The following is a 104,990-nucleotide window of genomic DNA, read 5'->3' on the forward strand; positions in this document are numbered from 1 at the left end:
TCCGCAGTAGCTCAGTGGTAGAGCTATCGGCTGTTAACCGATCGGTCGTAGGTTCGAGTCCTACCTGCGGAGCCATTCTTTTATGGAGAGCTGTCCGAGTGGCCGAAGGAGCACGATTGGAAATCGTGTAGGCGGGTAACCCTGTCTCAAGGGTTCAAATCCCTTGCTCTCCGCCATAAAAATACAATCTGTTTTTATCTGGCCCCTTGGTCAAGTGGTTAAGACACCTCCCTTTCACGGAGGTAACACGGGTTCGAATCCCGTAGGGGTCACCAACGTATTTTCGGAGGATTAGCTCAGCTGGGAGAGCATCTGCCTTACAAGCAGAGGGTCGGCGGTTCGATCCCGTCATCCTCCACCATGATTTTTTAAAGTTAGTAAAAATAATCTTCAATTTTTATTGTCGCGGGGTGGAGCAGTCCGGTAGCTCGTCGGGCTCATAACCCGAAGGTCGCAGGTTCAAATCCTGTCCCCGCAATTGGTCTGGTAGTTCAGTTGGTTAGAATGCCTGCCTGTCACGCAGGAGGTCGCGGGTTCGAGTCCCGTCCAGACCGCCATTTCTTTTTGAAATAGGCTTTATAGTGTGGCTCAGTAGCTCAGTCGGTAGAGCAAAGGACTGAAAATCCTTGTGTCGGCGGTTCGATTCCGTCCTGAGCCACCATTTTTATTCTATTGATTATATGCTTGCCGGTTTAGCTCAATTGGTAGAGCAACTGACTTGTAATCAGTAGGTTGGGGGTTCAAGTCCTCTAGCCGGCACCATTTGGTTTTTAACATCATAATATGTGGAGGGGTAGCGAAGTGGCTAAACGCGGCGGACTGTAAATCCGCTCCCTCCGGGTTCGGCGGTTCGAATCCGTCCCCCTCCACCAAAGTTTTTTTTACAGCAAAATAACCAATGTTTTTTCACTTTAGTGAAAATAACTATCTTTTGTAGGGGTATAGTTTAAAGGTAGAACGAAGGTCTCCAAAACCTTTGGTGTGGGTTCAATTCCTACTACCCCTGCCAATTAATTTTATTATGGCGATTGTGGCGAAGTGGTTAACGCACCTGATTGTGGTTCAGGCATTCGTGGGTTCGATTCCCATCAGTCGCCCCATAAGACCATTTTGTAAGATAATAAAATTTTATCATTGGGCTATAGCCAAGCGGTAAGGCATCGCACTTTGACTGCGACATGCGTTGGTTCAAATCCAGCTAGCCCAGCCAATTTGCGGAAGTAGTTCAGTGGTAGAACACCACCTTGCCAAGGTGGGGGTCGCGGGTTCGAATCCCGTCTTCCGCTCCAACATATGGCGGCATAGCCAAGTGGTAAGGCAGAGGTCTGCAAAACCTTTACCACCGGTTCGAATCCGGTTGCCGCCTTCAAGTGTTTTATTTACTTTTTATAGCGTGTTTCAATGCGCCGGGGTGGCGGAACTGGCAGACGCACAGGACTTAAAATCCTGCGGTAGGTGACTACCGTACCGGTTCGATTCCGGTCCTCGGCATTACCTTTACAAAATTTTATTATGCCGGTGTGGCGGAATTGGCAGACGCGCACGACTCAAAATCGTGTTCCGCAAGGAGTGTCGGTTCGACCCCGACCACCGGTATCTAAAAAAACCCACAAATGTTGTAATATCAACATTTGTGGGTTTTTTTGTCGTTTAGAAAATAAAAGATTACCTTGGCGGTCATACATAAAGGATGATAGCTCGAGAATAGCTAAAAGAAGGAGGAGTGGTCCTCATAAAGGGTCCTTTGCTTAAATCCACTACATAGGAGCCAAAAGATTCCCGTTGAACCCAAAAACTCATGTTAAAGGGAATCATAGGAGCCAAAAGATTCCCGTTGAACCCAAAAACTCATGTTAAAGGGAATCATAGGAGCTAAAAGATTCCCGTTGACCCAAAAAATTATGATAAAGGGAATCATAGGAGCTAAAAGATTCCCGTTGACCCAAAAAATTATGATAAAGGGAATCAGACGATCCATCTGATCCCGTTGAGCCTAGTGACCTATTTGTAAATTAGCTCATTTCAGGATATTTGACAATTTGGAAATCTCTTACATAAAATTAACACTAGCTTAATAGTAGAATTATATAATTATCACTGGCAAGAGTTTGCTAGAATATTTAATTAAAAGGAATACATATAAAAAGGAGGAAAATATGAATAGAAGACATAAGAAGAGATTAAGTATGGTCACGGTGCCTGCTTTACTTATCAGTTTATTTTCACCAGTAGCTAATACTACTGCAAAGGCTGAAACTAGCGTAGCTACTGATTTGATAATCTCAGAATATATCGAGGGGTCAAGTTTTAATAAAGCAATTGAGCTATACAATGGAACAGGCGCAGAGATTAATCTAAGTGGATATACACTTGAACACTATAATAATAGTGGAAGTGCTATAACAGGAACAACTACTACGGATAAGGTTTTACTATTAGACGGTAAGCTCGCTGCTGGCGATACATACGTGATATCTCGTTCAGATGCTGATCCTGCTATTGCTGCGGTAACTGATAAAATCGATGATAGCAAACAAATAATTAATTTTAATGGTAACGATCAAATCGTACTTAAGAAAAATGGAAGTGTTATTGATTCAATTGGACAGGTTGGATCAGTGGAAATTTCCCTTGCAGATGTATCCTTAGTTAGAAATAGTGATGTCTTAAAAGGCGATACAATTATTAATGATCCTTTTGATAATACAAAGGAATGGACTAATTTAGGGAAAGATACGTTTTCGAATCTAGGGGAGCATACCTTAGGTGGTTCGTCTGAAGAGGAACCAACCGAACCTGAAGCACCACTAGAAGCTATTACAGTGGCAGAAGCTCGTGAAGCTGGAGCAGGTCAAACAGTAACCATTGAAGGCATTGCTACAACAAAGAATGGACTTTGGGGTTATGATACCTTCTATATGCAAGATGAAACAGCAGGTATGCTCATCTACAGCAGCCCGAAGGATGTTCAACCTGGGGATAAAGTAAAAATTACTGGAAAGTTATTAACCTATAAGAACGAATTAGAGCTTCAACCGACTAACATGGAAATTATATCTTCTGGTAACAATTTTCCAGAAGCTCAAGTTATAGCACCAACAGCTAACGAAGATACTCAAGGTGAATTAGTAAAATTGGAGAATATTACAATTACAGCTCTAGAAAGTGATAGCTATGGAACAGCTATTTTCCAAGCAAAGACGGAAACAGGCGATCAGGTACGCGTGATTCATGATAATCGTACAGGTTCTGATTATTATGAACTGATTAAACACTATAAAGAAGGCGACAAAGTTCATTTAAAAGGAATTGGATCGATTGATAATGATGGATATCATGTAAAAACCTTTGGTCTTGAAAGCTATGATTTAGTAAACAAACCAGCAGTTTATGTAGAACAAGCGGAAGGAACAGTACCAGCAGGAACAAAGATTGAACTGAAATCTGGTATTGAAGGTCCTGAGATATATTACACAATTGATGGTTCAGTGCCAACAATCGAAAGTACTAAATATGTTGAACCCATTGCATTAAATACTGGAGACACAACCATTAAAGCCATTGCAGTAACTGGAGATAATGTGAGCGAAGTATTTAGCTTCACTTATACTATTTTAAATACAGTAGGCGTAAAAATTCGTGATATTCAAGGAAAAGGACATGTTTCAAAATATAACGGATCGTCAGTTACGGGTATCACGGGTGTTGTAACGCATGTTATTAGCGGGTCAACATTTATCATTCAAGATGATAATGCAGACGATGACAAAGCGACATCAGAAGCAATTCAAGTATACAAATCATCTCATGGTATGCTTGTTGGCGATAAAGTAACCGTTGACGGAATTGTAGAAGAATATGGCGGCGGTGCTAACCTATCTAAAACTGAAATTAACGTAAGTGCTTTAACAAAAACAGGAACAGCTGAGTTACCAACACCACTAGTAGTTGGTAAAGACATCATGCCTCCAAATAAAATCATTGATAATGATGAAATGAAATCATTTGATCCTAACGAAGATGGAATTGATTTCTGGGAATCCGTAGAATTTATGCGCGTTTCATTCCCAAATGCGAAGGTAGTGGGTCCACCATATTCTGGCGATGTTCCGATTGTAGTAGAAAGCACAACCAATAATATATTTAATGTTAACGGCGGCCTTAATATCGCAGCTGATGATTATAACCCTGAAAAAGTCTTCTTAGATAATGTTGGTAATAGTAAATACTTATCAGGTGATCAATTTAAGGGTGATGTTGTTGGTGTCATTTCTTATTCAAGTTCTGGATTCCAACTTTTAACAGACAAGGAGACATTACCTGAAGTAACAAGAGCAAACATACAACCAGAAGTAACGAATATTGCTCCAGCTGAAGACAAATTAACTGTAGCAACTTACAATATGGAAAACTTCTCAAATAACAAATCAAACACACCAGATGAAAAAGTAGTTAAAATAGCGAAAACATTTGTAAATAATATGAAAACACCAGACATTATTACATTGGTAGAAGTGCAAGATAATGACGGTGAAACTGATTCTGGAAATGCAGATGCAACCGAAAGCTACGAACGGCTAATAGCAGCAATCAAAGCAGAAAATGGACCTGCATACGAATGGACAGATGTTACACCTGTAAACAATGATAACGGTGGTGCACCTGGAGGTAATATCCGTGTTGGGTACCTATATAACCCTGACCGGGTTACATTCGTTGAAGGAACAAAAGGTACAGACACACAAGCAAATGCTTGGAGTGAAACAGGTAATTTAACGCTTAACCCGGGTGTAATTGAACCTTCTAAATTCCCTGATACACGTAAGCCAATCGCTGCAGAATTGAGTTCCAAGGTGAACGAGTAGTTGTCATTGGTACTCATTTGAATTCTAAAGGTGGAGATCAATCCTTATGGGGAACTAACCAGCCTCCTAAATTAAATTCAGAGGCAGAACGCCTTGGTTTAGCACAAACAATTAATGATTTCATTGATGAAGGACTTGAAAAAAACCCCAACTTAAATATTGTTGTTGCAGGAGATATGAACGATTTCGAATTTACTCCAGTTCTTGAAACACTTAAAGGTGATAACTTAACAAATATGGTTGATCAAGTACCTGCAGAAGATCGTTTCTCTTACTTCTTCCAAGGAAACAATCAAACGTTAGACCATATTTTAGTTTCAAACAACTTATTAAATGCTACAACAGCTGACATGATTCACATCAATGCGAACTTTACTGAACAAGCATCAGACCACGATCCAGTTTTAGTTCAAATTGATTTAGCTAATGCAGCTAAAAAATATGCATTAAGCATAATGCATACAAATGATACCCATGCAGCTTTAGACAAAATGCCTAAAACTGTAACAGCAGTAAAAGAAGTCAGAGCAGAAAAACCAGATGCATTGCTTTTAAATGCAGGGGATGTTTTCACCGGAACCTTGTATTTCAATGAATTCCAAGGACAAGCGGACTTGGCTCTAATGAATCTTATGGGCTATGATGCTATGACATTCGGTAACCATGAGTTTGATTTAGGTTCATCGGCTGAAGGACATCAAGGCTTAGTTGATTTTATTAAGGAAGCGAAATTCCCATTTGTAAGTGCAAATGTCGCTTTCGCTCAAGATAATAAATTTGGAGGAATTTTCAATGATTCCTTAACAGCTGAAGCAGTGAATGGTCAAATTTATAATGGTATTATCAAAGAAGTAAATGGTGAAAAAGTGGGTATCTTTGGTTTAACTACTGCAGAGACTAAAGATCTTTCCAGCCCTGGAGCTATAACTTTTGAAGATTATAAAGCAGAAGCAGAAAAAGCAGTTCAATCGTTGGAAGCACAAGGTGTCAATAAAATTATTGCCTTAACTCATATTGGGTATGACGATAATGCGGCCATTGATAATGACTTAGTTTTAGCAGAAGAAGTTGAAGGTATTGACGTAATTGTTGGTGGACATAGTCATACAGAATTGGCTGAACCAGTAGTTGTTGCAAAAGACGCAACACCAACTGTAATTGTTCAAACTGGTAATGCAAACAGCAAACTAGGTATGCTTGATGTTGAATTTGATGGAAATGGTATTGTAGTTGGACAAGCTGGGGAATTAATCGCAATTGGCGCACAAGCTGATGATCCAGAAGCAGCAGCATTGTTAGCACCATACAAAACGAAAGTAGATAGTGTAGCGAAAGAAGAAATCGGTGTAACAACAACAGTAGAATTGGAAAACCCACGTACAAATGGTGATAATACAGCACCAAGTGTACGTAAAAACGAAACCATTCTTGGCAACCTTATTACGGATGGAATGCTTTCAAAAGCAAAAGAATTCACAGGTAAAAATGTGATTATGGCATTGCAAAATGGCGGTGGAATTCGTGCAGCAATTAATGAAGGACCTATTACAGTGGGTGAAGTAATCACTGTTCTTCCATTCGCTAATACATTAGCAACAATGGATGTAAGTGGTGCAGAATTAAAAGCAGCATTTGAAATCAGTTTCAGTAAATATCCTGGAGAAAATGGCGGATTTTTACATGTGGCTGGTGGTAAAGTAGAATTTGATTCTACTAGACCAGTAGGGGAACGCGTTGTATCTGTATCGTATTTAGATGATAATGGTGATTATGTAGATGTTCAAGATGACACAATGTACACTGTGGCAACTAACGCCTTTACAGCTAAAGGTGGAGACGGCTATAACGTATTCGCTACAGCTTACGAAGAAGGACGAGTTACGGACTTAGGTCTTTCGGATTGGGAAAACTTCCGTGATCAGTTAGCAGGCAATGGCAGTGAAGGAATCCCAACTGAAGTTGAAGGCAGAATCGTTGATGTAGCAGGTCAATTTAACTTAACTGTTATGCATACGAATGATACCCATGCTGCCTTAGACAACATGCCGAAGACAGTAACTGCTGTAAAAGAAGTTAGAGCAGTAAACCCTGAAGCACTACTTCTTCATGCTGGGGATGCATTCACTGGAACCTTGTATTTCAATGAATTCCAAGGTGAAGCTGACAAGGCCATGATGAATTTAATGGGCTTTGATGCGATGACCTTTGGTAACCATGAATTTGATTTAGGTTCTTCAGAAGAAGGACATCAAGCATTGGTTGATTTTATTAAGGAAGCTAACTTCCCATTTGTAAGTGCAAACGTTGATTTCTCAAAGGATGCAAAATTCGATGGAATATTCAATAATTCCATCGCAGCTGAAATTCAAAATGGTCAAATATACAATGGAATCATTAAAGAAGTAAACGGAGAGAAAGTGGGTATCTTCGGCTTAACAACTGAGGAAACAGCTGATATATCCAGCCCAGGGTCCATTGCATTCGAAAACTATCTTGCAGAAGCAGAAAAAGCAGTACAAGCTTTTGAAGCACAAGGCGTTAACAATATTATTGCATTAACTCACATTGGTTATGACGATAATGCAGCTGTTGATAACGACTTAATCCTTGCTGAAAAAGTAGAAGGCATTGACATTATTGTTGGTGGACACAGCCATACAACATTGTCTGATCCTGTTGTAGTGGCAAAAGATACAACACCTACTGTAATTGTTCAAACTGGTAATGCCAACAGCAACCTAGGTATGCTAGATGTAACGTTCGATGAAAATGGTGTTGTAATTGACCAGAATGGCAGCTTAGTTGCAATCAACGATCAAGAAGCTGATCCACAAGCAGCAGAAGTATTGGCACCATACAAAGCACAAGTTGATGCCGTAGCTCAAGAAGAAATTGGTGTATCAACTCCAATTGAATTAGAAAATCCACGTACAAATGGAGATAATACAAAACCGAGTGTACGTAAAAACGAAACCATTCTTGGCAACCTTATTACCGATGGTATGCTTATTAAAGCAAAAGAATTCACAGGTAAAAATGTGATTATGGCATTGCAAAACGGTGGCGGAATCCGAGCGGCCATTAATGCTGGTCCGATCACAGTTGGTGAAGTAATCACTGTATTACCATTTGGTAACACATTAGCAACCATGGATATTACTGGTGCTGAGTTAAAAGAAGCATTTGAAATTAGTTTCAGTAAATACCCAGGAGAAAATGGCGGTTTCTTACATGTGGCCGGTGGTAAAGTGGAATTTGATTCTACGAAACCAGCAGGGGAACGTGTAGTATCTGTTAAATATTTAAATCAAAATGGTAATTATGTAGAAATTCAAGACGAAGAAACTTACACAGTTGCCACTAATGCTTTCACAGCTAAAGGCGGAGATGGTTATGATGTCTTTGCGAAAGTATATGAAGAAGGACGAGTAACAGACTTAGGTCTTTCAGATTGGGAAAACTTCAGGGATCATCTAGTAAGCTTAGAAACTATTTCTACAAAAGTTGAAGGGCGGATTGTAGACGTAAGTGATGAACAAGGTAATAAACCGGGAGAAAATCCAGGCAATAAACCAGGCGAAAACCCAGGTAACAAACCAAGCGAAAATCCAAGTAAATCAAATGAGGTTAAACCGCCAGTAGTTAAAGAAGCTAACAAGTATACAATTAGTGATGAGGCTCTAAAAAATCTTGAAGAAAAAGCAATCGTTGTTATTGAAGTTGATAATAAAATTAATGCAACTGTAACACTGACGAAAGAACAGATTCAAGCTTTAAAAGATGCTAGTGCAGTAATTCAGGTTAGCAATGGAAATGTAGATGTACAAATTCCTGCTTCAATCCTGCCGTTAGCAGAAAACCTAAATATTAAAGTGAAGAAAATGGCAGCAAATGGTTCACTAGCTGTTTATGACTTTACCATTGAAGCAGATGGCAAATTGTATCATGAGTTCAGAGAAAAAGTTAAACTTACATTCAAAGTTGATCCAAAACAAATTGTGAATCCTAAGAATGTAAAAGTTTATTATTGGAATGTAGAGGAAGGAAAGTGGGAACTAATCGGGGGAGAATACAAAAATGGTGAAATCTCAGCTTATACCGATCATTTCAGTACGTATGGTGTATTCGAAGGCGAACCAGAATCTAATAAGATTCCTGCTCAAGCTGATCATGAACTTCCGAATACAGCAACAAACAACTTTAACATTTTACTAGCAGGATTATTATTAGTTCTATCTGGCGGCGTTTTATACTACGTTAAAAGAAGAAATGCTATTTCAAATTAATAGGTAATAATCAAAAGAAACAATGAGATATTATGGAAATCAACATTCAATTATTCGTTTTTTATAAGTAATTGAAAAAAAGTAGGCGTGCTAATTTATTGCACGCCTTTTTCTTCGTTATTTGATTATTCCTTAATCGTAATTTTTCGATTTTTAAATGACCCCGAATGTTCAAGTTTGATATGCACTTCAAATGACTTAATACTATCTTCATGGAGCAGGGAATCCTGATCATTTTGCTTTTTCCAATCGGAATGATATTTTCTGTAAAGCTGGTGCTCCAAGTTAAAGAAATCGATTTCATGTTTTAACCCTAATTGATATAAATGCCGCATCTCCGATATGATTCCCTTTTTTACAAACTCCTCCATGGCATCCACATTAATTGTGTTGTTCCTCATGCGATTACTCACAATCCCATTCGCAAGGTAGAGGATTGTAAAGCGAAAGTTTCCATTTTGCTTTACGGGCTGGATTTTGACCATTTGGTCTTCAAGCACCGTAATAAATTCAGGGTTTTCTATATTTGGTAATAGGATGGATGCGCGGACGTTTTTGGGCGTCAGCCAACGCATCCCTTTCAAGTCATCAAACGGAAAATAACCTTTATACTTGCCGCTATGTAGAAAAAAACCTCCATCGATGGCTAGTTTCGCCTCAGACTTTTTATTCTTCTTCCACTGGGTGTCATTAACCGTAAGCTAAGGTATATAAGTGGTCCGACCAGGGTCAAAAAACTCGCGTGCAAATTGATTTAACTTTACGGGCTTGAGGGTTGAGCTTTGCTCATATGAACTTTCAGGACTATGCAGTATGGTGTCCAATGAGCTTTGATTAAAAAATCCAGTAGTTGAAAGAATGTCGACCTTGGGAGCCTTGGTCCCAAAAATCCATGGAGTTGGCCGGAATTCATAATAACGAGTCAACCCATCAAAAACACTGCCAAGTCCCTTATTTAGTACATTCTCGCTCAAAACAATTGCCGTCACATTTGCCCACAGCATCCGTTCTTGAGCAGTACGATGTTTCGCTTCATGCTACTTTCTCCGCTTCTGAATAAATGAAATTCCAAATTTCTTTCGGTCAAATGGGTTCACTAACAAAGCCGATAAATATTCTTTGAATGTTAACGAAGCAATAGGTTCGAGATAAGCGATTTTAAATGATTCCAAAATAGAAAGATAAATTAGAATGCTAAAGAATCCAATCGTAAGCCCGTACACTCCTAAAAAAATGGATAGTATTAAAGTATAAAAACGAAGGATACTTACGGTTCCAACCAATGATTGGTTCACTAGCGTATAGCTTGCCACCGCTGTTAAGGCAATAATAACAATCATCGTTGGGGAAGCGAGCCCAGCTCGAATAGCTGCATCGCCAATGATAATACCTCCGACAATGGACACCGTTTGTCCAAGAAAGGTTGGCATTCGGATTCCAGCTTCTCTTAATAATTCAAACAACGCAAGGATAAAAATCGCTTCAAGTCCGGTTGGTAACGGCAATCCTTCTCGTGAAACAACAACAGTGGCCAATAGGGCAAACGGCAGTTGGTCAATATTGACAGAAGCAAGTGAAACCCAAAATCCCGGTAGAAAAATAGCCACCCCTAGGCTGATAATTCGTATAAACCGTCCAAACTGAACAAAATAGTAAGGGAAATGAACATCCTCAGGCGATTTAATCAACTCAAAAAGATTAGTGGGTCCAATTAATACAGATGGCGAACCATTTACAATTAAAATAAATCTTCCCCGCAACATGCTTTCGATGACAAAATCTGGGCGTGTGACATAATCGAATAATGGAAACAACGAAAATGAGCGGTCGGATAGCCATTGCTCTAATTGGCCACTGCTCACAACACTTTCGCCATTAAAATCTGTAAGGCGCTTTCTAATTTCCTGAATCATGTTTTGATTGGTTCTATCATTTAGATAAAGCATTGGAACCTCTGTTTTACTCAGGGAACCTAAGGTGAAGGATTCGCAATAAAGCTGTTCCGCTTTCATTCGTTTGCGAATTAAAGCGATGTTTACATTCATCTCCTCGGTAAAACTATCCTTCGGTCCTTTAATCGTAACCTCGGTATTCGATTCTTGAAGACTTCGTTGAGGCACCTTGCTAATATCGAACACATGAAAAAATGGCGTTCCCTCCTGAAACACAATCAGCGAACCTGAAAACAAAAGACTCACTATTTCATCCATTTTTTGGATATATTGGACTGGCGGGAGCATGTCGGAATGACTTCGTGGTTCTTCGTTACTGATGCTAAGGAGAATCCGGTTAAAATACTCATTTAATTGTGTTGAATCTAGCATCCCTTTGCAATAAAAGGCTTGTAGCATCTCACCTATTTCAGTTGGAATGAATTTTACATCGGCATAAGGAAGAAAAAAAGTTTTTACCTCATCGCATTTCAACGTTCCTTTTGCTAAAGTATGATTTATTTGTTCCGTGTTCATATGCGCTGGATTCCTTTCTTCATTGGCAAGTGGCCAATGATCAATAATTCCAACGAAATTATTACTGCACTTATTAAAGCAGCTGGATAAAAGTATTTTCCGATGATGGTTTGCACCCATATATCACTTAACGGAATTATCGTCATTAATCCTAAAAGAAGTGTAGAAACGGCAAACACCTTTTTGTTAGAAGCGGGTGAAAAGCCTTTAACCATATCTGCAAGTAGGAAGAGGCATAAAGAAACCCGGATTAGTTCGCCACTTAGAAATTGAAATACTGCTAAAAAGTCCACATGGGATATATATTCTCCCAAGGTAATCAGTCGCCATTGTTCAAAAGCTGGGAATCGCATATCAGAGGCAACAGCTGGTCCAAATGAAGACAAGGAACCCATGGTTGGCCCAAGAATTAAACCGACTAAAATGGTGATGAGAATAATAAGGTTCAATAAGGTAAACGATTTTTTTAAATGTTGCTGAAGAAGTAAAAGCACAAGCAAATCCGAGCTCCCCCCAAGAATAATGATGGTTCCTTTTACAACGGGGTGATAGCCATCAGAAAGAATAGGGAAAAGATAGGAATAATCTTTATCACTTATGGTAAACCAAGCAACAAATATCCCAAGCAGCCAAACAATTGGCAATAATACAGCTGATACATAGACAATCGATTTTAAGCCATTATAGGCCGCCCAAGAACTAATCAGCAAAAATGGCAGCATTACAACGAAGGATGATGTTCGCGGCAGGAAATATATATTAATGGATTGAATTAAATCATAAAAAGAAATCGCACTAATCGCGAAAACATACGCCGCAAGGATGCTGATGAAAACGGTGGAAATCACACCTCCTGCACGTCCTTTTATCCACTCATATAGACTTAGGCGCTGTTGATTTTTTTTCATAATCAAGTAAAGGATAAGTCCCCAAAATAGTAATAAAACATAAGAAACCAATACGCATATCCATGCATCCCGTTTTCCTGTTGTTAGTAAATGAGGCATGATGAGCACATGATTGGAAATTCCAATAAAAAGGATCAGAACAAAAAATAGTTGAGTCCGAGAAAAATGCATATAAACACCCCAAAAATTCCACTGTTGTTAGGTTTTGTTAGTCCTTCCAAATTATGCATAACAAATTAAAGTTCATTGGGAGCGTTTCTCTATGATTAAAGTGTTTTTATAACAATAGTTTGGCAGAAATTGCCCTAAATAACTAGTTGACGGATTTCGACAAAATGCTGTAGTATATTAATATAATTTAATAAGACCTCACTTTTTTTCAGTGAGGTAGAGGCGCGATATTTAACAGTCTTTAGTGGAGCTTGAGAAGCCGTGATGCTAAGGAGAAGGAAATGTCGCCGAAGTTTGTAATATTCTCAATATTACATGCTGGGTCTGTAGTTAAGAACTGCAGGACTGTCTCAATAAACTTTCCGGTTTATTGAGTTGTGCTATCTCATTTGGGATAAAAGAGTGGACTTAAGGGAACTATGCATATTGCGGCCTGAGTTTATCTCAGGCCGTTTTTTGTTTATAGTAAACTATTAAAAAACAGGGGGAGAGCAACATGAGAAATAAGTTATCATTATTTATGGTTTTATTGGTTTCGGCTATGGTTCTATTAGCAGGATGTGGGACAAGCAAGGGTTCTGATTCTGGAGCATCAGAGGATAATACGTTTACGGTCGGCCTTGAAGCGGGATATGCGCCATTTAACTGGACTCAAAACGATGATTCCAATGGTGGAGTTAAAATAGACGGCTCTGCAGAATATGCAGGTGGGTATGATGTGGAAATCGCAAAAAAAGTGGCTGAAGGTTTAGGGAAAGAATTAGTTATTGTCAAAACAGAGTGGGATGGCCTTGTACCAGCTTTACAATCAGGTAAAATTGATGCAATTATCGCTGGTATGTCACCAACAGCAGAACGTAAAGAAACAATCGACTTTTCAGATAACTACTATACATCCAATTTAGTGATGGTTGTAAAAAAGGGCAGCAAGTATGAAGGTGCTACTTCTATCCAAGACTTCAAAGGGGCAAAAGTTACAGCTCAATTAAATACCTTCCACTATTCAGTGATCGATCAAATTGAAGGTGTAGACAAGAAAACAGCAATGGACAACTTCCCAGCTATGAGAGTAGCCCTTGAATCAGGAATGATTGATGGATACGTTTCTGAGCGTCCAGAAGGAGTTAGTGCCTCAGCTGCAAATGAAAACTATGTAATGGTTGAATTTGAAGAAGGATTTAAAACATCAGCAGATGATACAGCAATCGCAGTCGGACTTGAAAAGGGCAGCGACTTAACAGATAAAATCAATGAAATTTTAGCTGGTATCTCAGAGGAAGACCGTACCAGTATTATGGATAATGCTATTAAGAATCAACCAGCAGCAAATTAATCATGAGAAACCGGCTGTATTGAATCATACAGTCGGTTTTATACAGTAAAGGAGGATAAAAGATGAGTTTTGAGTGGGTCATTAAAATAATTGCAGAAAACTGGCCTATGTTCCTTCGTGGCGCTGGTTTAACACTATTGATCTCTCTTATAGGGACAATTATTGGGGCAATTATTGGATTAGCGGCAGGGGTAATCCGAACCATCCCAATGCCTGAACGTGGGGCAAAGAAAGCTTTGTTAAATGTAATTAACGCAATTCTATCAATCTATATTGAATTCTTCCGTGGAACACCGATGATTGTACAAGCGATGGTTATTTATTATGGTTCTGCGTTAGCATTTGGTATCGATATGAATGTTTTTGTTGCAGCGATTATTGTTGTATCAATTAATACGGGAGCCTATATGGCTGAAATTGTACGTGGTGGGATTGTTTCGGTCGATAAAGGACAGTTCGAAGCAGCTCATGCTATCGGAATGACTCATTTCCAAACGATGTGGAATGTAGTATTGCCACAGGTTGTTCGAAATATTCTACCGGCAACAGGGAATCAATTTGTTATTAATATTAAAGATACGTCCGTGCTGAATGTTATATCCGTTACAGAATTATATTTTGTTACAAAATCGATTTCGGGTAATAACTTTAGATATTTCGAATCATTTTTCGTAGCATGTATGATTTATTTTGTGATGACCTTTATTGTAACAAGAATATTGCTATACCTTGAAAAGAGATTAGATGGTGCTGACAACTATACGATGATTGGAAACGACACACAAGGAGAAGTAAATCAAAAATAATGGGAGAAGGAGGAGAGAGAATATGGAAAAGATTATTGATATTCAACATTTAAACAAATCCTTTGGAACACATGAAGTATTAAAAGACATTAATTTTTCGGTGAATAAAGGAGAAGTTGTCTCCATCATCGGATCCTCAGGATCTGGTAAATCAACTCTTCTTCGCTGTATTAATCTATTAGAAAAACCAAGCGGCGGACAAATTATCTATCATGGCGAAAATATTTTAGATGAAAAGCATGATGTAGCGGATTACCGGAAGCATTTAGGCATGGTGTTCCAACAATTTAACTTATTTAATAATCATAATGTTCTAAATAACTGTGTGGTAGGACAAATAAAAGTATTAAAACGCTCCAAAGAGGAAGCAGAAGTAGTAGCGATGAAGTACTTGAAGGTTGTTGGAATGGACAAATATATCAACGCGAAGCCAAAGCAGCTATCCGGCGGTCAAAAGCAGCGCGTGGCGATTGCAAGAGCACTTTCCATGGAACCAGATGTAATGCTATTTGATGAACCAACATCCGCACTTGATCCAGAAATGGTAGGAGAAGTTCTAAAAGTCATGAAGGAACTCGCAGAATCAGGTCTTACAATGTTAATCGTAACGCACGAAATGGAATTTGCAAGAGAAGTATCAGATCGCGCTGTATTTATGGATAAGGGAGTTATTGCGGAGGAAGGAAGTCCAGAGCAAATTTTCAATAATCCAACACAAGACCGTACTAGGGAATTCCTAAAACGTACTTTAAAATAATTACCTTGATTGAGGCATAAGAAGTGGAGCCAGTTTGAAACTTGGCTCCATTTCTTATGGAAACTTAATTCCTATTTTATGTTTAAATAATACGAGCGGTTACCATGCCAGAAATTTGATTGATTTTTTCCTCTAATGCCGGAATAACATCACCATTTACTTTATTATCAATGTCAATCATAGTATACGCGTATTCCCCTCGGCTTCGGTTAACCATATCCGCAATGTTTAAATGGTAACTTGATACAGCGGACGTGATCTGTCCGACCATGTTTGGAACATTGTGGTGAAATGCCACTACTCGTTGCTTTCCTGTATAAGGTAGGGAAGTATTTGGGAAATTCACTGAGTTTTTGATGTTTCCAGTTTCTAAAAATTCCTTCACCTGACGGGCTGCCATTATAGCACAATTTTCCTCGGATTCTAATGAAGAGGCACCTAAGTGCGGAATCGGGACAGTATTTTTCATTTTAAGCACATTTTCATTCGGGAAATCTGTAATATATCTTCCAACTTTCCCGCTTTCAAGAGCTGTTGCCATATCATTTTCATTCACAAGCTCACCACGTGAGAAGTTTAAAATATGAACACCCTGCTTCATTATACTAAATGTTGCACTGTTAAACATTTCTTTTGTATCCTCGGTAAACGGTACGTGTACAGTAATATAATCAGATTCTGAGAACAACTGTTCAATTGTGAGTGCCCGCTGTACATTCCGTGACAAATTCCAAGCTGTATCGACAGAGATAAATGGGTCAAATCCGATCACATCCATATCTAAATCAAGCGCATCATTCGCTACAAGTGCACCAATTGCTCCCAAACCAATGACACCTAACGTTTTTCCTTTAATTTCTTTTCCGACAAACTGTTTTTTTCCTGCTTCCACTAGCTTTGGAATTTGGTCACCTTCACCATCTAATGCCTTTGCCCAAGCAATACCGGCAAAAAGGTTTCGTGAAGAAGATATTAATGAGGTTAGCACCATTTCTTTTACGGCATTGGCATTTGCACCAGGAGTATTGAATACAACGATACCTTGCTCTGTACATTTTTCTACCGGGATATTATTCACACCTGCTCCAGCTCTTGCGATTGCCTTTAAATTATTGCCAATTTCTAATGCGTGCATATTGAAGCTGCGAACAAGGATTGCATCCGGATTTTCACTGCTGTTATCAATCTGAAAATTGCCCTTATTGAATACCTTTAGTCCAGTTTCCGCAATATTATTGAGTGTTTTGATCGTTTTTACTTTTTCTAAAGTGATAGTGCTCATAATTTCCCTCCTAATTTTTTGCTTAAATAAACAGAAAGAGGTAAGGGATATAAATCCCTTACCTCTGCCCAGGCGAACGGCTGCGACACCATGTGCTCCCTCGCGGTTATCCGCGTTTCGCCAGTTACACATGGTCTTTTTTAATTTAGTTTATATTATCATAATTCTCCGAAAATGGCTATCAAAACATTTTCAAGAAAACAATCACATTGATTGTTGACAAAGTATTAATCTACTATTAAAATTAAAAATTATTTGAAGATATTTTTAACTCTATTAAATAACTAAATAATTAGAAGGCTATGATTGCTATGGATCACACTATAGCAGGAGCAGCTTCTGGAGAGACCGCTGGAATTTAAGCGGCGCCGAAGGGTTCACAATCTCAGGCAAAAGGACAGAAGAGTACTGAATATTTATTTGTAATGCTGCTTATCTTTAGCATGACTAATATTATTTGCTATTCTTATACCTAAGAGATTGGGGACATCCAATCTCTTTTTTTCGTTTGGAAAAGAAGAAAGAGCAGTCACTCATAAAGATATTGGGTAAAATCAATGCTCATTGTTTCACATTAAAGGTTTTAAGGAGGAGTTAGGTTTGGCACAGCAAGAATTAAAGAGAGAGTTAAAAAATCGGCATGTTCAACTAATCGCAATTGGCGGCACTATTGGCACTGGATTATTCTTAGGATCTGGTAAAGCGATTCAACTGGCGGGTCCGTCCATCATCTTTGCTTACTTAATTGTGGGTATCGCCGTTTTTTTTGTTATGAGGGCACTAGGAGAACTCCTGTTGTCTAAAGCAGGGTATCAATCTTTTACAGATATTGCCGAAGATTATCTTGGACCTAGGGCAGCGTTTGTAACCGGATGGACGTATTGGTTTTGTTGGATTATGGTTGCTATGGCTGATGTGATTGCAGTTGGTCTATATGTACAATATTGGTTTGATATCCCACAATGGATACCTGCCATTATCTGTTTAATCATTTTATTAGGACTGAATCTATTAACGGTAAAGCTTTTCGGAGAATTAGAGTTTTGGTTTGCTTTAATAAAAGTAATAACGATTCTCGTATTAATTGGCATTGGGGTTATTTTGCTGGTGATGGGATTCAAGACAGATGTTGGAACAGTTACGGTTCAAAACCTTTGGCAGCATGGAGGACTTTTTCCAAACGGCATTTCAGGTTTCTTACTATCTTTCCAAATGGTCGTCTTTGCCTATGTCGGTGTGGAATTAGTGGGTGTATCGGCAGCGGAAACAGCCAATCCAGAAAAAAATATCCCATCGGCAATTAATAAAATTCCTGTAAGGATTCTATTCTTCTATGTTGGCGCTCTGATAATCCTATTGTGTGTGAACCCATGGACAGAGCTAAATGCTGCAGAAAGTCCTTTTGTTAAAACGTTTGGTTTAGTCGGAATTCCGGTTGCAGCAGGAATTATAAATTTTGTCGTCTTAACTTCAGCCGCTTCTGCTTGTAACAGCGGGATGTTTTCAACCAGCCGGATCCTGTTTAATTTAGGAAAAAATGACCAGGCACCAGCCAAGTTTGCAAAACTGAATAAAAATTATGTACCAAGTAATGCTTTATGGGTATCTGCACTAGTCGTATCAGTAGGCGCTCTATTGAGCAAACTGATTCCGGAACAAGCTTTTGGTATCGTGACAACGATTAGTGCAATTTGTTTTATTTGGGTTTGGGGTGTCATTCTCATTTGCCATTTACGTTACAAGAAAACACAGCCAAAATTGCAGGCTAAATCAAAATTTAAAGCACCATTCACACCATTTATTAATTATGCTGTTCTAACGTTGTTTGCTGCCATTCTCATCATTATGCTGGTTGCAGAAGAAACACGTCCTGCCTTATTGTTGACACCTTTATGGTTTATATTATTATTTACTTTGTATTCATATAGAAGAAAAACGGAAAAAAGTATTAAATTATCGGCATAGAAGCAGAGCGCTTTTCACATTGAAAGGCGCTCTTTTGAGTGTAATGGGCCTAAAAATATCTCACAAGAAACTTCAAGCTGATGAATTAAATTTAAATGATGTGGTTAAAGTCACTTTATTTATCTCGAATATGGATGATTTTACTAGAATAAATCAGGTGTATTCCGAGTATTTTGTTACCCATAAACCAGCGAGAACAACAGTTGAGGTTGCGCGATTGCCTAAAGATGCAGGGTTGGAATTAGAAGCGGTCGCGAAAATGCAAATAGAGTGATAGAATTTCTTCATAGGGTAAAAGATTTGATAAATTAGAATTTAAAAGAGAATATGCTTTACTGCAATGTGTTTCTTTTTAGAAAGTAGGTATTGAATGCTTATACTGTCAGAACAACAAATTCGCTCACTTTATACGATGAAGGATGCCATTCAAGATTTGGAATCCGCCCTGGCTGATTATATAGAAGGGAAAATCCTAAATCCGCACAGGACAGTCTTAGATTTTCCAGAGAAAAAAGCGTCTGCGCTCTATATGCCGTCCGCTATCGAATCAATAGGGAAGTCTTCAGTGAAGGTAGTGACCATTTTTCCAAATAATCCTTCCGTTGGGAAATGGACAACTCAAGGGGTTATTCTATTAAGTGATACGAATAACGGAGAGCATTTAGCCTGTTTGAATGCATCTTATTTAACAAGATTAAGAACCGGTGCAGTCAGCGGTATTGCAACCAAACATTTAGCGAAGAAAAATGTAACCTCAGTTGTGGTCATTGGATGTGGTGCGATGGCAGAGGAACAGCTTCAGGCTGTTTTGGAAGTCCGCGATATCAAGTCAATCATGCTGTACAATCGGACGAAGTCAAAAGCACTGGCTTTTGCTGAAAAAATAAATGACTTGGCGCCAACGTATGCTGGGGAAGTCCACATCATGGAAGATGTCAATGAGGCGGTGTCAAAGGCAGACATTGTCATCTGCAGCACCCGCTCAGAAACTCCTTTATTTTCCGGAAGTGCGTTGCAGCCAGGAACACATATAAACGGTGTTGGATCTTATCTGCCACACATGCAGGAGGTTGATGAGGAAACACTCCTTCGCTGCTCAAAGATTGTCGCAGATACAATTGAAGGCGTAAAGGGAGAGGCTGGCGACTTCATTATACCGGCAAATGCCGGAAACTGGAGCTTCTCGGAATTGCACGGTGAAATTGGAGAATTAGCAGCCGGTCAAATTCCTGGGAGAGTAACAGATGATGAAATCACATTCTTTAAATCCGTCGGCATCGCCTACTTTGACCTAGCTGTTGTCGCTGCCGTCTATGAAAAAGCCATTCAAGCAGGGATAGGAACAAAAGTAGAAATTTAATGTGGAATATATGACAAAAGGGTGACAGGCGCCTCGTGGCAGCCATCACCCTTTTTAAAGGAGAAAGGAGTATTATCCTCTTTGGAAGATAAACTCCTTATATATAACGTAACCCTCCTAATTTTTAGCAAATACACCGTCAACTTCAACCGTCTCAAATATATTTATAAATGCATTTTCATCATGTTTTCGGACAATTTTTTTTATTTGTGTCGTTTCGTAGCGTGTAACGACCATCATGATAATCTGTTTTTTCTCTTGGGAGTAACCGCCATAACCTTCCATAATTGTAATCCCTCGATAGATTGATTCCAATAATTCCTTTCGTATTAACTCACCTTTTGAAGTAACAATCTGCATGGTTAATTTAATATGATCCGTGTGAATAGTATCAATCATCTTACCGGTTAAATAGATAGACAAAAGCGTGTATAAGGCGATATTCCAACTGAAAGCAGCTCCAGAAATTAGAACGATGAGGCCGTTCATACCAGTAAGCAGAAGACCAACACTAACATTACTTGTTCGCGAAAGAATAATCGCAATGATATCTAAACCACCAGAGGTTCCGGAGGACTTTAAAATGATGCCTACACCAAGGCCTCCAATGATCCCTCCAAAAATAGTTGAGAGCAATATATTGTCCGTAACAGGATCTGTGGGCAACAGATATAAGAAAACAGAGAGTGATACAACACAAATTAGGGTATTGAGCGTAATCATTTTCCCAAGTTTATAATAACCTAAAATCAGTAAGGGTAAATTAAGCAGCAGATTCATTAAGCCAATATCAAATGGAGTGACTAACCCAATTAAAATAGCAATACCGCTTATACCGCTGCTCAAGATTCCATAAGGAACTAGAAAGAAATTAAAGGCAAAAGCCACCACCAATGAACCTATAATCACAATTAAATTTTTCAAATCCATTAACCCCCTTGATAAAGTATAGTATTAATTTTTTTGCATAAAAAAAACCCACCCCAAAATTGGGACGAGTTTGTGCTCGCGTTACCACCCATATTCCGTAAGTTCCATAATAGAAACAATTCGGCTCTTTAGTCAACGTACTACATACGTGCTCCATCTTAACGGTGGAAATCCGTCAAAGCTTACTGGTTTCAGCCTTGCATCTCGGAGATGATTTTCAGATAAGATTGTCCATCGGCTTCCACCAAACGCCGACTCTCTTCCAGAACAGATTCTTTTCTTACTCTTTCTCGTCATAGATTTAATTTATAAAAAATAATTTATCATGAGTGAAATGGCGAGTCAATATATTTTATTTATATAGTTTTAAATTGAATATTCAAACTAGTAAATCTGTACATACGTTATCCTTATTTTGATTCATCACATTGAACTTTATCATAAGAGATGAGTCTTTATATAATAAATAGGTACCTGACCGAATGGAATTTAAGTTATACGGTCAGGTACCTTAGTCAAAATTACATACAAGCTTTATATTCTTTCATAATGTTGTTGATGATTGTTTTAACTGGCAGGATTTCTTTGATTTCATGGACTCGTGCACCTGCAAAAACTAAACCATTCTCGCAATCGCCATTCATAGATGTAATCAAAGAATCTAGCGTGCAAAAACGATAAGAACAATTTTTTAGGCAATCCATGCACTTCTTAATTTTCACCTTTTTATCATCGGCAATAAGTTCAGTGAATTGGTTCTTAATCGCACGCCCCTGAAGACCAACAGTTGTTTTTACTAAAATAGTATCCTCCTGTCCACAATGAATATATTTTTCTTTAAATGATAACGGTGCATCACACTCTTCACTAGCCACGAACCTCGTTCCCATCTGAACTCCGGAGGCCCCTATACTTAGGGCACGCGCAAGATCTTCTCCGGTCATGATTCCTCCAGCAGCAATAACTGGAATCTTAACTGCTGTAACAACTTCCGGCAATATATCGAATAATGGTCTTTCGGTCCCAAGGTGTCCGCCGGCTTCATGGCCTTCTACAACAACGGCAGAAGCACCAAGGCGTTCTGACAACTTAGCAAGCTTTGCTGAAGACACGATTGAGATGACGGGTATGTCGGCTTCTCTGCCCCAAGCATACATATCTCTTGAAATTCCAGCACCTGAAATGATGAAATCAACCTTTTCTTCAATGGCAGCTTTCATTTTTTCAGCAAAGTCGTTCATGGCAAAAAGGACGTTTACGCCAATATAGCCGGAATCCTTCATGGCTTCTTTCGCCTTCCTTATATGTAATCTCATTTCATCGATTGTTATCCCAGTTCCTGAAATGATTCCAATTCCACCAGCGTTTGCAACAGCTGATGCGAGCCCGCTTAAGGAAATACCTACACCCATACCGCCTTGCATGATTGGTACCTTTGGCATCATATGGCCTATTTTTAATTGTGGAAAATTCAAAAAAATACCCCTTTCTAGAAGATATAATCGGAACCAGGGGACGGTTCTGCCGGTTTTTTTGTCGGTGTTTACCATAATTACCCCATGGTTTACCACGGTTTAGATATACTCGTAATTTCTAAACATCTGTTTTGTTAGGAATGGAATCGCTAGTTATAATGCTTAGCTTCGTTTTCAAGAAGGCAGCACTGCCAACATATACACGTGTCTCAGCTACAAGGGCGAACAAGAGGGTGCCTGCTGCAAGGTGAAACATTGCCCATGAGAGTTCAATAGACGAAATGATCGTCAGGATTCCCAATACGACTTGAATGAGAACCGTTATAGCTGAAAAAATAAGCCGATTCTGAAGTTTCCCTTCCCATCCCTTTTTAAAAGACCAAAAGACAAGAAAGAAGATGTACAATGCTGAAATGAATGCTAAGCCTCGATGAATGGTTTGGATGATTTCCGGACCTGTCATGGGTAGAAACGAATTTCCACACCGAAAAGAACCACATATCATTCCCAATGATTCATGCTTCACATATGCCCCAAATCCAAAAATCAATAGTAAAAGAACAAGTACGATATTGAAGTGTCGTTTTATCCTTTTTTGTTGGTCAGAACGATCGGACGGATACGTCTGAATGTCCGCCTTCACTTCTGCCCGCCGCCAGATCCAGATGAGAATTGCTAGAAAAATCATGGCTATAATTAAGTGACTCGCTATGATACTTGTGGGCAAATCTTTTAACACAACGATTGCACCTAAAAGCACCTGAATGATAAGTAAAACAAGCATCCAGTATCCAACTGCACGAACCGAAGGATTTACTTCAGTACGCAGAATTTTGGTGAACAGCACAAAAGAAACGATTCCTAGAATAGCCCCAATCACTCGATGAGTGAATTCAATCAACGTTTCTCCATGTAGAGTTGGAATAATTTCACCATTACATAAGGGCCATTCAGGTCCACATCCCATTCCGGACTTCGAAGAAGCCACATAGCCCCCAAAGACAATTAATAAATATGTAAGCAAGATGGTTAACAAAGCTAAACGCTTTATTGTCACGCTCACCCCTCCTTAAAAGTAGCTTATTACGAAAACATCCCCATGTTCCGTATTACCATTTTTCCCAAAATTATCTAAGGGGAAAATGATAATTATGAACATTTTGTGAACTAATTTTTATAGGGATAGGAAAAAGGTTCTTGGAGTGTATAGTTGGGGGCTAATCGTGCCCGTTCAGGATGAAAAAAGAGGTTAACGGTAACGAATAGAGGCTAATCGTGCCCGTTCGGGTTGAAAAAAGAGGTTAGCGGTAACGAATAGAGGCTAATCATGCCCGTTCAGGCAGAAAAAGGAGGTTGGCGGTAACGAATAGAAGTTTTCATAAAAGAATATATTAGTGGTTAAATGTAAAAAAGAGTATATCCTCTATTTGAAGATATACTCCTTATCAATCTACGCGCCTGATTTATTAGCTACCTGGGTATTAGTAACAATGCTAGGATTGTTTTCTGTCTTACTCATGTTTTTGTTGACCAAATGCAAGGCTAATCCGGTAAAGATAAAACCGCCGATAAAGTTTCCAATGGTTACCGGGATTTGATTCCAAACCCACCAGTCGGCAATCGTGATATCTGCCCCCATGAGGATCGCGGTTGGCAAAACAAACATATTTACCACGGCATGCTCAAAGCCGTGCGCGAAAAATATAAATACCGGAAGCCACATGGCAGCGATTTTTCCGATAACAGAGTTGGAAACAAAGGCCATAAATGCGCCTAAGGTAACCATCCAGTTACATAAGATTGCTTTTGTTACGGACAGGATCATTCCATCACTGCCTAGGCTTTTATAGGCGATTGTTTTTCCTTCCGCTACGGCAATGATTTTTTCAATCATGGCTCCTTCCATCACATGCCCAAGCTTCGTTACAGTAATATAAAATAAGATTCCATAAAGTAAACTGCCTAATAGATTTCCAATAAATGCCCAAAAGAAGTTATAAAACACGTTCTTACTAGAGATTAATCCCCTTAACCTCGCAAGTGGCAGCATAGCAAAATTTCCCGTCACCAGTTCAAGTCCTAACAGTAAAATAAGGACAAATCCAACTGGAAATACAAAAGCACCGACAATTCCCAGTTTTGTTTCCGTCGCAGCCGTAAAGGCAAGGGTTGTTGCAAATCCTAAATATGCACCAGCCAGTCCTCCCTTTATTAATAACTCTTTAATAGATAAGGACGATTTATAGGCACCTGTTAATGCAACATCCTCCACCAACTTCCCAGGTTTAACATAGTCCAAGCAGATCACTCCATTTATGTTTGTAAGTAAGCCGAAATCATTAACAGAGACCGCTCCAATTCAGAAATTTAAAAGAATGTTAGGGTAGCGGCGATGTTTAAAAGATAAGGGTTACTAGCTATTTTTTATTCCGATGAAAAAGAATTTGCAAAAAAATGAGATTAGTAAAAATGCTGAAATGAGCATAAATGAATTTCCCAATTGGAACTGCTGCTCTGTTAAATAATTATTGCAGAGACGGATCGGTGAATTAGCGTAAAACCACCCCATTACGAAAGACATCGAAATCACATTCGCGCAAACAAACCCTTTGACCGTTAAATGAAGACTTCTCCAGCTTAGGGCAAGTGGAAAACCAATCAATAAAGGGATAGTTATAAACTTTATCGTTTCAAAAAGGGCGCTATTCAGAGCCGCATCGATCGACCGCGGCAGGATCCAATAAATGTTAGCAAAAAAAACAATTAGTAACCCAGGAATACCATAATGATTGTACCTGGACAAAAGGAGGGACATACGCTTTTTTAGTCCGATTCCAAGAATATAGCCAGCCAAAGCTAGCAAAGGAATTTGGATAAGCATTTGTCCAATCATCGATTCTTCTAAACCATGTCTAATTGGCGGTATACTTAAAACCAAAACCATTCCCAAGCTTATAAACATTCTTTTCATTCGGATTCTCCTTTAAAAAGAAAGGATTTGTTTAAGTGCATTAACAACTTGATTGGGAGAATTATAATCAAATATTTTAATTAATTGACCCTCAGGATTAATTAAATAAAAGGCGGCATTATGTTCAAACTCATTCTTAACTGGGATAACAATGACACCGGATTGCTCTAATAATAAATCTAACTCCTGTTGATCGGGAACACGGACCATTCTCCAATTGATGCCATCAGCTTGATACATTTCTTGGTGATGTTTTAAGTGATGGGGAGTATCTCTTCCCGTGTCGAAGCTAATACTTAACAGCTGTAGTTGTTCACCTAAAATGTTCTGAGGCAGCTGGGAATAAATGCGTTGAAAGTTCATTTCCACTACCGGACATACATCTCCGCAGCTTGTGTAAATATAAGTAGCTAAAATGTATCTTCCACGAAAATCAGCAAAGGTAAAGGTTTGGCTCTTACTATCCTCAAGCGTTACATTTGGAACGGTGGGTGTATGGGTTAATACATCTATCCTTCGGGCTTGTTCAGCAGTAAAAGCTTGAAAATGATCGGTGCTGTAAAATAACCCCCCCGTCCCAAGTATGATAATTCCAATCAACATAGTAATACTTTTCTTATACATGTGTAGAAGACCCAATATCATCTGTTTTCGTCTTATTCGAACCAATATTACTGGAATAGTTTATAAATCGAACGAGAAACAGAAGGAAGGTTACGGTTACACCTATTCCAAACCATGCAGCAACCACATCTGCAGGCATCCATTCCGGGAAATGCTCAGCCCAGCGCCTAGGGGCACTAGACTTTCCGGAGAATAAGAAGGATCCCGTTAATCCAAGGAACGCAAGTATATAGAGCCATAAGGTTAGATAGTCTAGCTTATTATCGATTCGTCCGCCTTCCATTCTTGTCAGATAATACATGAATCCTAAAATCATCGCACATGCGCCTAAGCCCATGTACATATGAAAATGTCCAGGGACCCATTTCGTATTGTGCATCACATGATTAATAACGATTGTTGCATCGATAATGGCCGGGACAACGCCTATGACCCAGCCAAACATGGAGAGGTATAGGAAGCTTGAGGCAACGTCCCACTTAATCCCAGAACGGTAGACAATCATCAATGCTCCAAATGCCGTTACCACTAAAACAGGCAGTCCATTCATATAGGAAAGCACTTGGCCCATGACTATCATCCACTTCGGCATAACAAAGTCCATGAGCAAATGGTGAGGGTAAACAATCAAGGTAAATAGTGTGGACATATTCCAAGCGAGTAAAAAGATTTTATTGGACTTCCATGGACGCCCCGAGTATCTTGGAAGTAATTCATAGACCACGATGACCCCCATGTAAATAGTCGAATTGGCAAAAACATGTCCAAAGGCATACGTTAAGTTTTTCGCAAGAAGCGGATCAATGGTAAAACTCGGTACAAAGACGTTTATCAAGCTCATAGAAAGGATGGCAGCACCAGTAATTAGGGCAATAATATCGACAATGCAAACCATTGTACTCGCTACAACTGTAGGAGGAGGACCGAAGCCTTTTTCTTTCCCAAGTATTTGCGGCCACCCTAGCGCTGTTGCTAGGCTTCCATATTGCTTAATGATCGCGCGGGCTGCTTCTAAAAGAAGGATCAAAAATCCAGTTCCGATCACAAGCATTCCGCCAAGATATAGCGCAGCAGCTGTTTTCCCCCACATTCCTCCAGAGAGGGCAGGAAGGGGGTATAGAAATGTCCAGGCACCTGCAAAGTCATAAGCAAATATTCCCACTAACACCATGGCCACGCCGACTAGAAATAAGAAAACATTCAAACGAAAAACCGCTGTATTAAGAGGAACATACTGTTTAAGAAAATACCAAATGATACAAGACCCAGCTAAAGCAGAAACTCCAATCATTCCAGTACCATGAATCGTCATTATTTTATAAAACATGCCTGGATTCAGTTCAATCAGTTTTCCTTGTCCAAGAAGCATTACGACGCCAAAAATCATCATTAATAGTAAGATAGCACCGCTAAAGCTCAGTGGAAAAACAACGGCCCTTTTCGTTTTAGAATCTATTGCTACATGTAACGTATTCATCATCAGTATTCCCCCCAATATTCCATTAGTCCGTAACGGTAATCTCACGTTTCATAAGATGATGGGCCATTCCGCAATACTCCATACACAGAATGGTGTAGGTTCCGGGCTTAGTGAATTTATAATACACAGTGTTTGTGTATTCAGGCATCGCTTGGGTTTGAGCAACAATATTCAATTGGTCGTCATATAAACCGAAACCATGATTCACATCTTTACTGGTTACATGAAAAGCAACATAATCCCCAACCTTCAAAGTGTCTAAAGATACATCAAATCCGAACTGTAATGCTGTTACCTGTACATCGACAGGAGTTTCTTCTGCCTCAGCCCTTTCGAAGGGAAGGTCCTGAAGGGTAAAATAAGTGGCTGCCAACATCACTGCAAATACAACGACAAACCAGACACTTCGAATAAAATACCCCTTTTTTTGAACTTCTCCATAATCGACTCTTTTTCCTGACTTCAACAATACGGTGGCAAAGATAAGAATGATAAAAACACAAAAAAGTAAAGTGATCATCCAGGATGCCTGTTGATACATAAACCAAACCCCCTTGTTAGAATTCAAATTTATGACTTAACAAGTATGAGAAAAAAAGACTCCCCTTTACATTAAGAGAAAATAAAAATCATTACCGTTAAATAAATCACGTTTTTATGGAAAATTCTGAAAATAATAAAGCTAATAATCTAGTAAAAAATAAAGGGTATATTCATAGCAATCGAGTAAGAGCAGAAATCTAGCCTTGGATTTTGAACTGGGGAACACTAGTGATTTCAACGGACAACTGTTCAGCTAACCTGTCCGATATATGATCCTCAATTAAATTACTGTTAATCCACTAATAAAAAATCACTTTATGTATAAAATACTGTACATATAAGTACAGAAGGTGGCTAACATGAAAACATTGTGGCTTTTTCTACTATTAGCAATTTTTTCTATAATTTCCTTGTATATTTTGATAAAAAAAAAGAACGTCACTAGCGTCTTGGTCTATTATTTTTTATCCAATATTCTTATTACAAATACAGGTGTAATCATTAACTTAAATTTAAAATTAACAAAGCAAGATCCCTCAAGCGAATTAATTTTATGGACACAAAAAATTCCTGAGTTAACACTTAAGCCAGCCTTACTTTTGTGGTTAATTTATATGTTGTTTTCTAACAGGTCAATTTTCACTAAACTTATTCAGCTCTTCATATTCTTAACCGCACTTATTTCTATTGAAATCTATTTCGTTCAAATTGAATATTTGGAATGGGTAAATTGGAATGTATTTTATTCATGTTTGAGATACAGTCTAATTATTTTATTATTGGCTATTTACTTCTTTTATTTTGAAAAACTTATTTATAGAGACAAGGTGAAGACTAAATGATGTTACCTCTTCCTAAGCAATTTGATGCAAATGAAATATTTATTATTATTTCTACAGTGTTATCTTGGGCTGTAATGTTTAAATTACGTAGACATTTATCTGCCGTAACCATCAATATTATATGGATATTTAATGTCTTTCTGGCTTTATTGGCTGATATAACCATTAGTGTAAAACCATATGACTTTTACTATACGATCGATCATAAATCACATGAATTATTTGATGTGTTATTGCATTTTGCAACATACCCTACTCTTTCTTACTTTGTAGTAACCTTCTATCAACATAATAAACCCAAGGGTTTAAAGCTTCTTTTTTATATTATTTTTTGGGCAGGGGTAGCTATTGCTCTAGAATGGATTTCGGTGAAATTTCATGTTTTTACATATACGGGTTGGAAATTGTATTTATCCTTTTTCACTTATTTGGTTGTATTTGCTGCTAACATTTGGCTTTCAAACTTTATTGAAAAGAGACACCCTTATAAAGCAACCTCAACTAGTAGATTCAATTAAATCATTATTTTAGGAAAATAAATGGCCTTTCTTTGTGAAATCTGGCTAAAAAACTTAGAATCTCAATGGTCTAGCACGGAATTCTACATCAACTACTGGTAACATTTGATTTTAACCAGTTTATTTTATAACTACAAAACACTCACAAATGTTGATAAATAGTTATTCGTGAGTGTTTTTTTTACATGGCGAAATGAGTTGCATTACCAGGTCTGTCGAAGAGAATGGTTCAGGAAATTACAAGTGGAACCTATCATTCGATATTTCTAAAAATCCATAAAAGTCAAGGTGATAATCGGAAAATACGATCGAGCGATAATCACAAGCATACCTATCTTCAAATTATCATGAAAGAAATGGGCGTAGGAGAAGAAAATGAACCTGAACCCTTGATTGCGATTTTGTCACTATGAGGACCAAATACCTCCAAACTACTATCTTGGTAGATAGATATAGCATAGAGGAGCCTAAAACATTAATTAGACTTGCTTTTTTATTTGTTCTTGCAAAATTTTTATTTGCTGTTGCATTTGTTCTAGTTGTTGTTGCATTTGTTGCTGCTGTAATTCTTGTTGTTGTTTCTCTATTTGTGCTTGGATTGTACTATTTTTATCTTGTTCAAATGCCATAGCTTGCCCTATAAGACCTAATGTATCTCCTGTCACAGTAAACCATTGTCCAATTAATTGTAGAATACCAGCCAGATTATTGTCATTCCCGCCATTCCCATTATATGAATTCACTATATCCCCTTCTTTTTTGTAACTGTTTTTATGTTATGCGAACAGGGCTTGGATGGCATCAAAAAAACTATTGCGTACCATAGTAACAACCGTTATTGAAATGGTTTAAATGTGGACTATTATTGTAGTACAAAGCACATTCCTCTATAAAGGTAGTTATCGACAATATACGTTAGATACCTATTTATGAGCATGTCTTCTAGAATGAATGGAATCCCAAAATAATTCAATTAAACACTTAGATAAAACCATTACAGAAAAGTGGAATTTAATAAATTTACATATACTATCGTAACAAAACTCGAAATACCAACCTATTTTGTTATGGGAAAATACGACTATATGACATCGTCTAATGCAGCGAAAAATTATTTTGATAAGATTGAAGCCAATCAAAAAGAATTTATTTCTTTTGAACAATCAGCTCATTTTCCGCAATTTGAGGAGGAGGGAAAATTTTACAAATGGATGGTCGATACATTTATAAAATAATATATTTAAGTTAACATAATAAATAAAAAGGGACATCTTTTATATGAGATGTTCCTTCTTTATATGAAATTAATAAGAGGAAATAAAAGTAAATTGTCGAATAAGGCATATAGAACCTTATTGAGGAGACGTTAAAAGGTTTGAAGAGAATGTAAAGGGGGGAACACGTTTATGATTCCAGCAAAAATAGATCCCACATCCATCACTGCCATAGGAATAAAAAGCGTGGAATCCATCGTTGATTGGTTCGATCTGAATAAGCAATCGTTCTATACACTCGGTTGGTCCTATCTTGGCAATCAACAGCAAATGGAAGAGCTTTTTTACCAGGTCATTCTAAAAGTCCACAAGGAATCCCCTCGATTTAAAAGGGAAACATCATTCGAATCGTGGGTCACATCCATCTTCATACATATATGCCGGGAGCTTTCTGCTGATAGAAGTTTACTAAATAGAGTGGAAGGGGAAACTCGTCAGGATATATTTAAAGCACTTGATCAATTAAAAGAGGATGAGAAAGATGCGATGGTCCTAACATATGTAAAAGGTATCTCTAAGGAAGAAGGTGCACATCTTCTCCAAGTTTCAGTAGAAAAGATGAAAGAGCTTTTGTTTTCCGGAATTCAGTCACTTAGAAAAGGGATGGGGGAAGGAACTAACTATAATGGCTGTAAAGAGTATCAAAAGGATTATATCGATTACTTAGAAAGAAACTTGGATCGTCCGAAAAAGATTGATTTAGAGGAACATATTTATCATTGCCCTGATTGTCAGGCAGATTTGGCTACTTTTCAGGATGTCATGTTAACCCTGGTAAATCTTACTGATAGGATGGAAGATTTGCATGTGCCATCGGGATTCATGGAGAACATTAAAGATAGACTGGCAGAAAAGGAAAAGCATAGACAGCAGAAGAACAAGAAACGTCTAAGAAAAGGACTTGTATTTGCAGGTATATTCGCAATATTACTAGGAATAGAATTTTTTACAGGTGCGTTTTCCAAATCCTACTATACATGGACAGAAGAGGATCAGGAATTGCGTGCCTTTCTTCAACAGGACCTGGGTGAAAGTCTGAACCTTGAAGCCGAAAGTAATGGGGTGAAAATCAGGATCAAGAGTGCGATTGCGGATGAAGTTCAGACGCTTGTTTTTTACGAAATAGAAGATACAGAAGAAGACAATCAATATTTCATGGATGTTTATGAGGGGGTTTTTGTGGAGAACGATTATGAAATCATGAACACTTCTGCATATCCAAGGTACTATCCTCCTGTCCTTGAAGGTGATGTAAATATTGAAGAAAAGAACGTGTATCAAGGGAAGATAGGTCTGCAGCCACTCACAGAGGATAACGGGACAATCAAACTAAAGATCACAAAGCTTCTGAAATTGGTTCGTGATACCTCTGATCAGAATGGTTTTGTGGCTGGGGGCATGGTAAGTGAAACAGGGGAGTGGAACTTCGAGATCCCTGTAACAAAACAGCCTTCCGTCGAATATGCCTTGGATGAAGAAACGATAGTTGAAGGAATCCCGGTTCGATTTGATAAACTGACCATTGCACCTACTGCGACGGTTTTGCAATATGGTGTTAATATTGAACAGCGAGAGAAGCGGTTAGACGTTATTAATTTTAATAATTTAGAAGTGAACCATAAAAAAGTGAAAGCGGATAGGTACAGCAGCTCTTTTTTAGAAGGATCCTATGAGGCAAATTGGATTCCAATGCAAACACACTTTGAGTCACTTTTTGGAGAAAAGCCAAAAGAGATTAATGTTCAATTCGAATCGATTTATTTTACTATTGAAGACCCACAAACCATCGAATTGGATGCTTCACATGAATATCCTCAAACCTTTGAATATGCAGGCAGTACAATGTCTATCGACAAGGTAGAAGTTGGACAGCCGACGAAAGTTGTCATAAGTAATCATGAGAATCGGACATATGAATATCTTAACTTCCAAGTTGTGGGTGAGGATGTAAGTGAAATTGTTTCATTGGAGATGGATTCTGAAGGAGTGCTCGTTGATAAAAACGGGGTGGAATACAATATGAATGAACCTATATCCTATGAAAAAATTGAGCAGCCCCGTCATTTCATAACAGTAATTAGCGCGAAGTTACGCCATAATAATCCTGAAGAAAAAGTTATTCCTAAAAAGCTGGAGATTTATGGATATAATGCAATGAAATATCTAAATGATGTTGTGAAAATTTCGTTGGAATAAAAATTTTTTCTATTATTCACATCTTAGTATAAAAATTTAGAAATAGAGAACGAAAGAAAAGTAGGAAGGAAAGTGGGGATTATGGATTTTCAATTCTCAGAGGATATTAAAGTTTTAAAACAAAGTATTCGGGATTTTATTGATTGCGAAGTGGATCCGCTTGCAATGGAAATTGAAGAAAAAGATGAAATTCCTGAAAAAATTATGAAAATGTCTAAGGAAATGGGCTTGTTTGGATTAAGCATCCCTGAAGAATACGGCGGTACGGGAATTGGAATGGTTGGCAAGTGTGCGATTTACGAGGAATTAGGCAGAACACATAATGGGTATACCACCGTCATCGGTGCCCATACAGGGATCGGATCTGTTGGGATCGTAGAGATGGGAAATGAAGGACAAAAGAGAAAATATTTGCCCTCAATGGCAAGAGGGGAAATGATCGGTGCCTTTGCTTTGACAGAACCTAGTGCAGGCTCACATGCAACGAACCTCAAAACAACTGCGGTAAGAATAGGAAATAAATTTATCTTAAATGGAAGTAAACATTACATTACAAATGCTCCTATCGCGGATGTCTTTACGGTTATGGCCGTAACAGATCCATCGAAGGGAGCAAAGGGAATTACCTCCTTTATCGTAGAGAAAGATTTTCCTGGGTTCACAGTAGGGAAAAATGAAAAGAAAATGGGTCTTCACGGATCCCATTCTGCAGAAATTTTCTTTGAAGATTGTGAAGTCCCTGTAGAAAATGTGCTTGGTCAAGAGGGACAAGGGTATGTCAACGCTTTGAAAATTCTTGCCAATGGCCGGGCGGGGCTTGCTGCAAGAAATCTAGGTTCTTCGGATAAGCTTTTAGAGATGTCTATTCAACATGCAAATACAAGAATTCAGTTTGGTAAACCGATTTTTGAACAACAAATTATTCAACATTACTTGGCTGACATGGCTCTTGATATAGAGGCATTAAGAAGCATGACCTACAGAGTTGCATGGATGGTAGACCAGGAGATGAAGATCATTAAGGAAGCGGCCATGGTTAAACTTCTCGGTTCCGAGGTTTATAATCGTGTCGCGGATAAAGCTGTGCAGATTCACGGAGGAATTGGTTATATTGCTGAATTCCCTGTGGAACGTTTTTATCGGGATGCTAGAATAACCAAGATTTATGAAGGAACCTCTGAAATCCAAAAGAATATTATTGCTGCTCAGTTAAAACGGGAATATCTCTAGATTTAAAACAAATAAAAAGTATAAGGATGGATTTAACCAAGGTTATAAAGTAATATAGATATTTGAACGGATGCCAAAAAAGCCTCCGCATTGCGATAAAATATGGAGGGTAAGAGAATGAATAAACGATGGACAATTGGAAAAATTAAGGAATTCGTTGAGAACAATTCGGAGAGTAAGTTGCTAACGACGGAATATCACGGCTTTTCTCAAAAGTTACTATTTAAATGTGCATGTGGCAGCAACTTTGAAAAAACATTAACGAAATTTAAAAATAATAACCAACGTAAATGTGATGTGTGCCAACCGCCAAAAGCGGCACGATAGCGATAGCGAATAAACGATGTGCTGATTTCTATTTAAGAGAAGTTGGCACTATTTTTATTTTATTAAAGTGTGAAAGTTTATAGCTGGTAAAAATGGCTGTCCATGTCTTCTTGCAAATAACTTAGAAAAATGTTAAGCTTTAGAAGAATTATTTTTGTTCGGTGTAAAGGATAGTATAAGATTAACTTTTCGTCTTGATGATCACTGAGTGCAAGGATAGTAACACATTGTGTGCAAAGCACACAGCAGGAGGAAACAAAAATGGAACAAGGTAAAGTAAAATGGTTTAACGCAGAAAAAGGTTTCGGATTTATCGAGCGTGAAGCAGGAGAAGACGTATTCGTTCATTTCTCAGCTATCCAAGGCGAAGGTTTCAAATCTTTAGACGAAGGTCAAGCAGTTACTTTTGACGTTGAGCAAGGTCAACGTGGAGCTCAAGCTGCTAACGTGCGTAAAGCTTAATAATAAGAACAAACTAACAGGCTCTTTATAGAGTCTGTTTTTTTATTTCCTATTTTAAACACACGGAAGTAATTTGGATATTAGATAAATTTATGTCAATATGGAATATGATTAGTACTTTTGAAAATTTATTAATAGCTCTTGGAGGATTTGTATGCCCCATATAATCATTAGAGGAGTTTCAGTAGATCAGGTAAAAACAATTAGTTCTTCATTAGTACTAGGATTGGCGGATTTATGTGTATGTGAAACAGATAATTTCACGTTAGAAATTGTCCAATCAACCTATGTGTTTGATGGCGATGAAGTGCAAGGATACCCATTGATTGAAGTTAAATGGTTCGAACGCGGTCAGGAGATTCAAGACCAATTTGCGAGCATTATAACCAAACATATTCAATCACTTGGAATTCCAGAGGTAGAAGTCGCTTTCAGCACATTCCTGAAGTCCGCTTATTATCTAAACGGGAAGAGTTTTGCCTCTTCGTGACGTTAAGGATTATCAAAAAAAGTGCCTGGCACCATCCATGAAATTGGAGGGTGCCAGGCGATTTTCTGGAATCCTTCTTCATCAAAAAGGCTGAAAATATTAATTAAGGTATTTATACTGTTACCCTGGCATATCATTATCAAAAAAGGCCAAATTGGATATTATTGTTTAAGGATTTTTTTCGACAAAAAACGCAAAATTCTCTTGACGGTTGGGAAATAACTTTGTATTATAATAAATGTGTTTAAGTTCTTAAACTTTTGTTAATAATTATTTTTGTGCGGGTGTAGTTTAGTGGTAAAACCTCAGCCTTCCAAGCTGATGTTGTGAGTTCGATTCTCATCACCCGCTCCATACATATTACCAAACGCAGTGTATCGTTACGTGAGAACGATGCATTGCGTTTTTTTATATTTTTGCTCCTTAAAAAGGAGGCGTTGTTAATCGCCCCCTACTATGTAATAGCTTGCATCACCGCCATGAATTTGTGTGAACATCTTCATCAACGACTCTGTCAGCCTTTCCGCATTTTTCACCGCTGTTGAAGGCTTTAAATAGATGATCTGCAGCGCATTTTTTGTTGCTTCCGTTACCGGAGCTCTATTGGAATCTACAAAAGGACTGCCAAAAGGTCCAAGCTTATCTGCTGAGACGATAAGGTTTTCTAACGAATTCATGCGGCGATTAAGGCCTAAATATTCTTCCCCAGCCTCAGCGACCTTAATTGTGATAGGGCCCTCTAGTTGATTGCTGTCATAAATACCAATTGGCACCTGATATTGCAAGGAGAAAAAGTTATTGATATCAATGGCACTTTGGACTGTGGTGAGATAATTCTGTTTCTCAACTTTGCGGTATAGAGCCTCTACAGAAGGGCGATACCGGTTAGGGTCTTTGCCAAAAGTTTTAAAAATACTGCGCCATTCCTGAATTCCAGGCAGCTCTGTTAGGTTTTTATTTTCTAAATCAAAGTAAATCGATTCTTGAAAAAGCTGCAGTCTTCCTTTTACCATTTGTGGGGAATCGCCTACGGTAATATCTTTATATTCAATAACTCCTAGCTTAAATTTAGGAATCTGGCTGATTATTTCTGACGAAAGCTGAATTTCCAATGATTCCACCTCCAAAATTTCATAAAAATAGTTTATCATAATGAGATATGGAACGAGAAATTAGCGGCTTACCTATAGATTATTTTTAGAAGAAGGGAGGTTTTGGAATGAATATTGATCAATTGAAGGAGGAAGTCATTGCGTATAGTAAAACAATCGGCATTGATAAGATTGGTTTTACCACGGCAGATCCTTTTACAGAGTTGAAAAATAGACTGATTCGCCAGCAGGAGCTTGGGTATCAATCAGGCTTTGAAGAGCCTGATATTGAAAAACGGGTGACCCCAGCCATGCTTCTTCCAGAACCGCGGTCGATCATTTCCATTGCGCTTGCCTATCCTTCAAAAATGAAGGTTCGGGTTGTAGGTAAAAAAGGCGAACGGAGAGGCTTTTTTTCCCGGGCATCATGGGGATTAGATTATCATCATATTTTACGAGACCGGTTAAAAAAGCTGGAGGCGTTTATTTTAGCAAAAGTACCAGAGGCCCGACTCAAATCAATGGTCGATACAGGGGAGCTTTCTGACCGTGCGGTTGCCGTGAGGGCTGGGATTGGCTGGAGCGGTAAAAATTGTGCGGTTATGACGCCGGAGTTTGGCTCCTATGTCTACCTAGGCGAAATGATTACCAGCATTCCTTTTGAAGCTGATACACCAATGGAGGATCAATGCGGTTCTTGTACTGCTTGTATCGAAGCCTGCCCGACGGGAGCATTGATACAAGGTGGACAAATTAATGCACAGCGCTGCGTGGCCTTTTTAACACAGACAAAAACTGTGATTCCTGAAGAATTTATAGATAAGATTGGTAACCGGGTGTATGGATGTGATTCCTGTCAAACGTCCTGCCCAGTCAATAAAGGGAAGGATTTTCACTTCCATGAGGAAATGGAGGCTGACCCCGAGATAGCCAAGCCACTCCTCCGACCGATGTTAAAAATGAGCAATCGTGAATTTAAAAACCGATTTGGTCCCGTCGCAGGATCGTGGAGAGGCAAAAAGCCGATTCAGCGCAATGTCATCATCGCGCTGGCTCATTTCAAGGACGAAAGTGCTGTTCCAGATTTACTAGGTGTGTTAGAAAATGAAACCAGTACTGTACTAAAGGAAACAGCGGCATGGGCTCTAGGGAAAATTGGCAGTCTAGAAGCGGTTGAGGCACTGGAAAAAGCAGCAGAAAAGGAAGACGATTTAGAAGTGAAGAGTGCGATTGAAAAAAGTTTACTAAAACTTAAGAACTAAATGAGCGAGGACATACAGTCTTTGCTCATTTTTTTTGATTAAATTTCCCTTCTGCACATATGTATGAAACAGAAGGGGGAGATCAAGGTGGATCAATCACTCCAGGAATTGTTTGAAGGACGAGTCGAACAATTTGTTTCAAAGAGTAAGAGGCAGCCAGGGAATTATGAAAAGGCCGAACAAAAGCTGGAGTCTTTTGCTAAACGGTCCGCAGATATCGTTAAGGTGAAGGCTCGGGGGAACATCCTTAATCAATCCGTTGATGGAGATTTTCAAACCACGATTTATCAGGTTCATTACCAATACCTGATTAGACAAAAAGGAACGCTATATCAAGAGGAAGAAGTCGAAGTACGAATGTGCAAGTTCTTTAAAAATGATTTGATTATGGATAAAGAAATAAACCCCTATGCGAAGCAGTATGAGTTGGAAATCGCAGCAGAGGATGAACAGGAGGAACGGATAAGTTATCAGTATAATCGCTTAAAAGCGGTTCAATATGCGGAACGCTGGTGGAATAGCTACAATCCCGCCTATAAGACGTTTGAGAACAACTGTACGAATTATATCTCGCAATGTCTTCACGCTGGCGGGGCGCCGATGAGAGGCTATCCGAACAAAGGAACAGGCTGGTGGGTCCGAAGTAATAATTGGAGTTACAGCTGGACAGTGGCCCATTCCTTACGGTTGTATTTGGCTAATTCGAAGAGTGGCTTACGGGCAAAAGAAGTCAGCAGCCCAGATCAACTGTTATTGGGGGATGTTATCTGCTACGATTTCGAAGGGGACGGCCGTTATAATCATAACACAATGGTCACAGCTAAGGATGCCTATGGAATGCCGCTTGTTAATGCCAATACGTACAATAGCCGTATGAGATACTGGGCCTATGAAGATTCATCTGCCTACACACCAAATATTAAATATAAGTTTTTCACGATTGTCGATGGGTGAGAAAATTTGTTTGGCAGGTTGATAATGGTATAATGTTAAAAGAGTTTTTTTTATGAGGTGAGATTCTTGGCAATACATGTCGTACTATATCAGCCGCAAATACCTTCAAACACAGGAAACATCGCAAGAACCTGTGCTGGAACCGATACATCCTTACATTTGATCCGTCCATTAGGGTTCTCAACAGATGATAAAATGTTAAAAAGAGCGGGATTGGATTATTGGGAGTTTGTAAACATTGTTTATTATGATTCACTAGATGATTTTTATCAGAAAAATGAAGGCGGAGAGTTTTTCTATATTACTAAATTTGGTGAAAAGCCCTATAGTTCCTTCGATTATAGCAATCCCGATAAAGATTATTTTTTCATTTTTGGCCGTGAAACGACCGGGCTTCCAAAAGACGTGATTGAAAATAATAAGGATGTCAGCCTGAGGATTCCGATGAATGATAATATTCGTTCCTTGAATTTATCCAATACCGCTGCGATTCTAATCTATGAAGCATTAAGGCAGCAAGACTATCGTCAATTAAAATAGGGGCCAATATAGGCCTCTTTTTGTTAAACACAGAAAGGGAGTATCATTATGAATGAAGCCATTACTACTATATTAAATCATCGATCAATCCGTCATTTTAAGGACAAACAGTTAACCGATGAACAAATTAAAACGATTGTTGCTTGTGCACAAGCTGCGTCTACATCTAGCTTTATCCAGGCATATTCGATTATTGGCATAAAGGATAAGGAAAAAAAGCGGAAGCTTGCGGAGATAGCAGGAAACCAGGAATACGTTGCGGAAAATGGCCATCTATTTGTATTTTGCGCCGATTTGAGCCGACATGAATTGATTGGAGAAATGGAAGGGAAAGGTGTACTCGCTTCAATTGAAAGTACAGAGAAATTTATGGTGGCGCTCATCGATGCGACGCTGGCCGCTCAAAATGCAGCAATCGCTGCGGAATCAATGGGACTCGGAATTTGTTACATAGGTGGAATTCGCAATAAGCTTGAGGATGTAAAAGAATTATTAAAAACTCCAGACAGGGTCATCCCGCTCTTTGGCATGACGGTCGGCTATCCAGAGAAAATAAATGACCAAAAGCCAAGACTGCCTTTTGAGCATGTCTATCATGAAGAAGAATATGAACAGGACCAAGACATTTATTTACGGCAGCTGCAAGATTATAATCAAGTAATCTCCAACTATTATGTGGAGAGGACAAACGGAAAAAGGAAGGATACCTGGACTGAGCAGATGGCAAACATGCTTGAAAAACAAACACGGATGGATATGAAGGAATTTGTTCAAAAAAATAAGATGGATTTGAGATAATACTGTATAGGTTTTGCAGAAAAGTGTACAGTTCCTACGGAAAAGCGTACAGCTTATACAAAAAAGTGTACAGGTTCTACAAAAAGGTGTACAGGTTCTACGGAAAAGCGTACAGCTTATACAAAAAAGCGTACAGCTTATACAAAAAAGCGTACAGCTTATACAAAAAAGTGTACAGGTTCTACAAAGAAGCGTACAGCTTATACAAAAAAGCATACAGGTTCTACAATAAACCGTACGGATTCTACAAAACGCACACAGTTCATACAAACAACCATACTGCTTCTAGCAAACGCATACAGTTCTTACAAATAATAAAAGGCTGCCCTCATGGCAGCCTATTTTGGTGGAAAATATTATTTACTGGATCCTGGCTTATCATTATAACCTGATGTAAAGATAGCTGCTAGAAACGCCACCATAACTAAAATAACTAGAAAAAGTCCCATGCTTATGTAAAGCCTCCTTATTTTTAAGATATTTCTTGTTATATACACATATACATTTATTATAGCCTATCTTAAAAAAATGAAAAGAGCAATATTCCAATCTTTTAATAAAACAAAAAAGATAGGCAGGAATACTTCAACGTTACGCATGTTCAAGTTCTTTGGTGCATAGAGTATATTAATCGTCTCTGATAACGCTACAGGGGGAGGGCCTTATGGATATCCTAAAAAAAATTGAGATGTTTAGAGAAGAGGAAGAAAAGCTACGTTGGGAAGGATCATTTGGAGATTATTTACTGTTGTTAAAAGAGAAGCCATGGGTAGCACAATCTGCACATTCACGAGTATATAATATGATCAAAGACGCTGGCATTGAGGAAGTCAAAGGGACTAAGAACTACAATTTCTTTGGGAATCAATTATTTGGTTTGGAGGAGTCATTAGAAAGACTTGTCGAGGAATACTTCCATCCTGCGGCTAAAAGGCTGGATGTAAGAAAGCGGATATTATTGCTGATGGGTCCGGTAAGCGGCGGTAAATCTACACTTGTTACCATGCTGAAACGTGGTTTAGAGGCCTACTCCCATACGGATAGAGGCTCTGTTTTCGCCATTAAAGGCTGCCCGATGCACGAAGATCCGCTTCATTTAATCCCTCATCATTTACGTCGGGATTTTTATGAAGAGTATGGTATTCGCATTGAAGGAAATCTTTCACCATTAAATATGATGCGCCTGGAGCAGGAGTACGGTGGAAGAATCGAAGATGTGTTAGTTGAAAGAATCTTTTTCTCAGAGGATAAGCGAACTGGAATCGGAACCTTTAGCCCGTCCGATCCAAAATCACAGGATATTGCCGATTTAACAGGAAGTATTGACTTTTCAACTATTGCAGAATTTGGTTCAGAATCAGATCCACGAGCCTACCGCTTTGATGGTGAACTGAATAAAGCGAATCGCGGAATGATGGAATTCCAGGAAATGTTAAAGTGTGATGAAAAGTTCTTGTGGCATCTGCTTTCCTTAACACAAGAAGGAAACTTTAAAGCTGGAAGGTTTGCACTTATTTCTGCAGATGAGCTAATCGTTGCACATACAAACGAAACGGAATACCGTTCATTTATTTCGAACAAGAAGAACGAAGCCTTGCATTCCAGGATTATTGTTATGCCAATTCCGTATAATCTAAAAGTTTCACAGGAAGAAAGAATCTATGAAAAGATGATTAGTGAAAGTGATGTTTCGGATGTGCATATTGCCCCGCATACGTTACGGGTTGCAGCGATGTTTACGATTCTAACCCGTCTGAAGGAACCAAAAAAGGGTGATATTGACTTAGTCAAGAAAATGCGACTGTATGATGGAGAGAATGTGGAAGGCTTTAATGCAGTTGATGTCAGTGAACTAAAGAAAGAATACCCAGATGAAGGTATGAGTGGGATTGACCCGCGTTATGTCATTAACCGAATATCATCTACTATCATTCGTAAAGAAGTACCGTCTATTAATGCTTTAGATGTATTAAGATCGTTAAAAGACGGACTGGATCAACATCCTTCTATTACAGCTGAACTCCGTGAGCGCTATATGAATTATATTTCGGTTGCACGTAAAGAGTATGATAATATTGCCAAGAATGAAGTTCAAAAAGCATTTGTCTACTCCTATGAAGAGTCCGCGAAAACATTGATGGATAATTACCTTGATAATGTTGAAGCGTACTGCAACAAAGCGAAGCTTCGTGATGTGTTAACCGGTGAGGAAATCAACCCAGATGAAAAATTAATGCGTTCGATTGAAGAACAAATTGGTATTTCTGAAAATGCGAAAAAGGCATTTAGGGAAGAAATCCTGATCAGAATCTCTGCCTTTGCGAGAAAAGGTAAACGATTTGATTACAACTCACATGACAGACTTCGTGAAGCGATTCAAAAGAAATTATTTGCAGATCTTAAAGATGTAGTCAAAATTACCACTTCTTCCAAAACACCAGATGAACAGCAGTTAAAGAAAATTAATGATGTTGTTGCTAGATTAATTGACGAACACGGATACAACTCAACATCAGCAAATGAACTATTACGGTATGTCGGAAGTTTATTAAACCGGTAATTCAAATAGTAGGGACTGGCGGAAGGAATCTGCCAGTCTGTTTTTTTCAATAATGGGTTGATTTTTTAAAAAATTTGACAAAGCAGTTATCTCATTGTTGATTTGCGCGGAAGGCACGAGACTCCTGCAGGAGGACGGGACAGGGGAGACCCCGCAGGCGCTTGCGCCGAGGAGGCTTCCCGAACCGCCTGGAGCGCCAATCAACTTACAGACTATGCTCGTCCAATTTTAAAGGTGTGAGCCCAATTGTCAAAATAATTTGTAAATTATTTGCTGCTTCTGCATAGGATAAAGTAATCAACATTATCTGCATTTTTACACTCGGGTTATTCTATGATTTTTCAAAAAAAATGTGACTCTAGAAAACAATAAAAATTTATAAGGAGGGGTTTACATTGTCTGACAATAACCATCAATATGTAATTTCAAGAGAAGATTGGTCCCTCCACCGTAAAGGCCACGATGATCAGCAACGGCATCAAGAAAAAGTCCAGGAGGCAATTAGAAACAATCTTCCCGACTTAATTACAGAAGAAAGCATTATAATGTCCAATGGACGCGATGTGGTTAAAATTCCAATTCGTTCATTAGACGAATATAAAATCCGCTACAATTATGACAAAAACAAACACGTGGGCCAAGGTGACGGTGAAAGCCAAGTAGGTGACGTAGTTGCTCGTGACGGTTCAAATGCGCAAAAGGGTCCAGGAAAAGGGCAAGGCGCTGGGGATCAAGCTGGTGAAGATTACTTTGAAGCAGAAGTTTCATTAATGGAATTAGAGGAAGCTTTATTTAAACAACTAGAGCTGCCAAATCTGAAAAGAAAAGAAGATCAGGAACATTTAGTTGAAAATATTGAATTTAATGATATCCGCAAAACAGGATTAATGGGTAATATCGATAAGAAGCGTACCATGATGTCTGCATTTAAGAGAAATGCAATGACGGGGAAACCTGCATTTCATCCTATTTATAAAGAAGATTTGAAATTTAAGACTTGGAATGAAGTAATAAAACCAGATTCCAAAGCAGTTGTAATTGCTATGATGGATACAAGTGGTTCGATGGGGATATGGGAGAAATATATGGCTAGAAGCTTCTTCTTCTGGATGACACGCTTCTTACGTACCAAATATGAAACCGTTGAAATTGAATTTATTGCGCATCATACAGAAGCAAAGGTTGTTACTGAGGAGGATTTCTTCTCAAAGGGTGAAAGTGGGGGAACCATCTGTTCTTCGGCCTACCGAAAAGCCTTAGAAATCATTGATGCAAAATATAATCCACGTAAGTTCAACATTTATCCATTCCACTTTTCTGATGGTGATAATCTAACATCTGATAATGCTCGCTGCGTCAAGCTTGTTGAAGAACTAATGAAGGTTTCAAACATGTTTGGTTATGGAGAAGTAAATCAGTATAATCGTCATTCCACCTTAATGTCTGCCTACAAGAATATCAAGGATGAGCAGTTCCGTTATTATATTCTTAAGCAAAAAGCGGATGTATTCCATGCGATGAAGAGCTTTTTCCAAAAAGAAGAAAATAAAATGTATGCTTAATTAAAAAGGCAGGCTGCCGAGAGTCTGCCTTTTTTTATGTTTCGGATGACTAAATCTCCTTCCAACTATCCCTATATAAACTGAAAAATGATAAAATTATTCTAATAGACTGAAAATACAGAGTAGTGAGGAAAATATGAACAAGAAAAAATTATACTCTTCAAACAAAATACTTAAAGAATTAATAGAAACTTTGGAATCCAAGTCCCCTAATTCTTTGATTAGTACGGAAATGGTATCAGATTTAAAAAGAGTTTATAAGGAACTGGATGATTTAAACGAGGCCATTGATTATAAAAAAATATGTGATGAGCTATATGATGGGATTTATATATCTGATGGGGAAGGAAAGACCTTATATGTCAATCAATCTTATAGCAAAATAACTGGCTTGCCAGCAGAACTAGTCTTAAATAAATATGTAAGTGATCTAATGGAGGAAGGATTGTTTAAAAATGCCATTACACCTGACATTATTAAAACAAAAAAATCAATTAATGCGATGGCGGAGATCCGTACAGGGGTAAAGGTATTAATTTCTGGTACACCTATATTTGATGATGATGGAAATGTAAAAAAGGTTGTTGTGATCAATCGCGATATGTCAGATTTATTGGCAATACAAGAAAAGTTAGTTTCTTCACAAAATGAAATCGAACATCTAAGAAGTCTGCAAATTTCTAATAATTTAGTTGGTAATAGTGAAGAAATACAAACCCTTATTAGCATGATACATCAAGTAGCGAATTTGGATGTAACTGTACTCATAACGGGAGAGACTGGGACAGGGAAAGAAGTTGTTTCAAATGTGATTTATAGTAATAGTAACAGAAAAGGTAAACCATTTATAAAAGTCAATTGTGCTGCCATTCCTGCCAGTCTGTTAGAAGCAGAATTGTTCGGATATGAAGCAGGATCTTTTACAGGAGCATCAAGTAAAGGGAAAATCGGTATGTTTGAACTTGCTGATAAAGGAACACTGCTCTTGGATGAAATTGGAGAAATGCCTCTTGAATTACAATCAAAGCTTCTCAGAATAATACAGGAAAAAGAAGTCATACGTGTAGGCGGAACAAAATCGATTAAATTTGATGTCCGGATTTTGGCTGCGACAAATTGTAATCTATTTGAACTAGTGAAAAAGGGGAAATTCAGGGAAGATCTTTATTACAGATTGAATGTTTTTCCTATTAGTATACCCCCGCTAAGGGAACGGACGTCAGACATTGAAATATTGGTGAAGCATTTTTTTGACATTTATAACTCAAAGTATAAAAAACAAGTCGTGTTAGATTATAAAGTATTTGACTTGTTCAAAACCTATACTTGGCCAGGAAATATTCGAGAGCTGCGAAATATCATTGAACGTATGGTTATCATTTCAGATAAATACAGAAATATTCATGTTAGTTTAGCAATGAAATTATTAAATATTCCTACCCTAAGCACAGAAAAATTAAGCGACGAACTTAGCCTTAAAGAAATTGTGGCAAAAGTAGAAAAAGAGACGATTGAAAAAGCACTAATGGAATATGGAAGTACAAGAAAAGCTGCGTCAGTTTTAAAAATTAGCCAATCATCGGTAGTGAAAAAGGCCCAAAAATTAGGGATTCAGATAAGTGATTAATAAAGGAATCAGAAGTGATTCTTTTATTAATCACTAATTAATTGTTTGAGTTATCGGAAATTTTAATTAATATAAAAAAACCGATTACATATTTCATCACTCAATTAAAGATAAAAGTTGAAAAGCCTGTAAATTGGGTCTAATTCTATTGGCATAGAAATTGCATCTATCATAAATTGAAAAATATTATATATAGAATGTGAGGGAATATGATGGAAAAATTAATTATTACTGTGGCTCCAACTGGAGCATCAACTACTCGGGCACACACACCTTACGTGCCATTATCGCCAAAAGAGATTGCCGATTCTGTTTTTGAATCATGGAAAGAGGGTGCGGCTATTGCCCATATTCACGTCAGAGATCATAAGGGGGATAATACGCTAGAATTGGATACATATAAGGAAGTAATTGATCGGGTTCATGACAAATGTGATATTATATTAAACTTAACAACTGCTGGTGGAATAGAGATGGATGATGAAGCAAGATTAAGAGTTTGTGAATTAAACCCTGAAATGGCCACATTTGATGCAGGAACCATGAACTTTGGTCAAGGTGTTTTTCATAATACGCCAGTATTTTTGGAACAATTGGCAGCGGTTACTAAAGAACGCCAAATTAAGCCTGAAATTGAGATATTTGATATTGGAATGATACATAACACCTTAAGAATCGCGAATAAAGGATTAATCACAAAGCCGTTTCACTTTCAATTTGTGTTAGGTGTACATGGCGGAATGCCTGCCACTCCTAAGAACTTAATGTTTTTAATTGACTCTATTCCAGAAGGGTCAACTTGGTCAGCCATTGGGGCAAGTAAGGATCAATTAACCATCAATACAATGAGTATCCTATTAGGCGGGCACGTTCGCGTGGGAATGGAAGATAGTGTTTATTACCGCAGAGGAGAACTAGCGATTTCAAATGCCCAGTTTGTTAAGAGAATTGTAGAATTGTCTAATACCTTAGGAAGAAAAGTAGCCAGTCCGGCAGAGGCTAGGAAAATTTTAGGATTAGATAAATTAAAAAGAAATAATCTACTTACTAGTGTCTCGAACGTGCAAAATTAAGAATTTATTCAGAACTTAATCAATTAACTAAACTTAAATTTTATACAATAGGGGGATTTTGTTATGAGTATTGCCATAATGGGAGCAGGTTCTTTAGGAACAATAATTGGAGCATTAATGACAGAAGGCGGGGAGAATGTAGATTTAATTGATATTAATGAAGATCATGTAACAAAGTTGAATCAAACTGGTGCCAAGTTAACGGGGTTTATCAATAAAACGATTCCGGTTAATGCCATCACACCTTATAAATTGGATAGAACATATGATTTGGTCTTTTTGCTAACCAAACAGGTGTATAACTATGAATCTTTAAATCAAGTAATTCCACATCTTCATGAAAATAGTATTGTTTGTACTCTTCAAAATGGAGTCCCTGAAGAATATGTTTCTTCTATGATTGGAGCAAAAAGGACAGTAGGTGGGGTTGTTGGATTTGGGGCAACTTGGATAGGCCCAGGTGAGTCTGAACTAACAACTGAATGGGAGACGGTAAAAAAATACGCATTTGATATTGGTGAGATTGATGGGAAAATTACTTCACGATTATCAAAGGTAAAAGCAGTATTAGATCATGTTGGGTATTGTGAAATTTCTTCAAATATCTTAGGCATTAAATGGTCGAAGGTACTAATGAATGCAACATTTAGCGGGATGTCAGCTGCGCTTGGCTGTACTTTTGGAGAAGTTCTGGATAATAAAACGGCTATGACTAGTTTAGCTTATATTGCAGATGAAGCGATTAAAGTAGCACATGCACAAGGAATTCAATTAGCCAAGATGCAAGGAAAAGATATGGAGTTTTTAGAACTGAAAGATGGACAAACAGTTAGTGAAAAAATGGACTTTTATCATGAAGTTTGGTCTCCACATAGGAAGCTGAAAGCAAGTATGCTTCAAGATCTAGAAAAGCAAAAAGAATCCGAAATTGATTATATCAATGGTTTTGTTAGCAAAAAGGGGAAAGAGGTTGGTGTAAAAACTCCTTATAACGATTTAGTTGTTCAGTTAGTAAAAGAAGCTGAAACCACAAAAAAGGTTCCCAATTTTACAACTAACCTTGCACGTTTTGAGTCATTTGGTGCTGTATTAAAATAATATTTTATCCATTTACTAGGAGTGATCATTATGATAGTAGCATTTTCAATCTGGTTGTTTACAATATTATTTTCAATTGGATTTGGAGTAAACCTTTGTGCTCGAATTGAAAAATCGGGTGTAAAGCGCTGGGGTGCTTCAGGAAAACTATTTAAATAATTTAGACGGAGGAAGAAAAATGACTTGGTATATAGCTGTTTTTGGATTTTATATGGTATTTCTCATCTGGTCATGTTTGCAAAGTTTAAAAAATGTTGAGTCGATGTCTGATTTTACAACAGGAGGACATCGGATGGGGCTATGGATTGGAGTTGGAACTTCAGTCGCAACGTGGGTTAGTGTGGCCTCTGTCATGGGTGTTCCAGGATATCTTTATAGCTCCGGAGTTGCAGCGATTATTGGCTGGGTAGCAGGATGGTTCTTTGGAACCGCATTAATTCCTCTTGTGGCATATAAAATCAGAAGACCAGAAACACCTGCCAGGACCTTTCCAGAATACGTTCAACTAAGATATGAACCTTTTAAGAAAAACAGTCATTTAAGGACACTGGTAGCAGCATTAATGCTTATTGGATATTTTGTTTTCACCCATTTACAGGTGGTTGGCTTCGGGATTGTTTTTTCAACAATCAAAGGGATTGACTATAAAATTGCTATTTTTGTCTTTTTAATCTTTTTACTTTTCACAAGCATTGGTGGTTTCTGGTCTGTTGCCGTTACTGATACAGTAAATTCAATCTTGATCGTTTTAGGGGTAGTTTTAGGAGCAGGAGCTGTTTTAGTAGCTACAGGAGGATTCGAAAACATATTTAACACCCTTTCCACAAGCACTGCTCCAACAATTGAAGGGGGAGAAAATTTAAGCGCAGGTGTTCTTTTATCTCCTGTTGGTACATTTGGATTAGGAGCACTATTCTCGATTTTTATCTCAAATTCCTTAGGTGCAGCAGTATCACCTCACTGGGTGACGAGGATGTTAGCGCCGAAAAGTGTCAAAGTTGCTATAATGCAAATGGTGTTATCTGTTATTGCTTTGATTGCTATTTTCCTCCCTTTAATTGTAATTGGGTTAGGAGCTAAAACATTAATTCCAAGTATTCCAGCAGGACAAACTACTGATTATATCATGCCAATCGTTATAATGGAGTATGCTCATCCATTGGTTGGTGCTTTAACATTAGTAGCCTTATGTGCGGCCGCAGTTTCCACTGCGAATTCCATGCTTCTGCATTGCGGTACATCACTTTATAATGATATTTATAAAAACATCTTTCATAATAAAAAAATAAGTGAAAATACGGAAAGAAAACAACTTAGATTTTGTATTTTTGCCCTTGGTATCATAGCCGTGGTAAGTGCAATTAAACCGCCAGTATTATTAGCAATGGGATTCACCTATGTGTATGGCGGGTTTGGTGCAGCATTCTTTTTTGTTGTATACTTAGGATTATATTGGAAGCGCATGAATCGTTTAGGTGCTTATGCAAACATTATCCTTGGTTCTTTCGTTTATGTCCTTGCAAAAGTAATGGGTGCAACAAATCCTTTTATTATTGCCTTAGCGGTTGCGTTTGTAGGAGTTATAGTTGCAGTTTATGCAACTAAAAAGCCACCATTGGAAGCATACGAGCCATATTTTGAAGTTGACATTAGTCCTTCTACTAAAAAGGTAATTGCTGCGATTCAAAATACTAATATTGATCAGGATGATTACCCAAAGACAACTGAAATCGGAGAATATCAAAATAGAGCAAGTCATTTGGGTAGTTAAAGAGTAGTTTATATATGAAAAAATCGACAGGTACAATACCTGTCGATTTCTATTGTATAAGTCAATTTTCATTTTTCATAAACGAGGTGATCGTTGGAAACTTAATGTGAAATGTGGTGCCTGCGTTTAATTCACTTTCGACTCGGATAAAACCATTCATAGCTCGCACAATACTATAAACGACCATCATTCCAAGACCTGTACCATTCTTCCCTTTCGTTGAATAATAAGGCTCACCGAGTCGTTCAAGCTGCTCAAGTGTCATCCCAATTCCTGTGTCCCTGATGCAGATGGTTACATAATCCTTGTTAAAATGGGTTTCAACATAAAGATGGCCCCCATTCGGCATCGCTTCAACTGAATTTTTGAGGATATTAATGAAGCATTGGCGAAATCTTTGTTTATCCCCTTTAATGAATCCAATTACAGAAAAATCAGTGATAATTTCCACGGAATTTTGATTTGCCATCGGAGTTAAGATGTTAATAATTTGCCTTAGTTCATTTTTAACATTTAGTTCTTCAATCGAGACTAAAGACGGCTTAGCAAACGTTAAATAATCTTCAATTACTCTTTCAGCGGAATTAAGTTCGTCTTTTACGATTGAGAGGTATTCTCTGCGTTTATGTCTAGGGAGGTAGTCATCATTGAGTAACTGGACAAACCCGCTAGCAGCAGTTAACGGATTTCGGATCTCATGTGAGATGGCAGCACCCATTTGTTCGACGGCCTTTAACTTTTCCACTTTGATTAATTCATGTTTAAGTTCTACACTTTTTTTGATATATTCAATCGAATAGGCAATAAGACCAATGCCTAGCGGGGGGAGTACCATGTAGGCAAATAAAACATCAAACCATGGGCTGCCTGTATCTTTAAGCAATTCCCCAGCAGTGCTTAGAACTCCAAGTATCATACCTAAACAAATTGCAGTGTATATTCTTCGTTCTGAGGATTGTTTCCAAAACCAGGGTGATAATCGAAAAAAAACAATAGCGAGTGGTACATAAAGAAGGATCGTTCCAACCAAACCTGAGTCAAGGCCATATAGGCTTCTAATGAGTAACAATCCCGCGACAAGTATAAGACCGATTCCCAGATATAAACCGCCAATGACGATGGGAATGATACGCAAATCATATCGCGCATAGGGAACAGGACTATAGGCGAATTGAAGACATATCCATAAGAATAGGACAGAGATAATGATGATAGTAGTTTTGGAAAAAGGAAGTGTTCTGCATCGGTCAAGCCAAATTAAGCAAAAAAGGAGCAATATTATTAAAATAGAAAGATTTAAGAAAAGGTGTTTAGTAATTTCCATCTATTTCACCATCCACTGTGCTTATAAGGAAAATTTTACATTTTTCTTCGGGTTAATACAACAGAATTTACTAATTATTTAGAATAAAAGAATGAAAAGAGAGGAGAATTGTAGAAATATGTATAAAAACGGAAGGATTAAAACCCTTCCGTTTTATATTTAAAGAGTTGAAATAGTATTCCTTCCGTTAGCTTTGGAGGTATATAAAGAAGTATCAGCTAAATGAATTAAATCTTTTGGTTCCGCTTCCGAACTCGGGATGATTGAGGCAATTCCAATACTGATTGTAACGATGTCCGATACTTCCGAACTTCTATGGTCAATTTTAAGTGAATGAACCTTCTTTTGAATTAATTTTGCCATATTGACTGCTTTATCTAAATTTGTTTTGGTTAGGATTAGGGCGAATTCCTCACCACCATATCGACTAAATGCCGCATATGGGTTATTCGCAACAAGGTCTTTAATGGCAGATGAAATGGTTTGCAGGCATTGGTCACCAGCGAGGTGGCCGTAAGTATCGTTGTACTTTTTAAAGTAGTCAATATCAAACATGAGAAGCGTTAATGGTGACTGGGTTGAAGTTAATCTGGTCCATTCCTTGTTGAGAACTTCATCAAAGTGCCTTCTATTTCCTATGCCTGTCAGCCCATCCATATAAGAAAGTTGATTTAGAAGTTCATTTGCTTTGTGAAGCTTTTGTTCACTTTCCTGTAATTTTAGTAGACTAAGATTTAATTCTTTTTCTGCTGCATTGGAATTAGCAATATATACCGATAAATGATAAGCAAAAAATCCACCAACTAAGGAAATAAGATAATGATTCAATAAAACATTTAAAAGGGTCTTTGTATCTTCAATATAAATAGCAAAGACAATGGTAATAAAAAATAAACCAATAAGGTTCATAGTAAATGCTTTCAAAGTTGGATGGAGGTTTAATTTAGAAAACCACCCACACACGATTCCTGTCAGAAGTACACTTATGGCTGCAACAATAGCAGTTTCCGTGAAACCAAAGAGAGTAACCCTTCCTAAAGCAATGAATACAGAAGCGATGATTGCAGGTACAACTCCCCCAAAGGCAGCGGCAACAACAATGGAAAGGTGCCGTAAATCAGCAATTGTGGTGGAATTAATTTGGAAACTAAATGCCATTAAGATGTTTCCAAGAACACCATAGCAAATTCCCCAATAAAGCTTTGTTGAATGTGATGATGAGGGAGATAATGGCATATTTTTAAAAATTTGACCCATCACTGCAAATGACGCAATCAGAATGGTTGCATTTGAAAAGAAATCTTTTAACATTCATGTTCTCCTAATAATAAGATATACCTATGTTACTGTTTCCCATATCCCATTATTATAGAAGAAAAACATTCTCCTGTGAAATAGAATATTTAAGCTAGTAACCGAAAACTATATAGATGAATACTTTTTGGGAGGATCTAATGAAAAATAGAGGTAAAGTCATCATCTTGTTCGTATTGATTATTGTTTGTACACCTCTTTTTGTAGACGCTCATGTAAAGTGGTTTACAGAAGTTACTCCAGAAAAAGAAGAAATTGAACATATTTTATCGCCGCTGTTTATGACCATTACCTTATTGGTTGCGGTTTTGCTTGCAGTATTGCCCCAGTTATTGCCGCTCTTAGAAAAAGTTCCAATTACTAAAAAAATTGATGGGGTATTAGACAGGTACCGTAAATCCTCTAGGTATATTTTAAAATATGGTACAGCGATTGCGTTAATTATTCAGGTTTTGGCAGGGACGATATTTGCACCAGAATTTGCTATCACAAATCAATTCATTAGAATACTAATGTGGATAACGATTATCCTGCTATTGATACCTATTCATTATGCGACAAAAGCTGGTGCTCTTATATTATTGGGATTATTTATATATCAGCTAAACCACTCCGGATTGTTTCACATGCTCGATTATGGCTTTTATCTAGCCATTGTTGGTGTATTATTAGTCGGGAAAACAAAGCTTGAAGATTGGGGATTCCCTTTTCTTTATTTAGGGACAGGTTTATCCTTATGCTGGGTAGCCGTTGAGAAATGGGTCTATCCTGCAATGAGTATGGATATTATTCATCAGCACGGTGTGCCAACCTTTGGTTTTCCGTCGGCAACGTTTGTGGTACTAGCTGCTTTTATTGAATTTGTCGTTGGATATTTATTAATCGTAGGAATCTTAAATCGTCTTTTGGCCTTTGTCTTAACGTTGATCTTTATTTCTACTACCATGCTGTTTGGTGTCACAGAAATTATTGGACACCTGATGATTCATATCGTCTTAATTATATTTATTATTGAGGGAGTATCATTTTACGATCCCCCAATAAAAATACATCGGACTAAAATTTCTCAAATGGTGTTTGTATTTTTGAATTTTGTTTTTACAATGACCACCTTTCTTCTCATTTACTATCGTTTTGCATAGAGAAAAAGCTTCCCGTTGGAGGAAGCTTTTCTTTATGCTATGGCTGATGTACTGGTACTTTTATCATTACCTTGGCAGCTTGAATCGCTTCTTCTTTTGCTTTTTCAACGATTTCCTGTACCTTTTGCGGATATAGATCTAAAGCTTCTGCAATAATGGTGTCCATTACCTCAATGCCAAGGAAGTTAAGCGCAATTCTTAGATAACGATCTCCACATTCTAATTCCTTCATCGGTGTACCTGTGTAAAGGCCGCCGCGTGTATTAATATGAATGGCCTTTTTGCCGGTAAGGAGCCCTTTTGGACCATTTGCAGTATGAGCAAAAGTTTTTCCAGCGATAAAGAGGTTGTCCAAATAGGCTTTTAGCACCGCTGGAGAGCTTAAGTTCCAAATAGGTGAGACGAAAACATAGTAGTCATAGGAAAGAAATTCATCAGCAAGTGCATGCATTTTAAGAATTTTCTCTCGTTCTCCCTCTGTTAACTGATCTAAGGTATAACCATAGCCAGCTAGTTTGCCTCTTGCTGACACTAATTCTGCATCCATATGTGCGATATCGAATGAAAACAAATCAATTGTTTTCATTTCCATCTCCGGGCATTCTTCTTTTATTGTGTTGATGAATGCCTCACCGATTTTCAGCCCTTTTGATTTCTCAAGTCCTTTTGGATTTGCTGTAATATATAATAATTTTCCCACTTAGACACATCCAATCATTTTAATAAACCTCATTACTACTATTATAAGAAAAATAGCCTGTTCAATTTTTGTAAAAAAGGTGAAGTTCGTGAACATTAAGTGTCGGAAAGTGGCAAATATATTATTAATTATAAGTAGGAATAAATTCATTAAATTGTTAGAATTCTTTTAAGATATATAATCAGTAATGCAATATGATTAACTTAGAACGTGGTGAAGATTTAATACTAAAAGGCGGAATTAATATGAAAGCACAAAATTCCCAATTAAATGATGATAGTGAATTAGCGTTATTACGTCGGAGAGTAGTAGAACTAGAGGAGAGAGAAAAAAAGCTAGTTAAGAGTCTTCTCTTAAATCAATCCTTGCATTCAAAGATTCTTGATGCATTACCAATAAATGTTTTCCTAGAGGATCCAGAAGGTGGAACGATATTTGCAAATGAACAAGCTTGTCTTGCACATGGTGTAAATATGGAGGAACTGGTAGGAAAAACAGTGTTTGATTTTTTCCCACAGCCAATTGCAATGAAACAGCGTGAAATAGACCTAGAAGTATGGAAGAGGCGTACTCTTCAAACCAATGAGGTGGAGACAGAATTTCAGGGGAAAAAAGTGCATATGCTTACCGGAAAGACGATTATCCATCTAGAAGGATCTAATAAAGACTATTTGCTCGGATTTGGATTGGATATTACGGAGTTGAAAAATGCGGAAGAAAAAATTTCCCATATGGCCTACCATGATGCCCTAACTGGGTTGCCTAATCGTTGGTTTATTAAATCCTGTTTAAAGAACTTAAACATAGATAAAATAAATAAGATGAAGGGCGTACTATTGCTCGATTTAGATCATTTCAAAGTGATTAATGATAGCCTGGGGCATGAAGCAGGAGATCAGTTATTACAATTAGTTGCCAGCAGGCTGGGAGGAGTAGTTCAAGCTGATAAAGTTTTAGCGCGTTTTGGCGGAGATGAATTTATTATCTATATTCCTGAATTACTATCAGCAGACGAGGTATTTGATTTAGCAGAAGATATAGTAAAAGTTATGAAATATCCATTTTATATTTATGGTCAAAAGTTTACGATTTCAACAAGCATCGGTATTAGTTTGCATCCCAACCATGGTGAAGATATGGAAACACTAATAAAGAATGCTGACCTTGCGATGTATCATTCTAAGGAGCTGGGAAGAAATTGCTTCTCCATGTTTACTCCCTTGATGAAGGAGAGAGCTATTGTTCGTATGAACATGCTGACAAAATAAAAAAGAATCGGAATCACATTGGAGTGGATTCGATTCTTTTTATTGCCTTTGTTTTTAATAAATAACAAACAATATGATAAAATAAATAGCCATGGTAATAAGTCCAACGGGAACGCCAAAGCTTGCCCATTCTTTACTAGTAATGTTGAGTTTTCCTGCTGCGATAATATTTGGTATATTACCAGGGATTAGCATACCCCCACTAATAATTAGCCCCATTAAAACAGCCTGAATGGTTGCTTGGTCCATTGCTGGACTTATTTCGGCTGCTGCCAAGGTAGCATTATCTAAAATAGCGGAGATCATATTAATCCAATAAAGCAGCATCGGATGAAGTCCTAGAATATATTCATTAATTAACGGTTCAAATCCATGACCAAGAAAGGTTAATCCCATTACAAATAAGTAGATTTTGGCTGATCTAATAAAAATTTCTTTATAGCTTTCTGCTTTTTGTTTTGACTTTAAGCCATCAGCACTTTCTTGTGGTTTAACTAAAAATATTGTCAAAATACCAAAGAGTACAACCGCGGGAATCACTTCTGGACCAATTAATTTCAACAAGTAGAAGAAGTCTTCATTTAACTTACTGAGTGTTATGGTTGCTAAAGGCTCACCGATGGGTGTGAGGGCTGCACCAAGCCCAATCGAAAAACAAGCTAAAACGGTAAAGCGAATTTCAGATTTACGGTCGAGCGGGAGGACATTTATGATGATTACGAGCACAATCGCTGCGATTATAGCCGTAATAATGCTTGATGCCAGTCCTAAAATGATGACCGTTAGTCCGAAGAATATCCTAGGAGTAAGTGTTCTGTTCATCCAGAGGATAGATTTTTCTAACTGAACCTGGCCCCATTTACAGACTAATCCTGCAATTAAAACAGCTAGAGTAATATTAATAGGGTCAATCAGAGCTTTTTCAATTAAATGAAGATTCATCATGCCGCTTATCGAAGCTGCCGCTATTCCCATTACAAATAAGAATATTTCCAAATTGTGTTCGACCTTCTTTACTGAAAAAGGTAAAAATAAAACTAAAATTAAGATAATTACTAATCCAATCATTCATACCAGATCCCTTGTCTTTTTTTTGTTTAAGGCTGTGTTATTATTCATTGTTGATTTTGGTGTAGGGTTGATCATTCATAGGCGGAGAATTTCCGGCTATTGTATATAAAGGAACCTTAAGAAGCAGATATAAGCGGAAATATTCCGGTTAACTGCTCTAAATAAGACAATATCCAATGATTTGGATACCTTAAGCGGAAAAACTCCGCTTATTTTCCAAACACAGTAAAATCAACATTCAGCTTTAACACAGCCTTGTTTAAATATAGTCTATAAATCTATTATAAACCTTTTTGAATGAGTTTTAACGGAATATTGGAATATTGATATAGTAATTATTTTAAAAATTTGCACAAACGTCTAAGGATCTTCCATTATAATGGAAGACCTTTTCATATAAAATGAATGTAAGTAAAAACATAAGAAGTTTTATGAAAAAGATAGTGCTTTGCAAAAGCGAATTAATTTGTACGGCCACTCTGAATTCGTTAAACTATAGAAAGAGTGTAAGAATCATCCAAAAATTTTATTTGGGAGTGAGCATTAAATGAATAAAAGAGTAGTGATTACGGGTGTTGGAGCAGTCACTCCTTTGGGAAATGATGCTCATACATCATGGGGAAAGATTAAGAGTGGTGTTTCCGGTATTGGCCCCGCAACCCTTTTTGATGTAGAAAAGGTTGACGTCAAGATATCTGCGGAAGTTAAAGGCTTTGTGCCAGAAGAGTTTATGGATAAAAAAGAATCCAGAAGGATGGGGCGTTATAGCCAGTTTGCTATTGCAGCAAGTCAAATGGCTGTTAGGGATGCAGGGATCCGAATTGGAGAGGTGGTTCAACCAGAACGGGTCGGAGTTTGGATTGGTTCAGGAATTGGCGGCCTGGCTGAATTCGAGGAACAACATCGGAAGTTTCTTGAAAAAGGCCAGAGAAGGGTCAATCCTTTTACGATACCCATGTTTATTCCCGATATGGCGGCAGGACAAGTATCCATTTCACTTGGAGCTAAAGGAATCAACAATTGTTCGGTTACTGCATGTGCGTCAGGTGCCAATTCCATTGGTGATGCATTCCGTGTGATTCAAAAAGGGGATGTGGATGTGATGATTGCTGGCGGAACAGAAGCAACTATTACCGGGATGACGGTCGCGGGATTTTCGAATATGACTGCACTTTCAAAAAATCCAGACCCGACTACAGCAAGCAGGCCATTTGATAAGAATCGTGATGGATTTGTCATTGGAGAAGGTGCAGGTATTGTGGTATTAGAAGAATTAGAACATGCATTAGCTCGTGGTGCGGCCATTTATGGAGAATTAGCAGGGTACGGAGCTACAGGTGACGCGCATCATATTACGACTCCAGCACCTGAGGGAGAAGGGGCAGCAAGAGCAATGAAATTAGCATTAGCCGATGCAGGAATTACCCCTGAACAAGTCGACTATATCAATGCTCATGGCACGTCCACCCATTATAATGATTTGTATGAAACATTAGCCATCAAAGATGTATTCAAAGAGCATGCCTATAAATTATCTGTCAGTTCTACGAAATCAATGACAGGCCACTTGTTGGGAGCAACTGGGGCAATAGAAGCGATTTTTTCTCTTTTGGCAATTAAGGATGGAATCATCCCGCCAACTATTAATTATCAAACACCTGATGAACAACTGGATTTAGATTATGTCCCTAACGTGGCTAAAATGAGTAATATTCAAATCGTTTTATCCAACTCATTAGGTTTTGGCGGTCATAATGCCACTTTGGTATTTAAAAAATTTATTGAATAAAATAAGCAACGATATTCACTATTAACGTTCTATAAAGACCAAAACGCCATGAAAATAGGGGTTTCGGTCACTATAAGTGACTCTATAATGACCGAAACTCCCAAAAAATAGAAGCTGCGTTCACTAGAAGCGATCCAGCTTATTTTTTCATGTTTAAATTGCTATAAACCAAGTTTTTTTATGAAATCGACTGTTTCCTGATGTTCCGGTTTGATTAGTTTTAATAACTTTTTATCTGTCTTAACAAGGGCATTACCATTTTCATCGGCAATGGGTCTAGTGAAAGCTGTACTCTTTATAACTCTCCATTTTCCTCCCTGAACTTCAAGATGAAGATCGATAATTCCAAGTCGGCTTCCAAAGGCACCTGCCATGACAACAGGTTTTCCTTTGATTTTTCCTTCGTCAATATTTGTCTTAGGTAAATCCTTGTAGGAGCGTCCAGGGAAGATGCCATGAGAATGCCCGGCTAAAATGGCATCAATTTCTTGAATCTCACTTAGGTAATAGATTGCATTTTCCGTTTCAGGATGGTATGGTTCGCTATCAATTCCCGTATGGGCGAGTGCGATAATAATATCGGCACCTTTTGCCTTCATAATCGGGACATATTCCTTCGCCGTTTCCACAATTGGCCGCGCGAATACTTTTCCCTCTAAATTTGCTTTATCCCATCTCATGATTTGAGGCGGCATGAATCCAATGACGCCAATATTTATTTCATGATTTTGTCCCTGATTGTCCACAACATTCCTTTTTAAAATGACATAAGGCTTAAAGTAGGGCTTATTGGTTTTTGTTTTATATACGTTTGCATTAACCACGGGCATTTTTAGACCCTTTAGAACGGTTTTTAGGAATTTAAGGCCATAATTTAATTCATGATTGCCGATTGCAATACCATCATACTTCAAATAATTAAAAGCATTGTAAACGGGATGTATTTCCCCTTTTTGAATTCCTTTAATTCTGACTAGGTATTCACCTAGCGGGTTGCCTTTTAAATGGTCGCCATTATCAAACAGAAGGGAATTTACGGCCTCACTTCTCGCCTGATGAATAAGGCTGGAGGTCTTTACAAGCCCAATATGATTGTCTGTTTTCGTCTGGTAATAATCATAATTCACTAAAGCAGCATGCAAATCCGTTGTCTCAAGGATGCGTAAATCAACGATTCCAATGTGTTCTGCATGCATGTTAGAAGGAAATGGTGCCTGAGAGATTGCAAACACGAAGAGAAATAGGAATAACTTTTTATTGTTCATAAACGTCAGCCCCCTCTAAACGGTTAGTTATGTGTTATTATTTGGAAGTTTGCAGCTGTTGATACATAAGAAATAAACCTTTAAAAGAACAAACTCATGTTCATTAAACTGTGACATTGGTCAACGCAGATTTGAGAAAAGGTCCTTTATAATAAAGTATATAATCGATATTTATTAAAATGTAATCGCTTTCACAAAAGTTCTGTTTAAGGGGGTATCCAGAACATTGAATAGAATCACCATCCTAACTGGTCACTTTGGGAGTGGCAAAACAGAGATTGCGATAAATCTGGCATTAAATGAGAAAAAGTTGCATAACAAAACAGCTATTAACGACTTAGATATCATTAATCCCTATTTTCGTTCTAGGGATGTTTCCGAAATTTTCGAGCAGCAGAATATTGAATTAATAGCTCCTGCCAACCGGCTGGCAACCTCAGATTTACCCATTGTTTCGGGAGAAATCTATCGTGTTTTACATGATCAAAGCTATCGAGTTATTATCGACGCAGGCGGCGATAAAGATGGGGCTATGGCATTAGGGCAGTATTATCATGAATGGAAGCATTTAGAACCGGAGCTGTTATTCGTACTAAACGCGAACCGTCCATATGTCAGGACCTTAGAAGGAGCGAAGTACTCGATTGAGCAGATTGAAAAGGCTGCTCGATTAAGGGTAACGGGAATCATCAACAATTCAAATATCGGCAGCGAAACGAGCATGGCTGACATCCTCAATGGGTATGAATTAAGCACGAAGATATCAAACATGCTATCAATCCCGCTGCTATACACAACCATCTCTGTGGATTTAGAAAATGAAGCCAATTGTTTTGCAAAAAGCCATCAGGTAATGTTCATCAAACGCTTTATGAAATTACCATGGGAAGGATAGGGTGAAAAACAGTGGAAAAGAGAGTTGTTTTTAATGAGGATATTTGTAAGTCGTGCGGACTTTGTGTTCAGATATGCCCAACAAATGTTATTTTCCTAGCAGACTATTTAAATGGAAAAGGCTATCGTCCAGCAGCCGTAACCGATCAGGATCATTGTATCAGCTGTGCAAAATGTGCTCAAATATGCCCGGATTGTGTCATTTCGGTGTATAGACCAGTAAAGGTGCTGCAAACTGTTTAATTTGAAAGGGGCTTATGTATGGGAAAAGTATTAATGAAGGGTAATGAAGTCATCGCTGAAGCGGCGGTCCAGGCAGGCTGTAAATACTTTTTTGGCTATCCGATTACACCGCAAAGTGAGTTAGTAGCATACATGGCGAGAAGACTTCCAGAGGTAGGCGGATTATTTCTACAGGCTGAAAGCGAAATTGCTGCGATCAATATGGTTTATGGTGCTGCTGGGACAGGAGTCAGGGTTATGACCTCCTCTTCAAGTCCTGGATTCAGCTTAAAACAGGAGGGAATTTCCTATTTAGTAGGTTCAGAGCTTCCTGCTGTCGTGGTAAACATCGTTCGGGGCGGACCTGGCTTAGGGAATATCCAGCCTGCCCAGTCTGATTACTTCCAGGTAACGAAAGGCGGCGGTCATGGGGACTATAATATCCCCGTGTTGGCACCCGCCACTTTACAAGAAATAGTCGAATTAACAAGTGAAGCATTTGACATCGCCGACCGCTACCGGACACCTGTCATTTTAATGGGGGATGGGCTGCTTGGGCAAATGATGGAGCCGGTTGAATTTGGTGAGCGGACTGTATCCGAACTACCAGAAAAAAATTGGGCAACGACCGGAACACGCGGAGACGGTCCTCGAAGAATTATCACCTCACTAGAGCTTAATGCAGAAGCGCTGGAAACGCGTAACGAAGCCTTGCAGAATAAGTTTGCGAGAATAAAAGAAAACGAGGTTCGCTTCGAAACCTATCAAACGGACGACGCTGACTATATTATGGTAGCTTTTGGCACGGTTGCCCGAATTACCATGAATGCCATAAAAAAAGCAAGGCAGCAAGGTTTAAAAGTAGGATTAATCCGTCCGATTTCGCTTTGGCCTTTCCCTGAAAAACCCTTTCTAGAAACGAGAGATGGAGTAAAAGGATATATTTCCGTAGAAATGAATGCCGGGCAGATGGTTGAAGATGTGAGATTAGCTGTTAACGGCCATGCAGAGGTGGACTTTTACGGACGGACAGGAGGAATTGTTCCGACACAGGAAGAAATTTATCAAAAGATTTTATCTGTAACCGGAGGGATAACGGTATGACGATGAAAACAGTTTTTAAAAAAACGAACGGTTTGACCGATACCCCTACACATTACTGTCCTGGCTGTACACACGGTGTCATCCACCGGCTTGTCGGTGAGGTATTGGAAGAAATGGATATATTAGAGGACACGATTGGGGTTGCCTCTGTCGGTTGTTCAGTTTTATCCTATGAATATTTTAATTGTGATATGACCCAGGCGGCTCACGGCCGGGCTCCCGCTGTGGCAACAGGTGTGAAAAGGGTGCTGCCTGACCGCTTTGTATTTACCTATCAAGGTGATGGGGACCTTGCATCTATCGGCATAAGCGAAGTCATTCATGCCGCCGCAAGAGGGGAAAAAATTACGGTAATTTTTGTGAATAATGCGATCTATGGAATGACAGGCGGACAAATGGCACCGACTACCTTGATCGGCCAAAAAACAACTACTACCCCTTTTGGACGTGATGAAAGTATTCAGGGCTCGCCAATAAAAGTCTGTGAAATGCTGGCAACATTAGACGGAACTGCCTACATTGAAAGAGTTTCTGCCCATGATGTACCGCATATTCAAAAGGCTAAACGTGCGATTCGGAAAGCATTTGAAGCACAAAAGAATGGGTTGGGTTTTTCTATGGTTGAGATATTATCAACCTGCCCGACTAACTGGGGACTTGATCCTTATGAATCCCTTGAGTGGGTGAAAGATAATATGATTCCTGCATATCCTCTAGGCGTTTATAAAAATAAAGAGGGGGGCCATTAAACATGTTGGAGGAAATCATTGTTGCGGGATTTGGCGGACAGGGTGTCATGTCAATGGGTCAACTGATAGCTTATGCCGGTATGCTAGAAGGAAAGGGCGTTTCATGGCTGCCATCCTATGGTCCTGAACAACGCGGTGGAACGGCAAATTGTGCGGTTGTTGTATCCGATGAACCCGTGGGTTCGCCGCTAGTCACAAATCCTTCGACAGCAATAGTTCTAAATAATCCTTCTTTCGATAAATTCGAACCACGCGTACGGCCAGGAGGATTATTGATTATTAATTCATCATTAGTGACAAGAGTTTCCGAACGCAGCGATATCGAAATTATTGAATTAACTGCAACCGATATCGCAGCTGACCTTGGAAATGCACGGGTTGCGAACATGATTTTATTGGGTGCCTTTATTGAACTGACAAAGGTGGTATCAAGTGAATCCATCATACAATCATTGAAAAAAGTCCTGTCAGAAGAAAAGTACCATTTAATCGAGGTTAATAGACAAGCACTCAATAAGGGACTTAGTTCAGTAAAAACAGCCTGATTATCATTCAGGCTGTTTTTACATTTGAGTCATCATTAAATGGAAGCTTACACGGGGAAAAAAAAAGCCAGTTTTTCGGACATGCTATTCGTACCCGTTCCGGTTGAAAAAGGGGCCAAGCGGTAACGAATAGAAGCTATTCGTGCCTGTTCAGGTTGAAAAAGGAGACGAGCGGTAACGAATAAAGGCTATTCGTGCCCGTTCGGGCTGAAAAAGGAGCCAAGCGGTAACGAAAAGTTCTAATTGTGCCCATCTATGGATGCTAAGGAAATTGTTCGAAGGAATAGGTTGGGGAGTAATCAATCCCTTTTCAAAAAAAAGAACAAGATTTTGACACTTGGCAGACTTAGTAATGTGAGTAGACAGATGATTGTACGTAAAACCAAATGGGCAAGATTGTGGAGGAATGGATTTTCTTAATCATAAATTGTAAACTAAATTCACATAGCTATTAAGGGGGAAATTAACATGACAAACAGAACTGAAATCAGCACTAAAAAGGAGTTCTCACTAGAACGCCCTGAAGAATTACTCAGTGTATTAAAAGCCCGTTTTGAGAAAAACATGCACCGCCATAAAGGTCTTGAATGGGCTAAAGTTCAAGCAAAGCTGGATGCTAATACTGAAAAACTGTGGTCGCTCATTGAAATGGAAAGAACTGGCGGTGAACCGGATGTTGTTGGTTATGATGAAAAGAAGGATGAATACTTTTTTTGTGATTGTTCAGCGGAAAGTCCTATAGGTCGCAGAAGTGTATGTTACGACCATGAAGCGCTGGAGGCAAGGAAAAAACATAAACCAGAAAATAGTGCTATGAATATGGCAGTTGAAATGGGCATTGAAGTTTTAACGGAAGAACAATACCGTGCCTTGCAGAAACTTGAAAGTTTCGATTTGAAAACGTCGAGTTGGGTGCAAACACCTTCTGATATTAGAAAACTCGGCGGTGCCCTTTTTTGCGATTGTCGCTTCGGACACGTCTTCTTGTATCATAACGGTGCGGACTCCTACTATGGAGCCAGAGGGTTTCGCGGCTCACTAAGGGTCTAAATTTTGCGCAGGCAACTAAATTTGAATTTGAGATCGCGATCACTTAGGCAATAGCTTTAATTTCATTCTTCAACTATTGGGCACTTTTCATGAGCATAGAAAGTGTCCTTTTCATGAATCTCAAGGCTTAGTTAATTTAGTTATGGCGTATTTCTCCATGATACGGTTTCTTAATCATGCAACCGTTCAGTTGCTTATGCTTGACAAGCAACCGTAGAGTTGCGTATACTCGATATATGAATTGGGACAAAGAAGCTATATTCAAAGCACTTGGTGACTCGACCCGGAGGCTTATATTGGACGAACTATCAGAACGCAACGAGCTAACGTTGTATGAAATAACAGTACGTCTCATTATGAAGCACAATCTTTCCATTTCGCGACAAGCGATCGCTAAACATCTTTCTTCATTGGAAGACGCAGGCCTCGTAATATCAAAACGAAAGGGAAAGTATCGAGTAATTATATTCAACAACGAACCACTTAAAGATTTGCTGAAAGGATGGTTAGAGTAATTTTATTTTCAAAAACTTCTGACCAACTTAGGAGTTTTTCAACTTGTAGCCAGAGCACCAACATCGTAAAGGAGGCAAAAACAGAATGAAAGTTATTGTTACCAGTATATTCGTACAAGATCAAGACAAGGCACTGGAGTTTTATACAGAAAAGCTAGGTTTTGTAAAAAGGCATGACGTTCCCACCGGAGAATATAGGTGGATAACACTTGTTTCTCCTGATGAACAAAACGGTACTGAACTTTTGCTGGAACCGAATGTCCATCCTGCTGCAAAGGAGTATCAAAAGAGGATAACTTCTGAAGGCATCCCAGCAACAATGTTTGGCGTTGCCGATATTCGAAAAGAGTACGAAAGATTAATGGAAAAAGGCGTAAAGTTTACTATGGAACCGACAAAAATGGGCGAAGTTACAATAGCTGTCTTCGATGATACATGCGGCAACCTTATTCAGATCATTCAGCAGTAACTTCATGACGGTAGTAACCTAGTTCTTAACGACTTTATTCATAAGTTTTAAGTTAGGTGAAGTGTTTTTTATCAAGAATAACTTTATGTTAACCCTGTCCTATTTTAAGGACGGGGTTTTGCATTTCTAGGTCTATAATATGGTAGCCTTTTTAATAGACAGCTAATAAGTTAGCAGAATTATTTTTAGTAGAGCTCCCAAAATGGAACATTTAAAAAATACGAATCGTCTAAATACAAAATACAAGGAATGGGAGGAGAAAATGTCCTACATGGCGGATGTCCCTAACTCAGAACCCCTAAATCATTTAAATCGTGAAGAAAAGCTCAAATGGTTAATGAAGGCTTACGGCGATGATGTTATTAGAATTGCTTATACTTTTTTGAAACAAAAACAGCTGGCAGAAGATGTGGCACAAGAGGTATTTATAAAGTGCTACGAGAAAATGGATTCCTTTCGAAATGAATCATCCTATAAAACATGGCTGATAAGGATTACTGTGAATAAATGTAAAGATGTTTTAAAAAGTTGGACTTTTAGAAATTTGTATTTTACAGATTTCTTTAAGCCAAAACACACATACTCTTCTCTAGAGAATTCATTTTTCGGCGTTGAGGAAAATCTAATCCTTTCTAAACAGGTAATAGAACTGCCAGTGAAATTAAGGGAAGTCATTATCCTATTTTATTATCAGGAGTTTTCAATCGAGGAAATATCGGACATGTTAAAGGTCAATTCAAATACGGTTAGAACTAGATTGCATCGCGGACGCCAAAAATTAAAAGAAGGTTATGAAGGAGCGTGGGCAATTAGTGGAAAATAGACTGGAAAATTTAAAAGAAAAAATGGATGAAACCATTTTGAAAGACGTGTATTTTGATGATAAGCAGTATCACAAAGTCTTGAACTCAATAAAAAAGTCCAAGTTTAAGAATCAAGTGTTTCCGCTTAAAAATAAGTTTAATAATGTTCTTAGTATTTCAGTCGTTTCTTTAATGTTTTTGGGTATTACCTATTTTGTAGGAATGCAGCTAAACTTATTTAATGTGCCAGAAATGAAGCAAGCCAATGAACCAAAGAAAAATATACAAGAATCTTTAAACCCTTCAAATGAGAAAACTGCATATATACCACCTATGCAAGAAGAAAATCATGATGAAATGACTAAGGAAGAAATCCTTACAAAAATGCTAAATACTGTAGATTATTTTGAAACAGCCAGAGGCGAATATAAAATTCATTACAGCTTTAGTCCTGGTTATCAGCTAGTAGATTATGCAATTAGTTTGAAACCTGAACCAGGAGGGTATGGGAAAATAACACTGGATACAGGTGAAGTCTCTTCTCAAGAATATTATAAAGAGGGAACATTGTGGTTAATAAATGAATCGGAAAAAAACTATATGGAATCGAAAGTAATGGAAGAGAATCGAAAAAGAGGAACTACTCTAACCATAGATCGAGCATTTTTAACTGCCGATGATGGAAATCCACTGACCAATTATAGAGAAAGACCCCCATTTAGCACGGCAAATGAAACCTTGTTTCCATATGAGATTGCCTCAAACTATACCAGGGATTTAAGTAAATGGGAGATAGAAGAACAAAATGAAGAATTACTCGGTCATAACACGCTTGTTATAAAAGGGACTAAAAATCATAGAGATTCCCGGTCATTCCGTTTTTGGGTTGATAAGGATACTGGGATTTTAGTTAAGTATGAGACATATAACGCTGATGGAGAAATTGTTGATTACTTACACCCGGCAAAACTTGAAATAAATGTTCCTGTTGGCAGTAATATGTTCTCTCCAAATCTAGAAGGGTATATGAAGGAAGACCTGACCAAAAAAGATGAACCTAGGATGACAACTGGTAATATTGATAAGTTAATCCCTGAAGAGTTAAAAGAACAATGGGAAGAAGTAAAGAAGAAACCGAATGAAACAGCGATACTGCATTTAAATAACAAGTGGTATATACACGTCAAAAAAGGATACCTTGTAAACCATATTGATGACAAAAAAGGGATACTGTATCTTGCGAAAACTTCTATTCCAAAGTCACTGCTAAATTTCCATGCTCTAGTGGAAGGATATAACGTAGAAACTCTTAAAATTGTTTATGAATAAGTGAAGAAAGGGTCCGTCATTTTGACGGTCCCTTTAAGGAATGCTTTTTTTTAACAGATATTCTCCTTAGTGGTAATATCCTTCACAACATCCTCTAGGGTTACACCTCCTAAAACCTTCTCCATGGCAAATTGAGCAGCTGTAAATAATGGTTCTATTGTATTCTGGATGTTCCTGCCTACTGGACATTCTGGATTTGGATTGTCATGTACGCTAAATAACTCTTTTTCCTGTACAACATTCACTGCCTTATAAACGTCAAACAGTGTAATCTCAGATAATTCCTTTGCGAGTTTAGATCCTGCAATACCCGGATGCACCTCTATTAAACCAGCCTTTTTTAGCATACCCATAAGTTTTCTAATCACGGCTGGGTTCGTGTTAACACTTGATGCTAGAAATTCAGAAGAGGTTATTCCTTCTTTATTAAATTCAATTAGAGTCAATATATGAATTCCGACAGCGAATCTGCTGCTGATGGACATGTTCAGTCACCATCCCTATTAGCAATCCATTTTTTAATTTATCGTGTAATTAAATTGATTACAAGTTTATTATACCAAATCTCGAACAAAATATTAAATGGAATTTCACCTGTTGACAAAACGACTACATGTAACTAAAATAAATACATGTAATCAGTTATGTTACAGATGGAAACGAAATGGGGGAATATTAATGAAAATATTAGTTACTGGGGCAACAGGGAAATTAGGTTCAAAGGTTGTAGACTTATTATTGAAATCATTACCTGCAAGCGAGGTGGCAGTGAGTGTTCGAAATCCAGAGAAAGCAGAAGGACTACGTGCTCGTGGAGTGGAAGTTCGACAAGGAGATTTTGACCATCCAGAAACATTAGATCTTGCTTTTAGAGGGATTGATCGCTTATTAATTATTTCTGCGGATGGTGACAATGAAACAAGAATCCGTCAACATACAAATGCTGTCCAAGCAGCTGAACGTGCAGGGGTAAAATTTATTGCTTATACAAGTTTAGCAAATGCAACAGAAAGCACAAATATTATGGCACCGCCTCATGTTTCAACAGAAGCAGCAATCATTAAAACAGGAATTCCTTATTCTTTCTTGCGTAACAATTGGTACTTGGAAAACGAAATTGGGAGCATTCAAGGTGCATTAGCAGGTGCTCCTTGGGTAACTTCCGCGGGAGCAGGCAGAGTAGGGTGGGCACTACAACAAGATTTTGCAGAAGCAGCAGTAGCGGTTCTTATAGGAAACGGGCATGAAAATACAGTATATGAACTTTCTGGTCCTCTTTTAACTCAAGAAGATTTTGCAGCTGCTCTTGGTGTTGTATTGGGAAAAGAAATACCTGTGCAACAAGTTAGTGACGAAAAATATGCCGAAATTATGAAAGGCTTAGGTTTACCTGATTTTGTGATTCCGATTGTAGTAGGAATTCAAGAAAGCATTCGAAACGGTTCACTAGAAGTTGAAAGCAATGATTTCGAGAAAGTTCTTGGTCGTCCAGTTACGCCAATCAAAGAAGCACTGACGCACATTGTTAATGCAATCTCACAAACAAACTAAAATGAGGGATTCTAGTTTCTATTAATGAGATTGATAAACCGACCTTTGATTATGTCTTTGTTGTTGATTTACTCTGCAATTACTATTTTTCTGTGAACACCTACTCTCCTGCAAACTGTTTATTATGGGTTTTTCCTGAACGATTAGAAATAATAAACAGTGATACGTTTCACTTAATTGAAAATGATTTTCAGTTAAGATAAATGTAAGATATTACTAGGAGGGAATTAGGATGGAGAAAAATTCAATTAAAGCCTACCAAGAGTTCAGCGAAGAAAGATTTACAAAACGGATTATTTACAAAAAAGGTGAAACCACAGCGTTTGTGTTAAATTTTATGCCTGGACAGCAGCTTCCTGTTCATAAGCACCCTGGTACAGAAGTTTATCTTTATGTAGTCACTGGGACAGGCACCTTCATCATCGATGGTCAGGAAACCTCTGTATCAGAAGCCGATTTAGTTCATGTTGGCGGCGACGAAGAGCTTGCCTTTAACAATAATGGCAGTGAACCTGTAAGCTTATATGTCGTGTTAAGTAAAGTACCTAGTGAACAATACGCTAAAAATATCTAATTAGACTCGGAGCAAAGAAAAGCCAGCCTTTTTATTAGGCTGGCTTCTTTCTTTCCTTTGTATGTGCTTTATTCTTAAGCCCAAAAAACCACCAGTTCCAATCCCCGAATAACTTCATCAAAGCTGGAACCAGAACCATTCGTACGATGGTGGCGTCAATGAAAATCGCAATCGCGATACCGACACCAAGCTGCTTAATCGGCATGACGCCTGTAAAAGCAAAAGCACCTGTCACCACAATCATAATCGCGGCGGCAGAGGTAATAATTTTACTCGTGTACGTTAACCCTGATATCGTAGCCTCAGTATTATCTCCTGTTTTTAAATAAAACTCCTGAATCCTCGAAATCAAGAACACTTCATAATCCATTGACAGCCCAAAGACGAGGGTAAATACAAAAACGGGCAATATTAATGCAATATCTGCAGGCTCTACTCCTAGATGCCCCTGCTGGAAAATCCAGACGACAATTCCAAACGTACAGCTAAGGCTTAATATATTCATTATTATGGCTTTTAGTGGAATGAGGATTGAGCGAAAAGCTGCCATCAGAATGAAAAAAGTTGAGACCACAATTAATAACAATCCATAAGGTGCCTTTTCAAAAATCTCATCAAAGATTTCTTGCTCAAACTTTATCGCTCCTCCGAAATGGGAGGTTAAACCCAAGTCCTTCCTGGACCAATCACGAATCCATTCCCTTGCTTCAGCGGAGTGATCAGTGGTTTTTAAATACACCTCAATCAGCATTTTATTATCTCGAATAAAGTAATCTAGAATGGGAGCTGTCTGTTGCTTTTGTCCAAATAGGAGAAGTTGAGACAACGTTTCCTGTTCCTCTATACCTGTAGCGGAAAATGGAGAATCAACTGTATCAACAAGTTTATCCTTTGAAAGCTGATCAAGAAAGCTGCTTACCTTCTCAAGATTACTTGTTTCTAAAATATTTCCTTTTGTTTCAAGCACGATTGATACTTTCTTTTCATTGCGTTTATCTTTAGGGATAAAATTCTCCTCAAAGACTTCAAATGCGACTCTTGATGGATATTTAGCAGGAAGAGATTCGGTCCCAGGAATCGACATCGTCATTTGTGCAACAGGTATAAAACCAGCAAGGAGTATGGCTAGGGCAGCCGCTGCCATAAGGACCGGACGTCTCATCACAAATTTTGCAAACCGATGCCAAATGCTAGTTTTTGTAGCTTTTAATCGCAGGATGCTAAATTTATTTATTCTAGTCCCAATCACAGCTAATAATGCCGGAAGAAAGGTCAAAGCACAAAAGGCGGATATAAATACAACGGCCATGCCGCCCAGGGCCACATTCTGGAAAATATCAATTTGAATAAACCATAAAGCCGACAAGCCAATAAATACACAAAGTCCAGAGAAAATAATCGAACGCCCAGCCGTTGCTACACTGACCTCAATCGCGTCCTTAATGGATTTTGTATGTAATTCTTCTTTGTAGCGGTTTATTAGTAATAAGGCAAAGTCAATACTTAAAGCAAGTCCAATCATTGGGACAATATTTAAAATAAAGATGGTCAAATCGGTACCATAACTAAAAAAGAAAACAGCCCCCATAGTGGTTAGTATCGATACAACTCCGATTACAATCGGAATGGAGGCAGCAACTAACCCTCCGAAAGCAAGGACTAAGACAAGCAAAGCAATCGGCAGTCCAATCATTTCAGCTTTGGCTAAATCCTCTTGGCTGGCAATATTAAGGTCTTGAACGATAATTGGCTCACCCGTCATAGTAACGGTTAAACCCTGTTTATTTTTAAGAATTTTGTTCAATTGATCAATCTCAGTGCTGAGATCCTCAGCTTTTTTATCAAAAGCCAACAGACCATAGGCAACTTCCTCCTTGATCATTCCATTTCTTTCAAAAGGACTTGTTATACTTTTGGCACCGTCGAAGTTTTTTAAATCTTCAAAGGTTGCTTTGATATATTGGTCCCAGTCAGTATCTTTAACTGTACGCTCTCTTTCAAAGACAAGAATAATGGATGATTTTGCATGTCCAAATTCCTTTTCAAGGAGCGTCCTTGTTTCGTTATATTCACCTTTGTATTCAAAGCCGTTACCGCTTAATACGGAAGGTAATTTCAAGGCGAAAACCACTGATAGTGCAATGATAAGCAGCCATAGTGCAAGCACCGTTTTCCGGTGATTGTATATGAGTCCTCCAAGTTTCCCCATTCTAAGACCCCCTTTTTTATAGGAAATTTATCCCTGAACTTAGTATAGCAGAACAGGCCAAGAGCAGTAGTTGACTATTTCGTGTCAACGTAATGGACATAGTAAATATGATAAGAATCATTCCCTCTTTTAAGAATGAAAATGCAACAGTCTGGAGCTAAAAAATGTTCAACAGAGGTTTTACAAATGTAAAAATATTAGGGGATTCACCTCACTTCTTGCTATAATTAATATAAAAATCAGGATAGAAGGTGACATACAATGGACAAAGAGAAACTAAGTAAAGTGCTTGAAGCAGCAAGACTATATTACTTATTGGATTATAATCAAAACGAAATTGCAAAGATACTGGGTATTTCACGGCCAACAGTGTCCCGATTATTACAACAGGCCAAAAGCGAGGGAATCGTCCAAATCACCATTATGGATCCAACTGAAGATGTTGAAAATTTAGCCATTGATTTAGAAAAAAAGTTCAATTTGAAAAAAGTAATCGTTGCGTCTATTCCACAATTTGAAAATCATATTATCAAAAACTACCTTGGCGAAAAAGCGGCCATGTATCTACATGAAATTGTGAAGGACCATGACATTATCGGGGTAACCTGGGGGACCACGTTATACCATATTGCTGTTGAGCTAAAACAGAAATTTGTCAAGGACGTTAAGGTTGTTCAGCTAAAAGGCGGCGTAAGCCATGCAGAAACCAATACATATGCATCTGAAATCCTCTACCTGTTTGGAAAAGCATACAATACTACACCACATAATCTTCCATTGCCGGCGATTGTGGACCACGTTGTCGTAAAGCAGGCGATGGAGGCTGACCGGCATATTCATAAAATCCTAGATCTTGGCAAAAAGGCCAATATTGCAGTGTTTACCATGGGCTCGATTAAAAAGGACTCTTTATTGTTTCAAATGGGCTATTTTACAGAAAGTGATCAAAAGGCCTTAAATGAAAAGGCGGTTGGGGATATTTGTTCACGTTTCTTTGATAAAGAAGGTGAAGTGTGTAATGAAAGTCTGAACGAAAGAACGCTTGGAGTTAAATTAGAGGATTTACGGGACAAGGAATACTCGATACTTGTCGCCGGCGGACCAAATAAAATTGAGGGCATCTACGGTGCATTAAAGGGGAATTATGCCAATGTGTTAATAACGGACCAATTCTCAGCAAAATTTCTTCTCGATAAACAATAAATATATTTTACATTTGTTCAAAAAAATATTTACAAATGTTCAAAGGTTTTGTTATAGTTAGCTTGTGAAAAGTAACAATTAAATGAAATGCTTTCAAATATAGGAGGAATCATCTTATGACTCAAAATGTGACTAAAATGATTGATCATACATTATTAAAGGCCGATGCTACAAAGGAGGAAATCGTGAAGTTAGTGGAAGAAGCTAAGAAATATTCCTTCGCTTCCGTATGTGTCAATCCAACTTGGGTAAAAATATCAGCAGATATGCTTAAAGATACCCCAGAAGTAAAAGTATGTACGGTAATTGGATTTCCTTTAGGAGCATCTACATCAGAAACAAAAGCATTTGAAACAAAAAATGCGATTGAAAATGGGGCAAATGAAATCGATATGGTAATCAATATCGGTGCACTCAAAGATAAACAAGATGAATTAGTAGAAAAAGATATAAAGGCAGTTGTAGAGGCTGCAAAAGATAAAGCATTAGTAAAGGTAATTATCGAGACCTGTCTATTAACAAAAGAAGAAAAAGTTAGAGCATGCGAACTCTCAGTTAAGGCGGGGGCGGATTTTGTAAAAACCTCTACTGGATTTTCAACCGGCGGAGCAACAGTCGAGGATATCACTTTAATGCGTGAAACAGTTGGACCTGAAATAGGTGTCAAAGCTTCTGGAGGCGTTCGCAGCCGTGAAGATGCACTTGCAATGGTTGAAGCAGGAGCTACTCGTATCGGGGCAAGTTCTGGAGTGTCTATCAGTAAAGGTGAAATTTCTCAAAGCAATTATTAATCTTTAGATTTGAGGGATATTAATGAAAGAAACAATATTAGCATTAGTTGCTGGTTTAATTGTAGGTATCATTTTTAAATTTATGAAGCTTCCATTACCTGCACCTCCAGTGTTTTCTGCAGTAGTTGGCGTATTCGGTGTTTATTTTGGCGGGGTTATTGCCAGTTGGATGGTTAAATTTTTCCAAGGGTAAAAGAGGACTATGGAGAGTGAGAACACGATGGATGAAAAACAACTTTTAGAGGAAGCAGCCAAGGCACGAGAGTTTGCCTATGTGCCCTATTCAAAATTTCAGGTTGGTGCTGCTCTTATAGCAAAAGATGGGAAGGTATTTCATGGATGTAATATTGAAAATGCCTCATATGGAATGACGAACTGTGCGGAAAGAACGGCTTTATTTAATGCATACTCTGAAGGTGTTACTCAGTTTGACACTTTAGTTGTGGTAGCGGATACGGAAGGGCCAGTTTCACCTTGTGGTGCCTGCAGACAGGTAATTTCGGAGCTTTGTGACTCTGAGATGGAGGTTATCCTTACGAATTTAAAAGGTGATATTCAAAGAATCCTAGTGAAAGACCTTCTTCCGGGTGCCTTTTCTCCTAAGGATTTGAAATAAAATGTTGAGGCAGGATGACAATCCTGTCTCTTTTTCATGCATTTTTATAAAAAGGGCATAATTTAAAAGAACGATAGCAGCCTATTACGATATCGAAAATGTCTATGAATGAGGAAGATAATGAAAAAAAGTTTGTTTATTTCAATCATTGATAATGACACGATGATCCAAACCATGCTGGTAAGGATTCTAAATTTGATGAATATAGAACAGTTTGAATTGGATATTACAGCCTTTGAGGATGGGATTTCATTTTTTGAATCTAATCGCTTAAATGAAGCAGGAGAACATTTATTAATTCTTGATGGTGTTATGCCAATTATGGATGGCATTGAGATCCTGCAAAAAGTGAAAGGTGATAGTAGTAAACATGTGTACGTTTTAATGCTGTCAGGAAGAAAAAGTCAGTCGGATATTGAAAAGGCTCTAAAATTAGGGGCTGATGACTATGTTATAAAACCGTTTAGTATTAGGGATCTTCAGGTTAGAGTCCAAGAAATTATTCAAAGGATAAAGTAGATGATCAATCATGAGATCTTGTTTCTTACTATTATTACTGTATCTCTTTTAGGATTACTGTTCCTAATGTTGTTGTATTTAATGATTCGGAAAGTAAATGATAATAATAAAAGAAGAGAGATTGAAAGCTATAAAAATAAAATCAGCCCAATAATTTTCTCGATAATTGTTGAAGGGGAATGTTACAGAGCTCTTGGATTTGAAACTGCAATAAAACAAAAGGCAATTGAGGAACTGCTAAGCAGGTATGTGAAAATTTTAGAAGGTGAGGAAGAGAGGAAAAGGTTATCAGAATTGGCGTCTCTATGTTTGCAGGAAAACTATCTAAAACTCCTTAAAAGTAAACGATGGAGTCGCCGTATGAATGCATTTTATCATATTGAAGATTTTTATATGACAGATATTCAAGAAGATGTGCTTCAGTTACTGACAAAGAAGAATATTTCACAACAAGAGAATATTCAAGCTTTGAGAATCCTTGCTTCTTTCCAATTTACCGGTTTTATCGACTTACTCCCAAACCACTATCATTATTTAGCGGAGTATGATTATCGAGGCATTTTGATGCGTTTAGACCAGATTCTATTTGATCAATTTGTTTTAAGTTTTCATAAAAGCTCCAATCCACTGCAATTTGCCATACTAGATGTTATTTCATTGAAAAAAGCAATAAAATACCGGCCATTTACCGAAAATGTTTTTACTACCTATAAAGGTGAAGTGAGGCTAAGAGCTCTAAAGGCCTTGGCCGAAATTGGCTATATGAAAAATGTAGAGCCATGCCTAGAAATGATGTACTCGTCTAAATGGCAAGAGAGAATGGTGGCAGCAAAACTCATAGGTTCCATTAAGGAAGAGAGAGGGATACCGCGATTAATTGAATTACTACATGATCAGACCTGGTGGGTCCGTTCTCAGGCAGGACAATCCATTAGTCAGTTCCATAATGGGAAGTCCATTTTGCAATCGGTCTTAGAAGCATCCAAAGATGCGTTCGCAAGAGATATGGCTTGGGATTGGCTGCATAAAGGGGTATAAAATATGCTAAATGTGAATTGGCTAGATATTGTTACTGTTTTTGCTTGGATTATTGCTGTTTATATGGTAATTGTTATTGTTTTTTATTCTGCTATTTTAATGATTTCAATGTTTCAGCTTCGGAGGGAATACCAATTAGACAGAATTCAGGTTTATGAGGATTACATGGAAGAATTTCATACAAGACCTGTTTCAATCATTGTCCCAGCCTATAACGAGGAAGCAGGAATCATTCAGAGTGTACGGTCACTCTTGAGTGTGAATTATCCTACTTATGAAATTATTGTTGTAAATGACGGATCAACCGATACTACCTTAGAGAAGATACTTGAGCATTATGATATGAAAGAAATCATTCGAGCAGTACGTAAACAAGTTAATACAAAACCAATTATAAGAATTTATCAATCCTCAGTCCTATCAAATTTATTCTTAGTTGATAAAGAGAATGGCGGTAAAGCCGATGCTTTGAACGTGGGAATTAATTGTTCAAGTTATCCCTATTTTTGCTTGCTAGATGGGGATTCCGTATTAGAGCCAGATGCCTTTTTAAAGGTGATGAAGCCAATCATTGATTCAAATGAAGAGGTTATTGCTTCGGGTGGAAGTGTGCGAATTGCTAATGGATGTGAAATAAAGAATGGACATATTTTAAAAATAGGTCTTTCAAACAATCCCTTAGTCATTATGCAAATCATTGAATATCTTCGTGCCTTCCTCATGGGCAGAATCGGTTTGAGCAGGCATAATCTTCTTTTAATCATTTCTGGTGCATTTGGGGTTTTTTCGAAACACTGGGCAATCGAAGCGGGGGGATATAAAACTGATACAGTTGGGGAGGATATGGAGTTAGTTGTCAGACTCCATAGATTACTAAAAGAAAAGCGGATAAACAAAAGGATTGTCTATGTACCTGATCCTGTTTGCTGGACGGAAGTACCTGAGGATATCACGATCTTAAGAAGGCAAAGGCGGCGCTGGCATAGAGGACTCTTTGAAAGCCTATGGACTCACCGTTCCCTCACCTTTAATCCAAAATACGGTTCCATTGGGTTAATATCCTTTCCTTACTTTTGGATTGTTGAGTTTTTTGGACCAATTGTTGAGTTTCTATGTTATTTATTTATGGTTCTATTTCTGTTACTGGGTGGAATTTATAATGAATTTACTATCCTATTATTTCTTCTATCCTGTCTATATGGTTCGCTATTTTCCATGAGTGCTGTCTTGTTAGAAGAATGGAGTTTAACCAAATATCCAAAAGTAACTGATATAGTAAAGCTCTTTTTATACTCGTTAACTGAAACCATCTGGTATCGTCCGTTGACTGTTTTATGGAGATGTGAAGGTGTCTTGCAAATGCTGGCAGGAGATACGAGCTGGGGAGAAATGAAAAGAAAAGGAGTTTCAAAATGACAAAACCTCCTTACTTGTAGATGCCATTTTATTTCTTATTGTCATCTAAAGTCCTTATTGGTCCTGGTTAATACAGCCCTTTATATACAAGGGATGAGTGGGAACAACCAGCTCATTACGAACGTTTGAAAAAATCGTATGGAATCATTAAAAGACTTATGGAAAGGCGAGGGTATGTAAGTGAAAAAGAAGATTGGCTTTATTGGAGCGGGGAAAATGGCTCAAGCGATGATAGAAGGAATCCTTAAATCGTCGTTGATTCCAAAAGAAAACATTAAGGTAAGCGCTAAAACAGCTGAAACAATGGATAGAATCAAATCCAGCTATAAAATTCATACGACCCGTTCAAATCAAGAAATCGCAAGGTTTGCTGACATTTTAATCCTAGCGGTAAAACCTGACCAACATAGAAAGGTTATTGAAGAGATAAAAAATATAATTCATCATGAAAGTACGATAATCACCATTGCGGCTAGAATTACATTGGCAGATATCGAAAGGGAATTTGGTTTTAGTATAAAGGCAGTTCGGACAATGCCCAATACGCCTTCGTTAGTGGGCGAAGGGATGACAGCTATTTGTCCAAATGAGATGCTTTGTGAGGAAGAGATAGTTGAGATTGAACGTCTTTTTCAAACATTTGGTAAAACGGAGAGGCTTGATGAAAAACTAATGAATGCTGTACCAGCCATTAGCGGTTCATCTCCTGCTTATGTTTATATGTTGATAGAAGCAATGGCTGATGGAGGTGTCAAGCAGGGGATTCCTAGGGATAAAGGCTATCGGTTGGCAGCTCAGGCTGTCCTTGGTGCTGCTAAAATGGTACTAGAAACCGATAAACATCCTGGAGAACTTAAAGATAATGTGTGTACGCCAGGCGGGGCAACGATCGAAGCTGTAGCTGAACTTGAAAAGAAGCAATTTCGAGGTTCCGTATTGGCTGCAATGGAAAGCTGTACTGAAAAAGTGAAATCATTATAAAAACCTGCGACTTTGTCGTAGGTTCTTCAATTTGGTTCTGGTTTTCTAATGACTGTTATCGATGTCATCAAGCCAACAAAAATAATGGTTAATAAAGAGTAAAGGAATTTTTCTAAACCCACTACTTGAATCCCGCTAGTAATGACCAGACCGTCAATTACAAAGATAATGATTCCTATATTAACAGTAGTAAATTTGGAGAGGATTTGAGCTAGCAAATCAGTTCCACCCGTACTTGTTTCATAGCGTAGCATTAGACCAATCCCAACTCCGACCAGAATTCCCCCAAGTATCGTACTTGGAAAAATGCCAAGCTGAATTTTCCCATTCATAAAAGAAAGTAAGTCAATACAAAAAGAAGAAATAATAAGTCCATGCAGGCTGTAATAGAAATAACGTTTTTCAAAGAACCATGCCAAGATATAAAGAGGAAGACTTAAAACAATCATACTAAGGCCTGTTGGCCAACCGTAAAAATAGTGAATGATTAACCCTAAACCAATCACGCCGCCATCAAGCAGATGATAGGGTACGAGAAACCCATTAACACCTAGGCTTAGTAATAAACTGCCAATCAGCATAGCAATAATTTTTTGTTTCAATAAAAATCACTCCAAACTTGTCCCTACATAAAAAGTATGTATTTGAATTTCATTTAGAAGTGATAGGACTAAAAAGTTATGAGAGCCCCAGAATAGCATAAAGAAGAAGGGGCGGTCACTCATAGAGGTTATGAGAGCCTGGCAACAGCATATTTAAGAAGGAGCGGTCACTCATTGTGGTAATGAGAACCCGGCAAAAGCAAAATGAAGAAAGAATGGTCACTCATAGGGGGAAAATCCGACCTTAGGGTAAGAATGAGCAAAAAAGAGAATGGAGAACCCATTCTCTAGAAAACCATATTTAAAAGAAAAGATTTAAAATGAAATAAGAAATTGCTGCTATACCTGCTGAAATTGGAAGTGTAATAACCCAGGTGATGAGCATTCTTTGAGCTGTATCCCATTTTACTCCTTTAAGTCGGTGTGAAGCACCAACCCCTAAAATACCAGATGAAATGACGTGTGTTGTACTAACAGGAACATGTAAGAAAGTAGCACCAAAAATAACAGCTGCACCAGTTAAATCTGCTGCCACCCCGTTAATTGGTCTAATTTTCATGATCTTGCCGCCAACGGTTTTAATAATCTTCCATCCTCCGACAGATGTACCTAATCCCATTGCCAGCGCACAGGAGAATTGTACCCAAAACGGAACCTCTGCATTACTGCCAAGGTAACCATTCGCAATTAGAGCCATCGTGATAATTCCCATTGCTTTTTGTGCGTCATTCGTTCCATGTGAATAAGATTGCAGGGCTGCAGTGGCTATTTGCATATAACGAAAATTTCGATTCGTCTTCGCTAAATTTGCATTCTTAAACACCACTTTAAAAATACTATACACAATATAACCGACCGCAAAAGCAAGGATTGGTGAAATAATTAAAGCTTGGAGGATTTTCAAAAATCCAGTATAGTTAAGCGCGCCAAAACCTGCTGAAGCAAGAGCAGCTCCTGCGATTGATCCAATGATTGCATGAGAAGAACTGCTTGGGATTCCGTAATACCATGTCAGCAAATTCCAAAATATTGCAGCAATCAACGCAGCAAGGATAACAACAGACCCATTTTCAAGCGTAAAAGGGTCGACAATATCCTTGGAAATGGATTTAGCTACACCCGTAAACGTCATCGCCCCTACAAAATTCATGATTGCCGCTAACAGAATGGCATGCCGTGGTCTTAAAGCCTTTGTAGAAACAGAGGTTGCAATTGAGTTCGCCGTATCATGGAACCCATTAATAAAGTCAAATGCAAGGGCACCAATGACAACTAAGATAATTAAAATTTCCATTTGTTTGCTCCTTATGCATTTTTCATAATAATGGTTTCAAGTGTATTTGCAACAGATTGACAGCTGTCAGCAATATCCTCGAGATTTTCGTATATTTCTTTGTATTGAATAATTTTTATTGGATCCTTTTCGACTGTAAATAAATGCTTAATGGACTGACGAAGGATATTATCGCATTTTGATTCATAATCTTTTATTTTGATAGCATGTTCTCGCATTTGAGGAAGTTTCTTATTCGCTAGCAAGCCCATCGCTTGATCAATTTCGTGAACACTTGCTTTTAAGGCAGCCACAAATTGAAGCATAAAATCATCTGCCTGTGTGATGGAATACATTTCAAATAATGCAGCTGTTGCTTCTAGGCCGTCCAGTACGTCATCCATACTGTTTGCTAAATGGAGAATATCTTCACGTTCAATAGGCGTGATAAATGCATCATTTAGCTGTTTAATGACTTCATGAACAAAGGTATCACCCTTTGTTTCAATTTCTTTCATCTTCTCTGAGAAAATTTTCAAATCACTTATATTTTTTAATTTATAATCAGCAAAGTAATTTGCACCTTCCTTTAAGTTTGAAGAAATATTACTTAATAGAGCAGAAAATTTATCAACTTTTTTTGCCATTTTTTTATCCCCCTAAAAATTATGTAAAAAGTTTTGCACAACGGACAATATTTTACAGAAATTAAACGAAAAAAACATAAAAATTTGACTTAATTTACAAAAACTTAACAAAAGAAAATTCTGAAAAATAATCTTATGGGATTAGCTATTTTTATTTTTTTTAATGTTACCCTGTAGACCTATTATTATGTATTTATTAAAACGGAGTAAATTTCTTGGTATGTAAAGAAATAAAATGGGTACTTTAATGGTACAAGACAGTATTTTAAAAATTAATACTGCTTGTTAAGTAATAGGATTCTTTAAAAGAATGATTAAAAAAGGAGTGTTCTAATGAGTTTCATTTGGGCATTAATCGTAGGTGGAGTGATTGGCTGGTTAGCTGGTCTTATTGTTGGCAGAGATGTTCCAGGTGGTATTATAGGTAATATAATTGCAGGGTTTGTTGGCGCATGGCTCGGTACTTTATTATTAGGAGATTGGGGACCAAATGTTGCCGATTTTGCGATTATCCCTGCCATTATCGGATCAATTGCTCTTGTATTCCTATTATCACTTGTAATGAGGGCATTTAGAAAAGCTGACAGATAATTGAAAGAGAGGCCGCCCCAAATGGGCGGCCTCCTTAAATTTGAATCATAGTATATTCACGTCTATACTCTTGAAGATTGGCGGGTTATCTATAAATGGGGCATAACAAATGATTTCTTCTCCAGTAATAGGTTGAGTAAATTCTAATTTTGCCGCGTGCAGTGCCTGTCGATCGAATAGTGGCTTTCCTCCATATAAAATATCGCCTAGTAAAGGATGCCCAATATGACTGAAATGCGCACGTATTTGATGCGTTCTCCCCGTTTCGAGCCAGCATTTTACATAAGAAATACTGTTTTCCTCTTTAATAAGCTGATAATGCGTAATAGCCTCTTTACCAGTTGGGGAAACTCTTCTCCTTGTTGCATGATGACGGTCACGCCCAATTGGCTCCTTTATAGTCCCTTTCTTCTTTTTCAAATGTCCTTGAACAATAGCAAGATAGGTCCTCTTCAATTCATGTTTTTCGAGCATTCTGTCCAAAATAGCACCTGCTAAGGCGTGTTTAGCAAAGAGGATAGCGCCAGTGGTATCCCTGTCTAAACGATGTACATGCCTAATCTCAACCTTTTCACCTTTTGAATGCAGATAAAATTGTGCTGCTTGTAAAAGTGTACTTTTATCGTTTTCGTCATTTGGATGTGTGTTCATAAAAGCAGGTTTATTAAAAACAATCACATGCTCGTCCTCAAATAGAACCTGTATGTCATAGAAGAAAGCAGGAATGTTCATTACTTCCTCATCTTCAAATAATTTAATTAGCACCTTTTCGCCTAATTTAAGAGGCGATGTCCACGAAGCTTTATTTCCATTTACAAATACTTTGTGTTCCATTCTGAATAAATGAGTAAGTTTCTTTGAGACCTCCCATTCACTTCGAAAAATTTCCTCTATGGTTTTTCCTTCCCAGCTTTTGGGTGTGTTAATTTCCATCCAATTCCCTTTTCGTGTCGTTTTTATCATTTGAACTCCTTATAACTTGAGATTTCTTTAAAGGTATGGCGTGGTTATAATTACCACCGAAATTCACTCTTATTTATGCTATCCTTATGTATATATATTACGATAGATTATAGTTATCGCAAAGGTGGGTTACAAGTGAAAATTGTTTTTGCCTCGACACCAGGTCAGGAAGAGGAAATTTGTGGACTTGTGAGGTACATCTATTCAACTGTTTTTCCACTCTATTTTACGGATAAGGAGATAAGTGAGTTTGAACAATTAAAAGTATTGCATACTCCAGATGACTTTAATACTTTAAAGGACGCTTTTCAAGTAATGGCAAGCATGCAAACAGTGATCTCCATACTTGAGTCTCCAACTCTTGATGAGCAATATGCAGTTCTATTTAATAAAAATGTTTCGAACTTGCAAGAATTTGGTCTTTTCTTTCCGTTTGAGTATGAACAATTCGTAGAAGCTAAAAATATGAAAAACAGTGTGTTTAGTGTTTATATCAAGGCCGCAAATGAACTACTTGTATAATTTCTAATGAAAATGTCTGCAAATGCAGACATTTTTTTTTATAATCCTTGAACTTACGGAGATAAAATATAAAATAAATAGAAGGTGTAAGTTGATTGTGAAAATCAAACAATATGAAATAGGCTAAAAAGGGAGGATAAAAAAATGAGTTGGAAAGAAAATGCAAAAAGGTGGATGGAGTTTTCAAACTTAAATGAGGAACTGAAGCAGCAGCTCGAGGAAATAAAGCAAGATGAAAAACATCTTGAAGAAGTTTTTTATAAAAATCTAGAGTTTGGGACCGGCGGGATGCGAGGCGAAATCGGTGTAGGAACCAATCGGATGAATCTATATACGGTTCGAAAAGCTTCTGCTGGACTAGCTGCATACATAGACGAACAAGGTAGTGAAGCAAAACAACGCGGAGTGGTGATTGCTTACGATTCACGACATAAATCTCCTGAATTTTGTATGGAGGCTGCCAGAACACTTGCAACAAAAGGGATAAAAACCTACGTATTTAATGAATTAAGACCAACTCCTGAACTATCATTTGCTTTAAGATATCTAAACGCATTTTCTGGAATTGTCGTTACAGCAAGCCATAATCCGCCAGAATACAATGGATATAAAGTATATGGTTCTGACGGCGGACAGCTGCCGCCTGCAGCAGCTGACGAGGTAATAACGAAAGTTGACGAAATAGAAAATGAATTGTTAATCGAAGTAGATACGGAGGAAAACCTTAGGTCACTTGGATTAATTAACACAATTGGTGATGAAATTGACCAAGCCTATATCGAAATGCTGAAAACTATTTCTGAGAATCCTTCCATTTCGAAAGAAACAGATGTCAAAATTGTATTTACACCACTGCATGGTACGGCTAATAAACCAGTTCGTCAAGCCTTGACGGCGTTGGGCTATACCGACGTAACGGTCGTTGCGGAACAGGAACTGCCTGATCCTGAATTTTCAACAGTGAAGAGTCCAAATCCTGAGGAACATGCAGCATTTGAACTAGCCATAAGGGATGGTAAAAAAGTGGGTGCAGATCTATTAATTGCAACCGATCCAGATGCAGACCGCTTAGGAATTGCTGTACGAAACCATGAAGGAGAATATGTTGTTTTAACAGGGAACCAAACAGGCGCCCTATTATTAGATTACATTCTCTCGCAAAAGCAAAGCAAAGGGACTCTTCCTTCAAATGGAGTGGTGTTAAAAACAATTGTGACTTCAGAAATCGGCAGGAAGATTGCCCAAGAATACCAATTACCAACCTTTGATGTGCTAACTGGTTTTAAATTTATTGCTGAAAAAATAAAGGAATACGAAGAAACGGGAGAATTTACTTTCTTATTTGGCTATGAAGAAAGCTATGGATATTTAATCGGAGATTTTGCTCGGGATAAGGATGCTGTCCAAGCAGCTATTTTGGCTGTAGAAGTATGTGCCTACTATAAAAAACAAGGCATGTCACTCTATGAAGGTTTACTGCAGGTATTTGAAAAGTATGGCTATTATCAAGAAGGACTAAGATCTTTAACGCTAAAAGGAAAAGAAGGTGCAGAACAGATTCAGCAAATTTTAGCTTCCTTCCGTTCTGAGCCAATAAAGAAACTTGGTGACTTAACGATATCAATGTCAGAAGATTATCTAACTGGACTTAAGCAAACCTCTAATGGGGAAGAGAAAATCGATTTACCAAAGTCCAATGTATTAAAATATACCTTCACAGACGGTTCATGGGTTTGCTTAAGACCTTCTGGTACAGAACCAAAAGTGAAATTTTATTTTGGTGTGAATAGCAATGGTTTAGAAGATAGTAGAAGTAAATTACTCGAGATCGAAAAGAATTTTATGAATCTGGTGGACGAAAAAGTCAAAAAGGTAACAGGAAACTGATTTTTCATCAATCATCTTAGTACCTCAACATGAAAGGAACAAAAGCATGTTAAAAAATCAAATCGCAATTGTTACTGGAGCGTCCAGAGGAATTGGCAAGGAAATTGCTGTTAAACTTGCAGAGCAAGGAGTGAAATTAGCAATAATCGGAAGTTCAGCACAAATTTCAGAAACAGCCGATGACCTGAAGAAAAAAGGGTTTCCACATGTATTGCCTATTCAAGCCGACGTTTCGAAAGAAGAAGACTTACAGCAAGTGGTTTCGAAAACCATTAAGGAATATGGACATATAGATATGTTGGTTAATAATGCAGGTGTGGGATTCTTTAAATTAACAGAGGAAGTAACGCTCGAAGAATGGAAAAAGGTGTTTGAAGTAAACGTACAAGGTGTATTTCTGGCAACAAAAGCTGTCCTTCCACATATGAAGGAGCGGAAATCAGGAACGATTATAACCATTGCTTCTGATGTAGCCAGATATACGATAGCTAACGGTTCAGCTTACACAGCTTCAAAATACGCAGTACAAGGTTTTTCTGGCTCTGTAGCACAAGAAGTACGTGAATATGGAATCAGAGTAGGTACTATTAACCCGGGAATGGTGGATACCTATTTTGCTGAATCTACACAAGGTTTACCGGAAAAACAAGATTGGCTTAAGGTTGAAGATATAGCAAACGCTGTGGTATATATGGCTTCAGCTCCTAAGTATATGCTTATTGATGAAATTGTCCTTCATCCACTTGTTCAACAATATCCTATCGCCTAATATAAGAAAACGGCTCCTCCTTGAGGAAGCCGTTTTTGGTTTTGGTGGAATTCGTTGGTCCGGTTGTTAAAATATTTCTCAATAAAAATTGTATCCACTTGTTTTTTCAGGAAAGACTATACATCGGTAACTCATTATCTGGTTCAACGGTTTCGTTAGCATGGTCGATATAACGAAGTAAAGAATATAAACTTTTTTCAATTACTGAGTAGTCACGTTCAAAGTGATAAGCATGCAGGAATTGCTCTATCCTCTTTGATAAAAATTGGTCTTTTGTTCGTACCATTAGTATCAGCAAATTATCCCATTCAGAGCGATGTGTATAATACAAAGCTCGATCATAATCCATTTTCTTCATTTGTTTTGTCTCCTCCTTACTAGGAGTTGAAGTTATTTTATGATATTTCGGCAATAACTTTCACAGAAAATGTTGGACAATCCGTTCTAACGCTGTTTGCAACTTTTACCTGTATAACTTGCAGCGCAATGGTTACGAAAAGGAGCCAGTATGAAGAAGCTATTATGTATTTTGATGGTTTTATTATTCCAGCTTGAAAATGTCTCACTGGCAAAAGTTGTTGAAACAAATCGTCCTTATACATATGAGAAAATGAAGGATGACCTAGAAAAGCTCAATCATCAATATCCTGCTATAAAAGTAAAAAAAATAGGGGAAACTCATTTTGGAAGAGACATTTATGCGATTAGGCTTGGTAAAGGAAAGAAGAATATCGTTTTAATTGGAGCCCATCATGGACGTGAATGGATAACAAGTATGCTTTTAATGAAGAAACTTGAAGTGTATGCTGATTTGTACCAAAGAAAAAGAGAGTTTGGGTCAATTTCAACAGATATTTTAAATGATGTTTCCATCTGGTTTATTCCCATGCTCAATCCAGACGGTGTGACCATCCAACAAAATAAACTCAATCTGTTCCCTGAAAAACACATGAAACAACTAGTGTCCATGAATGATGGTGTAGAGAACTTTGAGCGCTGGAAAGCGAATGGAATCGGGATTGATTTAAATAGACAATATCCAGCAGGATGGAAGGAGCTCACCGATGGACCTCCATTTCCCTTTTTCCAATTTTATAAGGGAAAGAGGCCTTTGGCAGCAAAAGAGGTTAAGGCTGTAACAAAATTCATTCACGACATTCATCCAGAAATTGCTGTGGCTTATCATTCGGCTGGCAGAGAGATTTTTTGGAATTATAAAAATGGCAAGCAGCTTCAACGTGACAAACAAATCGCAAAAAAAATTTCAACATTGACCGGTTATCCACTGGCAAAACCACCTAAACACGCAACGGGCGGCGGTTTTACGGATTGGTTTATCACTAACTACCACCGCCCTGCGATGACGATTGAGGTTAGTCCGCTTGTTGGAGAAACTTCCCCGCCTTTATCGTTCTTTAAAGCAGAATGGGAAAGAAATAAATATGTAGGACTTACCCTGGCAGAAGAGGCAAAGAGCTTGAAAAAGCGAAAATAAGCAGGTATACTTGCTGTTTTTTACATCTTGTTTCATCATTCCCAGATTTACTTCATACATTGTGGTAAGAGGAAAAGGGGGAATGGCGATGAATGGGGACGATCGCAAAGCTCTTGAATACGCGATTAGTGAGATCACTGAAATTGCTCGGGGCTTTGGCTTAGATTTTTATCCTATGCGATATGAAATTTGCCCAGCTGAAATCATTTACACGTTTGGTGCCTATGGAATGCCTACCAGATTTTCACACTGGAGCTTTGGGAAGCAATTTCATAAAATGAAGCTTCATTATGATTTAGGATTAAGTAAAATTTACGAACTTGTTATTAATTCAAATCCTTGTTATGCCTTCTTACTAGATTCCAATTCACTCATCCAGAATAAATTAATCGTTGCACACGTACTGGCTCATTGTGATTTCTTCAAGAATAATGTCAGGTTCCAAAATACCAAACGGGATATGGTTGAAAGCATGGCCGCCACGGCAGAACGAATCAGAACTTATGAAATACAATTTGGGAAAAAGGAAGTAGAGACCTTCCTTGATGCCATACTCGCCATTGATGAACATATTGATCCTTCATTAATGAGACCAAAACTGGCATGGTCACTGGAGGATGAAGGGGAAGAAGAATCGCCGCAAATCTCAGCAACTCCTTACGATGATTTATGGAAGTTAGATGACAGTGCTAATAAACAGCCAAGTCAGCCAAGAAAAAAGCTATTTCCACCAAAGCCGGAAAAGGACCTATTATTATTTATTGAAACTTATAGCAGGGAGCTTAAGGATTGGCAGCGAGATATACTAACAATGATGCGGGAGGAAATGCTTTATTTCTGGCCGCAGTTAGAAACGAAAATCATGAATGAAGGCTGGGCTTCCTATTGGCACCAGCGAATCATCCGTGAGATGGATTTAACGAGCGGAGAAGCAATTGAATTTGCAAAATTAAACGCAGGGGTGGTACAGCCGTCAAAGACCGGTATAAATCCTTATTACCTAGGAATTAAGATATTTGAGGACATTGAAGAACGGTATAATAATCCCACTGATGACATGATTAGAAGAGGAGTTATACCAGGCTCTGGCCGGGAAAAGATGTTTGAGGTTCGTGAAGTGGAATCAGATATATCTTTTTTACGGAATTATTTAAACAAAGATCTTGTCATGAGGGAAGATATGTATCTCTTCCAAAAGCAGGGAAGGGACTATAAAATCGTCGATAAGGAATGGGAGCATGTTCGCGACCAGTTAGTGAATATGCGAGTAAATGGAGGGTTCCCGTATATTACTGTCAATGATGGTGACTATTTGAAGAACGGTGAACTCTATTTAAAGCATTGGTATGAGGATGTGGAATTAGATGTCAAATACCTTGAAAAGGTATTGCCATATATCCAGCAGCTATGGGGAAGACCTGTTCATATTGAAACCATGATAGAAGATCGAAGAATGTTATTTTCTTATGACGGGAAAGGTGTTCACCGAAAGTATATGTAAAAAGTAGTTGTGTATTGCAAGGCTTAAATCGTCAACAAAAAAAACACCAATCAATGGTGTTTTTTTGTTTATTATTATTATTTCTTATTTTTATGTTATTTATTTAAAAGGATAGCTCCAATAGCAATCAGGAAAATCCCAATAATGGAATATACTGAAATGTTCTGTCGTAAAACTATTATAGATAAAATTGTAATAAGAATTGCATTAACGCCAGTTTGAATACCTCCAAGCATTACCGTATTTCCAAATATTTTATTCCCTTGAATGAACCCCCAAGCTAGTACAATGTTTCCTAAAAAAGAGAGAGGAAGAAAATATATATTAAATCGGATGCTATCTTTTAAAGTTGGTTGAAAGAAATGGGCAGATAAAATTGGTAATAAGGAAAAAACAGCAGCACCAATTACAATTGCGCCTATTACAAGAAATTTCAAAAGAACACCTCTTTTAATGGAAATACTTTATCCTAAATAGTATTGCGTTTTCTTTCCTATCTATTCAATTCTCCATGATTATCTTTATCTTTTCTTTTATAAGTGAGTTTATTATTATTATTTTTATTATTATTATTCAACTCTGTTAGTTAAAGAAATGTACCATAATTTTATTTTGGTATATTTTTCTTGGAGAATAATGGTAGAGTTCATGCTAAGATTTTTTTAAAGTGAGGTGTTTTTATTGGGCATACAAAAGTGTGAAGCTTGTAAGCGACAATTTAGATGGAAGGAAATACAAAAGACTATCCGTTGGAATTATAAACCACTTGTATGTAGAAAATGTGGAACGATGCATCAAATTACACTACAGAGCAAATTATTATTTTCACTTACGATAGCAGTATTGTTATTCATTTTCAGTCTAGCTAATCTTTCTTTTAATTTAAGAATAGCGGTAATAATCATCGTCTTCTTATCCGTTTTATTCAGCTTCCCTTATTTTGCTAATTATAAAAAGAATGAAAGTTCAATAAAAAAAGGAAAAAAGGTTAAACGATAACCTTTTTTCCTTTTCACTAGCAAAGTATTTACTTTACATTACTTTCTTTATTAACACTTTGAGAAATTGTAGGTTTGATTAATAGGGACCCAACGTAATAGAAGATAGCTGAGGAACCTATGCCAAATACCACCACTGAAAGCTGCGGTGCAAAGAAGTTAACCAATAAAGCTACTAAAGCGGCCATACCCCATGCAACAAATGGAAGTGGTTTCCAACTTTCGGACCCAAGCGACTGATTTTTTCTTAGAATTAGTTGATCTATAATAATGATTGTAGCGATTGGCGGAACAATTAAACCGAGAAGTTCCAGCCAGCTCTGGAAAGCGTTCCAGATACCTGAGACTGCTGCGATGATTCCAACAATCCCTAGTACGATTGTTAAAAATCTCATGCTTTTTCCTGTCATATGTGAGAAACCGACCGCACCATTATACAAGCAGTGGGTACATCCAACACCAAGATTAATAAAAACAAAAATGAGAGCCAAGAAGGAAAGAAGAGGACCTTGTCCCGATAAAATTGGCATAAAGTCTCCGCCACTCGTGGCAGGACTTTGGATTACACCTGTCGCTACGATAATTGCACCTACTACTTCGGCGATGAACTTTCCAAATGGGAAGGCTGTAATGGCAGCTAACAATCCTTCACGCCCATTTTTCGACCAACGTGTAAAGTCAGCGGTCATCGTACCAGAATCAGCAAACGTTGCAAATACCATGGTGACTGCTGCCCCAAAGGACAGAAGACCTGCACTGGTTGTTGGTTCATAATTAAAAATATCTGTATTTCCAGTTTTAAACGAGATAATAATTGAAACAATACCGAGAATGAGATATAAAGGTGCCGCGATCCATCCTAAAATTGTTAATGCTTTTATTCCGATAAAAGTTGCAGCAACATAAAGAACCCCGCCTATTAAAGTCATTAATAGCATTGGGGCACCGAATGAGCGAGCCATGGTATCGCCGGTAAGCCCTACCATAAGAGCAAACCATCCTACTACGACTGTGGAAAGTAATCCAGATACGACCATGTATCCATATCTTCCAAAAGTCCTTTGAGCAGTCATTGCAAAGTTTTCTCCGGTTTTCCCTGCCAAATAGCTTAATGCTCCCACAACTAGGCATAGCAGCAAGTTTCCTGCTAGTATTGCAGTTACCCCAACTTTAAATCCAAGCATTGCAGTGATTACTCCACCGATTACAGCGCTTGTCAAAACCATTGGGAAACCAAACCAAACAGCTGCTACAGATGCCAGCGGCTTTCTGTATTCTTTTGGTACAGGAGTAGTTTCAAATTCCGGATCTAATAATTTAGAATCCACATTATTGGTAGACATATTTTCCCTCCAGCCTATTCTTTATTTTTTGAGCGCTTTCAATAGGATCCTATATGTTTATTTTAGAAAGGAAAATTATAGAAGTCTTTGGATAGTTCAACTACAAAACTCGCAAATCATTTAGTCATTGCGCACAAAGAAGTGTGAATAAATTATGAAGAAAAATACTTTTTGGATATTTCAAACTATATTGACACAATTCATTCACAGACTATAGTCCAAAATATACAGGTGATAAAATATTTTTTTCGGGACAAAAACATCATGTAAATTTTGGAACAAATACCTAGAATGACTTTTGTAAGGATTGTCAATTGTTAGTGGAACCAACTTTTTTAATTTTTTTTACATAAGGAGGAAGATTAGATGGTTACGGTTAATGAAGGATTTTCACGAAGAAGGTTTCTTTGTAATGCTGGAAAAATTGGGGGTGCCTCAGCCGTTCTTGGCGTTACAGGTACGATGGATTTATTTTTACCTGAAGAGGTGATCGCAAATGCCGAGGCTAGCATAAACACCAAAAGGCCCGAAAAAAACAGCAGTTATATGCTTTTGAATGTACGTTTAGAAAGCGGTTATAAGTATGAAAATGGTCAAGTCGTCGCAACGGAAAGCGTAATACGAAATCTCCAAATAGTTAAAGGTAAAATTACTAAAATATTAGAAACTAATGTAACATATAATAAAAATTTGGATTGTTATGACGCCAAAGGGCTGCTATTACTGCCCTCCTTTAGAGATATGCATATTCATTTGGATAAAACCTATTATGGCGGTCCTTGGAGAGCTGCCCATCTGAGAAAAAACGGTATTTTCGATATGATTGAATTAGAACAGACACTGTTATTGGAGCTTCTGCCAACTGCTCAAGAGCGTGCAGAGAAATTAATTGAACTGATCCTTAGCTATGGTTCTACGTACGTTAGAAGCCATTGCAATATTGATCAGGTCGTAGGGTTAAAGAATCTTGAGAGTCTGAAAAAGGCATTAGCGAACTACTCCGATAAAATATCACATGAAATTGTGGCATTCCCTCAACATGGTTTGCTCCGTTCAAATGTAGAAGGTCTGATCCGTGACGCAATGCAACTTGGAGTTACCCATGTTGGCGGACTAGATCCAACCTTGGTAGATGGGAACATGGAAAAATCATTGAATACCATGGTTCAAATTGCAGCCGACTATAAAGCAGGAATTGATATCCATCTCCATGAAGGAGGAGAAACTGGAATAAATGCGATTAGACTACTGGCATATTTAACTGAACAAGCTGGTCTACAGGGAAAAGTGACGATCAGCCATGCGTTCTCGCTCGCATCGTTACCGGCTGGAGCGGATGAGGAAATGGCAAACCTCTTAGCTTCTCAGGGAATTTCCATCGCATCTTCAGTTCCAATTGGAAAAGGGGTGATGCCAATTCCACTGCTCCAGCAAAAAGGTGTTAAAGTTCTGCTGGGTAATGATAGTATCACGGATCAATGGGATCCATTCGGAATAGGAGATACCTTGCAGAAGGCGCATCTTGCTGCACAGCTTTATGGCTGGAAACACGAATACACACTGTCCCGTGCCCTCTCCCTAGCTACCGGAGGTATTACACCATTAGATGAGTCCGGTAAACAAATATGGCCGAAAGTTGGAGATACAGCAAATGCTGTTCTGGTTCAGGCAAGTTGTTCTGCTGAAACGGTTGCACGACTGTCTAAGCGTGCTGCCGTCCTGCATAAAGGCGTTCTAGCATCTGGCTCTCTTGTGGCCGTCAATAATTTAAATTAGTAGTAAAGACTTAAGATAGAGCCAAATAAAAGATTGGAGATGTAGATAATTCATACATCTCCTTTTTATTTGGCATAAAGACAACAAGCTATCATTTCTTTGACATAATTTAATCACAATCCATTGTACGATTTGCACAATTGAATGCATGGCTTTTTGGATTTGTTACACGATGACGGTGTTATGCAAAATAACTAGAATAATCATGTAAGCATTATATTTAATTGAAAATTGTACAATGCTTCCTGAGACTAAGATGAGTTTTGCTGAATTCAAATCCAAAATTTTTTTATTCAGTCATACCCATTACCCTGTATTGTAATCGAAGGGGAGAGCACACTAATTTACGTACAAATTCATGTTAATTCTTACAAACTATTTTTCTTTCTAAGAGGAGGTTCGATCTGCTCAAAAGTTTATTCGACTGCATAATTTTAGAACTATGGGGTGTCATTCTTGATAAATACAATCTCAGGTGATGCTGATTTTATAAAGGAAATTAATAATTCACTTTTCACTGGTTATGTGCATAGTACATTTAATAGAACATTTAATATTAAATCTTTCGAAAATGGCGATTTATATACCATTGCATGCAGCAAACTTGATAACGGACCTAACACGTTAATTATTGATGTTGACAATATGAAGCCACTGGAAATTGGAGTAAGTGATCGGGTACGTGTTGAACAAAATTTCTTGTATATTGGGGATAAGCTTATTATTTCTATTGATAAAATAAATAAATGGGAAAGTGTTTTACCAGCGTACCCATGTAAAGTGGAAACCGTGAAACAAAATTTAATAAAAATGAAAGAATATATTAACATTCACGGTGTAGGCGGAGGAATAAAAAAAAATGCCATACCCCAAAATCCTTTTGAAGCAGAAGTCTCGAATATGCTTGAGAAAAGAACTCTTTTACTATTAAACGAATTATTAAATGATCGAATCTCATCTGCCTTGCCGCATGCAGTTTCAATTGTTGGACTTGGACCCGGGTTAACTCCCTCTGGTGATGATTTTTTAACTGGGTTATTTACTATTTTTAATATGAAAAACAGCCCTTTTAATCCTTATCGATTATTTTGTGAAGATGTTTTAAAGAAAGCAAAAACCTTAACGAATGACATTAGTTACATGACTTTGAAAAAAGCAGCATTTGGTAAAGTAAGAGAGTCTATTATTTCATTACTTAACTCTTTATTAGTTGAGGATGATGAAGACTTAATTCTCTCTTTAAATAAATTATTAAACATAGGTTCTTCATCCGGGACAGATATAGCTTATGGCATTGTTTTCGGAATGGAGGCCACTATTAGAGCAGGAGGTAAAGTATGTTAGTACAAGCTTTGATTAAGCCAAACACATATGTCGATTCAGTATCTTTAATGTCACTTTCCACTAAAGCAAATCAAATTGAAGAAGTGGAACAGGCCATTATTGCAATGGCTACAGAAATGAATAAAGAGGTAATGAAAAATGTCGGTTTACTGACACCTGAAGTAGAGACAGCGGGGGCAAGTGATTTAGTTATTGTTGTAAAAGCAGCAACTGACGAATTATGCGAAATCGCTTTCGAAAAAATAAATGATATATTTACAAAAAAGAATTCTGGTAAAAAAGGGAAAAGTGACATTAAATTTTCTACTATTTCTGCTGCTGCAGGGAGTAATCCAGAAGCTAATTTAGCTATTATTGCTGTAAATGGTGCATATGCAGCTAGAGAAGCGAAAAAGGCTCTTGAAAATGATTTACATGTCATGATGTTTAGCGACAATGTAAGCATTGAAGATGAAATTGAGTTAAAGAAATTAGCTCATGAAAAAGGCTTATTTATGATGGGTCCAGACTGTGGAACAGCGATTATCGGAAATACTGCCCTTTGCTTCGCGAATGCGGTAAGAAAAGGGAATATCGGTATTGTTGGGGCATCAGGAACGGGCAGCCAAGAAGTAAGCGTCCGCATTCACGAATTTGGCTTCGGTATCTCACAATTAATTGGAACAGGCGGTAGAGATTTAAAAGAAGAAGTTGGCGGAATCATGATGCTTGATGGTATTCAGGCACTTGAAGACGATGAGGAGACAAAAGTCATTGTCGTTATTTCCAAACCACCTGCACCTAGTGTAGAAGAAAAAGTATTAGCGAAAATTAAAAACTGTACAAAACCAGTTGTCGTTTGGTTTGTTGGCGGGAATGAAGAAAAAATTACTGCTGCTGGCGCCCATTTTGCGAAAATGTCTAAAGAAGCTGCACTTAAAGCAGTACTATTGGCTGGGGCAGACGAAAGCAAATTAAATAAACGTGCTTTAAATATCCCGCTTATTGAAGAAGTTCGGACGAAGTTAACTCCTGAACAGAAATATATTCGTGGACTTTTTAGCGGTGGAACGCTGGCAGATGAAGCTATGCATGCAGCGATGGAGAAATTCGATAATGTCTATAGCAATATTCAAAGAAATCCAGAGTATCGACTAAAAGACCGTTATACTAGCCAAGAACATACATTCATCGACTTTGGTGATGATGAATACACACAAGGAAAGCCACACCCAATGATTGATCCATCTACACGTCTTGAAAGATTTATTCAGGAGGCAAAAGATCCGTCTGTTGGTGCTATCGTTATGGACTTTGTTATAGGTTATGGAGCACATGAAGATCCAGTTGGAGCTTTCCTTCCAGCAATCATAGAAGCAAAACAACAAGCGGAACAAGAAGGAAGACATTTGGAGATAATTGGATATGTTCTTGGAACAGAATTAGATCCGCAAAATTATGAAGAGCAAATTAATAAATTATTGGCTGCAGATGTAACGCATGCGAGCAGCATGCAGAATGCTGGCTTATTAGCTAGAGAATTTGTTGTGAAGGGAGAATAGGCATGAGTAGAATTAGCGATTTATTTAAAAGTAGACCACATGTCATTAACGTAGGAATTGAGTCCTTTAAAGATGATTTATTACAACAAGGCTCTGAGGTCATTCATTTAGAATGGACACCGCCAGGCAGAGGAAACCCGGCATTAATTGCTGCACTTGACAAGTTTGAAAATCCTGCAATCTTGGAAAAAATTGAAGAAGCTAACAGAATAGCTGTCGAAAGAATTATTAATTCTCACCCAGTGTTAATTGGATATGATCAAGCCATTAATTGCGTACCTGGTATGACCAAAACAACGATCCTCCATGCAGGTCCTCCAATTACTTGGGATAAAATGAATGGTCCTATGAAAGGTGCTGTTACAGGCGCAATCGTATTTGAAGGTTTAGCTAAGGATGTTGAAGAAGCTGCTAAACTAGCCGCCTCTGGCGAAATCACTTTCTCACCATGTCACGAGCACAACTGTGTAGGATCGATGGCAGGTGTTACATCTGCATCAATGTTCATGCACATTGTTGAAAATAAAACATATGGCAATATTGCTTATACAAACTTAAGTGAACAATTAGCAAAAATCCTTCGAATGGGAGCTAATGATCAAAGCGTTATTGATCGTTTAAATTGGATGCGCGATGTTTTCGGTCCAATTTTACGTGATGCGATGAAACTAAATCCTAATGGAATTGACTTACGCTTAATGCTTGCACAAGCACTTCATATGGGAGACGAGTGTCATAACCGAAATGTTGCGGGTACAACATTATTAATTCAGGCTTTAACTACGTATATTTTACAAACTGATTACACAATCGAACAGAAGAAAGAAGTATTTGATTTCGTTGCGAGCAGCGATTACTTCTCCGGTCCAACTTGGATGGCAATGGCGAAATGTGCCCTTGATGCTGCTCACGGCATTGAAAACAGTACAGTCGTTACAACCATGGCCCGGAATGGTGTTGAATTCGGTATCCGTGTGAGCGGAATGCCTGGAAACACTTGGTTTACTGGTCCTGCACAAAAAGTTATTGGTCCAATGTTTGCAGGTTATAAGCCAGAAGATTCTGGTCTTGATATCGGGGATAGCGCCATTACTGAAACATATGGTTTCGGCGGATTTGCGATGGCAACAGCTCCAGCAATTGTTGCATTAGTTGGTGGAACACCAGATGAAGCGATTGGTTTTACAACAAGAATGAAGGAAATCACAACTACAGAAAATCCTAACGTGACAATTCCAGTACTTGATTTCATGGGACTTCCGACAGGAATTGATGTTCGTAAGGTTATCCAAACAGGTATTATGCCTGTTATTAATACGGCGATTGCTCATAAAGATGCAGGTATCGGAATGATAGGTGCAGGAATTACCTATCCTCCAGTGGAAGCCTTTGAAAAAGCAATGCTGGCTCTAGGTGAAAACATTCAATAATATTCAAACTTAAATTAAAAGCCCAGCTTAGATTTTTAATCTACTGGGCTTTGTTTAAGAGCATTGTCTACTACTGCAACAAATCAACTGATGAAATATAAGCAAAGGCTAAAAAAATAGCTAACTACAATATTATTTTATCTAACAAACTATTCATATTTAGAGGTGATATGTAATGGCTCAAACAATTAAATTTTGGAAAAAAGGGGACTTTGCTGCTTCCTTTGGTTTATTCGTTAATGTTTTGACAGACTTTTTGGTTATGATTTCATTATTAATTGGTGTAGTTGGTATGCCAAAAGAGTTTGTTTATAAACAAATAGTTCCTGGCTTTGGATTTGCTGTATTGCTATCTGGCATTATATTTGCTTATTTTGCTTATAAATTGGCTAAGAAAACAGGTAGAACAGATGTTACCGCACTACCATCAGGTTCTAGTTCACCTGGTATTTTTCTTATCGTATTTGTGATTATGCTTCCTCTCTATCAACAAACACAGGACGCTGCTTTCACAACCACAGTTGCTGTAATTTGGGGATTTATTGAGGCTGCCATATTATTTTTAGGAGCATTCCTGGGTGAAACGATTAGAAAGATTGTCCCAAGAACTGTATTGCTAGCAGCCTTGGCAGGTTTGGCATTTGTATTCTTGGGTATGAACCCAATGCTGCAATCCTTTGAAATGCCTATAGTGGCATTTGTTGCCTTAATCATCATTTTCATGAACTGGTTAAGTAAACATCCAATTTTAAAGAAAATACCTACCGGTTTATTATTGATCGTAGTAGGAACTGCAATTGCTTGGATAGCTGGATATCAAAATCCTGCTGATGTTACTGAAGCACTAAAATCATTCGGCTTTAATCCTCCAATGCTGCATTTAAATGGGTTTGCCGACAGTTTAAACGCTGCTTTGCCATATTTACTAACTGCTGTACCTTTAGGGTTAGCAAACTACATTTTTAACTTGGAAAACGTAGAAGCTGCTGCTGTCAGTGGAGATGAATACAAAACTCGTGATGTTATGCTTGCAAACGGTTTTTCTACTCTAATAGGCGGCCTTTGTGGTAACCCATTCCCAGTAACAGTATATGTAGGACATGCTGGCTGGAAAGAAGTTGGAGCAGGTTTAGGCTATTCAATTGCCAGCTCTGTTGCCATATTCTTATTATCGGTTTTCAGTCTTATGGGACTGTTGCTAGCTGTTGTCCCAATTGCTGCTATCGTTCCGATGCTTGTGTTTATTGCGATTGTAACAGGGCATCAAGTTGTGAAAGAAAGTCCGAAATTTGAAGCTCCAGCAATCTTTATATGTTTCTTCCCGTGGGTTGCGAACTGGGCACTTGTTGCTGTTAATAATGCACTTTCAGCTGCTGGTAAGTCTGTGGGAGATGCTGCCGATCAAGTATCTTCACTAGCTCTGCATAATGCTGGACTTTTCTACGATGGCTTGGTTGCTCTAGGTAATGGTGCTCCTATTTCAAGTGTTCTTTGGGGTTGTATAGCTGTATTTACGATCCGCAATACTCCTATTGGAGGCATTATTGCTGCAGTACTAGCATCTGCTTTAACTTTTATTGGTGCCATTCATACAAGCACTATCGGACTTGCACAAGCAACTGCTATGCCTTTCGTTTGGGGATATTTGCTAATTGCTGCATTCTTAGCGTATAAACTCTATGTAAATAAGAAAGATAATATTGGTCCTGTTACAGAGTAAAAATAGGAGGAATTTGGATATGGATTATATGAAATTAGCTGCAGATGCAACATTTGTTGGTATGGCAAACAAAGTTGGTGGACCATTCGGTGCAACAATCGTACGCGGTGATGAAATTATCGCTGTAGTAAGCAATAGAATGATGAGAGATATTGACCCATCTGCTCATGCTGAAATGGTTGCCATTCGTGAGGCTTGTAAAAAGTTAGGAACAATGGATTTATCTGATTGTGTGATCTATGCAACTTGTGAACCTTGTCCAATGTGTGTGTCCGCCATTATTTGGACAGGAATTAAAGAAGTTTATTACTGTAACACGAGCGAAGATGCTGATAAATTTGGCTTCTCTGATATGCATTTACGTAAGTATTTAACAGGTGAAGATAAAAGTGTTCTCAAAATGGTTAAAGTAGAGCAAAGAAAAGATTGTGATGATTTGTTTGAGTATTTCCATAAATCTATTAAATAACAAAAAGCCCAGCTTAGATTAATAATCTGCTGGGCTTTTTTTAACTCAGGCGGGTTTTTAAAAAATCAATGACTTGATTAAGTGCATGTTGAACAATCGGGTCTTGGAAGTCTTTATCAAATACATGCTCACCATTTGGAATCGTAATAAGTCTTGCATCAACCGATTGTTTAATAAGGGCAGCTCTCATAAATACTGATTGTTCGTATGGTACATCCGTATCCTTTGTTCCGTGTAATAATAAAGTTGGTGGAAATTCCTTTGCGACATTTCGATTCGGGCAGAATGGATAGAGAGCTTCTTTATTGTTTAAAGGATTTACCCCTGTAATTTCCTCAATCCACACTCCATTCTGTCGCGCATAAACATAAAATAAAAAACGTTCTTCTACGGATGCCTCGGTTACGATACGATCTGTGATCAATTTGTAAGCAAGTTCCTTAGAAACAGTGTCCTTTTGACAATAAAATTTACTTGGACTAGCAGCCCAGCTTCCAACAAGATCCCCGTATCCGTAAAACGAAACAATTGCACGTGGCTTATGAGTAAATGTTCCAGTAGAGAGAGCTAAAAAACCACCGGCGGAACTTCCTACAACTGCAATTTTCTTTGGATCTATTGAAAATTGTTTTGATCCTACTATTTGAATCCATTGGATTGCATCTTCGATATCCTTAAGAATTTCATTTAGTTTTGTCCTAGGGGCCAGCCTATAGTCGATTGAAAATAATGAGAATCCATTGTCGGTGTATAGTTTGATCATTTCTTCACTTATTTCTTCTCTTGTTCCCCAAATTAATCCTCCGCCATGTATATAGATGACAACTGGGGCATTTTCTTGGTAAGTCCCATAAAAATCGGCCTTAATTGAGAAATTTATATCCTCTTTATAAATAACCGTTTTCTTCATTTTTATTAACACGTCCTGTCTAAATATAGTTTCAGTTAATACTAAAAAAAATAGTCAAATAATGCAATTAAAAGGATTGTGCAAAATAACAAATAATCCCACTGTTTTCAGGTTTTTCTAATCATATGTATAGGACATATTTTGTACAAAGTTTATTGTATAACTTGCCTAAATGAATACCTCCCTTTTTGGTTTAGGTAGACAATGACCAAAAAAGGGTTTCCGTATAAAATTTTAGATGTAACCGGTTAACCATTATTATTATTTCTCTTCCAGCTTTATAAAATTTTAATTGAGATAAGAAAGAGTTTTTGCTGTGAAAAGGAGGCAACTTAAGCAGAGGTGTATTCAATAATGTTAACTAACAATATTTTCTTCATATCCAACAAACTAATTCATATTTAGAGGTGAACCGTAATGGATCAAACAATTAAATTTTGGAAAAAAGGGGACTTGGCTGCATACTTCGGTCTACTCGCCAATAACTTAACCAATCTTCTTACAATGATGTCATTATTAATTTTTGTTGTAGGTATTCCATCATCAGTCGTTTATGGGAAAATTGCCCCAGCTTTTGGGATGGGTATATTTATCGCAAGTTGTGCGTATGGCATTTTTGCATATCGTCTAGCTAAAAAAACGGGCAGGTCTGATGTAACAGCATTGCCTTCAGGACCAAGTGCTCCTTCTATTTTCACTGTAACTTTTTTAGTCATATTGCCAGTCTATACCCAAACAAAAGATTATGAGTTTGCCATTGGGATTGCACTAGTATGGTGTTTCGTTGAAGCAATGATTCTAGTAGTCGGATCATTATTGGGCGATACGATAAGAAAAATTATTCCTAGAACAGTATTATTATCTTGTTTAGCTGGTCTTGGACTATTGTTATTAGCCATGAATCCAATGTTACAAGCATTTGAAGCTCCGATGATTGCTTTCGCTGTGTTAATCATTATTTTCATTAACTGGTTTGGTAAATCACCGGTCTTTGCAAAAATTCCAACAGGGTTTTTATTGCTAGCTGTTGGTACAGGGATTGCCTGGGCTTTAGGTGTGATGGAGCCTGGTGCAATTTCACAATCTTTATCATCATTTGGATTCAATCCTCCTACATTAAATATTGATGGTTTTATGCAAGGGTTGCCACATGCCCTTCCGTATTTGGCATCAGCTATACCACTAGGTCTTTCTAACTATGTGTTTGACTTGGAGAATATTGAAAGTGCCTCTACTGCAGGGGATGATTATGAAACAAGACAAGTTATGTTAACGAATGGACTTGCTTCTATGCTTGGTGCAGCATTTGGAAATCCATATCCAGTAACAGTATATGTAGGACACCCAGGATGGAAATCAATGGGCGCTGGTATTGGATATACAGTAGCAACCGGTTTATCGATGTTAATTCTTTCACTATTTGGTATTGGAGCATTTTTGCTAGCGATCATTCCGATTTATGCCATCGCTCCTATCCTAGTTTATATCGGAGTTGTAACGGCCAACCAAGTTGTTCGTGAAACGCCGAAAATTGAAGTTCCAGTTATCTTTATTGCATTATTCCCATGGATTGCAAACTGGGCTCTAACACTTGCTAATAATGTACTTGGTGCCGCTGGAACTGCTGCGGGAACCGTGGGGCTTGATAAGCTTGCTAGTAAAGGGGTTTATTATGAAGGATTGTCACATTTAGGAAATGGTGCACCGATTGCCAGTCTGTTATGGGGATGTATAGCGATTTTTGCTATCAATGATAAACCGTTACGTGGTGCTGCCGCAGCAGCAATAGCTGCCGTACTGTCCATCGTTGGGTTTATCCACTCTCCAACAGTCGCATTTGCTAAAGGTGCTTCTGTAGAATTTTTCTTTGGCTATCTAATGATGGCAGCTATATTTGTTATCAAATTTGTGATGGATCGTAGTAAAGCACAGCCGAAACCTGAAACAGAAGAAAAAATTGCATAATTAGAACGTTAAAATTCACCTTCGATAGAGGATTGAATAGCTATCGAAGGTGAAATTTATTCTAGATTAATGGTAAAGGGGAGAATTTTATGATGGAGCTAATCCTTGCAAGTGAACGTGGAGATCTACAGTCTGTAAAGCAATTATTAGAAAACGGGGCTGACGTGTCTTTTAAGGACGTAGAAGGCCGAACAGCTTTGATGGCTGCTACACAGAAAAATCAACTTTCAGTCGTTAAATTACTATTAGAAGCTGGCAGTGATGTAAACACAAGAGATATTACACAATTAACACCGTTTATTTGTTCTGGTGCAAATGGTTTTCATGAAATTTTAAGTGTAATGCTGAAATATGGAGCAGATTTAAATAGTGTAAACCGATTTGGCGGCACTGCATTATTACCTTCCAGTGAAAAAGGCTATCTAAAAACCGTACAAAGATGTTTGGAAGCTGGTATCCCTGTCAATCATGCCAACAATTTAGGCTGGTCAGCTCTATTAGAGTCTGTCATTTTGGGTAATGGCGGCCGCTTATACTCAATGATCATTGAATTACTAGTCAAAGCCGATGCAGATGTGAATTTACCAGATAGGGATGGGAAATCATCACTTCAGCATGCCAAAGAATTAAAGCATCAAAATGTAGTAAAGATTCTTACGAATGAGTATGTTGAACAGAATGATTATATAAATCGTGCAAAAGCATTCTACTTAGATGATAAGTATGAAGAAGTAATTTCATTAATGAATCAAGCTATCGAGACAGATTCAAATAATCTAGATTATTATTTCTACAAAGGCTATTCTTTGCAAGAATTAAAGCGGCATGACGAAGCGCTCGAAGCATATAAAAAAGCGTTAGTGCTAAATCCAAATGAACTTGATTTTTATTTCTATACTGCTAATTGCTTAAGGTTAATGAAAAAACCTGAAGAAGCACTTATTGAATATGACAAGGCATGCGAATTAGATCCTAATGAAACTTTTTATCGTTACCATAAATCAAATTATCTAAGAGAACTAGGCCGACATGAGGAAGCTGTAGTCGAAATGGATAAGCTTTTAGCACTTCAGCCACACAGATATGATTTTTCTTTCCACAAGGCAAACAGTTTAAGATCACTTGGCAAGCATGAAGCCGCGATTGAGGCAATTGAAAATGCAATTGCAAACGATCCAACTAATCCATTATACCAATTGCACAAGAACCAATCCTTAGAATTATTAAAAAAACAACTAGAATCACAGGAGGTAAACAGATGAGTAAATTAGTTATTGTTGCTATTGGTGGAAACTCTCTAGTTCGAGACAACGGCCGCGATTCCATTCAAGATCAATATGAAGCTGTTCAAGAAACTGCCGTGAATATCGCAGATATGGTTCAAGAAGGTTACAATGTAGTTGTGACACATGGAAATGGTCCACAGGTTGGTTTTGGACTTAGAAGGTCTGAAATTGCTAATGAAATGGCAGGTATGCCGGATGTGCCGCTCGTCAATTGTGTGGCAGATACACAAGGCGGTATTGGATACCAAATTCAACAAGCGTTAACAAACGAATTTACTAAAAGAGGCATAAATAAGAAAGTTGCAACGATCATTACCCAAGTTGAAGTTGACATTAATGATCCGAATTTTGAAAATCCAACAAAACCGGTTGGTTCATTCTTTACATTAGAACAAGCAGAAGAAATGAAATTGGAACATCCTGAGTGGATTTTTATGGAAGATTCCGGACGTGGATATCGTAGAGTGGTTCCATCACCAAAACCAATTGATATTGTTGAAAAAGAAGCCATCAAATCATTGGTAGATGCTGGATACGTTGTGATTGCGGCTGGCGGCGGAGGAATTCCGGTTATAAAGACAAGAGAGAATGAGTATTTGGGTGTCGATGCGGTAATTGATAAAGATTTTGCTACCAGCCTTTTAGCGGAACAAGTCAATGCTGAGACTTTAATTATTACAACTGGTGTTCCAAGAGTATGTATTAATTTTGGAAAACCAAATCAATTGGCTCTAGAAAAAATTACAGTTGAAGAAACAAAACAATATGTTCTTGAAAACCACTTTGCACCAGGCAGTATGCTGCCAAAAATTGAGGCTAGCCTAAGCTTCTTAGAAAATGGTGGGAAGAAAGTAGTTATTACAAACCCAGAAAGTTTACAAGATGCGATTAATGAAAAACAAGGTACTCACATTGTTACACAGATAAATACAACTCCTTGTATGAAATAATTAATAATAAGAACAAAGTCCGACACTTAGTAAAACAGTGCCGGACTTTGTTCTTATTGTATTTACCTTTTTTCTTTCTCCCGAAATTCTGTTGGTGATATCCCCTCTATTTTCCGAAATAATGTACTAAAATAGTTTTGACTGCTAAATCCTGAATTTTCTGCTACATCAGATATAGTCCAGTTTGGGTGAGCAATTAGAATCCTTTTCGCTTCGTGGATACGATATCGAATTAAATACTCCGAAAAAGCAACACCTACTTCTTCATGAAATTTTCGACTTAGGTAGGTAGGGTTAGCATGAACCTCATTTGCGATTTCTGAAAGTGAGATTTTTTCAGCAAAGTTTTCGTGAATGGCTTTCAGCGAGCATTGGATTAAGCTGGAATAATTTTGAGAAAACGGATTTTCTTTATACTTTGATAGAATTGTTAATAATTCCCTCTCGATAACAGGCTTCGTTAAATAGTCAACTACCCCAATTCTAATTGATTGCTGAGCATAGCTGAAATCTTGGCAGGCAGTAACCATGATTATTTCCACATCTTTGTTCCTTTGCCGCAGTTCTTCCCCAAATTTAAGTGTTTTTGCCAACCATAAATTACCGATAGTTGACGGTATTGCCTGTCCGGATGTAGACGAGTATAATGTCCACGTAT

The 104,990-nt window shown here is 37.9% G+C and carries 95 protein-coding genes, 17 tRNA genes, 2 pseudogenes, 3 riboswitches and 1 other annotated feature; of the genes and pseudogenes, 83 read left to right on the plus strand and 31 right to left on the minus strand.

Annotated elements, in window-relative coordinates; translation table 11 throughout:
- From MLOOGBEN_RS25345 to MLOOGBEN_RS29510, 18 genes are all read left to right on the plus strand, one after another.
- A tRNA-Asn gene (locus tag MLOOGBEN_RS25345) sits at positions 1–75 on the plus strand.
- A 9-nt stretch (positions 76–84) separates the two neighbouring features.
- A tRNA-Ser gene (locus MLOOGBEN_RS25350) sits at positions 85–176 on the plus strand.
- A gap of 24 nt (positions 177–200) precedes the next feature.
- Positions 201–275 (plus strand) — tRNA-Glu (locus MLOOGBEN_RS25355).
- Between the two features lie 10 nt (positions 276–285).
- A tRNA-Val gene (locus MLOOGBEN_RS25360) sits at positions 286–361 on the plus strand.
- Between the two features lie 43 nt (positions 362–404).
- A tRNA-Met gene (locus MLOOGBEN_RS25365) sits at positions 405–478 on the plus strand.
- Positions 479–480: 2 nt separating this feature from the next.
- Positions 481–557 (plus strand) — tRNA-Asp (locus tag MLOOGBEN_RS25370).
- A 28-nt stretch (positions 558–585) separates the two neighbouring features.
- Positions 586–661, plus strand: a tRNA-Phe gene (locus MLOOGBEN_RS25375).
- Positions 662–686: 25 nt separating this feature from the next.
- Positions 687–762 (plus strand) — tRNA-Thr (locus MLOOGBEN_RS25380).
- A 25-nt stretch (positions 763–787) separates the two neighbouring features.
- Positions 788–872 (plus strand) — tRNA-Tyr (locus MLOOGBEN_RS25385).
- 63 nt (positions 873–935) lie between these two features.
- Positions 936–1,009, plus strand: a tRNA-Trp gene (locus tag MLOOGBEN_RS25390).
- 15 nt (positions 1,010–1,024) lie between these two features.
- A tRNA-His gene (locus MLOOGBEN_RS25395) sits at positions 1,025–1,100 on the plus strand.
- Between the two features lie 35 nt (positions 1,101–1,135).
- A tRNA-Gln gene (locus MLOOGBEN_RS25400) sits at positions 1,136–1,210 on the plus strand.
- A gap of 4 nt (positions 1,211–1,214) precedes the next feature.
- Positions 1,215–1,289, plus strand: a tRNA-Gly gene (locus tag MLOOGBEN_RS25405).
- Between the two features lie 6 nt (positions 1,290–1,295).
- Positions 1,296–1,366, plus strand: a tRNA-Cys gene (locus tag MLOOGBEN_RS25410).
- 39 nt (positions 1,367–1,405) lie between these two features.
- Positions 1,406–1,491: transfer RNA gene (locus MLOOGBEN_RS25415), tRNA-Leu, on the plus strand.
- Positions 1,492–1,514: 23 nt separating this feature from the next.
- Positions 1,515–1,596: transfer RNA gene (locus tag MLOOGBEN_RS25420), tRNA-Leu, on the plus strand.
- Positions 1,597–2,156: 560 nt separating this feature from the next.
- On the plus strand, positions 2,157–4,865 hold the full coding sequence (locus MLOOGBEN_RS25425) for a chitobiase/beta-hexosaminidase C-terminal domain-containing protein (RefSeq protein ID WP_179161065.1): 2,709 nt from the start codon (positions 2,157–2,159) through the stop codon (positions 4,863–4,865).
- Positions 4,866–4,882: 17 nt separating this feature from the next.
- The gene (locus tag MLOOGBEN_RS29510) at positions 4,883–9,151 is read left to right on the plus strand and encodes a 5'-nucleotidase C-terminal domain-containing protein (RefSeq protein WP_256989277.1); all 4,269 of its coding nucleotides are present in this window, start codon (positions 4,883–4,885) and stop codon (positions 9,149–9,151) included.
- A 125-nt stretch (positions 9,152–9,276) separates the two neighbouring features.
- On the opposite strand, the gene MLOOGBEN_RS25445 is transcribed toward MLOOGBEN_RS29510, so the two are convergent.
- The 4 genes and pseudogenes from MLOOGBEN_RS25445 to MLOOGBEN_RS25455 form a co-directional block, all read right to left on the minus strand.
- Positions 9,277–9,795 (minus strand): Ger(x)C family spore germination C-terminal domain-containing protein, encoded by a 519-nt coding sequence (locus MLOOGBEN_RS25445; RefSeq protein ID WP_179161147.1) that lies wholly within the window; start codon positions 9,793–9,795, stop codon positions 9,277–9,279.
- A gap of 57 nt (positions 9,796–9,852) precedes the next feature.
- Positions 9,853–10,158: pseudogene (locus MLOOGBEN_RS29005) on the minus strand (Ger(x)C family spore germination protein); the annotation flags it as partial.
- A gap of 30 nt (positions 10,159–10,188) precedes the next feature.
- Complete coding sequence (locus MLOOGBEN_RS25450) at positions 10,189–11,619, minus strand: spore germination protein (RefSeq protein ID WP_179161066.1); 1,431 nt, start codon at positions 11,617–11,619, stop codon at positions 10,189–10,191.
- Positions 11,616–12,698, minus strand: a complete 1,083-nt coding sequence (locus MLOOGBEN_RS25455; protein ID WP_179161067.1) for an endospore germination permease — start codon at positions 12,696–12,698, stop codon at positions 11,616–11,618. The genes MLOOGBEN_RS25450 and MLOOGBEN_RS25455 overlap by 4 nt, the downstream gene beginning before the upstream one ends.
- 209 nt (positions 12,699–12,907) lie before the next feature.
- A riboswitch (Lysine riboswitch) is annotated at positions 12,908–13,089 on the plus strand.
- Between the two features lie 105 nt (positions 13,090–13,194).
- Here MLOOGBEN_RS25455 and MLOOGBEN_RS25460 point away from each other — a divergent pair.
- The 3 genes from MLOOGBEN_RS25460 (at position 13,195) to MLOOGBEN_RS25470 (ending at position 15,594) form a co-directional block, all read left to right on the plus strand.
- Positions 13,195–14,031: a transporter substrate-binding domain-containing protein gene (locus tag MLOOGBEN_RS25460; RefSeq protein ID WP_179161068.1), complete on the plus strand. Its 837-nt coding sequence runs from the start codon at positions 13,195–13,197 to the stop codon at positions 14,029–14,031.
- A 62-nt stretch (positions 14,032–14,093) separates the two neighbouring features.
- Positions 14,094–14,837, plus strand: coding sequence for an amino acid ABC transporter permease (locus MLOOGBEN_RS25465; RefSeq protein WP_179161069.1), 744 nt, complete (start codon positions 14,094–14,096; stop codon positions 14,835–14,837).
- A 22-nt stretch (positions 14,838–14,859) separates the two neighbouring features.
- Complete coding sequence (locus tag MLOOGBEN_RS25470) at positions 14,860–15,594, plus strand: amino acid ABC transporter ATP-binding protein (protein ID WP_218781329.1); 735 nt, start codon at positions 14,860–14,862, stop codon at positions 15,592–15,594.
- Positions 15,595–15,676: 82 nt separating this feature from the next.
- Here the strand turns inward: MLOOGBEN_RS25470 and MLOOGBEN_RS25475 are convergent, their stop codons facing one another.
- The gene (locus MLOOGBEN_RS25475) at positions 15,677–16,876 is read right to left on the minus strand and encodes a phosphoglycerate dehydrogenase (protein ID WP_179161070.1); all 1,200 of its coding nucleotides are present in this window, start codon (positions 16,874–16,876) and stop codon (positions 15,677–15,679) included.
- Positions 16,877–16,935: 59 nt separating this feature from the next.
- A riboswitch (ZMP/ZTP riboswitch) is annotated at positions 16,936–17,014 on the minus strand.
- Positions 17,015–17,205: 191 nt separating this feature from the next.
- A riboswitch (glycine riboswitch) is annotated at positions 17,206–17,287 on the plus strand.
- A 189-nt stretch (positions 17,288–17,476) separates the two neighbouring features.
- Between MLOOGBEN_RS25475 and MLOOGBEN_RS25480 the strand changes: the two genes are divergently transcribed.
- The 3 genes from MLOOGBEN_RS25480 (at position 17,477) to MLOOGBEN_RS25490 (ending at position 20,201) form a co-directional block, all read left to right on the plus strand.
- Positions 17,477–18,841 carry an amino acid permease gene (locus MLOOGBEN_RS25480; RefSeq protein ID WP_179161071.1) on the plus strand — a complete coding sequence of 455 codons (1,365 nt, stop codon included), beginning with the start codon at positions 17,477–17,479 and terminating at the stop codon, positions 18,839–18,841.
- 43 nt (positions 18,842–18,884) lie between these two features.
- Positions 18,885–19,115, plus strand: a complete 231-nt coding sequence (locus MLOOGBEN_RS25485; protein WP_179161149.1) for a Rid family hydrolase — start codon at positions 18,885–18,887, stop codon at positions 19,113–19,115.
- 96 nt (positions 19,116–19,211) lie between these two features.
- The gene (locus MLOOGBEN_RS25490) at positions 19,212–20,201 is read left to right on the plus strand and encodes an ornithine cyclodeaminase family protein (RefSeq protein WP_179161072.1); all 990 of its coding nucleotides are present in this window, start codon (positions 19,212–19,214) and stop codon (positions 20,199–20,201) included.
- A gap of 117 nt (positions 20,202–20,318) precedes the next feature.
- Here MLOOGBEN_RS25490 and MLOOGBEN_RS25495 read toward each other — a convergent pair whose 3' ends face one another.
- The 8 genes from MLOOGBEN_RS25495 to MLOOGBEN_RS25530 all read right to left on the minus strand — a co-directional run bounded on the left by MLOOGBEN_RS25495 (position 20,319) and on the right by MLOOGBEN_RS25530 (position 28,222).
- The gene (locus MLOOGBEN_RS25495) at positions 20,319–21,131 is read right to left on the minus strand and encodes a YitT family protein (protein WP_179161073.1); all 813 of its coding nucleotides are present in this window, start codon (positions 21,129–21,131) and stop codon (positions 20,319–20,321) included.
- 57 nt (positions 21,132–21,188) lie between these two features.
- Positions 21,189–21,437 (minus strand) — a binding site (T-box leader).
- Between the two features lie 215 nt (positions 21,438–21,652).
- Complete coding sequence (locus MLOOGBEN_RS25500; protein WP_256989282.1) at positions 21,653–22,576, minus strand: NAD(P)H-dependent flavin oxidoreductase; 924 nt, start codon at positions 22,574–22,576, stop codon at positions 21,653–21,655.
- 148 nt (positions 22,577–22,724) lie between these two features.
- The gene (locus MLOOGBEN_RS25505; protein ID WP_179161075.1) at positions 22,725–23,663 is read right to left on the minus strand and encodes a COX15/CtaA family protein; all 939 of its coding nucleotides are present in this window, start codon (positions 23,661–23,663) and stop codon (positions 22,725–22,727) included.
- A gap of 393 nt (positions 23,664–24,056) precedes the next feature.
- Positions 24,057–24,905, minus strand: coding sequence for a formate/nitrite transporter family protein (locus MLOOGBEN_RS25510; protein WP_179161076.1), 849 nt, complete (start codon positions 24,903–24,905; stop codon positions 24,057–24,059).
- Between the two features lie 114 nt (positions 24,906–25,019).
- On the minus strand, positions 25,020–25,577 hold the full coding sequence (locus MLOOGBEN_RS25515) for a hypothetical protein (protein WP_179161077.1): 558 nt from the start codon (positions 25,575–25,577) through the stop codon (positions 25,020–25,022).
- A gap of 12 nt (positions 25,578–25,589) precedes the next feature.
- Positions 25,590–26,201 carry an SCO family protein gene (locus tag MLOOGBEN_RS25520; RefSeq protein ID WP_179161078.1) on the minus strand — a complete coding sequence of 204 codons (612 nt, stop codon included), beginning with the start codon at positions 26,199–26,201 and terminating at the stop codon, positions 25,590–25,592.
- The gene (locus MLOOGBEN_RS25525; protein ID WP_306430771.1) at positions 26,194–27,681 is read right to left on the minus strand and encodes a cbb3-type cytochrome c oxidase subunit I; all 1,488 of its coding nucleotides are present in this window, start codon (positions 27,679–27,681) and stop codon (positions 26,194–26,196) included. Before MLOOGBEN_RS25525 ends, MLOOGBEN_RS25520 begins: the two co-directional genes overlap by 8 nt.
- A 22-nt stretch (positions 27,682–27,703) precedes the next feature.
- Positions 27,704–28,222: a cupredoxin domain-containing protein gene (locus tag MLOOGBEN_RS25530; protein ID WP_179161079.1), complete on the minus strand. Its 519-nt coding sequence runs from the start codon at positions 28,220–28,222 to the stop codon at positions 27,704–27,706.
- Positions 28,223–29,062: 840 nt separating this feature from the next.
- On the opposite strand from MLOOGBEN_RS25530, the gene MLOOGBEN_RS25535 reads away from it, so the two are divergent.
- Positions 29,063–29,584 (plus strand): hypothetical protein, encoded by a 522-nt coding sequence (locus MLOOGBEN_RS25535; protein ID WP_179161080.1) that lies wholly within the window; start codon positions 29,063–29,065, stop codon positions 29,582–29,584.
- A 224-nt stretch (positions 29,585–29,808) separates the two neighbouring features.
- Positions 29,809–29,997, plus strand: a complete 189-nt coding sequence (locus tag MLOOGBEN_RS25540; protein WP_179161081.1) for a hypothetical protein — start codon at positions 29,809–29,811, stop codon at positions 29,995–29,997.
- 66 nt (positions 29,998–30,063) lie between these two features.
- Here MLOOGBEN_RS25540 and MLOOGBEN_RS25545 read toward each other — a convergent pair whose 3' ends face one another.
- Complete coding sequence (locus tag MLOOGBEN_RS25545; RefSeq protein WP_179161082.1) at positions 30,064–30,327, minus strand: hypothetical protein; 264 nt, start codon at positions 30,325–30,327, stop codon at positions 30,064–30,066.
- A gap of 285 nt (positions 30,328–30,612) precedes the next feature.
- Between MLOOGBEN_RS25545 and MLOOGBEN_RS29010 the strand changes: the two are divergent.
- From MLOOGBEN_RS29010 to MLOOGBEN_RS25575, 7 genes and pseudogenes are all read left to right on the plus strand, one after another.
- Positions 30,613–30,819: pseudogene (locus MLOOGBEN_RS29010) on the plus strand (alpha/beta hydrolase); the annotation flags it as partial.
- Between the two features lie 171 nt (positions 30,820–30,990).
- Positions 30,991–33,054 (plus strand): sigma-70 family RNA polymerase sigma factor, encoded by a 2,064-nt coding sequence (locus tag MLOOGBEN_RS25550; RefSeq protein ID WP_179161083.1) that lies wholly within the window; start codon positions 30,991–30,993, stop codon positions 33,052–33,054.
- Positions 33,055–33,135: 81 nt separating this feature from the next.
- A complete protein-coding gene (locus tag MLOOGBEN_RS25555; protein ID WP_179161084.1) occupies positions 33,136–34,284 on the plus strand; it encodes an acyl-CoA dehydrogenase family protein in 1,149 nt (382 codons plus the stop codon).
- A gap of 117 nt (positions 34,285–34,401) precedes the next feature.
- The gene (locus MLOOGBEN_RS25560; RefSeq protein ID WP_179161085.1) at positions 34,402–34,611 is read left to right on the plus strand and encodes a hypothetical protein; all 210 of its coding nucleotides are present in this window, start codon (positions 34,402–34,404) and stop codon (positions 34,609–34,611) included.
- Positions 34,612–34,872: 261 nt separating this feature from the next.
- The gene (locus tag MLOOGBEN_RS25565; protein WP_066052309.1) at positions 34,873–35,073 is read left to right on the plus strand and encodes a cold-shock protein; all 201 of its coding nucleotides are present in this window, start codon (positions 34,873–34,875) and stop codon (positions 35,071–35,073) included.
- Positions 35,074–35,227: 154 nt separating this feature from the next.
- A complete protein-coding gene (locus MLOOGBEN_RS25570) occupies positions 35,228–35,563 on the plus strand; it encodes a DUF1904 family protein (protein ID WP_179161086.1) in 336 nt (111 codons plus the stop codon).
- Positions 35,564–35,843: 280 nt separating this feature from the next.
- Positions 35,844–35,917, plus strand: a tRNA-Gly gene (locus MLOOGBEN_RS25575).
- A gap of 86 nt (positions 35,918–36,003) precedes the next feature.
- On the opposite strand, the gene MLOOGBEN_RS25580 is transcribed toward MLOOGBEN_RS25575, so the two are convergent.
- Positions 36,004–36,675 (minus strand): B3/B4 domain-containing protein, encoded by a 672-nt coding sequence (locus tag MLOOGBEN_RS25580; RefSeq protein WP_179161087.1) that lies wholly within the window; start codon positions 36,673–36,675, stop codon positions 36,004–36,006.
- A gap of 107 nt (positions 36,676–36,782) precedes the next feature.
- Here MLOOGBEN_RS25580 and queG point away from each other — a divergent pair, with 107 nt between their 5' ends.
- The 11 genes from queG (at position 36,783) to MLOOGBEN_RS25630 (ending at position 49,899) form a co-directional block, all read left to right on the plus strand.
- A complete protein-coding gene (gene queG / locus MLOOGBEN_RS25585) occupies positions 36,783–37,916 on the plus strand; it encodes a tRNA epoxyqueuosine(34) reductase QueG (RefSeq protein WP_179161088.1) in 1,134 nt (377 codons plus the stop codon).
- A gap of 87 nt (positions 37,917–38,003) precedes the next feature.
- Positions 38,004–38,870 carry an amidase domain-containing protein gene (locus MLOOGBEN_RS25590; RefSeq protein WP_179161089.1) on the plus strand — a complete coding sequence of 289 codons (867 nt, stop codon included), beginning with the start codon at positions 38,004–38,006 and terminating at the stop codon, positions 38,868–38,870.
- 66 nt (positions 38,871–38,936) lie between these two features.
- The gene (trmL, locus tag MLOOGBEN_RS25595; RefSeq protein ID WP_179161090.1) at positions 38,937–39,410 is read left to right on the plus strand and encodes a tRNA (uridine(34)/cytosine(34)/5-carboxymethylaminomethyluridine(34)-2'-O)-methyltransferase TrmL; all 474 of its coding nucleotides are present in this window, start codon (positions 38,937–38,939) and stop codon (positions 39,408–39,410) included.
- A 48-nt stretch (positions 39,411–39,458) separates the two neighbouring features.
- Positions 39,459–40,208, plus strand: coding sequence for an oxygen-insensitive NADPH nitroreductase (gene nfsA, locus MLOOGBEN_RS25600; protein WP_179161091.1), 750 nt, complete (start codon positions 39,459–39,461; stop codon positions 40,206–40,208).
- A 664-nt stretch (positions 40,209–40,872) separates the two neighbouring features.
- Positions 40,873–42,768: a PrkA family serine protein kinase gene (locus MLOOGBEN_RS25605; protein ID WP_095248408.1), complete on the plus strand. Its 1,896-nt coding sequence runs from the start codon at positions 40,873–40,875 to the stop codon at positions 42,766–42,768.
- A 395-nt stretch (positions 42,769–43,163) separates the two neighbouring features.
- Positions 43,164–44,330: a sporulation protein YhbH gene (gene yhbH, locus MLOOGBEN_RS25610; RefSeq protein WP_133370637.1), complete on the plus strand. Its 1,167-nt coding sequence runs from the start codon at positions 43,164–43,166 to the stop codon at positions 44,328–44,330.
- Between the two features lie 136 nt (positions 44,331–44,466).
- Positions 44,467–45,957 carry a sigma-54 interaction domain-containing protein gene (locus tag MLOOGBEN_RS25615; protein ID WP_179161092.1) on the plus strand — a complete coding sequence of 497 codons (1,491 nt, stop codon included), beginning with the start codon at positions 44,467–44,469 and terminating at the stop codon, positions 45,955–45,957.
- Positions 45,958–46,169: 212 nt separating this feature from the next.
- Complete coding sequence (locus tag MLOOGBEN_RS25620; RefSeq protein ID WP_179161093.1) at positions 46,170–47,030, plus strand: beta-keto acid cleavage family enzyme; 861 nt, start codon at positions 46,170–46,172, stop codon at positions 47,028–47,030.
- 63 nt (positions 47,031–47,093) lie between these two features.
- Positions 47,094–48,128: a ketopantoate reductase family protein gene (locus tag MLOOGBEN_RS25625; protein ID WP_179161094.1), complete on the plus strand. Its 1,035-nt coding sequence runs from the start codon at positions 47,094–47,096 to the stop codon at positions 48,126–48,128.
- Between the two features lie 30 nt (positions 48,129–48,158).
- Entirely contained in the window at positions 48,159–48,287 is a 129-nt protein-coding gene (locus MLOOGBEN_RS29515; RefSeq protein ID WP_256989278.1) for a hypothetical protein, read from the plus strand.
- A gap of 19 nt (positions 48,288–48,306) precedes the next feature.
- Positions 48,307–49,899, plus strand: coding sequence for a sodium:solute symporter family protein (locus MLOOGBEN_RS25630; RefSeq protein ID WP_179161095.1), 1,593 nt, complete (start codon positions 48,307–48,309; stop codon positions 49,897–49,899).
- Positions 49,900–49,960: 61 nt separating this feature from the next.
- Here MLOOGBEN_RS25630 and MLOOGBEN_RS25635 read toward each other — a convergent pair whose 3' ends face one another.
- The gene (locus MLOOGBEN_RS25635) at positions 49,961–51,034 is read right to left on the minus strand and encodes a sensor histidine kinase (protein WP_256989279.1); all 1,074 of its coding nucleotides are present in this window, start codon (positions 51,032–51,034) and stop codon (positions 49,961–49,963) included.
- A gap of 348 nt (positions 51,035–51,382) precedes the next feature.
- Positions 51,383–52,534: a GGDEF domain-containing protein gene (locus MLOOGBEN_RS25640; RefSeq protein WP_179161097.1), complete on the minus strand. Its 1,152-nt coding sequence runs from the start codon at positions 52,532–52,534 to the stop codon at positions 51,383–51,385.
- 143 nt (positions 52,535–52,677) lie between these two features.
- Here MLOOGBEN_RS25640 and MLOOGBEN_RS25645 point away from each other — a divergent pair, with 143 nt between their 5' ends.
- Complete coding sequence (locus MLOOGBEN_RS25645) at positions 52,678–53,679, plus strand: DoxX family membrane protein (protein ID WP_179161098.1); 1,002 nt, start codon at positions 52,678–52,680, stop codon at positions 53,677–53,679.
- A 37-nt stretch (positions 53,680–53,716) separates the two neighbouring features.
- Here MLOOGBEN_RS25645 and MLOOGBEN_RS25650 read toward each other — a convergent pair whose 3' ends face one another.
- On the minus strand, positions 53,717–54,379 hold the full coding sequence (locus tag MLOOGBEN_RS25650; protein WP_179161099.1) for an FMN-dependent NADH-azoreductase: 663 nt from the start codon (positions 54,377–54,379) through the stop codon (positions 53,717–53,719).
- A gap of 194 nt (positions 54,380–54,573) precedes the next feature.
- Here MLOOGBEN_RS25650 and MLOOGBEN_RS25655 point away from each other — a divergent pair, with 194 nt between their 5' ends.
- A complete protein-coding gene (locus MLOOGBEN_RS25655) occupies positions 54,574–55,647 on the plus strand; it encodes a GGDEF domain-containing protein (protein ID WP_218781331.1) in 1,074 nt (357 codons plus the stop codon).
- 54 nt (positions 55,648–55,701) lie between these two features.
- Here MLOOGBEN_RS25655 and MLOOGBEN_RS25660 read toward each other — a convergent pair whose 3' ends face one another.
- The gene (locus tag MLOOGBEN_RS25660; protein ID WP_179161101.1) at positions 55,702–56,715 is read right to left on the minus strand and encodes a DUF1646 family protein; all 1,014 of its coding nucleotides are present in this window, start codon (positions 56,713–56,715) and stop codon (positions 55,702–55,704) included.
- Positions 56,716–57,265: 550 nt separating this feature from the next.
- Between MLOOGBEN_RS25660 and fabF the strand changes: the two genes are divergently transcribed.
- Positions 57,266–58,507, plus strand: a complete 1,242-nt coding sequence (gene fabF / locus MLOOGBEN_RS25665; RefSeq protein WP_179161102.1) for a beta-ketoacyl-ACP synthase II — start codon at positions 57,266–57,268, stop codon at positions 58,505–58,507.
- 161 nt (positions 58,508–58,668) lie between these two features.
- On the opposite strand, the gene MLOOGBEN_RS25670 is transcribed toward fabF, so the two are convergent.
- Positions 58,669–59,772 carry a metallophosphoesterase gene (locus MLOOGBEN_RS25670; protein ID WP_179161103.1) on the minus strand — a complete coding sequence of 368 codons (1,104 nt, stop codon included), beginning with the start codon at positions 59,770–59,772 and terminating at the stop codon, positions 58,669–58,671.
- A gap of 226 nt (positions 59,773–59,998) precedes the next feature.
- Between MLOOGBEN_RS25670 and MLOOGBEN_RS25675 the strand changes: the two genes are divergently transcribed.
- The 10 genes from MLOOGBEN_RS25675 (at position 59,999) to MLOOGBEN_RS25720 (ending at position 67,452) form a co-directional block, all read left to right on the plus strand.
- A complete protein-coding gene (locus tag MLOOGBEN_RS25675) occupies positions 59,999–60,667 on the plus strand; it encodes an ATP-binding protein (RefSeq protein WP_179161104.1) in 669 nt (222 codons plus the stop codon).
- Positions 60,668–60,678: 11 nt separating this feature from the next.
- Complete coding sequence (locus MLOOGBEN_RS25680; RefSeq protein WP_179161105.1) at positions 60,679–60,909, plus strand: 4Fe-4S binding protein; 231 nt, start codon at positions 60,679–60,681, stop codon at positions 60,907–60,909.
- Between the two features lie 18 nt (positions 60,910–60,927).
- Positions 60,928–61,992, plus strand: coding sequence for a 3-methyl-2-oxobutanoate dehydrogenase subunit VorB (locus tag MLOOGBEN_RS25685; protein ID WP_179161106.1), 1,065 nt, complete (start codon positions 60,928–60,930; stop codon positions 61,990–61,992).
- Positions 61,989–62,741 carry a thiamine pyrophosphate-dependent enzyme gene (locus tag MLOOGBEN_RS25690; RefSeq protein WP_256989280.1) on the plus strand — a complete coding sequence of 251 codons (753 nt, stop codon included), beginning with the start codon at positions 61,989–61,991 and terminating at the stop codon, positions 62,739–62,741. Before MLOOGBEN_RS25685 ends, MLOOGBEN_RS25690 begins: the two co-directional genes overlap by 4 nt.
- 2 nt (positions 62,742–62,743) lie before the next feature.
- A complete protein-coding gene (locus MLOOGBEN_RS25695; RefSeq protein WP_179161107.1) occupies positions 62,744–63,286 on the plus strand; it encodes a 2-oxoacid:ferredoxin oxidoreductase subunit gamma family protein in 543 nt (180 codons plus the stop codon).
- Between the two features lie 468 nt (positions 63,287–63,754).
- Positions 63,755–64,336, plus strand: coding sequence for a DUF4256 domain-containing protein (locus tag MLOOGBEN_RS25700; protein WP_179161108.1), 582 nt, complete (start codon positions 63,755–63,757; stop codon positions 64,334–64,336).
- Positions 64,337–64,572: 236 nt separating this feature from the next.
- Complete coding sequence (locus MLOOGBEN_RS25705; protein ID WP_179161109.1) at positions 64,573–64,851, plus strand: ArsR/SmtB family transcription factor; 279 nt, start codon at positions 64,573–64,575, stop codon at positions 64,849–64,851.
- Between the two features lie 85 nt (positions 64,852–64,936).
- Positions 64,937–65,320, plus strand: coding sequence for a VOC family protein (locus MLOOGBEN_RS25710; RefSeq protein WP_179161110.1), 384 nt, complete (start codon positions 64,937–64,939; stop codon positions 65,318–65,320).
- A gap of 202 nt (positions 65,321–65,522) precedes the next feature.
- Positions 65,523–66,143: a sigma-70 family RNA polymerase sigma factor gene (locus MLOOGBEN_RS25715; RefSeq protein ID WP_306430772.1), complete on the plus strand. Its 621-nt coding sequence runs from the start codon at positions 65,523–65,525 to the stop codon at positions 66,141–66,143.
- Complete coding sequence (locus MLOOGBEN_RS25720) at positions 66,133–67,452, plus strand: hypothetical protein (protein ID WP_179161111.1); 1,320 nt, start codon at positions 66,133–66,135, stop codon at positions 67,450–67,452. The genes MLOOGBEN_RS25715 and MLOOGBEN_RS25720 overlap by 11 nt, the downstream gene beginning before the upstream one ends.
- 50 nt (positions 67,453–67,502) lie before the next feature.
- Here the strand turns inward: MLOOGBEN_RS25720 and MLOOGBEN_RS25725 are convergent, their stop codons facing one another.
- A complete protein-coding gene (locus tag MLOOGBEN_RS25725; protein ID WP_179161112.1) occupies positions 67,503–67,937 on the minus strand; it encodes an Rrf2 family transcriptional regulator in 435 nt (144 codons plus the stop codon).
- A gap of 193 nt (positions 67,938–68,130) precedes the next feature.
- On the opposite strand from MLOOGBEN_RS25725, the gene MLOOGBEN_RS25730 reads away from it, so the two are divergent.
- Together MLOOGBEN_RS25730 and MLOOGBEN_RS25735 are read left to right on the plus strand one after the other, a co-directional pair.
- A complete protein-coding gene (locus MLOOGBEN_RS25730) occupies positions 68,131–69,003 on the plus strand; it encodes an SDR family oxidoreductase (protein WP_179161113.1) in 873 nt (290 codons plus the stop codon).
- A 232-nt stretch (positions 69,004–69,235) separates the two neighbouring features.
- On the plus strand, positions 69,236–69,577 hold the full coding sequence (locus tag MLOOGBEN_RS25735; RefSeq protein ID WP_179161114.1) for a cupin domain-containing protein: 342 nt from the start codon (positions 69,236–69,238) through the stop codon (positions 69,575–69,577).
- A 34-nt stretch (positions 69,578–69,611) separates the two neighbouring features.
- On the opposite strand, the gene MLOOGBEN_RS25740 is transcribed toward MLOOGBEN_RS25735, so the two are convergent.
- Positions 69,612–71,786 carry an MMPL family transporter gene (locus tag MLOOGBEN_RS25740; protein WP_179161115.1) on the minus strand — a complete coding sequence of 725 codons (2,175 nt, stop codon included), beginning with the start codon at positions 71,784–71,786 and terminating at the stop codon, positions 69,612–69,614.
- A 261-nt stretch (positions 71,787–72,047) separates the two neighbouring features.
- On the opposite strand from MLOOGBEN_RS25740, the gene MLOOGBEN_RS25745 reads away from it, so the two are divergent.
- The 8 genes from MLOOGBEN_RS25745 (at position 72,048) to proC (ending at position 78,350) form a co-directional block, all read left to right on the plus strand.
- A complete protein-coding gene (locus MLOOGBEN_RS25745; protein ID WP_179161116.1) occupies positions 72,048–72,989 on the plus strand; it encodes a DNA-binding transcriptional repressor DeoR in 942 nt (313 codons plus the stop codon).
- Between the two features lie 116 nt (positions 72,990–73,105).
- Positions 73,106–73,780, plus strand: coding sequence for a deoxyribose-phosphate aldolase (gene deoC, locus MLOOGBEN_RS25750; RefSeq protein ID WP_179161117.1), 675 nt, complete (start codon positions 73,106–73,108; stop codon positions 73,778–73,780).
- Positions 73,781–73,802: 22 nt separating this feature from the next.
- The gene (locus MLOOGBEN_RS25755; RefSeq protein WP_179161118.1) at positions 73,803–73,973 is read left to right on the plus strand and encodes a XapX domain-containing protein; all 171 of its coding nucleotides are present in this window, start codon (positions 73,803–73,805) and stop codon (positions 73,971–73,973) included.
- A gap of 27 nt (positions 73,974–74,000) precedes the next feature.
- A complete protein-coding gene (locus MLOOGBEN_RS25760; protein ID WP_179161153.1) occupies positions 74,001–74,396 on the plus strand; it encodes a cytidine deaminase in 396 nt (131 codons plus the stop codon).
- 120 nt (positions 74,397–74,516) lie between these two features.
- Positions 74,517–74,915, plus strand: a complete 399-nt coding sequence (locus MLOOGBEN_RS25765) for a response regulator transcription factor (protein ID WP_179161119.1) — start codon at positions 74,517–74,519, stop codon at positions 74,913–74,915.
- The gene (locus tag MLOOGBEN_RS25770) at positions 74,916–75,953 is read left to right on the plus strand and encodes a HEAT repeat domain-containing protein (RefSeq protein WP_179161120.1); all 1,038 of its coding nucleotides are present in this window, start codon (positions 74,916–74,918) and stop codon (positions 75,951–75,953) included.
- A 3-nt stretch (positions 75,954–75,956) separates the two neighbouring features.
- Positions 75,957–77,369, plus strand: a complete 1,413-nt coding sequence (locus MLOOGBEN_RS25775) for a glycosyltransferase family 2 protein (protein WP_179161121.1) — start codon at positions 75,957–75,959, stop codon at positions 77,367–77,369.
- 180 nt (positions 77,370–77,549) lie between these two features.
- Complete coding sequence (gene proC, locus MLOOGBEN_RS25780) at positions 77,550–78,350, plus strand: pyrroline-5-carboxylate reductase (RefSeq protein WP_179161122.1); 801 nt, start codon at positions 77,550–77,552, stop codon at positions 78,348–78,350.
- Positions 78,351–78,376: 26 nt separating this feature from the next.
- On the opposite strand, the gene MLOOGBEN_RS25785 is transcribed toward proC, so the two are convergent.
- The 3 genes from MLOOGBEN_RS25785 to MLOOGBEN_RS25795 all read right to left on the minus strand — a co-directional run bounded on the left by MLOOGBEN_RS25785 (position 78,377) and on the right by MLOOGBEN_RS25795 (position 80,872).
- Complete coding sequence (locus tag MLOOGBEN_RS25785; protein WP_179161154.1) at positions 78,377–78,931, minus strand: YitT family protein; 555 nt, start codon at positions 78,929–78,931, stop codon at positions 78,377–78,379.
- Between the two features lie 322 nt (positions 78,932–79,253).
- A complete protein-coding gene (locus MLOOGBEN_RS25790) occupies positions 79,254–80,246 on the minus strand; it encodes an inorganic phosphate transporter (RefSeq protein WP_179161123.1) in 993 nt (330 codons plus the stop codon).
- 11 nt (positions 80,247–80,257) lie between these two features.
- Positions 80,258–80,872 carry a DUF47 domain-containing protein gene (locus tag MLOOGBEN_RS25795; protein ID WP_133370666.1) on the minus strand — a complete coding sequence of 205 codons (615 nt, stop codon included), beginning with the start codon at positions 80,870–80,872 and terminating at the stop codon, positions 80,258–80,260.
- 333 nt (positions 80,873–81,205) lie between these two features.
- Here MLOOGBEN_RS25795 and MLOOGBEN_RS25800 point away from each other — a divergent pair, with 333 nt between their 5' ends.
- The gene (locus MLOOGBEN_RS25800) at positions 81,206–81,463 is read left to right on the plus strand and encodes a GlsB/YeaQ/YmgE family stress response membrane protein (protein ID WP_179161124.1); all 258 of its coding nucleotides are present in this window, start codon (positions 81,206–81,208) and stop codon (positions 81,461–81,463) included.
- Positions 81,464–81,508: 45 nt separating this feature from the next.
- Here the strand turns inward: MLOOGBEN_RS25800 and MLOOGBEN_RS25805 are convergent, their stop codons facing one another.
- Positions 81,509–82,426 carry an RluA family pseudouridine synthase gene (locus MLOOGBEN_RS25805; RefSeq protein ID WP_179161125.1) on the minus strand — a complete coding sequence of 306 codons (918 nt, stop codon included), beginning with the start codon at positions 82,424–82,426 and terminating at the stop codon, positions 81,509–81,511.
- Between the two features lie 135 nt (positions 82,427–82,561).
- On the opposite strand from MLOOGBEN_RS25805, the gene MLOOGBEN_RS25810 reads away from it, so the two are divergent.
- The 3 genes from MLOOGBEN_RS25810 to MLOOGBEN_RS25820 all read left to right on the plus strand — a co-directional run bounded on the left by MLOOGBEN_RS25810 (position 82,562) and on the right by MLOOGBEN_RS25820 (position 85,604).
- Positions 82,562–82,948: a YhcU family protein gene (locus tag MLOOGBEN_RS25810; protein ID WP_179161126.1), complete on the plus strand. Its 387-nt coding sequence runs from the start codon at positions 82,562–82,564 to the stop codon at positions 82,946–82,948.
- Between the two features lie 144 nt (positions 82,949–83,092).
- Complete coding sequence (locus MLOOGBEN_RS25815; protein WP_179161127.1) at positions 83,093–84,835, plus strand: phospho-sugar mutase; 1,743 nt, start codon at positions 83,093–83,095, stop codon at positions 84,833–84,835.
- A gap of 46 nt (positions 84,836–84,881) precedes the next feature.
- Positions 84,882–85,604 carry an SDR family oxidoreductase gene (locus tag MLOOGBEN_RS25820; protein WP_179161128.1) on the plus strand — a complete coding sequence of 241 codons (723 nt, stop codon included), beginning with the start codon at positions 84,882–84,884 and terminating at the stop codon, positions 85,602–85,604.
- A gap of 106 nt (positions 85,605–85,710) precedes the next feature.
- Here MLOOGBEN_RS25820 and MLOOGBEN_RS25825 read toward each other — a convergent pair whose 3' ends face one another.
- Entirely contained in the window at positions 85,711–85,962 is a 252-nt protein-coding gene (locus MLOOGBEN_RS25825; protein ID WP_179161129.1) for a YhdB family protein, read from the minus strand.
- Between the two features lie 150 nt (positions 85,963–86,112).
- Here MLOOGBEN_RS25825 and MLOOGBEN_RS25830 point away from each other — a divergent pair, with 150 nt between their 5' ends.
- Positions 86,113–87,099 carry a M14 family zinc carboxypeptidase gene (locus tag MLOOGBEN_RS25830; protein WP_179161130.1) on the plus strand — a complete coding sequence of 329 codons (987 nt, stop codon included), beginning with the start codon at positions 86,113–86,115 and terminating at the stop codon, positions 87,097–87,099.
- An 88-nt stretch (positions 87,100–87,187) separates the two neighbouring features.
- Entirely contained in the window at positions 87,188–88,600 is a 1,413-nt protein-coding gene (locus MLOOGBEN_RS25835) for a SpoVR family protein (protein ID WP_179161131.1), read from the plus strand.
- Between the two features lie 95 nt (positions 88,601–88,695).
- Here MLOOGBEN_RS25835 and MLOOGBEN_RS25840 read toward each other — a convergent pair whose 3' ends face one another.
- Positions 88,696–89,037, minus strand: coding sequence for a hypothetical protein (locus tag MLOOGBEN_RS25840; RefSeq protein ID WP_179161132.1), 342 nt, complete (start codon positions 89,035–89,037; stop codon positions 88,696–88,698).
- Positions 89,038–89,272: 235 nt separating this feature from the next.
- On the opposite strand from MLOOGBEN_RS25840, the gene MLOOGBEN_RS29765 reads away from it, so the two are divergent.
- Positions 89,273–89,599, plus strand: coding sequence for a TIGR04104 family putative zinc finger protein (locus MLOOGBEN_RS29765; protein WP_368737826.1), 327 nt, complete (start codon positions 89,273–89,275; stop codon positions 89,597–89,599).
- Between the two features lie 28 nt (positions 89,600–89,627).
- On the opposite strand, the gene MLOOGBEN_RS25850 is transcribed toward MLOOGBEN_RS29765, so the two are convergent.
- Positions 89,628–90,941 (minus strand): cytosine permease, encoded by a 1,314-nt coding sequence (locus tag MLOOGBEN_RS25850; protein WP_179161134.1) that lies wholly within the window; start codon positions 90,939–90,941, stop codon positions 89,628–89,630.
- A gap of 546 nt (positions 90,942–91,487) precedes the next feature.
- On the opposite strand from MLOOGBEN_RS25850, the gene MLOOGBEN_RS25855 reads away from it, so the two are divergent.
- The 6 genes from MLOOGBEN_RS25855 to MLOOGBEN_RS25880 all read left to right on the plus strand — a co-directional run bounded on the left by MLOOGBEN_RS25855 (position 91,488) and on the right by MLOOGBEN_RS25880 (position 99,221).
- Positions 91,488–92,717, plus strand: coding sequence for an amidohydrolase (locus MLOOGBEN_RS25855; RefSeq protein ID WP_483296403.1), 1,230 nt, complete (start codon positions 91,488–91,490; stop codon positions 92,715–92,717).
- Positions 92,718–93,173: 456 nt separating this feature from the next.
- The gene (locus tag MLOOGBEN_RS25860) at positions 93,174–94,061 is read left to right on the plus strand and encodes an oxamate carbamoyltransferase subunit AllH family protein (protein WP_179161136.1); all 888 of its coding nucleotides are present in this window, start codon (positions 93,174–93,176) and stop codon (positions 94,059–94,061) included.
- Complete coding sequence (gene fdrA / locus MLOOGBEN_RS25865) at positions 94,055–95,602, plus strand: acyl-CoA synthetase FdrA (protein ID WP_179161137.1); 1,548 nt, start codon at positions 94,055–94,057, stop codon at positions 95,600–95,602. The genes MLOOGBEN_RS25860 and fdrA overlap by 7 nt, the downstream gene beginning before the upstream one ends.
- Positions 95,603–95,604: 2 nt before the next feature.
- Positions 95,605–97,032 carry a YlbE family protein gene (locus MLOOGBEN_RS25870; protein ID WP_179161138.1) on the plus strand — a complete coding sequence of 476 codons (1,428 nt, stop codon included), beginning with the start codon at positions 95,605–95,607 and terminating at the stop codon, positions 97,030–97,032.
- 175 nt (positions 97,033–97,207) lie between these two features.
- On the plus strand, positions 97,208–98,752 hold the full coding sequence (locus MLOOGBEN_RS25875) for a xanthine permease (protein ID WP_179161139.1): 1,545 nt from the start codon (positions 97,208–97,210) through the stop codon (positions 98,750–98,752).
- 19 nt (positions 98,753–98,771) lie between these two features.
- On the plus strand, positions 98,772–99,221 hold the full coding sequence (locus MLOOGBEN_RS25880; RefSeq protein ID WP_179161140.1) for a nucleoside deaminase: 450 nt from the start codon (positions 98,772–98,774) through the stop codon (positions 99,219–99,221).
- 40 nt (positions 99,222–99,261) lie between these two features.
- Here MLOOGBEN_RS25880 and MLOOGBEN_RS25885 read toward each other — a convergent pair whose 3' ends face one another.
- On the minus strand, positions 99,262–100,131 hold the full coding sequence (locus MLOOGBEN_RS25885) for an alpha/beta hydrolase (protein WP_179161141.1): 870 nt from the start codon (positions 100,129–100,131) through the stop codon (positions 99,262–99,264).
- Positions 100,132–100,548: 417 nt separating this feature from the next.
- Between MLOOGBEN_RS25885 and MLOOGBEN_RS29520 the strand changes: the two genes are divergently transcribed.
- From MLOOGBEN_RS29520 to arcC, 3 genes are all read left to right on the plus strand, one after another.
- Positions 100,549–102,096, plus strand: coding sequence for a xanthine permease (locus tag MLOOGBEN_RS29520; RefSeq protein ID WP_179161142.1), 1,548 nt, complete (start codon positions 100,549–100,551; stop codon positions 102,094–102,096).
- 89 nt (positions 102,097–102,185) lie between these two features.
- Entirely contained in the window at positions 102,186–103,358 is a 1,173-nt protein-coding gene (locus MLOOGBEN_RS25895; RefSeq protein WP_179161143.1) for an ankyrin repeat domain-containing protein, read from the plus strand.
- A complete protein-coding gene (gene arcC / locus MLOOGBEN_RS25900; protein WP_179161144.1) occupies positions 103,355–104,332 on the plus strand; it encodes a carbamate kinase in 978 nt (325 codons plus the stop codon). The genes MLOOGBEN_RS25895 and arcC overlap by 4 nt, the downstream gene beginning before the upstream one ends.
- A gap of 62 nt (positions 104,333–104,394) precedes the next feature.
- On the opposite strand, the gene MLOOGBEN_RS25905 is transcribed toward arcC, so the two are convergent.
- A partial coding sequence (locus tag MLOOGBEN_RS25905) for a response regulator transcription factor (RefSeq protein WP_179161145.1) occupies positions 104,395–104,990 on the minus strand: 596 nt, incomplete at its 5' end.

This window comes from Bacillus sp. EB106-08-02-XG196, assembly GCF_013396335.1.
Lineage (GTDB): Bacteria > Bacillota > Bacilli > Bacillales > Cytobacillaceae > Neobacillus.

What these genes read in the sequence shown, in the direction of transcription:
- MLOOGBEN_RS25425 (WP_179161065.1), top strand. Translation starts at nt 2,157, where the DNA reads ATGAATAGAAGACATAAGAAGAGATTAAGTATGGTCACGGTGCCTGCT.
- MLOOGBEN_RS25475 (WP_179161070.1), bottom strand. Translation starts at nt 16,876, where the DNA reads ATGAGCACTATCACTTTAGAAAAAGTAAAAACGATCAAAACACTCAAT.
- deoC (WP_179161117.1), top strand. Translation starts at nt 73,106, where the DNA reads ATGACTCAAAATGTGACTAAAATGATTGATCATACATTATTAAAGGCC.
- MLOOGBEN_RS25725 (WP_179161112.1), bottom strand. Translation starts at nt 67,937, where the DNA reads ATGTCCATCAGCAGCAGATTCGCTGTCGGAATTCATATATTGACTCTA.
- MLOOGBEN_RS25540 (WP_179161081.1), top strand. Translation starts at nt 29,809, where the DNA reads ATGGTTCAGGAAATTACAAGTGGAACCTATCATTCGATATTTCTAAAA.
- MLOOGBEN_RS25790 (WP_179161123.1), bottom strand. Translation starts at nt 80,246, where the DNA reads ATGGAAATTTTAATTATCTTAGTTGTCATTGGTGCCCTTGCATTTGAC.
- MLOOGBEN_RS25835 (WP_179161131.1), top strand. Translation starts at nt 87,188, where the DNA reads ATGAATGGGGACGATCGCAAAGCTCTTGAATACGCGATTAGTGAGATC.
- MLOOGBEN_RS25775 (WP_179161121.1), top strand. Translation starts at nt 75,957, where the DNA reads ATGCTAAATGTGAATTGGCTAGATATTGTTACTGTTTTTGCTTGGATT.
- MLOOGBEN_RS25515 (WP_179161077.1), bottom strand. Translation starts at nt 25,577, where the DNA reads ATGAAAAGAATGTTTATAAGCTTGGGAATGGTTTTGGTTTTAAGTATA.
- MLOOGBEN_RS25715 (WP_306430772.1), top strand. Translation starts at nt 65,523, where the DNA reads ATGGAACATTTAAAAAATACGAATCGTCTAAATACAAAATACAAGGAA.
- MLOOGBEN_RS25625 (WP_179161094.1), top strand. Translation starts at nt 47,094, where the DNA reads ATGAGTATTGCCATAATGGGAGCAGGTTCTTTAGGAACAATAATTGGA.
- MLOOGBEN_RS25855 (WP_483296403.1), top strand. Translation starts at nt 91,488, where the DNA reads ATGCTTTTGAATGTACGTTTAGAAAGCGGTTATAAGTATGAAAATGGT.
- MLOOGBEN_RS25690 (WP_256989280.1), top strand. Translation starts at nt 61,989, where the DNA reads ATGACGATGAAAACAGTTTTTAAAAAAACGAACGGTTTGACCGATACC.
- MLOOGBEN_RS25520 (WP_179161078.1), bottom strand. Translation starts at nt 26,201, where the DNA reads ATGTATAAGAAAAGTATTACTATGTTGATTGGAATTATCATACTTGGG.
- arcC (WP_179161144.1), top strand. Translation starts at nt 103,355, where the DNA reads ATGAGTAAATTAGTTATTGTTGCTATTGGTGGAAACTCTCTAGTTCGA.
- MLOOGBEN_RS25685 (WP_179161106.1), top strand. Translation starts at nt 60,928, where the DNA reads ATGGGAAAAGTATTAATGAAGGGTAATGAAGTCATCGCTGAAGCGGCG.
- MLOOGBEN_RS25770 (WP_179161120.1), top strand. Translation starts at nt 74,916, where the DNA reads ATGATCAATCATGAGATCTTGTTTCTTACTATTATTACTGTATCTCTT.
- MLOOGBEN_RS25630 (WP_179161095.1), top strand. Translation starts at nt 48,307, where the DNA reads ATGACTTGGTATATAGCTGTTTTTGGATTTTATATGGTATTTCTCATC.
- MLOOGBEN_RS25880 (WP_179161140.1), top strand. Translation starts at nt 98,772, where the DNA reads ATGGATTATATGAAATTAGCTGCAGATGCAACATTTGTTGGTATGGCA.
- MLOOGBEN_RS25670 (WP_179161103.1), bottom strand. Translation starts at nt 59,772, where the DNA reads ATGAACAATAAAAAGTTATTCCTATTTCTCTTCGTGTTTGCAATCTCT.
- MLOOGBEN_RS25560 (WP_179161085.1), top strand. Translation starts at nt 34,402, where the DNA reads ATGAATAAACGATGGACAATTGGAAAAATTAAGGAATTCGTTGAGAAC.
- MLOOGBEN_RS25700 (WP_179161108.1), top strand. Translation starts at nt 63,755, where the DNA reads ATGACAAACAGAACTGAAATCAGCACTAAAAAGGAGTTCTCACTAGAA.
- MLOOGBEN_RS25895 (WP_179161143.1), top strand. Translation starts at nt 102,186, where the DNA reads ATGATGGAGCTAATCCTTGCAAGTGAACGTGGAGATCTACAGTCTGTA.
- MLOOGBEN_RS25815 (WP_179161127.1), top strand. Translation starts at nt 83,093, where the DNA reads ATGAGTTGGAAAGAAAATGCAAAAAGGTGGATGGAGTTTTCAAACTTA.
- MLOOGBEN_RS25850 (WP_179161134.1), bottom strand. Translation starts at nt 90,941, where the DNA reads ATGTCTACCAATAATGTGGATTCTAAATTATTAGATCCGGAATTTGAA.
- fabF (WP_179161102.1), top strand. Translation starts at nt 57,266, where the DNA reads ATGAATAAAAGAGTAGTGATTACGGGTGTTGGAGCAGTCACTCCTTTG.
- MLOOGBEN_RS25645 (WP_179161098.1), top strand. Translation starts at nt 52,678, where the DNA reads ATGAAAAATAGAGGTAAAGTCATCATCTTGTTCGTATTGATTATTGTT.
- MLOOGBEN_RS25490 (WP_179161072.1), top strand. Translation starts at nt 19,212, where the DNA reads ATGCTTATACTGTCAGAACAACAAATTCGCTCACTTTATACGATGAAG.
- MLOOGBEN_RS25705 (WP_179161109.1), top strand. Translation starts at nt 64,573, where the DNA reads ATGAATTGGGACAAAGAAGCTATATTCAAAGCACTTGGTGACTCGACC.
- MLOOGBEN_RS25565 (WP_066052309.1), top strand. Translation starts at nt 34,873, where the DNA reads ATGGAACAAGGTAAAGTAAAATGGTTTAACGCAGAAAAAGGTTTCGGA.
- MLOOGBEN_RS25820 (WP_179161128.1), top strand. Translation starts at nt 84,882, where the DNA reads ATGTTAAAAAATCAAATCGCAATTGTTACTGGAGCGTCCAGAGGAATT.
- MLOOGBEN_RS25885 (WP_179161141.1), bottom strand. Translation starts at nt 100,131, where the DNA reads ATGAAGAAAACGGTTATTTATAAAGAGGATATAAATTTCTCAATTAAG.
- MLOOGBEN_RS25740 (WP_179161115.1), bottom strand. Translation starts at nt 71,786, where the DNA reads ATGGGGAAACTTGGAGGACTCATATACAATCACCGGAAAACGGTGCTT.
- MLOOGBEN_RS25695 (WP_179161107.1), top strand. Translation starts at nt 62,744, where the DNA reads ATGTTGGAGGAAATCATTGTTGCGGGATTTGGCGGACAGGGTGTCATG.
- MLOOGBEN_RS25710 (WP_179161110.1), top strand. Translation starts at nt 64,937, where the DNA reads ATGAAAGTTATTGTTACCAGTATATTCGTACAAGATCAAGACAAGGCA.
- queG (WP_179161088.1), top strand. Translation starts at nt 36,783, where the DNA reads ATGAATATTGATCAATTGAAGGAGGAAGTCATTGCGTATAGTAAAACA.
- MLOOGBEN_RS25795 (WP_133370666.1), bottom strand. Translation starts at nt 80,872, where the DNA reads ATGGCAAAAAAAGTTGATAAATTTTCTGCTCTATTAAGTAATATTTCT.
- MLOOGBEN_RS25550 (WP_179161083.1), top strand. Translation starts at nt 30,991, where the DNA reads ATGATTCCAGCAAAAATAGATCCCACATCCATCACTGCCATAGGAATA.
- nfsA (WP_179161091.1), top strand. Translation starts at nt 39,459, where the DNA reads ATGAATGAAGCCATTACTACTATATTAAATCATCGATCAATCCGTCAT.
- MLOOGBEN_RS25805 (WP_179161125.1), bottom strand. Translation starts at nt 82,426, where the DNA reads ATGATAAAAACGACACGAAAAGGGAATTGGATGGAAATTAACACACCC.
- MLOOGBEN_RS25485 (WP_179161149.1), top strand. Translation starts at nt 18,885, where the DNA reads ATGGGCCTAAAAATATCTCACAAGAAACTTCAAGCTGATGAATTAAAT.
- MLOOGBEN_RS25870 (WP_179161138.1), top strand. Translation starts at nt 95,605, where the DNA reads ATGAGTAGAATTAGCGATTTATTTAAAAGTAGACCACATGTCATTAAC.
- MLOOGBEN_RS25555 (WP_179161084.1), top strand. Translation starts at nt 33,136, where the DNA reads ATGGATTTTCAATTCTCAGAGGATATTAAAGTTTTAAAACAAAGTATT.
- MLOOGBEN_RS25525 (WP_306430771.1), bottom strand. Translation starts at nt 27,681, where the DNA reads ATGATGAATACGTTACATGTAGCAATAGATTCTAAAACGAAAAGGGCC.
- MLOOGBEN_RS25615 (WP_179161092.1), top strand. Translation starts at nt 44,467, where the DNA reads ATGAACAAGAAAAAATTATACTCTTCAAACAAAATACTTAAAGAATTA.
- MLOOGBEN_RS29520 (WP_179161142.1), top strand. Translation starts at nt 100,549, where the DNA reads ATGGATCAAACAATTAAATTTTGGAAAAAAGGGGACTTGGCTGCATAC.
- MLOOGBEN_RS25800 (WP_179161124.1), top strand. Translation starts at nt 81,206, where the DNA reads ATGAGTTTCATTTGGGCATTAATCGTAGGTGGAGTGATTGGCTGGTTA.
- MLOOGBEN_RS25735 (WP_179161114.1), top strand. Translation starts at nt 69,236, where the DNA reads ATGGAGAAAAATTCAATTAAAGCCTACCAAGAGTTCAGCGAAGAAAGA.
- MLOOGBEN_RS25660 (WP_179161101.1), bottom strand. Translation starts at nt 56,715, where the DNA reads ATGATTGGATTAGTAATTATCTTAATTTTAGTTTTATTTTTACCTTTT.
- MLOOGBEN_RS25640 (WP_179161097.1), bottom strand. Translation starts at nt 52,534, where the DNA reads ATGTTAAAAGATTTCTTTTCAAATGCAACCATTCTGATTGCGTCATTT.
- MLOOGBEN_RS25500 (WP_256989282.1), bottom strand. Translation starts at nt 22,576, where the DNA reads ATGATGCCAAAGGTACCAATCATGCAAGGCGGTATGGGTGTAGGTATT.
- MLOOGBEN_RS25825 (WP_179161129.1), bottom strand. Translation starts at nt 85,962, where the DNA reads ATGAAGAAAATGGATTATGATCGAGCTTTGTATTATACACATCGCTCT.
- MLOOGBEN_RS25730 (WP_179161113.1), top strand. Translation starts at nt 68,131, where the DNA reads ATGAAAATATTAGTTACTGGGGCAACAGGGAAATTAGGTTCAAAGGTT.
- MLOOGBEN_RS25530 (WP_179161079.1), bottom strand. Translation starts at nt 28,222, where the DNA reads ATGTATCAACAGGCATCCTGGATGATCACTTTACTTTTTTGTGTTTTT.
- MLOOGBEN_RS25495 (WP_179161073.1), bottom strand. Translation starts at nt 21,131, where the DNA reads ATGGATTTGAAAAATTTAATTGTGATTATAGGTTCATTGGTGGTGGCT.
- MLOOGBEN_RS25465 (WP_179161069.1), top strand. Translation starts at nt 14,094, where the DNA reads ATGAGTTTTGAGTGGGTCATTAAAATAATTGCAGAAAACTGGCCTATG.
- MLOOGBEN_RS25655 (WP_218781331.1), top strand. Translation starts at nt 54,574, where the DNA reads ATGATTAACTTAGAACGTGGTGAAGATTTAATACTAAAAGGCGGAATT.
- MLOOGBEN_RS25620 (WP_179161093.1), top strand. Translation starts at nt 46,170, where the DNA reads ATGGAAAAATTAATTATTACTGTGGCTCCAACTGGAGCATCAACTACT.
- MLOOGBEN_RS25460 (WP_179161068.1), top strand. Translation starts at nt 13,195, where the DNA reads ATGAGAAATAAGTTATCATTATTTATGGTTTTATTGGTTTCGGCTATG.
- MLOOGBEN_RS25755 (WP_179161118.1), top strand. Translation starts at nt 73,803, where the DNA reads ATGAAAGAAACAATATTAGCATTAGTTGCTGGTTTAATTGTAGGTATC.
- MLOOGBEN_RS25760 (WP_179161153.1), top strand. Translation starts at nt 74,001, where the DNA reads ATGGATGAAAAACAACTTTTAGAGGAAGCAGCCAAGGCACGAGAGTTT.
- MLOOGBEN_RS25470 (WP_218781329.1), top strand. Translation starts at nt 14,860, where the DNA reads ATGGAAAAGATTATTGATATTCAACATTTAAACAAATCCTTTGGAACA.
- MLOOGBEN_RS25745 (WP_179161116.1), top strand. Translation starts at nt 72,048, where the DNA reads ATGGACAAAGAGAAACTAAGTAAAGTGCTTGAAGCAGCAAGACTATAT.
- MLOOGBEN_RS29515 (WP_256989278.1), top strand. Translation starts at nt 48,159, where the DNA reads ATGATAGTAGCATTTTCAATCTGGTTGTTTACAATATTATTTTCAATT.
- MLOOGBEN_RS25455 (WP_179161067.1), bottom strand. Translation starts at nt 12,698, where the DNA reads ATGCATTTTTCTCGGACTCAACTATTTTTTGTTCTGATCCTTTTTATT.
- MLOOGBEN_RS25765 (WP_179161119.1), top strand. Translation starts at nt 74,517, where the DNA reads ATGAAAAAAAGTTTGTTTATTTCAATCATTGATAATGACACGATGATC.
- MLOOGBEN_RS25785 (WP_179161154.1), bottom strand. Translation starts at nt 78,931, where the DNA reads ATGCTGATTGGCAGTTTATTACTAAGCCTAGGTGTTAATGGGTTTCTC.
- MLOOGBEN_RS25570 (WP_179161086.1), top strand. Translation starts at nt 35,228, where the DNA reads ATGCCCCATATAATCATTAGAGGAGTTTCAGTAGATCAGGTAAAAACA.
- MLOOGBEN_RS25605 (WP_095248408.1), top strand. Translation starts at nt 40,873, where the DNA reads ATGGATATCCTAAAAAAAATTGAGATGTTTAGAGAAGAGGAAGAAAAG.
- MLOOGBEN_RS25830 (WP_179161130.1), top strand. Translation starts at nt 86,113, where the DNA reads ATGAAGAAGCTATTATGTATTTTGATGGTTTTATTATTCCAGCTTGAA.
- MLOOGBEN_RS25450 (WP_179161066.1), bottom strand. Translation starts at nt 11,619, where the DNA reads ATGAACACGGAACAAATAAATCATACTTTAGCAAAAGGAACGTTGAAA.
- MLOOGBEN_RS25875 (WP_179161139.1), top strand. Translation starts at nt 97,208, where the DNA reads ATGGCTCAAACAATTAAATTTTGGAAAAAAGGGGACTTTGCTGCTTCC.
- MLOOGBEN_RS25535 (WP_179161080.1), top strand. Translation starts at nt 29,063, where the DNA reads ATGATGTTACCTCTTCCTAAGCAATTTGATGCAAATGAAATATTTATT.
- fdrA (WP_179161137.1), top strand. Translation starts at nt 94,055, where the DNA reads ATGTTAGTACAAGCTTTGATTAAGCCAAACACATATGTCGATTCAGTA.